Source organism: Xenophilus sp. Marseille-Q4582, from assembly GCF_916700565.1.
Lineage (GTDB): Bacteria > Pseudomonadota > Gammaproteobacteria > Burkholderiales > Burkholderiaceae_C > Xenophilus.
On the sequence record NZ_CAKAKO010000001.1, the window covers coordinates 565755 to 676365 of the forward strand.

Here is a 110611-nt window from a genome sequence, read left to right on the forward strand (position 1 = left end):
CGGGCGACGACCACCTGATCTTCAATGGCACCGACCTCAGCAAAGTGACGGTGCTGGACGGCGGTGACGACACCGCGATCAACGCAAACGGGTATGACAAGCTGTTCCTGAACGGCTACAAGAGCCTGACGCTGGATGGCTCCAAGGTCATCAATTGGGAAGAGATCCCGGTGGATGGCGGCACGGTCACGGTGCTCGGAAACCTGGCTGTGGGCTCTGCCGCTGTGGGCCAGGAGGCTTCCGGCCTGCGCCTGCTCAACAACGCCGTGCTTGATTTCACCAACAACCCGACCATTGTGGGGCGCCTCTATAACGATGGCATCGTTCAGGGCAGCAATGGCTTTGTGGGCAACACGCTGACCATCAACGGCGCCTACAACGCCGGTCCCAACGCCAGGTTGGGGGTGGATGTCGACTTCGCCACGGACAAGGCCGACAAGCTGGTGGTGACGGGCGCCGTCTCAGGCATTACGGGCGTGACGGTGACCGACCTGAGCTCCGGCGCAGCCACGGGCAACAACGTGCGTGTGGTCGATGTGGGCGGCAGCAACCCCACCGGCTCATTTGTGCTGGCCTCCGGTCCGGTCAACTCAGGCGGCACCTACTATGAGCTGGTGCGCGACACCAGCGCGAATGGCGGTTGGGATCTGAGCCAGACGACCGCGCCGACGCCGACCCCCACGCCGACGCCGACCCCCACGCCGACGCCGACGCCGACTCCCACGCCGACGCCGACTCCCACGCCGACGCCGACGCCGACCCCAACGCCGACGCCCACGCCGACACCGGTGACCTGCGACGCCACCGTGAGCGGCGGCGCTTCCTCGGTGCTGGGCTGTGCCACGGCCGACACCATCACGGTCACGGGCAATGCGCTGGTCGAGGGTGACATCCAAGGTGCGGGCAACCGCGACATCATCCAGGTCACGGGCCAAGCCACCGTGCGCGGCATCGTCCGCGGCGGGGCCGATGGCTCCGACGCCAGCGCCGCCAGCGATGCCGGCGACCTGATCACCATCAACACCACGGGCTCCGTGGGCGGCGTGCAGGGCGACCTGGGCGACGACCAGATCTGGGTGCTGGGTGGCACGGTGCAGGGCAACGTCGAGGGCAACGTCGAGGGCAACGAAGGCAATGACACCATCGTGCTCAACGGCGCCAACGCCGTGGTGCGCGGCGCCATCGAAGGCGGCACGGGCAACGACGTGATCGCCCTGTTCGAAGGCCAGGCCGACCGCGTGCTGGCCGGTGCCGGTGACGACGAAGCCAGCTGGGATGCCGGCAAGGTCAAGGTTGCGCGCATCGACATGGGCACCGGCTCCGACCGCCTCACCGTGACCAACGGTGCCGGTGGCCTGGGCAACACGGTGCTGGACGGCGGCGATGCCACGACGCCTGCGGGCGGCGCGGACACGCTGACCCTGGATGGTGTCAAGCACACCGCCCAGGCCGGCCAGTTCCTGAACTGGGACGTGATCAACCTGCGCAACTCCACGCTTGCGGCGTCCGACACGCTCACGGCGCGCCAGGACGTGTTCCTGACCGAAGGCTCGACGCTGGACGGCCAGAAGAACCTGACCTTGGCCAGCAATCTGCACATCGATGCCACTTCCCGCTTCGTGGGCCATGGCGCAGGCGCGGGCCGCTACAGCGTGACGGGCAATCTGGCCAATGCGGGCACCGTCAATCTGATGGACCGCGTGGCCGGCGATCGCCTGCGGGTGGGTGGCAGCTACACCGGCGGCGGCGTGCTGGCGGTGGATGTGGACTTCGCCCGTGCGGCGTCCGACGTGCTGGCCGTCGATGGCAGCGTCACCGGGCCGTCCACGGCAGTGGTCGTCAACGACGCCTCGACCGTCGGTGCGTTCTGGGGCCAGGAGGTCACCGTGGTCACGGCCGAAGGCGGCATTGCGTCGGGCGCCCTGCGCCTGGCCAACGGCCCCATCACCAAGGGCGTGTGGAACTACGACCTGGTCACCCGTCCCAAGCAGGCGGTGCTGTCCGGCAAGGTCAACTCCATCGGTGCCGCCTACGAAGCCACGTCCGACGTGCTGCTCAACAGCTTCGCCAGCCTGCCCACGCTGGAGCAGCGTGTGGGCCAGCGTCAGTGGGTGTCGCGCAACGAGAGCGGCGGCTCGCAGATCGAGGGCCTGTGGTTCCGCGTGAGCGGCGACCGCGACGAATTGCGTCCGGACCGCAGCTTCTCGGGCTACAGCAGCAAGGCCACCACCACCACCGTGCAGGCGGGCGTGGACCTGGTCACCGGCCGCAGCGACAGCGGTTACTGGGTGGTGGGCGCCACCGGCCAGTACGGCCGCGTGAACAGCACGGTGACCAACGCGGCGGGCCGCGGCAAGGTCGAGGGCACGGGCTACGGCCTGGGCCTGACGGCCAGCTGGCACGGCGCGCAGGGCACGTATGTCGACTCGCAGCTGCAGGTCAACCGCGTGTCGCTGGACGTGTCCTCGGACGGCCATGGCCTGCTGGTCGACGGCCAGCACCGCACGGCGGTCGCCGCGGGTGTGGAGGTGGGCCACCACTTCGACATCGGCGAGCGCAAGCACTGGCTGGTGCCGCAGGCGCAGCTGAGCTACGGCCGCATCGGTGGCAGCCAGTTCCTGGACCGCCGCCTGAACACGGTGAACTTCGGCAGTGCCGACCACGTCATCGGCCGCCTGGGCGTGGCCTACCAGTACCGTCCGAACGGCGAGCTGCGCAACAGCGGTGCCGACGGCAAGATGCTGTACGTGGTGGGCAACATCCTGCGCGACTTCGCCTCGGAGAACAGCGTGACCGTGAGCGGCACCACGCTGTCGCCCAAGCAGCAGCGCACCTGGGCCGAAGTGGGTGTGGGCGGCTCGCTGCAGCTGGCCAAGGGCACGCTGCTCTACGGCGAGGCGGCCTACCGCACCGCGGTGGGCGGCGGGTCCTCGGGCAACAAGGGGCTGTCGGCCAACGTGGGCGTGCGCGTGAGCTGGTAAGGCTTGCGGCACGAGGGCCGAGAGGCCCTCGTCTTGCGCGGCGGTGGAGCAGGGCGACCTGCTCCACCGTTTTTTTGTTGGGGGCGGGCGTGGCTGGGATGAGGGCTGCGGTTGACGCGGGCGAGGGCGGGGCGACGGGCGGGAGCCGGCGGCCCCGGGCTGGCGCTGCGGCCGACCTTGGGTGAGCAGCGCGTGCTTTCGCCCCGTGCAGCTCGCACCCCCAAGCAAAAGGCCCGCCGAAGGCGGGCCAGTGCTTGTCGTGGTGCCGGAGGCCGGAATCGAACCGGCACGCCTTGCGGCGGGGGATTTTGAGTCCCCTGCGTCTACCAATTTCACCACTCCGGCAGGAATGTCTGAGGCAGCCCAAAATTATGGCACAGTGGCCGGCCGGCTCCGACGCCGTTGGCCGACCCGATCGCTTCCTCCGTTTCCCTTCCTGCCCGTCCCATGACCCATTCCTATCCCACCCTCGAAGATGCCGTCGGCCAGACGCCCCTGGTGGCGCTGCAGCGCATCGATGCGGCCCGCAATGCCGAGCGCGGCAACGTCATCCTGGCCAAGCTGGAGGGCAACAACCCGGCGGGTTCGGTCAAGGACCGGCCCGCGCTGTCGATGATCCGGCGCGCGGAGGAGCGCGGCGAGATCCGGCCCGGCGACACGCTGATCGAAGCCACCTCGGGCAACACCGGCATTGCCTTGGCGATGGCCGCCGCCATCAAGGGCTACCGCATGCTGCTGATCATGCCGGAGGACCTGTCGGTCGAGCGCGCCCAGACCATGAAGGCCTATGGCGCCGAGCTGATCCTCACGCCCAAGAGCGGCGGCATGGAATACGCGCGCGACCTGGCCGACCAGATGGTGGCCCAGGGCAAGGGCCGCGTGCTGGACCAGTTCGCCAACCCCGACAACCCGCGCATCCACTACGAAACCACGGGCCCCGAGCTGTGGGCGCAGACCGGCGGGCGCATCACCCACTTCGTGAGCGCGATGGGCACCACGGGCACCATCACCGGCGTGTCGCGCTTCCTCAAGGAGAAGAACCCGGCCGTCCAGATCGTGGGCGCGCAGCCCGACGAAGGCTCGCGCATCCCGGGCATCCGCAAGTGGCCGCAGGAATACCTGCCCAAGATCTACGACCCCTCGCGCGTGGACCAGGTCGTGAACGTCAGCCAGGACGAGGCCGAGGAAATGGCCCGGCGGCTGGCGCGCGAGGAAGGCATCTTCGGCGGCATCTCGGCCGCCGGCGCGCTGTGGGTGGCGCTGGAAGTGGCCAAGACGGTGGAGAACGCGACCATCGTCTTCGTGGTCTGTGACCGTGGCGACCGCTACCTGTCGACCGGCGTCTTCCCGGCCTGATTCCCACCCCGTTCGCGCGGGCGACACGCCGAACTCGCGACAACAAAGAGACTCCCCGCCATGAAACTGCCTCGCTTTTGCCCCGACTGCGCCACGCCGCTCGAATGGATCGCGCTCATGGAGGATGGCGGCCCCAAGGAGCGCCTGCGCTGCGTCAACTGCGGCCACACGCACTGGGGCAACCCCACGCCGGTGCTGGCCGCCATCGTGGAGTACCGCGGCCAGGTGCTGCTGGCGCGCAATGCGGCCTGGCCCGGCAAGATGTTCGCGCTGATCACCGGCTTCATGGAAGCGGGCGAGTCGCCGCAGGAAGGCATCGCGCGCGAGGTCAAGGAAGAAACCAACCTCGACGTGCTGAGCTGCAGCATCGTGGGCGCCTACGATTTCAAGCGCATGAATCAGGTCATCATCGCCTACCACGTGGTGGCCGAGGGCGAGGTGAAGCTCTCGCCCGAGCTGGTGGACTACCGGCTCTACGACCTGCCCGACCTGAAGTGCTGGCCCGCCGGCACGGGCTACGCCCTGGCCGACTGGCTGCGCACGCGCGGCCACGAGCCGGTGTTCTTCACGGCGCAGGAGAACGAGGAGCGGCGCCGCGGCCTCGACCTGCCGCCTTCGGAGAATTCCTGATGTCTTCGGCTGAACTGCACATCGACCGCGAGATCGATACGCGCGGCCTGAACTGCCCGCTGCCCATCCTCAAGGCCAAGAAGGCCCTCAACGACATGGCCAGCGGCCAGCTGCTCAAGGTGGTGTCCACCGACCCGGGTTCGCTGCGCGACTTCCAGGCCTTTGCGCGCCAGACCGGCAACGAGCTGATGGACCAGCAGACGGCGGGTGCCGACTTCATCCACGTGCTCAAGCGGCGCTGAGGCCGGCGCGCGGCGCCGGCAGCAAAAGGGGGCGCTTCCCACTGAGGGGGTGGCGGCCCGTCGACGATGAAAAAGCCCGGCGCACGGCCGGGCTGTTCGTTGGGGCGCGCCGGCGCGCTCAGAGCTTGAGCGAGCGCAGGTAGTCGCGGAAGGATTCGCCGACTTCGGCATGCGCCAGCGCGAGTTCCACGGTGGCTTGCAGGAAGCCTTCCTTGGCCCCGCAGTCGTAGCGCGTGCCCTTGTACGCGTAGGCGTAGACGCTTTCCTTCTTCAGCAGCGAGGCGATGCCGTCGGTCAGCTGGATCTCGCCGCCTGCGCCCTTGGGCTGGTTGCGGATCTCGTCGAACACCCCGGGCGTCAGGATGTAGCGGCCGGCCACGGCCAGGCGCGAGGGCGCCTTCTCGGGCGCCGGCTTCTCGACCATCGCGCTGACCTTGGTGAGGTCGTTGCCCATCGCATCGCCGGCCACGATGCCGTAGCGCTTGACCTGGTCCAGCGGCACTTCCTGCACGGCGAGCACCGAGCCGCCCAGGTTGTTGTAGTTGCGCACCATCTGCGCCAGCACGCCTTCGCCGTCCTTGGGGCCGACCATCAGGTCATCGGCCAGCAGCACGGCGAAGGGCTGGTCGCCCACCAGGTGCTCGGCGCACAGCACGGCATGGCCCAGGCCCAGCATGCGCGGCTGGCGCACGTAAGAGCAGGTCATGTCCTCGGGCGCGACGGAGCGGGCGATGTGCAGCAGTGCGTCCTTGCCGCTGGCCTCGAGCTGGCTTTCCAGCTCGTAGGCGGTGTCGTAATGGTCTTCGATGGCGCGCTTGTTGCGGCCGGTGACGAAGATCATGTCGCGGATGCCGGCGGCATAGGCCTCCTCGACCGCGTACTGGATCAGCGGCTTGTCCACCACGGGCAGCATTTCCTTCGGCTGGGCCTTGGTGGCGGGCAGAAAACGGGTGCCGAAGCCGGCAACGGGGAAGACAGCCTTGCGGATGCGCGTCGAAGTGGGCATGGACGGGTCGGTAGGAGGTGGAAAGTCTGGATGCCTGGGGGCCAGGCGCGGGAAACGCCACGCATGGTAGCGAACCGCACCGGCACCGGCTGTCAGCCGAGGCGCTGGCGTTGGGACTGCAGGCGCGTCAATGCGGCGGAGAAATCGGCCAGGCGCTGCTTTTCCTGCTCGATCACGGCCGCCGGAGCGCGCGCCACGAAGGACTCGTTGCCCAGCTTGCCGTTCGCCTTGGCGATCTCGCCTTCCAGGCGTGCGATCTCCTTGCCCAGGCGCACGCGCTCGGCGGCGACGTCGATTTCCACGTGCAGCGCCAGGCGCAGGCCGCCCACCACGGCCACGGGCGCGGCCTGGGCGGCGGCCGTCCAGGCCGCTTCGTCCTCGAAGACCTTCACTTCGTTGAGCTTGGCCAGCGCCTGCAGCACGGCAGCCGCGCCCTGCAGGAACTCGGCCTCGGCCGGGCTTTCGGCCAGCACGTACAGGGGCAGGCGCTGGGCGGGCGAGACGTTCATCTCACCGCGCAAGGTGCGGCAGGCGGCCACCAGCGACTTGAGCTTGGCCACATGGGCTTCGGCCGCTTCGTCGATCTTCTCGGGCTGCGCGACCGGGTAGGCGGCAATCATGATCGACGCGCCAGCGTGCCCCGAGGCCTCGGAAGTGGCGGGCCAGCGGCCCGCCACGGGCGCCACCTTCTGCCACAGCTCTTCCGTGATGAAGGGGATGACCGGGTGCGCCAGGCGCAGCAGCGCTTCCAGCGTGCGGATCAGCGTGCGGCGCGTGGCGCGCTGCTGCGCCTCGTTGCCGGTCTGGAGCTGCACCTTGGCGATTTCCAGGTACCAGTCGCAGAAGGCGTCCCAGGCGAACTGGTAGATGGCGTTGGCCACGTTATCGAGGCGGTATTCCTCGAAGCCCTTGGCCACCTCCATCTCCACGCGCTGCAGCTGCGAGGCGATCCAGCGGTCGGCCTGGCTGAAATGCATGTAGCCGTGGAAGGCGCCGCCGGCTTGGCATTCGGCCTTGGTGTGCTCCTTCAGGCCGCAGTCGTGGCCTTCGCAGTTCATCAGCACGAAACGCGTGGCGTTCCAGAGCTTGTTGCAGAAGTTGCGATAGCCCTCGCAGCGCTTGGAATCGAAGTTGATGCTGCGGCCCAGCGAGGCCAGCGCCGCGAAGGTGAAGCGCAGTGCGTCGGCGCCGTAGGCCGGAATGCCTTCGGGGAATTCCTTCTGGGTCTGCTGGCGCACCTTGGGCGCGGTCTCGGGCTTGCGCAGGCCGGTGGTGCGCTTGTCCAGCAGCGGGGCGAGCGCGATCCCGTCGATCAGGTCCACCGGGTCGAGCACGTTGCCTTCGGACTTGGACATCTTCTTGCCCTGCGCGTCGCGCACCAGGCCGTGGATGTACACATGCTTGAAGGGCACGCGGCCCGTGAAGTGGGTGGTCATCATGATCATCCGGGCGACCCAGAAGAAGATGATGTCGTAGCCCGTCACCAGCGTGGTGGAGGGCAGGTACAGGTCGTAGTCCTTGAGGGCGTTGCCGTCTTCCAGCGCCTCGGGCCAGCCCAGCGACGAGAAGGGCACCAGCGCCGACGAATACCAAGTGTCCAGCACGTCCTCGTCGCGCGTCAGCGTCTTGCCGGGGGCCTGCTGCTGCGCTTCCTCCTCGCTGCGCGCCACGTAGACCCGGCCGTCCTCGTCGTACCAGGCCGGGATCTGGTGGCCCCACCAGAGCTGGCGGCTGATGCACCAGTCCTGGATGTTGTTCATCCACTGGTTGTAGGTGTTGACCCAGTTCTCGGGCACGAAGCGCACCTGGCCCGACTGCACGGCGTCGATGGCCTTCTGTGCGATGGACTTGCCGCCCGGGTCCTTCTCGCTGGGCTTGCTCATGGCCACGAACCACTGGTCCGTCAGCATGGGCTCGACCACCTGGCCCGTGCGCGCGCAGCGCGGCACCATCAGCTTGTGCTTCTTGGTCTCGACCAGCGCGCCGGCCGCTTCCAGGTCGGCCACCACGGCCTTGCGCGCGACGAAGCGGTCCAGGCCGCGGTACTTCTCGGGCGCGTTCTCGTTGATCTTCGCATCCAGCGTCAGCACGCTGATCATCGGCAGGCCGTGGCGCTGGCCCACGGCGTAGTCGTTGTTGTCATGCGCGGGCGTGACCTTCACCACGCCGGTGCCGAACTCGCGGTCCACGTAGTCGTCGGCAATGATGGGGATCAGGCGGTCCACCAGCGGCAGGCGCACGTTCTTGCCGACCAGCGCGGTGTAACGCTCGTCCTCGGGGTGCACCATCACGGCCACGTCGCCCAGCATGGTCTCGGGGCGCGTGGTGGCCACCGTCAGGCTGCCGCTGCCGTCTTCCAGCGGGTAGGCGATGTGCCAGAGGAAGCCGTCTTCCTCCTCGCTCTCCACTTCCAGGTCGCTCACGGCGCTCTTGAGCTCCGGGTCCCAGTTCACCAGGCGCTTGCCGCGGTAGATCAGGCCTTCCTGGTACAGGCGCACGAAGGTCTCGGTCACCACCTTGGACAGCTTGTCGTCCATGGTGAAGTACTCGCGGCTCCAGTCCACCGTGTCGCCCATGCGGCGCATCTGGTTCGTGATGGTGTTGCCGGACTGCTCCTTCCACTCCCACACCTTGGCCACGAAGTTCTTGCGGCCCAGGTCATGGCGGCTCTGGCCCTGGCCCTGCAACTGGCGCTCCACCACGATCTGCGTGGCGATGCCCGCGTGGTCGGTGCCGGGCACCCACAGCGTGTTCGCGCCCGCCATGCGGTGGTAGCGCGTGAGGCTGTCCATGATGGTCTGGTTGAAGGCGTGGCCCATGTGCAGCGTGCCGGTCACGTTCGGCGGCGGCAGCTGGATCGAGAAGGCGGGCGCCCCTTCCTTGGGCTGCTGCGTGCCGCGAAAGCCCGCCTTCGCATAGCCGCGCTTCTCCCATTCGGGGCCCCAGTGGGCTTCGAGGGCAGCGGGTTCAAAGGACTTGGACAGGCCGGCCAGGCCCGGTTGTTCGGGGGTGTCGCTCATGGGAATCCAGACGGGGAGGCCACGCATTCTTCGGGTCGGCAAGGGGGTTGACGACCGGCCGCGCAGCAGGCGGAGGAAGCCGGGGATTTTAGGGCAGACCCTAGGAGGCTGCCGGGCCGGGGGATGGGCGTGAAAAGGGGCGCGCCGGCCCCTGTGCCAGGCCCACCAGGCGCTGGCTACTCGCCGGTCGCGCGCCGCTCGGCCTTGTACAGCTTCTGCAGCAGCGTGCGCAGCGTGCCGCGTTCGCGCTCGGTCAGGGCGTCCGCGGCCTCGCTCTCCAGCTCGATCACGACCTTCTCGGTCTCCTGCGCTAGCGCCAGGCCGGCGGGCGTGAGGTGCAGGCCGATGGCGCGACCGTCGCGCGGATGCGGGTGGCGCTCGATCAGGCCGCGCCGGTCCAGCGCCGAGATCAGGCTGACCAGGTTGGGCGGCAGGATGTCCAGCGTGGCGCACAGCTGGCGCGAGGTGGCGCCGGGGTTGTGCGCCAGCAGCGCCAGCACCGAATACTCGACCTGCTTGAGGCCGTAGGGCGCCATGCGCTCGAAGAACAGCGCGCTGATGCTGCTGTAGGCGCGGCGCGCGTTGTAGCCGATCAGGGCTTCGAGCGTGCCGGTGTCCAGGCGCTCGGGGGCGGGCAGTGGAGCGGCTGGGGGCGGTGCGGAAGGCTTCTTGCGGGGGGCGGCAGGCATCGTCCGGTCATTGTCGCGCGAGGACCGGGCGGGTCTTTTCCGCATGGGCGCTCAGGGTCCCCTCGGCGGCGCGCTTGACCATGCCCAGGCGCATCTCGAACTCCGGCAGCGCCCAGCGGCGGAAGGCCGTGGCGGGCCGGCTCCAGCGCAGCTCGTCGGCCGCCACGCCTTCGATGCGCGCCCAGGCCCAGGCCATCAGGCCCAGCATCACGGCACGCAGGAAGTCGTCGGCCACCTCGCAGGGCAGTCGCGGGTCGGCCTGCGCCGCCATCGCCACGCTGGTGCCCAGGTAGCGCAGCTGCGCCAGGCGGCGCTGCGCATCGGCGTCCGCCTCGCGCGAGGCGTCCAGCTCGTCGCGCAGCTCCAGCGCCACCGCCGACAGGGCGGCGCCGCTGTCGGGCAGCACCTTGCGCACCAGCAGATCGATGGCCTGGATCTCGTTGGTGCCCTCGTAGATCATGGCCACGCGCGCGTCGCGCACATGCTGCTCGATGCCCCATTCGCGCACGTAGCCGTGGCCGCCGAAGACCTGCAGGCAGGCGCTGGCGCCCTCGAAGCCCTGCTGCGTGCAGGCCGCCTTGAGCACCGGCGTGACCAGCGCGCACCAGCGCTGCGCGCGTTCGCGCGCCTTCGGGTCCTGGGCATGGCGCGCCAGATCCAGCTGCACGCCGGTGCGGTAAGCCAGCAGGCGCGCGCCGTCGATCCAGGCGCGTTGCGTGTCCAAAATGCGCGCGATGACCGGGTGCTCGGCGATGTAGCTGGGCCCGGGCCCCGTCGCGCCGGGCGCCCTCATCTGCTGGCGTTCGCGCGCATAGGCCTCTGCCTTCTGCCAGGCGGCGTCCAGCAGGCCGATGCCCTGCAGCGCCACATGCAGGCGCGCGGCATTCATCATCACGAACATGGCGTTCAGGCCCTTGCCGGGCTCACCGACCCGCCAGCCCGTGGCCTCGTCGAAGCGCAGCACGCAGGTGGGGCTGCCGTGCAGGCCCATCTTCTCTTCGATGCGCTCGCAGTGGATGGCGTTGCGCGTGCCGTCAGGCAGCACCTTGGGCGCCAGCACCAGCGACAGGCCCTTGGGGCCTTCGGGCGCGTCGGGCAAACGGCACAGCACCAGGTGCACGATGTTGTCCGTCAGGTCGTGCTCGCCGCCCGAGATGAAGATCTTGCCGCCCGTGAGGCGCACGCTGCCATCGGCCTGTGGCGTGGCGCGCGTGCGCACGCGGCCCAGGTCGCTGCCCGCATGCGCCTCGGTCAGCGCCATGGTGGCCAGCCATTCGCCGGTCGCGATCTTGCCCAGGTAGCGCGCCTTCAGCTCCTCGCTGCCGTGGTGCTTCAGGCATTCATACGCGCCGTGCAGCAGGCCGGGCGCCATGGTCCAGCCGTGATTGGCGGCCGACAGCCATTCGTAGAGCACGGCTTCCAGCACCGCGGGAAGGCCCTGGCCGCCGTCTTCGACCGCGGCCGAGAGCGCGGGCCAGCCGGCGTGCCGGAAGGCTTGGTAGGCCTCTTTGAAACCCGGCGGCGAGAGGACGGCGCCGGCCTCGAAGCGGCAGCCGATCTCGTCGCCCGAGCGGTTCAGCGGCGCGATCACCTCGGCCACGAACTTGCCCGCTTCCTCCAGCACCTGCCGCGCCAGCGCCGCGTCCGTCTCGGCGAAGGCGGGCAGGGCCTGCCACTGCGCACTGCCGCCCAGCACGGTGTCGATCAGGAACAGCGAGTCGTCGGGGCGCGGGGCGTAGTCCATGGGAGACGGGAAGAAGGCAACAAGAGGAGGTCAGGAGGCGCTGCAGACGAAACTGCCGGCCTGTTCGGGGTCGCCGCCACGGTAGCGCGCCACGGCGGGCCAGGCGCACAGCGGGCGGCTGCGCGTGGGCGACCAGGCGGCCGGCACTTCGGGGTTCGGGCTGGCGGTGCCGGCGCCGCGCGCGCGGGCCGTCACGGCATCGGGCGCCACGCCGCGCTCGACCCAGTCGACCAGTGGGGTCAGCAGATCGAACTGGTCGGTGGACGGGCCGCCGCGGCAATGGTTCATGGCCGGCACCGGGAAGTAGCGCACGAAGGCGGCGGCGCTGCCGCGGTGCGAGGCGTTCAGCGTCTCCCACCAGCGGGCCGTGTCGTCTGAAGAGAACACGCCGTCCGCGGTGCCGTGGTACACGATCATGCGCGCACCGCGCTCGCGCAGCGGCGACAGATCTCCGGCCGGTGGCAGCATGAAGGACAGGGCCGATTCGGTGTAGGGGCCGCTCGTGGCGCCGATCGTGGGTACGTCGCGGTCCAGGTCGAAGCCCAACGCGAAGGGCAGGCCCTGCGCGCGCTCGTGCAGCGGCGGCGTGCTGAAGATGAAGGCCACGGCCGCTGCGTCGCGCGTGCCCGGCGCCGCGAATTTCCAGCTGCGCCAGTCCTCGCCCGTGATCCCGGGGTCAAACGGGAAGCTGCTGTAGATGGGCTGCCCGGCGCTGTTGCGCGCGCCGGCGAAGACGCGCGCCAGCGCCTGCTTTTGCGCGGGCGCCAGGCAGGCGCCGCTGCTTGCTGCACCGGGGGCACAAGCCGGCACATCGCGTTCCACATCGAACTGCGCCTGGCAGGCCTTCACGTCGCTCACGATGCCGTCGGCCAGGCCGTCCAGCGCGTCGCAGCGCGCCGACACCTTCTGAGAGACCAGCATCAGTTGCTCACGCGTGAACGCGGTCTGCAGATCCGGCTGGCCCTGCGGCGTGCGGCCCGTGGCCAGCGGCGCCCATTGCTGCGCACCCCAGAGCTGCGCCACGGCGGCGCGCGGCAGGTTGAAGCCGGGGTTGCCGGCCAGCACGCCGTCATATTCGCCGGGCAGGCGCGACGCGGCCACCATGGCGTGGCGGCCGCCGTTGGAGCAGCCGCCGATGTAGGAGCGGTCCGGCCCGCGCCCGTAGGCGCTGGCGATCAGTTGCTTGGCCACGGGCGTGAGCTGCGTCACGGCGCCGTAGCCGTAGTCGATGCGCGCCTGCGGGTCCAGCCCGAAGCGCGGGTTCTGCGCACCCGTGTGGCCGGCGTCGGAGCTGACCACGGCAAAGCCCTGCTGCAGGGCCGTGTGCGTGGGCGCCCCGCCGCCGATGCTGCCCATGGCCGGCACCACCGCGCCGTCGAGCCCGCCGTTGACCTGGTGGAAGAAGCGGCCGTTCCAGGCCTGGGGCAGGCGCAGCTCGAAGCCGATGGCATAGCGCTGGCCATCGACCGGGCTGGTGCGCTCGTTGAGCTGGCCCTGCACCAGGCAATGCGCGGGTACCGCCGGGGTGGGGCCGGCGGCCGGCGCGGCGGCCACGGCTTCGGCGCGTGTGAGCCGCGTGCCCGCGGGCAGCGCGCCACGGGCCAGCGTTTCACACTGCTGCAGCGCGCCGGGGCGGGCGGCGGCCAGGGGCGGCGCGGAAGCACCGGGTGGGCTGCTGCCGCAGGCACCGAGCAACGCCGTGAAGGCGAGGAGGGCGCCCGCGCGGGCGGGCGTGCTGAGGCCGTGTCGTGCGCGCATGGAAGGCTCGGCTTGCGGGCGGGTGGACGTGTGGGCGTGTGTGGGCAATCCGCCGATCAGGACTCGGCCGTGAATCCGATCTGCTTGACCAGCGGCCCCCAGCGCTCGAACTCGGCCTTCTGGTCGGCCGCCATCTCCTGCGGCGTGCTGCCGTGCGCCACCAGGCCCACCAGTGCCAGCGAGTCGATCACCGTCTTGTCCTTGAGGGCGGCGGTGATGGCGGCATTGGCGTTGGCCAGCGTGGCGGCGGGCGTCTTGGCCGGCGCATAGAAGCCGAACCATTCTTCCGAGGTCACGTCCGGGTAGCCCAGTTCCGTGAAGGTCGGCACGTCGGGCAGGTAGGGCGAGCGCTTCTTGCCCGAGGTGGCGAGCACGCGCACGCGGCCGCTCTTCATGTACTGCAGGTAGTCGCCGCTCGGGTTCATCGCGGCGGCGATCTGGCCGCCCACCAGGTCGGTGATGCTGGGCACCGTGCCGCGGTAGGGCACGTGCTTGAGATCGACGCCCGAGCGGATGCCCAGCAGCGCGCCCAGCAGGTGCGGCATGGAGCCGGCACCGGGCGAGCCGTAGCTCGCCTGGCCCGGGTTGGCCTTGGCCCAGGCCAGGAAGTCCTTGAGCGTCTTCACCTCGGCCGGCACGGCCGGGCCCACCGCCAGGCCGTGGAACATGATGGCGCCGATGGACACCTGCGTCACGTCTTCGGGCTTGTAGCTGAGCTTGGGATAGATGTAGGGATACACCGCCAGCGCCGACACCGGCGCCAGGGTCAGCACCGAGCCGTCGGCGGGCGAATTCTTGAGCGTTTCCACCGCGATGCGGCCGCCCGCGCCGGGCTTGTTCTCGACGAAGCCCGGGTTCTTGCTGTAGGCCGTGCCGCCGATCTTCTCGGCCACGCGGCGCGCCACGCTGTCGCCCGCGCTGCCGGCCGGAAAGCCGTACATGATCTTGACCTGGTCCAGCGCCTGCGCGAGCGCCGACAGCGGCGAGAGCGCCGCCAGTGCGGCCGCGCCGCCCAGCGTGTTCAGGAATTGACGACGGTGTTGCATGGCATGTCTCCTGGTGGGGTTTGGTTGGCGTCGAGGAAGGAAGCGAAGCGGCTCAGCGCGCAGCCATGCGCAGGGCGCCGTCGAGGCGGATCACCTCGCCGTTGAGATGGCCGTTGCTGACGATGTGGCAGGCCAGCTCGGCGAACTCCGAGGGCTTGCCCAGTCGCGGCGGGAAGGGAATGGACGCGGCCAGCGACTGCTGCACGGGCTCGGGCAGCTCCAGCAGCAGCGGCGTGGCGAAGATGCCGGGGGCCACCGTGCACACGCGGATGCCGTGCTGCGCGAGGTCGCGCGCCATCGGCAGCGTCATGCCGGCCAGGCCGGCCTTGGACGCGCTGTAGGCCTGCTGGCCCACCTGGCCGTCGAAGGCCGCGACCGAGGCGGTGAACATCATCACGCCGCGGCCTTCGCCATCGTCGCCTTCCAGCGGCGCCAGCTTGGCGCAGCGCGCCGCGAACAGCCGGCTCACGTTGTACGTGCCGATCAGGTTGATCTGGATCACGCGCGCGAAGTCCTCCAGCGGGGCCGCGCTGCCGTCCTTTCCCACGATGCGCTTGGCCGAGCCGATGCCCGCCACGTTCATCAGGATGCGCGCCGGGCCGTGCGCGGCCTCGGCACCGGCCAGCGCGGCTTCCACGCTGGCGGTGTCGGTGATGTCGCAGGCGAAGGAAACGCCGCCGATGTCGGCTGCCACCTTCGCGGCCAGCTCGGCGTTGCGGTCCAGCACGGCGACCTTCGCGCCTTGGCGCGCCAGTTCGCGTGCCGTGGCCTCGCCCAGGCCCGATGCGCCGCCCGTGACCAGCGCGGCCTGTCCTTGGATCTTCATGGTGCGTCTCTCCTGTTCAGTGCAGTTCGTGCGATGCGGTCGAGGCGGGGGGCCTCAGTTCCATTGCGGCTTGAGCGTGAAGGGCAGCGTGTCGCCGTGCAGCGCCTGCACGAAGGCATCGCGGTGCTTGAGCACGGCGCGCTGGTTGATCGAGCCCTTGTCCGTGACCTCGCCCTTGTCGATCGACGGCGGCTCGGCCACCAGCACGGCGCGCGCGACGCGGTTGGCGCTGCCCGTGGCATCGGCCGCCAGGCGGTCGATCACGGTCTGGAAATGCGCCTGCACGGGGGCGCTCTGCAGCACCTCGGCCCAGGGGGCATCGGCGGGCAGCCGCGCCAGTTCGCGCACCGCCTGGGTCGGGAAGATCAGGGCGCCCACTTCCTTCATGTTCAGGCCCGTGAGCACCACGTCCTGCACATAGGGTGCGCCGAAGGACGTGACCTTGGCGCGCAGCGGCCCCACGCTCACGAAGGTGCCGGTGGTCAGCTTGAAGTCCTCGGCGATGCGACCATCGAAGCGCAGGCCCAGGTGCAGGTTGTCCGGGTCCATCCAGCACACGGCGTCGCCGGTCAGGAAGAAGCCTTCCTCGTCGAAGGACTCGTGCGTGGCCTCGGGCATGCGCCAGTAGCCGGGCGTGACGTTGGGGCCGCGGTAGCGGATCTCGGTCTTGCCGTCCGCGGGCACCAGCTTGATCTCCAGGCCGGCGGCCGGCAGGCCCAACTCGCCGGCGACCATGTCAGGGCGCGTGACGTTGAGCGCGAAGGGCGACGATTCGGTCATGCCCAGGCCGGTGCCCATCACGATGCGTTCGCCCACCTCGGCCTCGGCCAGGCGGTACAGCTTGTCCAGCACGCCCGGCGGCAGGGCGGCGCCGGCGTAGTAGAAGAGCTGGCAGCGCGCCAGCAGCTGGCGGCGCAGCACCGGGTCCTGCTCCATGGCGTCGGCAATCGCCTCGAAGCCGGTGGGCACGTTGAAGTAGATCGTGGGCGAGATCTCGCGCAGGTTGCGCAGCGTCTCGCCGATGCCGGCCGGCGTGGGCTTGCCCTCGTCGATGTACAGCGTGCCGCCGTTGTCCAGCACGATGCCGATGTTGTGGTTGCCGCCGAAGGTGTGGTTCCAGGGCAGCCAGTCGACCAGCACCGGCCCGCAGCCGTCTTCCAGCCGCGCGCTCAGCGGCGGCAGGCTGCAGCGCAGCTGCTGCTGGTTGGCGCACCACATGCGGTGGTTGTTGATCACCGCTTTCGGGTTCTTGGTCGAGCCCGAGGTGAACAGGAACTTGGTGATGGTGCCCGGGTGCACGCGCTGCATGGCCTCGTCCACGGCATGCGTGGCGCGCGTGGCCCGCAGCGCGGCCAGCGGCGTGGTGGCGCGGCCTTCCAGCGTGCCGCTGCCCATCACCACCGGCACCTCGGGCGGCACCGTGGCCGCGATGGCGGGACCGAAGCGCGCATCGGCCGCGAACACCAGCCCCGGCGTCAGCGTCTGCATCACGTGGCGCAGCTTCTCGTAGTCCTTGCTGACCAGCGCATAGGGCGTGGAGACGGGGCAGTGCGGCACGCCGATCAGCAGGCAGCCGAAGGCCACCAGCGCGTGGTCCAGGCTGTTCTCGGCGAGGATCGCCACCGGCCGCTCCTCGGACAGGTCGTGGCTCAGCAGGGCCTGGGCGATGCAACGCGCCTGGGCCAGGAACTGGCTGTAGCTCAGGTGGATCCAGTCGCCGCGGCTGCCGTCGGGCAGGCGTTCGCGCTGGGCCATGAAGGTGCGGTTCGGCGCGACGGCGGCCCAGTGCACCAGCCGGTCGTTCATGCGGTGGGCGTAGGGGGGCAGCTCCGGCTCGGACCGGAGGTACTGGACCCCGTTGGCGCCCTCGCGCAGCACGCCGCGCGTGATGCCGTAGATGGCGGCCGGGTTGGCGGCGCGGTATCTGGGCGCAGCAGCGCCCCGGCTGCTGTCGGCAGCCTTGTCGGTTTGCGTCATGTCTTCCTCCGGGAAGGGGTGGGGGTCGCTCGGGCTTCTCAGTCCCTGGCGACCTTGGCGGCGCGGCCTTCGAGGAAGGCGCGCACGCGCTCCTTGGCGGCCGGCGCGTCCTGCGCGATGCCGGCCATCAGCGCTTCGGTGAACAGGCCGTGGTCGGCCGGCTGCTCGGCGATGCGGGGCAGCGCGTGCATCAGCGCGTAGTTGGTCAGCGGCGCGTTGGTGGCCACGCGCTTGGCGATCTCCACGGCCTTCGCCAGCGCCTGGCCTGGCGGCACGAGGTACTGCGCGAAGCCGGCGCGCTCGCCTTCCTCGGCCTTGTAGACGCGGCCCGTCATCATCATGTCGGTCATGCGCGCCACGCCGATCAGCTTGGGAATGCGCACCGAGCCGCCGCCACCCACGAAGATGCCGCGCGAGCCCTCAGGCAGCGCGTAGAAGGTGGTCTCGTCGGCCACGCGGATGTGGCAGGCGCTGGCCAGCTCCAGCCCGCCGCCCACCACGGCGCCGTGCAGGGCCGCGATGACGGGCACGGTGCCGAACTGCACGCCGTCCAGCGCCTGGTGCCACATGCGCGAATGCAGCACGCCCTGGCCGGCGTCGCGCTCCTTCAGCTCGGACAGGTCCAGCCCGGCGCAGAAATGCTCGCCCGCGCCGTCGACCACCACCGCGCGCACGCCCTCGGGCAGGTTCTGGAAGGTGTCGCGCAGCGCGAGGATCAGGCCGTCGTTGAGCGCATTGCGCTTGGCGGCGCGTTCCAGGCGAACGATCGCGATGTCGTCCTGGACGGTGAGGGAAAGGTCGGGGTGGGTCATGATTGCGTCCTGGGGATGAATCGATTATGGTTATGAAAAATAACCAAATCAAGGCGGCGGACAGCCCCGCGATGCCGGTGTTTACCCTAGTCATCAAGCCCACCCGGAGACATCCATGGACTGCTCCCAACTCATCGCCATCGACACGCACACGCATGCCGAGATCAGCTGCTGGAATCCTTTCGACAACTACGGCGAGGAGTACGACCGCGCGGCCGACAAGTACTTCCGCTCCAGCCGCCGCCCGACCATCCAGGAGAGCATCGACTACTACCGCGAGCGCAAGATCGGCTTCGTGATGTTCGGGGTGGACAGCGAGTCCAACCTGGGCCGCCGGCGCATTCCGAACGAGGAGATCGCCGAGGCCGCGCAGAAGAATCCGGACATCATGATCGCGTTCGCCAGCATCGACCCGCACAAGGGCAAGATGGGTGCGCGTGAGGCGCGCCGGCTCATCGAGGAGCACGGCGTGAAGGGCTTCAAGTTCCATCCCACGGTGCAGGGCTTCCACCCCTACGACAAGATGGCCTGGCCGATCTACGAGGTCATCGCCGAGCACAAGCTGCCGGCCATCTTCCACACCGGCCACAGCGGCATCGGCTCGGGCATGCGCTGCGGCGGCGGCCTGCGGCTCGAATACAGCAACCCCATGCACCTGGACGACGTGGCGATCGACTTCCCCGACATGCAGATCGTCATGGCGCACCCGAGCTTTCCGTGGCAGGACGAGGCGCTGTCGGTGGCCACGCACAAGCCCAACGTCTGGATCGACCTGTCGGGCTGGAGCCCCAAGTACTTCCCCAAGCAGTTGATCCAGTACGCCAACACCCTGCTCAAGGACCGCGTGCTGTTCGCCAGCGACTGGCCGCTGATCTCGCCCGACCGCTGGTTGAAGGATTCGGAGGAGGCCGGCTTCAAGCCGGAAGTGATGCCCGGCATCCTCAAGGGCAACGCCATGCGCCTGCTGGGACTGGGCTGAGGCGGGCGGGCCGCGCACGGCCACCGTGCCGCCGCAGGGAGGATGCCACCGTGCCGGATAATTTCCGGCTGCTTTCCCCTTGCCGCGCATGCTGTTCCTGCTGTCCCCCGCCAAATCCCTCGACTACGACACACCGGCCCCCGAAGGCCTGCCTGCCACGGCGCCGCATTTCGAAGGGGCGCGCGGCCCCGCGGCGGAACTGATCGCGCTGCTGCGCGCGCAGTCGCCGCAGCAGGTGGCCGAGTTGATGCACCTGTCGGACAAGCTGGCGGCACTCAACGTCGCGCGTTATGCCGCCTGGGCGCCCAAAGGCAGCGCCCGCAACGCCAAGCAGGCCGCGCTCGCCTTCGACGGCGACGTGTACGGCGGCCTGGACGCCAAGACGCTCACGCGCGCGCAGCTGGCCTGGGCCCAGGACCACGTGGTGATCCTGAGCGGCCTGTACGGCGTGCTGCGCCCGCTGGACTGGCTGCAGCCCTATCGCCTGGAGATGGGCACGGCCCTGGCCAACCGCCGGGGCAAGGACCTGTACGCCTTCTGGGGTTCGCGCATCGCCGAATACCTCAACGAGCGCGCCGCGGCCGACCACACGCCGGTCGTCGTCAACCTGGCCTCGCAGGAATACTTCCGCGCCGTGGACCGCCGGGCGCTCAAGGCGCGCGTGATCGACTGCCAGTTCGAGGACTGGAAGAATGGGCAGTACAAAATCATCAGTTTCTACGCCAAGCGCGCGCGGGGCCTGATGGCCCGCTGGGCCATCCAGCACGAGGCCGTGACCCCCAGGACGCTGGAAGGCTTCGACCTGGAGGGCTACGCCCTGGCCGCCGAGGCATCCACGCCCGAGCGCCTGGTGTTCCGGCGCCGGATCGCCGATTGAGTGAACGGCGGCGAAGGCCGCCGCCCATGACCTGAAGAGAGGAGCATTGTCCGCATGCAGCCGATCAGCCCCGAACTGCGCGAATGGATCGTCACCCAGCTGGCCGCCGGCCATTCGGTGGCGGCGCTTCGCCAATCCATGCATGCCGCCGGCTGGCGCGACGACGCCACCGATGCGGCGCTGGCCGAGGTGGAGCGGGGCGCGGCCGGCGCGACAGCCGCCGGTGCGGCCACAGCGGCCGCGGCGCCGGCGCGCACCGACATGCCGGGCCCCCGGCTGGAGGGGTCGCCGCTGTACCTGGACGGCGGCGACCGGCGCGTGCAGGTGCTGCAGACCGTGCAGCATCCGCGCGTGGTGGTGTTCGGCAACCTGCTCGATGCGGCGGAATGCGAAGGGCTGATCGACGCCGCCCGGGCGCGCCTGGCACGGTCGCGCACGGTGGAGACCAAGACCGGCGGCGAAGCGCTCAACGCCGACCGCACCAGCGACGGCATGTTCTTCGAGCGCGGCGAGAACGCGCTGGTGGCGCGCATCGAGGCGCGCATCGCCACCTTGCTGAACTGGCCGCTGGACCATGGCGAGGGCCTGCAGATCCTGCGCTACAGCCCGGGCGCGCAGTACAAGCCGCACTACGACTATTTCGACCCCAGGGAGCCGGGCACGCCGACCATCCTGCGCCGCGGCGGCCAGCGCGTGGGCACGCTGGTGATGTACCTGCAGGAGCCGGAGGCGGGCGGCGCCACCACCTTCCCCGACATCGGGCTGGAAGTGGCACCCGTGCGCGGCACGGGCGTGTTCTTCAGCTACGACCGGCCCGACCCGGCCACCCGCACGCTGCACGGCGGCGCGCCGGTGCTGGCGGGCGAGAAATGGGTGGCCACCAAGTGGCTGCGCGAGGGCGTGTTCCGCTGACGCCGCACCGCGCGTGCCGCAGGGCCGCTCCCCTCCGAAGACCCCCCGCTCGACGCTGAATCCCTCATGAAAATCCAGGCCAACGGCATTTCCCTCGAAGTCGAAGACAGCGGCGGCAGCGGCCCGGCGGTGCTGCTGGTCATGGGCCTGGGCATGCAGCTGATCGCCTGGCCCGAGGCTTTCGTGCGCGGCTTCGCCGACGCCGGCTACCGCGTGCTGCGGCACGACAACCGCGACATCGGCCTGTCGCAGTACTTCGACGAGGCGCCCACGCCGAACCTGCTGTGGCAGGTGCTGCGCCAGAAGATGGGCCTGTCCATCCACGCGCCCTACGGCCTGGAAGACATGGCCCGCGATGCGCTGGGCCTGCTCGAGGCGCTGGGCATCGCGCAGGCGCATGTGATCGGCGTCTCGATGGGCGGCATGATCGCGCAGCGCATGGCCATCGCCGACCCGCAGCGCGTGCGCAGCCTGGTCAGCATCATGAGCTCCAGCGGCGCGCGCGGCCTGCCCGCCGCGCGGCCCGACGTGGGCGCGGCGCTGATGCGCCCGCCGCCCCGCGGCGCCGGCGTCGAGGCGCTGGTCGAGCATTCGCTGGGCCTGGTGCGCCTGATCGCCAGCCCCGGCTATCCCTTCGACGAAGCCGCCACGCGCCAGCGCCTGGCCGCGGCGCTGCAGCGCGCCTACCACCCCGCCGGCGTGGTGCGGCAGATGCTGGCCATCGGCGCCGACACCGGCGTGCGCGACCGCGCGCTGGCCGGCATCCGCACGCCCACCCTCGTGCTGCACGGCGACGGCGACGTGCTGGTGCCCATCGAATGCGGGCGCGACACGGCGCGCCGCATCCCTGGCGCGCACTTCGAAACCATCGCCGGCATGGGCCACGACCTGCCGCCCGGCGCGCTGCCGGTGCTGCTGGGCCACATCCTGCCCTTCCTGCAGGCCGTGGACGGCCGCCCGCCGGCCCACAACTTCTGATCGTTCCACGCGGGCACGCCGGCTGCCCGGTGTCGAAGGCCGCGCGGCCGAAGGAATTTCCCATGTCCCTGGACCACACCCCCGAACAATCGCAACTGGGCCGCGCATCGGCCTATGTCGACCGCTACGACGCCAGCCTGCTTTTCCCGCTGCCGCGCGCCGCGCAGCGCGTGCCCATGGGCATCGAGGAAGGCCGGCTGCCCTTCTTCGGGGCCGACCTGTGGACGGCCTACGAGCTGTCCTGGCTCAACCCGCGCGGCAAGCCGCAGGTGGCGCTGGCGCACATCACGCTGCCCTGCGAATCGCCCAACATCATCGAGAGCAAGTCCTTCAAGCTCTACCTCAACAGCTTCAACAGCACGGTGTTCTCGGGCGCCGAGGCGGTGCGCGAGCGCCTGCGCGCCGACCTGTCCGAGGCCGCCTGGCGCGGCAGCGAGCGCACCGGCACGATCGGGCTGAAGCTGGTGCTGCCCGAGCAGTTCGGGCAGGAGCGCGTGGCCGAACTCGAAGGCCTGGACCTGGACCGGCTCGACCTGGAATGCGGCGAGCATGCCGAGCCCGCCCCCGAGCTGCTGAGCGCCGCCACGCACGAGGCGCCGGTCAGCGAGACGCTCAGCAGCCGCCTGCTCAAGAGCAACTGCCGCGTGACGGGCCAGCCCGACTGGGGCAGCGTGCAGATCCGCTACACCGGCCCGGCCATCGACCAGGCCGGCCTGCTGCGCTACATCGTGAGCTTCCGGCGCCACAACGAGTTCCACGAACCCTGCTGCGAGCGCATCTTCCAGGACATCTGGCAGCGCTGCCAGCCAACCAAACTGGCGGTGTACTGCCGCTACACGCGCCGCGGCGGGCTGGACATCAACCCCTTCCGCACGAGCTGGCCGCAAGCCTTGCCGGCGCCGGTGCGCACGGCGCGGCAGTGACCGCGTCGGGCCGCTTTCCTACAGGGTGAGGACGGCCGATGGCGCATACTGAGGCGCCGCGCGGATTCCCTTTTTTCTGGCCATCGGCCGCCGCGCCGTCCGTTTCCTGCCTGAGGTGCCCCCTTGAACGTGCTGATCGTCGACGACAACCAGGCTGCCGCCGAGCTGCTGCAGGAGCTCATCGCCTTGCAGGATCACCAGGCGGTGTGCGCGTTCTCGGCGCGCCAGGCGCTGGAGCTGGCCGAAGGCGGCACCGAGTTCGTGCTGGCTTTCATCGACCTGACCCTGCCCGACCAGCCGGGCGCGGAAGTGGCGCGCCAGCTGCGCGACCGGGCGCAGGCGCGCGGGCAGCGCCTGGTGCTGGTGGCCGTGTCGGGCTACGGCCCCAACGATCCGGCTGGCAGGCAGGCCGCGCCCTACGTGGACCATTTCCTGCAAAAGCCCATCGATTTCGACGCGCTGGACCGCCTGCTGGCGGCCACCGCCGCGGCCGCGGCATGAAGGCGGCGCCGAGCGCGCGCAGCTGGATCGCGGCGGGCGTGCGGCATGAGCTGCTGATGCGCGCCATGCCGGCGGTGCGCCACGACCTGGCCGCCCCGCTGTCCTTGATGCGCATGCAGCTGCTCATGCTGCGCCGCCAGGCCCAGGCCGACGTGCCCGCGCAGCCCCAGGCCATCGCGCCGCGCGTGGCCCAGCTGGAAGCCGAGGTCAGCGAACTGTCGCAGGGCATCCGCAGCCTGCGGGAATGGGAATGGCCCGCGCCCGAGTCCGGCGCGCCGGCCGACCTGACGCGCAGTGCGCTGGTGGCGCAGGCCGTGTCGCTGATGCGCGCGGCCTTCGAACTCAACGGCATCGTGCTGCAGGTCGCGCCCGGCCTGGAGCCGCAGGCCGAGGGCAACGAAGGCCGGGACGCGCCCGAGCCGCCGCGCTGGAGCGACGCCGTGGGCCTGCGCTACCTGCTGATCGGCGGGCTGTGCCACCTGCACGATTCGCACGACGCGCTCGACAGCGGCGGCTGCATCGCGCTCACGCCCGTCGAGGATTGGGGCGTGCGCCTGGAGGCCGCCGCCCGGCCGGCCGGGCAGGCGCCGGGCGAGGCACCGGCCGCCTTCGCGCCGCACCGCGCCCCGCGTCACCTGGCCATCGACGCCATCAGCCTGCAGGCGCTGGCCGAGGACCTGGGGCACGCCGTGACCCTGGCGCCCGAGGCACTGACACTGGACTTGCGCCGCTCCTGAGCGCGGGGCGCCGGCCCTTGGCGCCCAGCCGCAGGCGCCGCATGAACTGCAGCAAGCGCACTTCGGCCGCCAGCAGGCCGCGCGGGCGACGCGTGGTCGCCAGCTGCGGCCACAGCTGGGCCAGGGCCGTGCCCTCGTCCACCAGCTGTTCGCCCAGCGCCAGCACGGCAGGGTGGACGTAGGCCTTTCGGCACACGGCCGGCGTGTTGCCCAGCTGGCGCGCCACGGCCGCCACGATGGTGGCGCCGCTCGCCCGCCGCGGCGGCGCGTCGCCCGGGCGCGCCAGCTGTTCGCAGGCCAGGCGCGTCAACTCCAGCGCCAGCACCGTGCCATGCCAGGTGCGGAAGTCCTTGGCGCTGAATTCGCCGCCCGAGGCTTCGCGCAGGTAGGCGTTGACGTCGCCGGCCTGCACGCGGTGCAGCTCGCCGCGTTCGTCGACGTACTGGAACAGCTCCTGGCCCGGCAGTTCCTGGCACTGCCGCACCACGCGCGCGACGCGCGGGTCGTCCAGCTCGCTTTCGTGCATCACGCCGCCCTTGCCGCGAAAGCGCAGGCGCACGGTGGGCCCGCGCACCTGCGCATGGCGGCTGCGCAGCGTGCTCAGGCCGTAGGAGCCGTTCTCGCGCGCGTAGCTTTCGTGGCCCACGCGCAGCCGCGTGGCGTCCAGCAGGCGCACCAGCGTGGCCAGCACCAGCGTGCGCTCGGGCGTGGGCGCGCGGCGCGAGGAGGCCGGCGCCAGGTCGCGCTGCACGCGTGCGCGGATGCGCGGCAGCGCGCGGCCGAAGGCCTCGATGCGCTCGAACTTGGCGGCGTCCTGCATCTCGCGCCAGGCCGGGTGGTAGCGGTACTGGCGCCGGCCGCGCGCATCGCGGCCGGTGGCCTGCAGATGGCCGTTGGGCAAGGGGCAGATCCACACGTCTTCGTAGGCGGGCGGGATGGCCAGGGCCCGGATGCGCGCCAGTTCGGCCTGCGCACGCACCGGCTTGCCCTGCGGGTCACGGTAGCGGAAATCGGGCGGGCGGCCCAGGCGCCGCAGGCCCGGCATGTCCGGGTTCACATAGACCAGGTTCTCCGGCGCAATGGCGAAAGGGGAGGGCGCGCTTTTCTTCGCGGTGGCGGGCATGCTGGGCGGCGGCGGATGAGGGAAGTCGGCCCGCCACTGTGCGGCCGGGCGCGCGTTTCCGCTGTAGGACAGCCCACGCGCCGCCGCGGGCGCGGGTGCGCGGCGCTGGCGTCAGCCGCCGCCCTGCGGGCCCGCGCCGGGGGCGGCCGCCCAGGCCGGCAGGTGCCGGCGCACGCCCGCCTCGAAGGGCGCCCAGCGCGGCACGGGCACACCGGCCGCGCGCAGGCCTTGCGCGGCCCATTCGTTGCAGGTGCGCAGCAGGTGGTAGTGGCCGGTGGCTTCGTAGAAGGCGTCGTTGCGCGCGTAGTGCATGCCGGCGATACGCTGCGCCCGGCCTGCGGGCAGGCTGCGGCGCACATGGTCGGCCAGTCGCCGGTACTGGGCGGCGCTGAGCGGCAGGCGCCAGGTGTGCCCTGGCGGCAGCTGGGCGCGCTGCAGCCAGCTCACGTGCAGCGCGGCCGGGTGCCGGCCCGCCATCGCGCGCAGGGCAAGCCCCGGCCTCAGGTCGGCCCAGGTGGGCGTGTGCAGGTAGAACGCGCGGTCGCCCCAGCCAATGGCGACGAAGTCGACCGCCGCGGGCGCGGCGCGCGCATCGCCGGGCGGGAACAGGGGGCGCCAGTCCACGCCCGCGGCCTGCAGCGGCAGCACCAGGTCGACGTGGACGCCATTGCTGATCACGTAAGCCTCGACCTCGGCCGGCTCGGGCGCGAGCCGCGCCGCGGGGGGCCAGAGCATCAGCACGCCGGCCACGGCCCCGTACAGCAGCGGCAGCGCGAGCACGCCGGCCGCGCCCCACATCATGGTGCGCAGCAGCCGGAGCCCGTGGCCACGCACCATGCGGCGCTCAGAACAGCGGCGCCGTCGCCGGCACCGGCGGCGCGGCGGAGCGCGCGGCGGGCGCCTGGGCCTCGGGGCTGTCGGCGCGCACCAGCGAGCCCACGCGCACGCCCAGCAGGCGCAGCGGCTGCGCCAGCGGCGCGCGCTTGAGGGCCAGGCCCGCGGTGCGGCGGATCAGCGCGGCGTCGGCCGTGTAGTGGTCCAGGCTGCGGTCGCGCGTGGCGATGCGGAAGTCGTCGTAGCGCAGTTTCACGCCGATGGTGCGGCCCACGTAGCCCTTGCGCTGCAGGTCGGCCGCCACGCGTTGGCACAGGTCGGTGAAGATGGCGCCCAGCTCGGCCTTGTCACGCACCGCGTGCAGGTCGCGGTCGAAGGTGGTTTCGCGGCTCATCGACACCGGCTCGCTTTCCGTCACCACGGGCCGCTCGTCGCGGCCCCAGGCCATGTCGTGCATCCAGGCGCCGCTGGCCTTGCCGAAGCGCGCGATGAGCCAGTCGCGCTCGCAGGCGGCCAGTTCGCCCACGGTGTGGATGCCCAGCGCCTGCAGCTTGGCGTCGGCCTTCGGGCCGATGCCGTTGACCTTGCGCGCGGGCAGCGGCCAGATGCGCGTGCGCAGGTCGTCCTCGTGCAGGATGGTGATGCCGTTGGGCTTGTTCATCTCGCTGGCCAGCTTGGCCAGCAGCTTGTTGGGTGCCACGCCGATGGAGCAGGTCAGGCCGGTGGCCTCGAAGATGGACTTCTGGATCAGCCGCGCCAGCACGCGCCCGCCCTCGCGCTGGCCGCCGGGCACGTCGGTGAAGTCGATGTAGACCTCGTCCACGCCGCGGTCCTGCATCACGGGCGCGATGTCGGTGATGACGGCCTTGAACTGGCGCGAGATGCGGCGCACCTCGTCGAAATCCACCGGCAGCACGATGGCCTGCGGGCACAGCTTGGCCGCCTTCATCATGCCCATGGCCGAGCCGACGCCGAACTGCCGCGCCGGGTAGGTGGCGGTGGTGATCACGCCGCGGCCCACGTAGTCCCTGAGCAGCGGAAAGGCCTCGACCGGGATCGCGCTGTCGGGCACGCCGGCCCAGTCGCGCGCCAGCATCTCGTCCACCTTGCGCCGCCCGCCGCCGATCACCATCGGCAGGCCCTTGAGCTGCGGGTAGCGCAGCAGCGCCACGGACGCGAAGAAGGCGTCCATGTCCAGATGGGCCACACGGCGGATCGGCGGGGAGGAGGCAGACACGGGGCGATTTTCGCCGCGGCGCGCGCCGTTGGGCCGGCCGCGCGCCGGCATGCCGCAGGGCTGCCTTGCGGGCGCGCCGCGGGTGCTTGCGCCACCCCCCGGCGGCGCGCATCATGCGCCCCATGCAAACCGTCGCCACCCTTCTCTGGCGCCGCCTCGATGCCCCCGGGCACGATGCCTGCCGCCTCGATCGCAACGATGTCGCCTGGCAGGTGGACGGCGCGGCCGTGTTCCGGCACCGCGACGGCCGCATCGCGCAGCTGCATTACCGCGTGCGCTGCGACCGCCACTGGCATACGCAGTGGGGCACCGTGCGCGGCTGGCTGGGCGGCACGCCCATCGACCTGTCGGTGGCGCATGGCGCCAAGGGCTGGACGCTCAACGAGCAGCCGGTGCCCGACCTGTCACATTGCGTGGACCTGGACCTGGGCTTCACGCCCGCCACCAACCTGCTGCAGCTGCGCCGGCTGCACCTGGCGGAAGGCGAATCGGCCGAGGTGCCGGCCGCCTGGCTGGACGTGGGCGACGGCAGCCTGGGCCTGCTCGAGCAGCGCTATGAACGCCTGCCCGGCGGCCGCTACGGCTATGCGGCCCCGCGCTTCGACTACCGCGCCGAACTGGGGGTGGACGCGGACGGCTTCGTGCACGACTACCCCGGCCTCTGGGTGGCCGAGGCGCCCGCCGCCGGCTGAGCCGCGGCCGCCCCTCGGTCGGGCCGGCGGCGTCCATCTGGGACCGCGCGCGGCACCGCCCCTTTCCTACACGGGCCCGCCGTTCACCGGCCTAGCTTGAGCGCCAGAAGGTCGCGCATTCGCCGCTGGCGCGGGCCGGCGGAATGGGCGACCGCCCGACGGAGCAAGCCATGCCCACCACCGCCTCCCCTCGCGCGCAGGAGACGCGCCAGGACCGCCCGGAACGACGCGGCGGCGCCACGCAGCTGACCCCGGAACCCGGCACCAACGGCCGCATGAACGAGCGCGACAACCGGCGCATCCTGCGCATCGCCGTGGTGCTGGTGATCGCGCTGCTGGCCGGCGTGCTGGCCTTCAACGCCTTCTACCTGCCCCGGGGCGGCAGCACGACCGATGCGCCGGTGCAGACCTCGCCGCTGCAGAACGCGCCGTCGCCGGCCGGCACCCCGAACACGGCGCCCGGCACGGAGCCCGGCACCGCGCCCGCCCCGCGCTGAGTGCGCGCCGGCGGCCCACCGGCGCGTTCGCGCCCGTTCAGTGGCCGCTGCGCCGCGCCACGATCGCGGCGACGTACAGCACCAGCGCCCCGATGCCGAAGCGCGTGGCCCAGACGGTGTTCTGCTGGAACGAGAACCAGGCGGCCACGAAGGCGCAGCCGGCGCCCGCGATCATCAGGGCGAGCACCCAGGGCTTGAAGGGCTTGCGCGGCGGCAGAGGAAGCGTCATGGGGCGCAAGGGTAGCAAAGCGCGGCCCGGCCCCATCGGCAAAGCCCTTGCGCACCGGTGCGCGCGCTCGGCCCGTTTCCATCCTTTCCCACGAACCAGGAGTTGCCCATGCCTCGCGGAGACAAGTCTTCCTACACCGACAAGCAGAAGCGCCAGGCGGCGCACATCGAAGAGGGTTACAAGGAGCGCGGCGTGTCCGAAGGCGAGGCCGAGCGCCGCGCCTGGGCCACCGTGAACGCGGAAACGGGCGGCGGCAAGAAGTCCGGCTCGGGCCGCGGGCAGCCCGAGAACCACGCCCCTTCGCGCAAGGGCGGGCGCCGCGGCGGCGCTGCGGCGGCCCAGCGCACGGCGGCCCAACGGTCGGCCTCGGCCCGCAAGGCCGCGGCCACGCGCAAGCGCAACGCGGAGGCCCGCGCGCACTGAACGCCGTCGGCGGGCGGTGCGCGGGCTCTCGGCGGCCCTGCCGCGCTGCGGCGTCAGTCGTATTGCAGCGTGTAGATCAGGTCGATCGCGCTTTGCTGGCCGGCCTGCCCGCGCAGCGTGAGGTTGCGCGTGAGGTCGTAGAAGATGAACAGCGTGCCCAGCGCGCCGGCCAGGCTGCGCTCGTAGGTCACGTAGAAATCCTGCGACAGCCGCTTGCCCAGCGTGACCGAGGACTCGGCCAGTTCGCCGCCGTTGCCCGGGCCCTTGAAGCCGATCTCGTCCAGGCCGAAGCGGCTGGCCAGGCTGCCGCCCGATCCGCCCTTGCCCAGGCCGCCCAGCAGCGCCAGCGCGGCCTGCTGCATCAGGATGGCCTCGCCGCCGCTGGCCGCCGAGGCGCGGCCCAGGATCACCCACGACAGCGTCTCGGCCTCGGACAGCACCGGGTCGGAATACAGGGCCACGCGCGGCGCCTGCGCGCTGCCCGTGATGCGCACGCCCGCGCGCTGCGTGATGTTGGGCCGCAGCGCGAAGATGTCCAGTTGCGGGTTGTCGACCACGCCGTTGAAGCGCGCGAGGCCGCTTTCCACGTCCAGCGCCTGGCCGTAGGCGCGGTACTGGCCCTGCACGGTGCGCACTTCGCCGGTCACGCGCGGCGCGGCCGTGAGGCTGTTGGCGCGGATGTCCAGCGCGCCTTCCAGCCGCGTGGTGATGCCGCGGCCCTGCACGGCGAAATCCTTGCCCAGGTCGAACACGAGGGCGATGTCGGGCGGGCGGCGAAGCAGCGGCTGCTGGGGCTTGGGCGTGTCCTCGGCCGCGTCGCCGCGCGCCTTGGCTTCGCGCTCGGCCTTCTCGCGCGCCTCGCGCTCGATGGCGGCCGAGCGCACCACCACGTCGCTGCCCAGCCCGGGGGCGCTCTCGTCCGGCAGGGTGATGGCGGCGCGGTCGGCCGTGACCTTGCCGCGCACCTGCAACTGCCCGTCCTGCAGGCGGGTCTGCAGGTCGCCCGAGACGGTGACCTGGCGGTCGGCGCGCACCAGGGCGCGCAGGTGGTCGATGTCGGCGCGCAGGTCCAGGCGCGGCCCGGCCTCGCCCCACTGCGCTTCGCCGCGCACGGTCACGCTGCCGCCGTCGCGCGCGCGTTCGCTGGCCACGGTGCTGATGTTGCCGCCGCGCCCGGCGATGCGCACCCGGCTGGCCTGGCCGCCCTGCAGCCGGAATTCGTCGATGCGCAGGGTGGTGCCGGCCAGCGTGGCGCGCAGGCGGCCGTCGCGCAGGTCCAGGCCCTCCACGCGGGCGCGCAGGGCCAGCTCGTCGGCCGCCAGCGTGCCGTTCCAGCGCGGCTCGGCGCGGCTGCCGGCCAGCGTGGCATCGGCCTGCAGCGAGCCGGCCACGCGCCAGCCCGGCGGCGCCAGCATGGACCACACGCCCAACTGCGGCAGCGTGGCGCGCACGCGGCCGCTGAGCGGCGCATCGGCCGCCCATTGCCAGCCGCCGCCCTGCTGCACCAGCCGCGTGCCGGCTTCGGCGTGGATCCGGCCGGCGCGTTCGCTGTCCCACACCAGCGTGGCCTGCAGTGCATCGCCATCGGCCTGCATGCGCAGCTCGGCCTGGCGCAGGCCGGCGGGCGTGCCCGGGCCCTCGTCGGTCGGGGTCATCGTGATCTCGCTGCGCGTGCCGGTGCCGTGGCTTTCGATGCGCCGCACCAGCGCCGCCTCGCCGGCCTGCACGCGCAGGTCGCCGCTGGCGCGGGCCACGCGGGCCTGGGCGCGCAGGCGGTCGCCGGCATCGATGTCCCAGTCGCCGTCGAAGACCAGGTCGCCGCTGATGCCCATTTCGCGCAGGCTGGCGTCGCCGCCGAAGGCGCGCGCCCAGGCCATGGGCAGGCCCTGCATGCGGCCCCTGGACTGCAGGCGCAGGCTGCTGCCGGCGGCGCTGCTGCGCTGCTGCAGGCGCAGCGGTTCCCAGTCGATGCGGACGGTGCCGGGCACCGGGCCGTTCAAGGTGGCGGCGCCGGCGCTGCTCTCCACGTCGAGTTGCCCGTCGCCGATGCGGATCTGGCTGCTGAGTTCGCGCGACAGGGCAAGGGTCCACGGATCGAGCTTCTGGGTGGTGTCCTGCGCCTGGGCGCGCAGGCGCGCCAGCTGCAGGCGCCATTCGCCGCGCCGGGCCAGTCCGCCGCTGGCCTGCGTGTCCAGGTTCAGGCGCTGCGTGCCGCGCTCGGCCTGGCCTTGCACCGACAGCGTGGCCTGCGCCAGCCGGCCTTCGAGCGTGGCGCGCACACCGCGCAGCAGCACAGGCGCAGGGCGCGGCGCCTGCGCGCCGGGGGCGGGCGGCTGCAGCGCCAGGCTGGGCACCTCCAGCTTCGCGCTCAGGGTGGGTTCGACGCTGCCGCGAGGCAGGGGTTGGCCGGGACTCTGCAACTGCTGCTGGAAGCTCTGCCAACCGCCTTGCCAGCGCGCGTCCAGCCGCGCCTCGCCGCGCAGGCTGTGGCCGGCGAAGGCCTGGCCCAGGCCGGGCAGGCTTGCGACCCAGTCTTGGAGCAGGGCCGCATCGCGCAACTGCAGTTGGGCCTGGCCCTGGCCCTGCGTCGGGGCCATGCGTGCGTCGATGTCCAGCGTGCCGCCGGGCAGCGTGGCCTGCAGTTTCGCCTGGCCGGCCTGCTCGGCGATGCGCACCTGGCCCTGGCCGCGCATGTCCACGCCGGCCGCCTCGACGCGCAGGCTGCGCAGGTCCAGCACCTGCGCCGGCAGGCTCCAGCGGCCCTGGGCCTGTGCGAGCCGCAGGTTCAGGCCCTCGAATCCGCGCGCACTGGCGCCATCGCCGGCGGCGTGCAGGTCCAGGTCGAAGTCGAGCACGGTGCTTTCATCGTCGGGGGTGCGGGTGGTTTTCTGTGAGGCCTTGAGTTCGCCGCGGATCGGCGCGCCGGCCAGTCGGGTGTGCAGCAGCCCGGGCCGCACGTCGCGCACCGTGGCTGCGAGCTGCCAGGGCGCGGGGGCCGGCCGCCATTCCCCCTGGGCCTCGATCACGCCGCGGCCGGCTTCGATGCGCGCTTCGCGCACAAGCACGGCGTTGTCGGCCGCGTCGTAGTGCAGCTCGGCCTGCAGGGCGCGCACGGGCAGGCCGCCTTCGTCCCAGGGGGCCGCGGCGGGGTTGTCGAGTTCGGCGTCGACCGTCCAGGCCGGTCGAGCGGCATCGCCTTGCGGCTGCACGCTGACTTGGCCGCTCAGCTGCGTCCGCGGCGCTTCGGGCAGCAGCCAGGCTGCGTCGATGTTGCGCAGCCGGGCGACGGCGTCGATCACGGGTTGCGAAGCCCAGGGCGCCAAGTTCGCCTTCACGAAGGCGTCGACCGGGCGCGCGGGATCGGCCTCTTCCGCGGGCTGCAGCGTGGCCTCCACGGCCAGTCGCGCCTCGGGCCCGGCCAGCGTGCCCTCTGCCCGGGCCTGCGCGTTGAGTTCCAGCTTCCGGTCTTCCTGCAGCGCGGCCTGCACGCGGCCCTGCAGCGCCAGGTTCAGCGCCATGGGCGCCGGGCCTTGCAGCTTCAGGTCGGCGCTGTAGTGGCCGTCGGCCACGTCCACGCCGTCGATCTTCAGCTGGTGCGCCTGGCCTTCGTAACGGTAGCGGCCGGCCAGCGCGCGCACCTCGACGGCGGGCGGGCCCGCCCATTCGATGGTGTCGATCTTGAAGGGCAGGTCCACCTCGACCGGCAGCGTCACGCCTTGCAGCGGCTGCAGGGGCTCTTGGGGCTTGTCGGGCTGCGGGAAGGATTCGATGCGCACGCGCGCGGCGCGCACTTCGCCGAGCTGCACCTTGCGGCTCAGCAGGGGGCGCAGCAGCCAGCCGATCTCGGCGTTCTCCACCGTCACCTGCATCGCGGCGCTGCGCCATTGCAGGTGGCCGATGCGCCCGCCCCGGCGCACGGAGCCGGTCACCTCGCGGGTCTCCAGCGTCTGGCCCGCGGGCATCAGCCGCGCCACACGCGTGAGCGTGGCGGCCAGCGACTGGTCGGTGCCGGCCCACCACCACAGCGCGCCGCCCAGCGCGATCAGCAGTGCCAGCAGGCCGGCCAGGCCCCAGCCCACCCAGGACAGCACACGGCGGCCCCGGCGGCGCGGCGGGGTGGGGGGCGTGGGGGCGGGCGTCTGCGCATCCATGTCAGTTTTCCACGGCGCTGCGTGCCACCCGCAGGGCATGAAACGGGCGCTTCAAGCCTAGGAGCGCAGCGAAGTCCTCAGGGCACCCGAGGAACTGGCTCTGCCAGGCCTCTGGGTGCGCCCCCCTCCAAGCCGAAGGCGCCAGAGAGGGGGGAGCCGCGAAGCGGCCTGGGGGGTGTTTCATTTCAGAACGAGAAGCCGAGGCGCAGGTGCAGCCGGAACTTCTTGACGTCCACGCCATAGGCCAGGTCGGCCTGCACCGGGCCCACGGGGCTGGCCCAGCGTGCGCCCACGCCCACGCCGACCTTGAACTTGTTCAGTTCGCTGGCCTTGTCGGCCACGGCACCCGCATCCACGAAGACCACGCTTTCCCAGTCGGTGCGCTTGCCGTTCCAGACCACGGGGCGCTGCCATTCCGCACTGGCGACGGCCAGGTAGCGGCCGGCCACGGTGGCGCCCGCGGCATCGAGCGTGCCGATCTGCCGGTAGCTGTAGCCGCGCACCGTGGCGTCACCGCCGGTCAGGAACAGCAGCGTGGAAGGAATGCGGGCCGATTCCCTGGCCACCACGCCGCCCAGTTCGGCGCGAAAGGCCAGGCGCGAGCGGCGCGCGTCGAGGGCCGTCTCGCCCGACTGTGCGCGCCCCAGCGGCACCACGCCCAGGAAGCGCGCGTAGGCCCGCGTGAACGGCAGGCGCTGGCCCGACAGCGCGTAGCCCGCGCCCAGCTCCAGTGCCAGGCCCCAGCCGCGGCGCGGGTTGGCCGCATCGTCGAAATAGCGGCCCGTCCAGTGCCAGTTGACGCTGAGCGCGGCGGCCGAGGGCGGGGCGCCTTCGCCCACGTTCTCGGCATAGTCGTACTGCAGGAAGGTGGCGTAGTCGATGTGGTCGCCGGCCTTGCTCAGGCCGTAGCGCACGCGGCCGCTGTTCACGTCGTAGGTGCCGGCCTGCTCTTTCTTGAGCTCGCCCAGGGCGCCCCAGCGCCAGCCGTTCTCGCCGGGCAGCGAGGTCCAGGTGGTGTTGAGCAGCTGCGTGTCGCGGTCCACCGACAGCCTGGACACCGCGCGCCAGCCCAGCACCGGCATGCGGTTGTGGATGTGGTCCACCGACACGCGCGGGCCGTTGTCGGTGGTGAAGCCCACGCCCAGCACCACCTTCTGGAAGGGCGCCTCGCGCACCTGCGCGATCACGGGGGCGAAGGTGGGCAGGCCCTTATCGGTGTCCAGCGTGAGGAAGACCGAGTCGTAGTAGCCGCTGCTGGCAAGGCGCTGCTGCGCATCCAGCAGCTGCTGCTGGTCGTAGACCTCGCCCGTGGGCACGCGGGCGATGCGGCGCGCGCCATCGGGGTCGTAGCGTTCGGCGCCGCGCACTTCCAGCGCCCCGAAGCGGTAGGCCGGCCCCGACTGGTAGGTGACCGACAGCCGCGCCCGGCCGCGGTCGGCATCCACGTCGGCGCGGCTGAACTGCACGCTGCCGGTGGGAAAGCGGCGCGCCGTGAGCGCGCGCAGGCCCAGGGTCTTGGCGTTGTCCCAGCTTTGCTGCGTGAACGCGCTGCCCGGCGAGAGGTTCCAGCCGTTGCGGATGTACTCCCGCTGGGCGCGTGCGTCGGCGTCGGTGGCGATGGGCCCCGCGAAGTCGACCTGCACGGCCTCGACCTGTGTGCGCTCGCCCGGTTCCACGCGGATGCGCACGCGGTGCGGCGAGTCGCGGTCCTCGGGCACGTCGATCAGCTCCAGCGTGAGCTGCGGCGTGAAATAGCCCTGCGTGGCCAGCAGGTTGCGCGCATTGGCCTCGGCCGCCACCATGAGGCGCGACACCTCGGCCAGTTCCAGGTCGTCGAGCTGGCGGTAGCGCTGGATCTCGAGGTGCTTTTCCAGCAGCTCGCGCAGATCGTCGTCTTCGGCCTGCACTTCGACCGTGAAGGCGTGGCGCTCGCGCGGCGCGGCGTCCGCATCGCCCTGCACGGCGGACGCCGCGGCGGAGGCCGTGGCCTCGTCGCCGCCCCCGCGGCCGGGCAGCACGCCGCAGCCCTGCAGCAGCAGCGCGATCAGCAGCAGGACGGCCGCCAGCGCCGGGTGCGCGCGCGGCGCTGCGGCGCGCTGCGGCCCTTGCCTTCGGGCAAGCGGGGGCCGGCATGAAAACGCCGGCGGAAGGGCCGGCGTGGGGGTCATCGGAAAGCGCGCCGCCCTGTGCATGGCGGGCATTCTGACATCGGGCTCCCGCGCCCCCTGTCGGAGAGGGCCGGAGATGCCGGCACGGGCCGGTGTGCGCGTCGCGCGCTACTTGGACAGCAGCCGCATCGCGTCTTCGAGCCCCTTGAGCGTGAGCGGGAACATGCGCTGGCTCATCAGCTGCTGGATGACGGAAATGCTCTGGCGGTACTGCCACACGCCCTGCGGCTCGGGGTTGATCCAGGCGAACTTGGGGAAGGCGTGGGTGAGGCGCTGCAGCCATTCGGCGCCCGGCTCCTCGTTGTTGTACTCCACGCTGCCGCCGGGCTGCAGGATCTCGTAGGGGCTCATGGTCGCGTCGCCCACGAAGATCAGCTTGTAGTCCTTGTTGTACTTGCGGATCACGTCCCAGGTCGCGAACTTCTCGGAAAAGCGGCGCCGGTTGTTCTTCCACATGAAGTCGTAGACGCAGTTGTGGAAGTAATAGAACTCCAGGTGCTTGAACTCGGTCTTCACGGCCGAGAAGAGTTCTTCCACGCGCTGCACGTGTTCGTCCATCGTGCCGCCCACGTCCATCAGCAGCAGCACCTTGACGTTGTTGTGGCGCTCGGGCCGCATCTTGATGTCGAGGTAGCCCGCGTTGGCGGCCGTGCGGCTGATGGTTTCGTCCAGGTCCAGCTCGTCCTCGTGGCCTTCGCGCGCGAAGCGGCGCAGCCGGCGCAGCGCCATCTTGATGTTGCGCGTGCCCAGCTCCTGGCTGTCGTCGTAGTCCTTGTAGGCGCGCTGGTCCCAGACCTTGACGGCGCTCCTGTTCTTGCCGGCGCCGCCGATGCGGATGCCCTGCGGGTTGTAGCCGCCGTGGCCGAAGGGCGAGGTACCACCCGTGCCGATCCACTTGTTGCCGCCCTCGTGGCGCTCCTTCTGCTCCTCGAAGCGCTTCTTCAGCGTCTCCATGAGCTCGTCCCAGCCCATCTTCTCGATGGCGGCCTTCTCCTCGGCCGTGAATTCGCGCTCCAGCGTCTTGCGCAGCCAGTCCAACGGCACTTCTTTGGTGAAGTCCGTGAGCATCTCCACGCCCTTGAAATAGGCGGCGAAGGCGCGGTCGAACTTGTCGTAGTGCTTCTCGTCCTTCACCAGCGCAGTGCGGCTCAGGTAGTAGAAGTCGTCCATGCCGAAGGCGTCGTCCGAATTCGGCCCGACCACGTCGGCCTGCAGGGCTTCCAGCAGGGTGAGGTATTCCTTCACCGACACCGGCAGCTTGGCGGCGCGCAGGGTGTAGAAGAAGTCGATCAGCATGGCGGATCTCCTGGGTTGCGCGTTCAGCCGCGCGGCTTGTCCAGCAGGTAGAGCAGTTGGGCCTTGACCTCGGGCCACTCGCCGCTGCGCAGGCTGTACATCACGGTGTCGCGGATCGTGCCGTCGCGGCGCATCGCGTGGCCGCGGATGACGCCGTCCTTCTTCGCGCCCAGGCGCTCGATGGCGGCCTGCGAGGCGAAGTTGAAGTTGTCGGTGCGCCATCCCACCACGTGGCAGCCGAGGGTGTCGAAGGCATGCTGCAGCATCAGCAGCTTGCAGGTGGTGTTGACGTGCGTGCGCTGCACGCGCCGGGCGTACCAGGTGTAGCCGATCTCCACGCGCTTCACGGCCGGCACGATGTCGTGGAAGCTGGTGGTGCCCAGCACTTCGCCGCTCGCCTCGTCGGTCACCGCGAAGGCGAAGCGGTGGCCTTCCTCGCGCATCCGCAGGGCGGCCTCGATGTAGCCGCGCGTCTCGCCGGGCGCGGGCACCGAGGTCACGCGCAGGTTCCACAGCTCGCCGTCGGCCGCGGCGGCGGCCAGGCCCGCTTCATGCGACAGGGCCAGCGGGACCAGCTTCACGCCGCGCAGCGAAAGTTCGACAGGGTTCACGAAAGCCATGGTGTCAGGGGCAGGGAGGGCTCGAATCGGTTCGGTCGGATCGATCGGACAGGGCACGTGGGCGTGCGCGGCCTCAGACCGGTGGCGCGCCGTACTTGCGCCGGTACCAGCTGCGGGCCAGGTGCACGCCGCCACCGCCGCCCAGGCCGATGAGCGCAATGCCGGCGATCGCGCGGCCGGTGTAGCCCTCGGGGCCGAAGGCGTCCCAGCCCAGGGCCAGGCCCAGCCAGCGGCCGAGCAGGGCGCCGACGAAGAAACACACGGCCTGCGAGATGCCCAGCGCCATCAGCTGGCGCGTGGGCGGGGCGGGGTTGGGCGGCGCCATGGGCTGCGATGGTGGAGGCGCTTCAGCGGTTGTGCCGCTGCATGAAGACCAGCTTCTCGAACAGCGTCACGTCCTGTTCGTTCTTGAGCAGCGCGCCCACCAGCGGCGGCACGGCGACCTTGTCGTCCTTGCTCTGCAGGGCCTCGAGCGGAATGTCCTCGGCCACCAGCAGCTTGAGCCAGTCCAGCAGCTCGGAGGTGGAAGGTTTCTTCTTCAGGCCGGGCAGGTTGCGCACGTCGTAGAAGGTCTTCATCGCGGCCGTGAGCAGCTCCTGCTTGAGGCCGGGGAAATGCACGGCCACGATGTTCTTCATCGTTTCCGCGTCCGGGAACTTGATGTAGTGGAAGAAGCAGCGGCGCAGGAAGGCGTCGGGCAATTCCTTCTCGTTGTTCGAGGTGATGAACACCAGCGGCCGGTGCTTGGCGCGGATCATCTCGCGCGTCTCGTAGCAGTAGAACTCCATGCGGTCGATTTCACGCAGCAGGTCGTTCGGGAATTCGATATCGGCCTTGTCGATCTCGTCGATCAACAATGCGACCGGTTGGTCGGACGTGAAAGCCTGCCAGAGCACGCCCTTGACGATGTAGTTGTGGATGTCCTTGACCCGTTCGTCGCCCAGTTGCGAGTCGCGCAGGCGGCTCACGGCGTCGTACTCGTACAGACCCTGCTGCGCCTTGGTGGTCGACTTGATGTGCCACTGCAGCAGCGGCAGGCCCAGTGCGGTGGAGACCTCCTCGGCCAGCATCGTCTTGCCGGTGCCGGGCTCGCCCTTGACGAGCAGCGGACGCTTGAGCGTGATGGCGGCATTGACGGCCAGCATCAGGTCCTGCGTGGCCACGTAATTGTCGGAACCCTTGAATTTCATGACAGGAGGGCGAATGAAAGGGTGGATGGGTGAAACGAGAACAGATGCCCGACCCCGGCTGAGTCGCCGACCGGTCAGCGAGCCAAGGGCCGCTGGAGATGCGGCCCATATAATCGATTGTTGGTTAGGAAACCCCCGATCTGCCTCAGATTGTGCGCGCAAAATGAACAAGCTGTTGACCACGATGTTTGCCCTGACTGTCGCTTCTGCGACCTGCGCCGCACTGGCGCAGGACGTCACCGGCAAGGTTGAAGACGGAGCCAAGAAGACGGCCATGTGCGTGGGCTGCCACGGCATTCCGGGCTACCAGGCTTCCTTTCCAGAAATCCACAAGGTGCCGATGATCTCGGGCCAGAGCGCGAGCTACATCTCGGCCGCGCTGCACGCCTACAAGACGGGCGACCGCCGGCATCCCACCATGCGCGCGATCGCCGACACCCTGACCGAGCAGGACATCGCCGACCTGGCCGCCTACTACAGCCAGCACGGCGTGGTGCAGGGCGCCGCGCCCGTGCCGGCTGAACCCGCGAAGAAGCCCAGCGAGCGCCTGCAGCAGCTGATCGCGCGCAACGCCGACAGCTGCACCAAGTGCCACGGCGCGAACTTCAACACCCCCAACGACGGCACCGTGCCCAAGCTGGCCGGCCAGCACGCCGACTACCTGTACGTCGCGCTCAAGTCGTACAAGGCCAGCACCCATGCCACCGTGGGCCGCTCCAACGCCGTGATGGGCCTGCAGAGCAAGCCCTACACGACCGGCGAACTGCGCGAGCTGTCGCGCTACATCGCCGCGCTGCCGGGCGAACTCAAGACGGTCCCGGAGCCGCGGCTGCATACGGCCAAGTGAATCCTGCGCGCCGGACGGTGGGCCGGCGCGTCTGCTCATGCGTCTTCGCGTGGAATGGGCTTATATCGGCATCCTGCTGATTGCCCCCTTCCTGCTTTTCCATGGCGTGCTGGGCGCCTATTGGCGCGCGGACGATCCGGCCATCCTGCTGCACGCGGTCTCGTCACCGGGCCTGTCGGCTTTCTACGACCCGCTGGTCTGGCGCAAGCTCTCACCAAGCAATCTGACGCCCTGGCTGACGCTGTCCTTCCAGCTGGACCACCGCCTGGCGGGGGCGGCGCCCGCGTTCTTCTACGCGCATCAGGTGATCGCGTGCGCGGCCGTCGCTGTGGCGGCCTACGTCCTGGCCCGCTCATGGGCGCCACCGCTGGTCGCGTTCCTGGGCGGGCTGCTGTTCCTGGTCGGCGCTCCAACCGCTTCTGTGGCGGAACTGCTGATGACGCGCCATTACCTCGAGGGCTTGCTGCTCGCGTTGCTGGCGTTGCTGGCGTTTCTGCGAGCGCTCGAGCGCCGACAGCTGCGATGGGCCTGGATGGGCTCGCTGGCCTATGCGCTCGCGGTCACGGCCAAGGAGGTTTACGTGCCTCTGGTCCTGATCCTGCTCGCCGTGCCGCGCGGCGGCCTGCGGGAGCGCCTGCGCATGGTCTGGCCTTTCCTGATCGTGGCGGGCCTCTATGTGCCGTGGCGCGGCTACATGCTGGGAGCCCTGCTCGGCGGCTATGCGGCCCAGACGGGGAGCCCCGGCTCGGCGCTGGTCGAGATCGGGCACGCCGCCCTGCGCTTGCCCGCATTGGTTCTGGGGCCACAGTGGCGGGTGCTGGGCGCGGCCCTGCTCGTGCTGCTGGCGATCGGCGTGCGGCGCCACCTGCACTTCGCCGCGCTGGCCGGCGTGGTCGCGCTGGCGGTGCTGGCTCCCCTGATTCCTTTGGTGCGCTCGCCGGGCATCACCGGCCCTGACCGCTATCTCTTCGTGCCCTGGTTCGTGCTGTGCATGGGCGTCACCTTTCTGGCGCGCATCGGATGGGCGCATCGCCAGGACGCCAGGTGGGCCGTCCTGGCCCCGGTGCTGTTGTGTGGGGTGTTGGCGGGCTTCTCACTGTCCTATCAGCATGCCGAGCGTGCCGTGCGTGCGCCGGTGTATCGCGAGTTCGAAGTGCAAGGCCGCTTCATCGATCAAGCCCAGGCGCGGCAGGGCATGGTGCCTTCCGACGGCCTGCTGGCAGGCTACTGGTACGCCACCGGCCTGCTGGGGTTGCGGGCCCAGGCGGGCGCGGCCGGTCCGGTGATGCTGATCCGCGGCTTTCCGCAGCAGGCGCCTGTTGACGTCTTGTTCCGCTACGACGCGGCAAGGCAGGACATGCGACCCGTGGAGGGCGCATTGCAGCCCTTCATCGCCCAATGGACTGCCAGCGACCAGAGCGATCCTCTGGTAGTGGACCTGCGGCTCTATGATGCCGCCGCGAGCTGGAAGCTCGGGCCCTACGATCAGGGGCAATACTTCATCGTTTCCGAATCCACGGGCCGCTATCCCATTCCCCGGGAGGGGCGCATCAAGATCGTTTTCGACACCTTGTCTTTCCAGATCCAGCACCAATCCCCAGAGGGCCGCCTGACGGCATCCCCTGTGTTGAATGTCCAACCCGGAGGGCATGTCGCGTGGTCTCGCCCCTGAGTGGCGCGCCGGTCGGCCGCACGATCAGCATCGTGGTGCCATGCTTCAACGAGGGACACGTCATCGACGCCTTCCTGGATCGCCTGCGCAGCGTGCTGGCGGGCCTGCCGGAGTTGCGGGCCGAGATCATCTGCATCGACGATGGCAGCAGCGACGATACGCTGGCCCGCCTGCAGGTGCAGGCCGGGCAGGACGCACGCATGGTGGTGCTGGAGCTTTCACGCAACTTCGGCAAGGAGGCGGCGCTGACGGCAGGGCTCGAGGCGGCGACCGGCAATGCGGTGATTCCCATCGATGCGGACCTGCAACATCCACCCGAAGTCATCGAGGCGCTGGTGGCCAAGTGGCAAGAGGGCTTCGATGTCGTGCAGGCGCGGCGCCGCTCGCGCGACACCTCCTCCACCGGGCAGCGCCTGGGCGCTTTGCTCTTCTACCGGCTGCACAACAGCCTGGCCGATCCGCCGCTGCCGCGCGACGTGGGCGATTTCCGGCTGATGGACCGCTGCGTGGTCGATGCGCTGCGCGCCATGCCCGAACGGCGGCGCTTCATGAAAGGCATGTTCGCCTGGGTGGGCTTCCGCCAGACCGTGGTCGATTTCGACGTGGCGCCGCGCGCGGGCGGCGAGTCGGCCTATGGCTGGCGACGCCTCGGGGGCCTGGCACTCGATGGCTTGATGAGCTTCAGCAATGTGCCCTTGACCGTCTGGAGCTATGTGGGGGCCACCACGGCGCTGCTGGCGCTGGTCTATGGCGCGTGGATCGTGCTCAAGACCCTGATGTTCGGCGTCGACGTGCCGGGCTTCGCGTCGCTGCTGACGGCGGTGCTCTTCATGGGCGGCATCCAATTGCTGGGCATCGGCGTTCTGGGCGCCTATCTGGGGAGGGTCTATGACGAGACCAAGGGGCGGCCGATCTACGTCGTGAGGCGCCGCTACGGCGCGGCCGGGGCAGAGGACTCGCATGCGCCTTGAGCTGTTCGGCCAGTTCCTGCGCTTCTCCGCGATCGGCGTGCTCAACACGCTGATCCACCTGGGCGTGGTGATGGGGCTGGTCGAAAGTGGGCTGCTGCCCCCAGTCCCGGCCAACGGGCTGGCCTTCGTGACCGCCAATCTCTTCTCCTTCTGGGCCAACAGCCACATCACTTTCAAGACCGCGCCCAGCCTGCGCCGCTACTCGCGCTTCTTGTGTGTCTCTGTCGCCGGCCTGCTGCTGACACTGGCCGCCAGCTTGGTGGGCGAGCGGCTGGCGTGGCACTACCTCGGCGGCGTGCTGCTGAGCTTCGTGCTGCTGCCGGTGTTGTCCTTCGCCGCGAACCGCTTCTGGACATGGCGCGAGCCGACGCGCTGAAGCTGTCGGAAGGCGCACGCCGGGCGTTGGTGGGCGCCGTGTTGGCGCTGTTGACGCTGCTTCTGCACGGAGGCGCCTTGCAGATGGGCTGGCGCCACGACGATCCTGCCCACCTGCGCTTCGTCGGCACGTATTCGCCTTGGCAGTACTTCGTTGTGCCGGAGGTCATGCGTGAACAGTCCTACGCTCACATCACGCCCTGGAATGCGCTGTTCTATGCGATCGGTCTGAAGCCCTTCGGTCTGGATGCACGTGGCCACTATGCCCATCTTCTGGCCGTGATCTGGCTCACGGCCTGCGTCACCTGGGGCCTGTTGCGGCGGTGGGCAGGCGATGGTGCAGCATTCGCGGGCGCCGCGCTGTTCCTGGTCATGCCCCCGACGGGCGCCATGGCGCAGTTGCTCATGACCGGCCACTATGCCTACGGCCTGCTGTGGACTTGCCTGGCGCTGGGGTGCTGGTCGCGTGCGGCGCGACAAGGGCGCCTGCGCGATGCGTGGGCGGCGGCATTCTTTTACGCCCTGGCCTGCCTGTGCAAGGAGCTCTATGTGCCTTTGCCGATGGTGCTGCTGTTCTGGCCGGCGCTGGCATGGCGTCTCCGGCTCCGGTTGCTGGCGCCCGTGATGGCCGTGGCATGCTCGTACGCGGTCTTGCGGCTTTGGCTGCTTGGCGGCGTGGGCGGCTATGCCAAGCTGGCCGATGCCCCAGCCGTCGGGCAGGCCGAGCTGATGACCGGACTGGTCCGGATGGCGCAGGGTGTGGTGCATATGGCGCTGGGCGCTGGCGCCGAGGGGTGGCTGGCGCTTGCGCTGGTCGGGGCCTGCCTGCTGGCGGGTTGGGCACGCGGATGGCGGCCCCCCGTGGTGATGGCGGGGGCGGCATTGCTGGCGCTGCTGGTGCCCATTGCGCCGGTGCTGCTGGCCATCAGCCAGGGCGGCATCGCCGGGCGCTTCCTGGTGCTGGTCGGCTGGACCTTGAGTGTGGCGCTGGCTTTCTCGATGCGCCATGCGGGTGGGTGGGGCGCGGGACTGGGGGCAGCCCTGCTTCTGGTACTGGGCATGAACCAACAGCTCCAGGGAGCGCTCATCGAAGGCGCCAGCCGCTCCGGGCAATTCGAGAATCAGTTCATGCTGGACGGCGACGCCGCCGGCCATCTGATCCCCTTGGACTACGCCCACACCGGCTATGTGCACTCGATGGGGGAGGCCCGGCGATTGATCCGGGGCGAAGCCGCTCCGACCGTGGTTCAGGACGAGGAGCAACTTGCGCACCTGGGTGCCGAAGCGGGACGCGCGACCATGGCATGGGTGCCCGATTGTGCGTGCCTGCGGCCATTGGGCGATGCGTGGGACGTGCGCGCGCAGGCTTTCGAACGTGGCGTCGCGCTGGGCCGGGCACTGGCGCCTGCCATGGCTGTGGAGATCCGCCTGAAGGACGAAGGACGCTTCAAGCGGCTGAGCTGGCAGGTGCGAGGTCCCGCTGGCCGGGTGATGCTGGAAGTGCCCGAGCTCGGAAACTTCGAGATCCAGCGCCAGGGCCAAGCGCCCTTCGGAACCGATGCGACGCTGCGGCTCAAGGACACGGTGGGGGTACGTGCCGTGATCGAAACGCCTGAAGGGGCGCTGATTCGCTCCCCCCTCCTGGTGCTGCCCACGAGGGGGGAGCACCACGCTTCGTGGTCCGGCGAAGAGTGATTCCCGGACTCGGTGTCAATCCTTCGTCGCCCGCCGCTGCACGCAGTCCACATACGCCATGCCGTCCGGCGGCCGGCCGGCGCGCTGGCTTTCCCACATCATGCGGCCCAGGCATTCCATCGCTTCATGGTGCGCCTCCAGCAGCGAGCCGCGCCGCGCGGCCAGCAGTTCGACCGCTTGGCGGATGCCGCGAGGCTGGTCGATGGAGCATTGCTCGCTGATCGACAGGTGCATGGACAGGTGCAGAAAGGGGTTCTCGCGACCGTCCTTGCCGTCGTATACGCGCGTGACGGCGGCATCGGCATCGGCCAGGTCGGCGTGGTACTCGGGGTGCTGCGCGATCCATTCGGCCGCGATGATCTCCAGCGCCTCCATGGGCTGGCCGGCGCGGCTCTTGGCGTAGACATTGCAGAAGAAGCGCCGCACTTCTTCCTGGGTGGGATTGAACATGGGCCGCAGCGTAGCACCGTGCCGACCGCCGGCGCGGCGCGCGGCGGCAATGCCCTCGCGTCACAAAGCACGGGCAGCATGCGGGCCTTGCGCCCAGCGCCGTCCTGCATCTGCCCGATACTGCCGCGCCCATGAATGCCACACCCCCTGCGACCTGGACCCGGGAACTCTTCGCACGCCTGCGCGTGCTGTTCTGGCTCAAGGGGCTGGGCACCACGCTGTGGGTGTGGGTCTTCTTCATCGGTTATTTCCACACGCTGCGCCATCCCGCGTACCCGGTCACCGTGATGCCGCTCACGGGGGTCGATGCCTGGGTGCCTTTCCTGCCCTGGATGCTGGTGCCGTATCTGTCGCTGTGGGTCTACGTGGGCATTGCGCCGGGCCTGCTGCGCAGTTTCCGGCCGCTGTTGGTCTATGGCCTGTGGTCGGGCGCGCTGTGCCTGGCGGGGCTGGGGATCTTCCATTTCTGGCCCACGCAGATCCCGCCGCTGGCGGTGCACACCACGGCGCCGGGCTTTGCGCTGCTCCAGGGCATCGACGCGGCCGGCAATGCCTGTCCTTCGATGCACGTGGCCATTTCGGTGTTCACGGGCGTCTGGGTCGAGCGCACGCTGCGCTTCATCGGCGCGCCCGGCTGGCTGCGCGCGATCAACGTCCTGTGGCTGCTGTCGATCTGCATTTCGACCCTTGCCGTGCGCCAGCACGTGGCGCTCGACGTGCTGGGCGGGGTGCTGCTGGGCGGCGTCTTCGCCTGGGCCTCGCTGCGCTGGAGCCCGGCAGAGCGCCGGCTCACGGCAGGGCAGTGAAAGGCGAGCAGCTATCATGAAGAACAACCTTCGCCGCGGGGCGCGGCACATGCGGGCAGGCACGCCACGAGGCCCGCGCGCAGGCAGGCCCCTTGTGTGCGGCGAGGCGCACGGAACCACGCACACATGAGCTCGCTGAAGGAACTGCAGGACCTGATCCAGGAAAAGTACGGCATCGATCCGGCCACGCTCGACCCGAACGAGTCCATGCGCGAAAAGGGCTTCGACTCGCTGGCCATCGTCGAATTCCTGTTCGAGGTGGAGGACCGCCTCAAGGTCTCGCTGCCCGACCCCGATCCCCGCATCGAGACCCTGGCCGGCCTGGCCGCCGTGGTGGACCGCGTGCGTGCCGGCCTGCCCGCGCTGCCCGCCGACGCAGCGGCTTCGCCCGCGCCTGCATCGGATGCCGCCGCACCCACGTCCGTCCCCGCGCCAGCGCCCGCCGCTGCGGGCGAGCCCTCTGCGCCCACTGCCGCCCCATGAGTGCGCGTGCCGGTGTCGCCGTCACGGGCCTGGGCCTGATCGCACCGCACGGCGACGATCCGCAGGCGGTGTTCGACGCGCTGCTGCGGGGTGAATCCGCGATCCGTCCCGTCTTTCCCGAACTGCCCCGGCCGGCGGCGGCCGCCACCGTGGCCTTCGACGAATCGCGCTGGTTCACCAAGCTGCAGCTTTCGGGCGTGGACCGGGTGAGCCAGCTGGCCGTGGCGGCCGCCGACCTGGCCGTGAAGGATGCGGGTGGGCTGGAGGGCGTGGAGCCCGAGCGGCTCGGCGTGTTTGGCGGCTGCGGCATGGGCGGCGCCAACGCCATCGACAACGGCTATCGCAACGGCATGCAGGGCCGCATGCCGCCGCTGACCATTCCGGCCTTCATGCCCAACGCGCCGGCCGCGCACGTGGCCATGCGCCAGCAGGCCAAGGGGCCGGTGTTCACCTACGCGGTGGCCTGTTCTTCGTCGGCCGTCGCGATCGCCGAAGCGGCCAAGGCCGTGCAGTGCGGCGAGGTGGATGTGGCCATCGCCGGCGGCAGCGAGGCGCTGATCGTGCCCGGCGTGGTGATGGCCTGGCAGGCGATGCAGACGCTCGCGGCCTTTCCGGCCGGCGATGCGCAGGCAGCGGCCACGGCCGTGCGCCCCTTCGCGCCCGAACGCAGCGGCTTCGCGCTGGGGGAGGGCGCGGCCTTCGTCGTGCTCGAGTCCGAAGCGCGGGCGCGCGCCCGCGGGGCGCGGCGCTATGCCACACTGGCCGGCTGGGGCCACAGCTGCGACGCCACGCACCTGACCAAGCCCGATGCGGCTGGCCAGGCGCGTGCCGTGCGCGCCGCCCTGCGCATGGCCGGCCTGCAGCCGCAGGACATCGGCTACTGCAACGCGCACGGCACGGCGACCAAGATCGGGGACCCGATCGAGCGCGAGGCGCTGGCGCAGGTCTGGGGCGCGCACCTGGACGCGCTGCCCGTCAGCTCCACCAAGGCGCTGCACGGCCACCTGCTGGGCGCGGCCGGCGCGCTGGAGGCGGTGATCACCATCCTGGCGCTGCACCGGCGCGCGCTGCCGCCGCAGGCGCATGTGGCGCAGCCCGATCCGGCCTGCGCGCTGAACCTGGTGCGCGCCGACGCCACCGAGGCGCCGGCGCTGGAGGCGGCGCTCAGCAGCTCCTTCGCCTTCGGCGGCTCCAACGCGACGCTGCTGTTCAGGCGCGCATGAGGCGGCTGCGCGGCTGGCGAGCGGGTGCGGCAGCCGCCGCCATGGCCGCGGCCTGCCTGGGCATTGGCGTTCCTGCGCAGGCCCAGGCGCCGCTGCCGCGCTGGGGCGCGATCGCCGCGTCGCAGCAGTGGTTCGGCTACGCCTTCGATCAGCCCACGCGCGAGGCGGCCGAACAGGCGGCCCGCGCCCAATGCCGCCGCACCGCGGGCCGGGAGGCCGACTGCACCGTGCGCACCGCCTTCAACCGCCAGTGTGGCGCGCTGGCCTTCGGCAACTACGGCGAATGGGGTGTGGCCAATGCCCCCACGCGCGAACAGGCGGCGCAGGACGCCGCGCGCCAGTGCAACGCGCACCTGCCCACCGAGCCCTGCAAGGTCGCGGTGCAGGTCTGCTCCGCCGCGCCTTGAGGGCCGCCTGGGCAGGGCACGGCCCGGCTGCGGCGCGCGCGACAGCGTGCGCGCCCCGGTCGGTCCAGAATGCGGCGATCACCGGAGACACCGACCATGCGCTTCGACGCCTACATCTGCGACGCCATCCGCACTCCCTTCGGCCGCTACGGCGGCGCACTGAGCAGCATCCGCACCGACGACCTGGGCGCGCTGCCCATCCGCGCGCTGATGGCGCGCAACGCCCGCGTGGACTGGCAGGCCGTCGATGACGTGATCTACGGCTGCGCCAACCAGGCCGGCGAAGACAACCGCAACGTCGCGCGCATGGCCGCGCTGCTGGCCGGCCTGCCCATCGAGGTGCCGGGCGCCACCGTCAACCGCCTGTGCGGCTCGGGCCTGGACGCGGTGGGCACGGCCGCACGCGCCATCCGTGCCGGCGAGGCGCAGCTGATGATCGCGGGCGGCGTGGAAAGCATGAGCCGCGCGCCCTTCGTCATGCCCAAGGCCGAGTCGGCCTTCAGCCGCGCCAACGCGGTGTACGACACCACCATCGGCTGGCGCTTCGTCAACAGGCTGATGAAGGCGCAGTACGGCGTCGACTCCATGCCCGAGACGGCCGAGAACGTCGCCGCAGACTACAAGATCGAGCGCGAGGCACAGGACCGCATGGCGCTGGCCAGCCAGCAGCGCGCGGTGGCGGCGCAGCGGCGCGGCTTCTTCGAGGCCGAGATCGTGCCGGTCACCGTCGCGCAGAAGAAGGGCGATCCTCTGATCGTGGACAAGGACGAGCATCCGCGCGAGACCAGCCTGGAGGCGCTGGCCCGGCTCAAGGGCGTGGTGCGCGAGGGCGGCACGGTGACGGCCGGCAACGCCAGCGGCGTGAACGACGGGGCCTGTGCGCTGCTGATCGCCAGCGAGGCGGCCGCCGCCAAGCACGGGCTCACGCCGCGCGCGCGGATCGTGGGCATGGCCACGGCCGGCGTGGCGCCGCGGGTGATGGGCATCGGCCCGGCGCCAGCCACGCAGAAGGTGCTCGCGCTCACGGGGTTGAGGCTGGACCAGATCGACGTGATCGAGCTCAACGAGGCCTTTGCCGCGCAGGGCCTGGCCGTGCTGCGCCTGCTGGGTCTGGCGGACGACGATGCGCGCGTGAACATCAACGGTGGCGCCATCGCGCTGGGCCACCCGTTGGGCGCCAGCGGTGCGCGCCTCGCCACCACGGCGGTGAACCAGCTGCACAGCGGCGGCGGCCGCTATGCGCTCGCCACCATGTGCATCGGCGTGGGGCAGGGCATCGCCCTCGTGCTCGAGAAGGTCTGAGCGCCGGGCGGCCCGTGCGGTGCGGGCGGCGCGGGCGCAGGCGCAGGCCGTGCCGCGGCTGCCACATAAATACGAATAAAAGTTGTTCTTATTCGCTTGATTTGTTACAGTTCCGCCGTTCCTCGGTCGCAACAACAACATTTTTCTCCAGAGCGGCAGGTTCTCCTTGCTGTTTCCGGAGTGTTCGACATGTTGTGTCTCTTTCGCGGCCGCGGGCCGCGCGTTTCGCCGCTGGCCTGGGCCGCGGCCGCCACCTTCTTTTCGCCCGCCCTGCTGGCCCAGACCGCGGCCACTGCCCCGACCGCCCCGACCGCCTCCGAGCTGCGCGAGATCGTCGTCACGGCCACTGGCTACGAGCAGGAACTCAAGGACGCACCGGCTTCCATTTCCGTCGTCACCCGTGAAGAGCTGCAGAGGCGCCAGTTCCGTGACCTGGCCGAGGCGCTGCAGAACGTGGAGGGCATCGACGTGCTGGGCGGCACGGGCAAGACCGGTGGGCTGGACATCAGCATCCGCGGCATGCCCAGCGAATACACGCTGATCCTGGTCGACGGCCGCCGCCAGAACGTGGCCGGCGACGTGACGCCCAACGGCTTCGGCGCCGCGCACACCAGCTTCATGCCGCCCATCGCCGCCATCGAGCGCATCGAGGTGATCCGCGGCCCGATGTCCACGCTCTACGGCTCCGACGCCATGGGCGGCGTGGTCAACATCATCACGCGCAAGGTGGCCAGCGAATGGGGCGGACAGGTGTCGCTGGAAGCCGGCATTCCGCAGGACAGCGAATGGGGCAAGCAGACGCGCGCCAACATCTACCTGAGCGGTCCCATCCGGCAGGACCGGCTGGGCATCGCCGTGCGAGGCAGCGTGTACGGCCGCGAAGCTTCCGACTGGGTGCTCGCGCCCGGCGCCGCGCAGCCCGCGGCGGCCCGCAACCCGGCACCGGCTGAAAGCGACCAGTACAGCGCCGGCGCGCGCCTGACGCTCACGCCCAGCCGCCAGCACGAGCTCTGGCTGGACGTGGACGTGGCCCGCACCTGGTACAACAACGAGGACGGCCGCCTGGGCACGCGCGATGCGGCCAGCCCGAACTGGACCGGCAACAACCCGCCCGGCTACCGGGACGCGCTGCGCTTCAACCGCGAACAGGTGGCCCTCGGCCACACGGCGCGCCTGGGTTTCGGTCTGCTCGAAAGCAGCCTGATGCGCACCGAGACCGAAACCCTCGGCCGCACCATTCCCGGCGGTGCCATCCCGCGCACGGCGGCGCAGCGGCGCAGCGTGTACTGGCTCAGCGAGGCGGACCGTGGCCAGCCGCGCGAGCTCAAGACCACCAACACCGTGCTCGACAGCAAGCTGGTCGCGCCACTGGGTGAATCGCACGTGCTTACCGTGGGTGGCCAATGGTGGGACGCCAAACTCACCGACGGCCTGCTGCCCGAGACGCAGGCGCAGCGCCTGTGGTCGGTGTTCGCCGAAGACGAATGGAAGCTCCTGCCCAACCTGACGGCCACGCTGGGCGCGCGCTACGACCACCACAGCGCCTTCGGCGGCCATGTGAGCCCGCGCGGCTACCTGGTCTGGGACGCGACGCCGCACTGGACCTTCAAGGGCGGCGTGAGCAAGGGCTTCAAGGCGCCGCGCCTGAACCAGCTGATCGACGGCATCAGCGGCGTGAGCGGGCAGGGCGCGACGCTGAACATCGGCAACCCCCAGCTCAAACCCGAAACCAGCGTGAGCACCGAACTGTCGGCGCTGTACGACAGCCGAAGCGGCTTCACCAGCGGCGTGACGCTGTTCCACAACAAGGTCAAGGACAAGATCAGCAGCGGCGGGGACTGCGCCACGGCGCCCATTTCCAGCTGCTCGGCCAACCCGACCGCGGACTACGCCATCAACGTGGACCAGGCCAAGACCTGGGGCCTGGAGCTGAACACGCGCTACCAGATCAATGCGGCCTGGAGCGTGCGCGGCGGCTACACGCACACGCGCAGCGAAGTGGTGGAAGCCGGCAAGAAGAACGGCCAGCTCGCCAACACGCCCAGGCATGCGGCCCATGCGCAGGTGGAATGGCAGCCCAGCAGCCAGTCGCGCCTGTGGCTGCGCGGCGAGTACCGCGGCAAGAGCCCGCGCTTCACCGGCGACCCGGCCGGCCTGACGGGCAACAACCTGGCGATCTACAACGCCGTGGGCGACATCAAGGCGCACGCGCTGTTCCATGTGGGCGGCTCCTACCAGGTGTCGAAGAAGCTGAGCCTGCAGGCCCACATCTACAACCTGCTCGACAAGGACTTCCGCGAATTCACGCAGGTGAACCTGAACGGCACGCCGACCTGGGTCAACGCCTACTTCCAGGGCGGCGCCTCGGTGGCCGGCACCACGCTGCCGGGCCGCACCTTCTGGATCTCGGCCAACCTGACGTTCTAGCAGGCCGTTGAAAAAATGCTCATCGAACGCGCCAGGGTCGTGGATTTCGAAGAAACGGATCGCCCAAACTGGCCTGCGCAGCGATTGGAGCGGCCATTTCGGCCTGTTTGCAGGCCGTTTTGCCCGTTCCGGGCGCACGTATCCCATGGTTCACGCATGATGCGCGTCCCACCAGCCGCCCAGACTGCCCATGCGCACCAGGTTGTAGGTGGCAAAGCACAGCAGCGCCTGGCCCGCGAGCTTGGCCTGACCGATCAATTTGGTCTTGGCCAGACCACCCACTGTCTTGATCCAGCCAAAGGCCTCCTCGATGCGCTTGCGCACTTTGAGGCTGGTCTTGTAGCCCTCGTGGCGCCGGATGCGGCCATCGACCGCCGAGTGCTTGTCCTTGGCCGCCACGTGTGGCGTGACTTTGAGCTTTCGGCAGCCCTTGATGAAGGCCTGGCTGTCGTAACCTTTGTCGGCCCCGACCGTGGCCCGCTTGTTCTTGTTTCCCCGGCGTTTGAGCATCGCCAGCGCCGCCTCGCGCTCGGCGGTGCCACTGGCATGTGTGATCTCCACATCCACGATCAGCCCGTTGCGGTTCTCCATGAGGATGTGCCCCATGTGGCACAGGCGAGATTTGTCGCCCGCGCTCTTCTTGAACAGCCGGGCATCGGCATCGGTGGTGCTGGCGTGGGTGTCGTTGCAGCGCTCCTGCCCTTTGAAGTTCACCTCGGGGTTGCGTCCGGGTGGCGTGCCGCTGTCGTCGTCTTTGCGTTTGAAACTCTTGTGCGAGGCCCAGGCCTCAATCAGCGTGCCGTCCACGCTGAAGTGTTCGTCGCTGGCAAGCCGGCCCCACTGGGCGCTGAGCTTGACGCGCTCGAAGAAGGCGCGCGCCAGGTCTTCGTTGAAGAGGCGTTCGCGGTTGGCGCTGAAGGTGGAGTGGTCCCAGACCTTGTCTTCAATGTTCAGGCCCACGAACCAGCGGTACAGCAGGTTGTAGTTGACCGCCTCGACCAGCTGGCGTTCGCTGCGGATGGAGAACAGGATTTGCAGCAGCAAGGCCTTGAGCAGCATCTCCGGCGGCACCGAGGGGCGGCCACGGCGGGCGTACACCGCTTCGAACTCGCTGTTCATGCTCGACAGCAGCGCATCCACCACGGCGCGCAACTTGCGCAGCGGGTGTGCCGCTGGCACTCTTTCTTCAAGGCTGATGTAGCTAAACATCGCCCCCTGGAAGTCTTGGTTGCCTCTCATCTTTCTTGTCGCAGTTGTTCCGGGATGGCTTCAGATCGTAGCGGCCGACGCGGACGCTCGCAGGGGATTTTTCAACGGCCTGCTAGGGATGCTCCGCGGCCTGCGCCGATCGCCCGCGTGTTTCCCGCGGCGATCAGCCGGCCGCCAGCCGCAGCAACTGCCACAGCGCCAGCGCCGCCAGCACGGCGGCGCTCGTGCGGTTCACCGCCCGCTGCCATCGCGCATCGAAGCGGTGGCGCAGCAGGCCCACGCCGGTGGACAGCAGCAGCCACCACAGCGCCGACCCGACCAGTACGCCCGCCACCATCACCCAGGGCGTGGCGACGGGCGCGCGCCCGGCCAGCATGCCGAACACGGCGACGAAGGACAGGATGGTGCTGGGGTTGGACAGCGTGAGCACGAAGGTGCCCGCAAAGTCGCGCAGCAATTGCCGGCCGGAGGGCGCCGCCTCGGTTGCCGCGCCTGAAGAGCCGGCGGGCGCCCTCACCGGCTTGCGCGCGATGCCCCAGGCCATCCACAGCAGGAAGGCCGCGCCGAAAACCGTGAGCCAGACCCGCGCGCCCAGCAGCCAGCCAATCAGCGCACTGACGCCGAAGGCACCGACCGCGCCATAGACCGCGTCGGCCACCGCGGCGCCCAGGCCGGTCGCCAGCCCCGCGGCGCGGCCGCGTTCCAGCGTGCGCTGGATGGCCAGCACGCCGATCTGTCCCACGGGTGCGGCGATGGACAGGCCGATGAGCAGCGACTGCCAGAAGAGGGGAAAGGCGGAAGACATGCCGGCATTGTTCTGGGGTGCCGGCCGCCTGCACAGCACGAATTTCAGGCGCAATGCGTGGCGACTGCCGATTTTTCAGGTAGCTTGGCGCCATGGCCGAAAACTACGAACTCGACGAGCGCGCCTGGCGTTTGCTGCTGGCGCTGCAGCAGGACGGCCGCGCGCCGCTCAAGGCGCTGGCCCAGGCGGCCGGTCTGTCCCTGCCGGCCACGGCCGAGCGGCTCAAGCGCCTGCAGGATGCGGGTGTGGTGCGCAGCGTGGGCGCGGAACTGGACGCGGCGCGGGCCGGCTACCCGGTGCGCGCCATCGTCGGCGCCACGGTGGCCCAGCCGGGCAAGAAGGCCTTCCTCGAGCGGCTGCGGCAGGCGCCCGAGGTGCTCGAATGCCACCATGTGGCGGGCGCCGACTCCTACCTGTTCACGGTGGTCGCGCGCAGCCTGCAAGACCTGGAGCGCTTCCTGGGCGCCATCAACGGCTATGGCGAGACCCGCACTTCCATCGTCTTTTCCACGCCCATTGCGCGGCGCGGGCTGGTGCCGCCGGGCGGCACGCGCTGAGGAGCTGCGGCTGGGTCCGCGGTTGCAAGCCTAAGCGGGCTGGCGGCTTTCCCATACCTGCGTGGCGGCCGCCAGGTCTTCGAGCGCGCTGCCCACGGCCTTGAAGACGGTGCGCTCGGATGCATCGCGGCGGCCGCTGCGTTCGCCGCGGCACAGCTGGTGCAGGTTGCCCTGCAGCGCGTGCCGGTGCAACTGGCCGGCGGCCATTGCGTCCAGCAGGTCCCCGGCCTTGGTCGGCGCCTCGTCGGTGTCGACGAACACGCGCCGGTCGGGGCCGAAGCAGGCCGGATCGGCCTCGCGCATCTCGGGCGTGAAGCTGCCGATCAGGTCCAGGTGCGCGCCCGGCGCCAGCCAGCCGCCGCGCACCAGCGGCTGCGTGGCCAGCGTGGCGCAGCTCACCAGGTCGGCTTCGCGCACCGCGCTTTCCAGATCGGTGACGGCCTGTGCCTGGAGGCCCTGCGCGCGCCATTGCGCGGCCAGGGCTTCGGCGCCTTCGGGCCGGTGGTTCCACACGCGCACCTGCGCCAGGCCGGGCCGCACGCTGCGCATGGCGGCCGGCAGCAGGCGCGCCACGCGGCCCGCGCCCAGCACCAGCAAGCGGCGCGCATCCTCGCGCGCCAGGAAGGAGGCGCCCAGCGCCGCCGCGGCGGCCGTGCGGTGGGCCGTGATCTCGTTGCCGTCCATCATCGCCAGCGGCACGCCGGTGCGCGCGTCGTACAGCACGTAGGTCGCATGCAGGCCCGGCAGGCCGCTGGCGCCATTGCCCGGGAAGATGTTGATGGTCTTGATGCCCAGGTAGCCCGCGTCGCTCCAGGCCGGCATGATCAGCACGGTGCCCTGCGCCTGGCCCTGCTGCGCGATGGCGTGCACATGGCGCGGCGGCACCTGCACCTGGGCCGCGAAGGCGGCGCGCAGCGCGGGCACCAGGGTGTCGAAGCCCAGGGCGGCGCGGGTGGCGGCGGCGTCGAAATGCTGCATGGCGCTCAGGCCTTCGCCGGGGCCGCGTCAGGCTGCGGGCCGGGGCGCTGTGCGGCCCGCCGGGCGCAAAGGGGCAGGGCAGCCGGCATCGCTCAGACGCCCGTCAGTGCGCGGTAGGCCTCGCGTGTCTGCGGCGACACGGCATCGAGCACCTGCTCGTAGCTGCTCTGGTGCCGCGCCGCCAGCCGCGCGCTGGCCACGGTCCTGGAGCGGCAGAACCAGTGGCAGGTGTGCTGCATCAGGTACAGCTCGGCGGTCATCATGTAGGCCTTGGCCTTGGGGCTGAGCCCTAGCGCGTTCTGCGCGCTGGCCTCGATGCCGCGCGCGTGGATCGCGAAGGCCTTGCGCACGTCGAACAGGCGGTAGCCGGGCAGCAACTGCTGCGCGAAGGGCAGGGCGAAAGGCAGCTTGCTCACCTGCGCCAGCGGCGCCTCGGTCTGCTGGAACTCGCGCGCGAAGCTCGTGAACTGGCCGGTCAGGGCCTGTTCGGTGCCTTCCAGCACGCCCCAGACCTGCGCCTTGCGTTCGGCATCGTCCTCGCCCAGCCAGCGCAGGTAGCCGTCGGTCAGGTTCTCCATCAGCTGCTCGATCTGGTAGCGGCCCAGGGCCTGGCCCAGCAGCGCGATGCGCCGCTGCTGCTCGCGGGTCTTGAGGATGTGGCCGGCCAGGGCGGCCAGGAAGACGAGGAAGAACAGTTCCATGAACGGCAAGGCGGGAGCGGTGAGCGCGCGCGGACGGCGCGCAGAAGAGCAGGCTGCGAGTGTAGGCACGCGCGCGGGCGCATCCGGCGCCCGCGGCCGCCGTCTCTCAGGCCACCAGCCGGTCCCAGCTCAACTGGTGCTTGGCCAGGTACTTGCGCAGCCGGTCCGCGTCGTTGACCACGCTGCGCGCCGCGCGCGAGGCCTGGAAGAGCTTGCGCCCGGCGTCCGACAGCGTGCGCGACTGGCGGCACACGCGCAGCACGGCTTCGAGCTGCAAGCGGTCGAACAGGTCCAGTGCCGCGGCCTGCTCGGCGCCCAGCAGCGCGTCCAGGTCCACCTCGGTGGTGGCGGCGCGCGCCGACGGGTCTTCGCGCGCCCACAGCCAGCGCAGTCGCGCGATCTCGGCCTGCACCAGCGGCTCGGTGATGCGCCCACCCTCGGCCAGCGTGGCCAGGCGCGTGATGCTGGCCGACAGGTCGCGGAAGTTGCCGCGCCACGGCGCGTCGGGCCCCTGGGCGAAGCGCAGGTAGGCGGTGCGCGCCTCGGCGTTGAAGCGCACGCCGCGGCGCGTCTCGTGCGCATGCTGGGCCAGCAGGTGCTCGATGTTGGGCTCCAGGTCTTCGGGCCGCTGGGCCAGGCCCGGCAGCTCGTAGGTCCAGAGGTTGATGCGCGCGAACAGGTCTTCGCGGAACCGCCCGGCCGCCACGGCCTCGCGCAGGTCGCGGTTGGTGCCGGCGATGAGCTGGAAGTCACTGGTCACCTCGCGGTCCGCGCCCACGGGGTAGAAGCGCTTTTCCTCGATGGCCATGAGCAGCATCGCCTGCTCGTCCGCGCCGAGTTCGCCGATTTCGTCGAGAAAGAGCACGCCCTGGTCGGCGCTGCGCAGCAGGCCCGCGCGCTCGCTGGCGGCGCCCGTGAACGCGCCCTTCCTGTGGCCGAACAGGCTGGAGGCCGCGCCGTCGCCGCGCAAGGTGGCGCAGTTCACCTCGACGAAGGCGCCGCTCATCTGGTGGCGCGCTTTCTTCAGCTCGAACATGCGCCGCGCCAGGAAGGACTTGCCCGCGCCCGTCGGCCCCACCAGCAGGATGGGTGCGCGCGAGCGCACGGCCACGCGCTCCACCTCGTCGATGAGCGCATTGAAGCGCGCGTTGCGCGTGGCGATGCCGCGCTTGAGGAAGGCCACCGCGTCGCGCTGCTCGGCCGCATGCCGCTGCGCGATGGCGTCGTAGCGCGAGAGGTCCAGGTCGATCAGCGCATAGCTGCCGGGGTCGCCCTCGCGCTGGCGCCGGGGCGGCGAGGTCTGCGCCAGCACGGCCGGCAGGATGCGCGATTCGGCCAGCAGGAACATGCAGATCTGCGCCACGTGCGTGCCCGTGGTGATGTGTGCCCAGTACTGCTCGCGCCCGGCGTCGAAGGGGTAGGCGCGCGCCCAGTCGTACAGGCGGGTGTAGACCTCGCCGAAGTCCCAGGGGTCCTCGATGGCCAGCGGCACCAGGTTCACGGCGGTCTCGGGCGAGACGCCGGCGATGTCGGCCTTCAGCAGTTCGGCCAGCGCCTGGTGGCGCGGCGTGTAGAGCAACTCCATGCGCGCCACCGCCATGTGCGGGTGCTGGGTCAGCGACAGCGTGGGACGCCACTTCTCCCAGCGGCCCGAACCCTTGCCCGAATCGAGCTGGGTGCCCAGGAAGCCGATGACGACGATGGGTTTCATGATCGGATAAAAAATTAGCCAATTTGCTAGGAAAACAGGAATTCTAAGTCGAGCAGAGCGGCAGCTGCATCCATCGGAAAGAAAAATATTCAATCAAATCAATGGCTTGATCTGATTGGCCGCCCAGCGAACCAGTCTGGCACAGGTCCTGCAAGACCTCACCCGTCCGGTTGCAACATGTGCTGCTCACAGGCGCCGCTTGGGGCTCAAGCCCTGCGGCCCGGTGCCATGGACCAGGTCATGCCTTGGGTCGGTGGTATGCCGCTGCCAGGTTGTCGGATGTGAATTCATGCCGTCGGGGCGTACAGGGTTCGAGTCCCTGGTGAATTTCCAACCCCTGCAAAGGGAACGGAAAGCGGGCCCTTCGGGGTCGGCGAACGGGTTCGAGTCCCGCTGACTCGCGGTGGCAACACCGCTTTGAATGGGATGAAAGTCCCATGCCCCGGTCAGGCGGCGCGCGAGGAGGCGCTTGTCCTCCATTGCGCCACGCCCGGCCGACACAGGCCGCCTGTGCCCCGTGCCCTTGGCCGGGAAGCGGGTGCAGCCAGCCCGGGCGGGAGGCGAGTGGCAGGCCGGTTCGGCTTGCCTGCGTCACCGCCCACCCGGGACCGCTGCACCGGCCCCGTTCAGGCAGGAAGCCCGCAGCCTGTGTTCAAGGGGCACCGATGGATGGGATGTTCGGCGGATACGAACAACTTTGGGAGAAGAGGATGCTGGGTTTCGAAAATTTCACCGTCAAGAAGAATGAACGCGCACTGCTGCTGCGCAATGGCGATTTCGCGGGTCTGTTCGGCCCTGGCAAGCACCGCGTGTTCGGTGGCTTCGACACCTTGACCGTGGAGCGCTTCTCGTTGAACGAGCCGCTGTTCGAGCACGAACTGGCCGATGTGCTGCGCGTGCAGGAACCGGAACTGGTGGCCCGCGAGTTCGTGCAGGTGAACCTGGGCGAAAGCGAAGTGGGCCTGCGCCATGAAGATGGCGTGCTGGTCGAGATCCTGCCGCCGGCGAGCCGCAAGCTCTACTGGCGTGGCCTGCGCGAGCAGCGCGTGGACGTGGTCGACGTGGCGGCCGATGCGCGCCTGCCGGCCGAACTGCTGGCCAGGCTGCAAAGCGTGAACCTGCGCCCCCGTGCGGTGCGCGGCCTGGACGGCGTACTGCTGGTGCAGGTGCCGGAGTTCCATGCCGGCGTGTGGACGCTGGAAGGGCAGATGCAGGAACTGCTGGCGCCGGGGGCGCATGGCTTTTGGCGCTTCAACCGCCAGGTGGCCGTGACAACGGTTGATCTGCGCGCGCAGATCGCCGAAGTGAGCGGCCAGGAAATCCTGACGCGTGACAAGGTCGGCCTGCGCCTGAACCTGTCGGCGGTGTGGCGCTACACCGACGTGCGGCTGGCCTTGGCCCAGATGCCGAAGCCGGCCGACCATGTGTACCGCGAACTCCAGTTCGGTCTGCGGGCCGCCGTGGGTGAGCAGAACCTCGATGCGCTGCTGGAGAGCAAGGCGGCCATCGACGCGTCGGTGCTGGCCCAGGTGCGCGAGCGCTTGGCGGGCTCGGGCGTGGCGCTGGAAAGCGTGGGCGTGAAGGACATCATCCTGCCGGGCGAGATGAAGAGCATCCTGGCGCAGGTCGTGGAAGCCGAGAAGTCGGCGCAGGCCAACGTGATCCGCCGCCGCGAAGAAACCGCAGCGACCCGTTCGCTGTTGAACACGGCCAAGGTGATGGAGGGCAACCCCGTCGCCTTGCGGATGAAGGAACTGGAAACCCTGGAACGCGTGGCCGAGCGGATCGACAAGATCTCGGTGGTCGGCGGCCTGGACCAGGTCCTCAACGGGCTGGTGACCCTGCGTCAACCGGCCTGAGCGCCGCCGGATGGGCGGCATCGCGGATGCCAACCGGCTTTCCTCGTGCTCATCCGCTCGAGCGCTCGGAGCAGAGAGAGAGAGAGAAAAGGAGTCAGAGCAATGAACAACGAACCCAACTACCAGCTGCACGAAGTCGCGGGCGGCGTGCCCGTGAAGATGTGGACCCAGGGCGTGCCCGTGGAAGCCGAGGCGCAGCAGCAGCTCGAGAACGCCGCGCGCCTGCCGATCGTGTTCAAGCACATCGCGGCCATGCCCGATGTGCACTACGGCATCGGAGCGACCGTGGGCTCGGTGATCCCGACCTTCAAGGCCATCATCCCGGCCGCGGTGGGCGTGGACATCGGCTGCGGCATGATGGCCTGCAAGACCACGCTGCACGCCAACGACCTGCCCGACAACCTGGGCCCGCTGCGCGCCGCGATCGAGAAGGCCGTGCCGCACGGCTCCAACCCCAAGCGCATGGGCCGCGACAAGGGGTCGTGGGAGACGCCACCCAGCGAGACCGACGTGGCCTGGGCGCTGCTCAAGGACGAGTTCGATGCGATCTGCGAGGCGCATCCGCGCATCAGGAACACCAACAACCACAAGCACCTGGGAACGCTCGGTACCGGCAACCACTTCATCGAGGTCTGCCTCGACGAAGCGGGCGCCGTGTGGTTCATGCTGCACTCGGGTTCGCGTGGCGTGGGCAATGCCATCGGCACCCACTTCATCGAACTGGCGAAGAAGGATGCCGAGCAGCACCAGCGCAACCTGCCCGACCAGGACCTGGCGTACTTCGAGGAAGGCGCGCAGTACTTCGGCGACTACGTGCGAGCGGTGGGCTGGGCCCAGAAGTTCGCGCGTGCGAACCGCGAAGTGATGATGCAGCGCGTGGTCGCGGCCGCGCGCAAGGTCATCACGAAGCCCTTCGAGGCGCATGTGGAAGCGGTGAACTGCCACCACAACTACGTGAGCCGCGAAACGCACTTCGGCGAGGACGTGCTGGTGACCCGCAAGGGCGCGGTGAGCGCCAAGGCGGGCGAGCTGGGCATCATTCCGGGCAGCATGGGTGCCAAGAGCTACATCGTGCGCGGCAAGGGCAACCCCGAGTCGTTCATGAGCTGCAGCCACGGCGCGGGCCGCAAGATGAGCCGCACCAAGGCCAAGAAGCTCTACACCGTGGCCGACCAGATCGCCGCCACCGAAGGCGTGGAATGCCGCAAGGACGCCGACGTGATCGACGAGATCCCGATGGCCTACAAGGACATCGACGCCGTGATGGCAGCGCAGCAGGACCTGGTGGACGTGGTGTACACGCTCAAGCAGGTGGTGTGCGTGAAGGGCTGACGCCGGCCGCACATGCGGCGCGCGCGGCGCGCGCGACGGAGCGAGGAGCCGGCCGCAGGGCCGGCTGGAACATTCGGGAGCGGCCGCGCGTGCGCCAACATGCGCGGGGCCCCGCGGGACGACATGAACGACAACGTGATCACGCACGCGGCGCGGCAGGCGCCCGAAATCGAACTCGACGGTGCCGAAGGCGAGGGCGGCGGCCAGATCCTGCGCACGGGCCTGGCCCTGTCCATCGTCACGCAGCGGCCGCTGGCCCTGACGCGCATCCGCGCGCGCCGGCCCAAGCCGGGCCTGATGCGCCAGCACCTGGCCTGCGTGCAGGCGGCCGCCGCCATCAGCGGCGCGCAGGTGCAGGGCGCGGAACTGGGCGCGCAGGCGCTGCATTTCGTGCCCGGCCCGGTGCGCGCGGGCGACTACGCCTTCGGCATCGCCAGCGCGGGCAGCTGCACCCTGGTGCTGCAGACCGTGCTGCCGCCGCTGTGGCTGGCCGACGGGCCCAGCCGCGTGCAGCTGCAGGGCGGCACGCACAACCCGATGGCGCCGTGCTTCCATTTCCTGGACGCGGCCTATGCACCGCTGCTGCGGCGCCTGGGCGGCGACCTGCAGCTGGACCTGCGCCGCCACGGCTTCTACCCGGCCGGCGGCGGGCAACTGGGGGCACAGATCACGCCGGCACCCGCCCCGGGGCCGCGGCCCTTCGACCTGATGGCGCGCGGCCCGCGGCTCAGCGCCCATGCCGAATGCCTGGTGCCGGGCCTGGCGCGGCAGATCGGCACGCGCGAGCTGCGCGTGCTGCACGAGGCGCTGGGCTGGTCGGGGGAGCAGTTGCGCATCGGCCCTGCGCGGCAGGACGAAGGCCCCGGCAACGTGCTGATGGCCACGCTGGCTTATGCGCACAGCACCGAGCTGATCACCGTGTTCGGCGAACGCGGCCGGCCGGCCGAAGACGTGGCGCAGGACCTGGTGCAGCAGGTGCGCGCCTGGGAGCGCAGCGGCGCGGCGCTGGGCGAGCACCTGGCCGACCAGTGGGTGCTGCTGCTGGCGCTGGCCTGCTGGCGCAGCGGCTGCGGTGCCGCCTTCACCTGCACCGGGGTCAGCGAGCACCTGCGCACCAACTGCGCGGTGATCGAGCGTTTCCTGCCCGTGCGCATCGCCCTTGAGCCCGCCGCCGGCGACGGGCTGCCGGCCTGCGTGCGCGTCATGCCGCGCTGAAAAGGCAAGGCGCGGCAGCGCCGGCTGACGCGTGGGCCGCCCGGGTTCAGGGTTTTCACGCAACGGCGATGCGCCACGCAGCCGGCGGGGCCGACAATGAGAGAACAAGAATCGCTCTCAACAACCTCTCGGCCACCTATGTCCCATGCTCCCCGCCTCCCGCTGTCCCGCCGCCAGGCCCTCGCGGGCGCGGCCGCCCTGATGGCCCCCGCGCTGTGGCCGGGCGCGGCGGCGGCTGCGGCGGCCTGGCCCGCGCAGCCGGTGCGCTTCGTCGTGCCTTTCCCGGCCGCGTCGGCGCCGGACGTGCTGATCCGCCTCGTGGGCGAGCAGCTGTCGCGCCGGTGGGGCCAGGCCGTGGTGGTGGACAACCGCCCGGGCGGCAGCGGCGTGATCGGCATGAACCACATCCTCTCGTCGCCGGCCGACGGCTACACCGTGGGCTTCGTGCAGGGCTCGGCCATCTCGGTGGCGCCCAGTCTGATCCGCGGCGTGGCCTACGACTTCCAGCGCGACTTCGTGCCCGTCACGCTGGCCGCGGCGGCGCCCTTCATGCTGGCGGTGCCCGCCGATTCGCCCTACCGCACGCTGGCGGACCTGATCGCGGATGCGCGCCTGCGCCCCGAGGGCGTGGAAGTGGCCGACAACGGCCGCGGCACCGCGCCGCACCTGGCGGCCGCGCTGCTGGGGCTGAAGGCGGGCGTGCGCTTCCTGCATGTGCACTACACGGGCGGCGCGCAGCAGCTGCAGGCGACGCTGGGCGGCCAGACGCGCCTGATGGTCGAGACCTACAACGTCATCGCGGGCGCCGTGCAGGGCGGCAGGCTGCGCGTGCTGGCGTCCATGGGCGACCGCGTGGAGCCCGGCCTGGAGGCCTTCCCGCTCGCGCGCGACACGGTGCCCGGCGGCGTGTCCCATGGCCTGTTCGCGGTCATCGCGAAAAAGGGCGTGGATGCCGCCGTGCTCGCGCGCCTGCAGCGGGACATGGGCGAGGCGCTGCGCGAGCCGGCCGTGCTCGCCAAGTCGCGCGAGCTGGGCGTGTATCCGCGCCCCGGCACGCCGCAGCAGCTGGCGCAGGCCATCGAGGAGGACCGGCGCACCTGGCAGGGGGTGCTGGACGCGCTGCACATCGGGCCGGAGTAAGAGGCGGCGACATCGGCCGGCAGCGACAAGTGCGCCGGCAACGAGGTGCGCCCCGGCAGCCCGACCACTGCCGTGGCAGAGGCGTCCCGTGATGGCGGCCCCGGCTTTGCGTCCCGCACGGCGCGGCGGCGCGGGGAGCGCCACAATGCCGGGCTTCGCCGGCACGATTCCTGCCGCGCGCCTTCCTCCCTCCCTGCGCCGCGGCGCCTGCGTTGCCTGCCTTGCCTGCCTCCCTCTTCGGCCTTTCGCTCGTCACCGATCCCTTCTTCTATGCCGTCGCGGCGCCCGCCGTGTTCCTCATGGGCCTGAGCAAGAGCGGCTTCGGCGCGGGCTTCGGCTCGCTGGCCGTGCCGCTGATGGCCCTGGCCGCCACGGTGCCGCAGGCGGCCGCGATCATGATGCCGCTGCTGCTGGTCATGGACCTGCTGGGCCTTGCCGCCTTCCGGCGCGACGTGGACTGGAAGCTGCTGCGCTTCCTGCTGCCCTGGGCGCTGCTCGGCACGGGGGTGGGCACGCTGCTGTTTCGCCTGCTGTCGCCGGCCACCGTGGCGGGCATCGTGGGCGTGTTCACGCTGCTCTTCCTGGCGCAGCGCCTGCTCTTTGCGCCGCGGCCCGACAGCCCGCCGCCGCCGCGTGCGCTCGGCGCCCTGCTCACGGTGACCTCGGGCTTCACCAGCTTCATCTCGCACGCCGGCGGGCCGCCGCTCAACGCCTACCTGGTGCCGCTGCGGCTGCCGCCCATCGTGTTCACGGCCACCGTGGCCTACCTGTTCTTCGCGGTGAACCTCAGCAAGTGGATTCCGTACGCCTGGCTGGGCCTGCTGGACCTGCGCAACCTGGCCACCTCGCTGGTGCTGATGCCGCTGGCGCCGCTGGGCGTGTGGGCCGGCGTGCGCATCGCCCGGCGCATCAGTGCGCTATGGTTCTACCGCTTCATCTATGCCGGCATGCTGCTCACGGGCCTCAAGCTGGTGTGGGACGGCTTCATCGCCTGACCCCGTCCGAAGAACGCTTTCAACCCTACCGAGGAACTCCGATGTCCGAACTCTTCATCCTCACGGGCGCCTCGCGCGGCATGGGCCGCGCGATGGCCGAGCAGTTGCTGCGCCGCGGCGAGGTCACGCTGCTGGCAATCTCGCGCGGCACGGACGCCGCGCTCGAGGCCGTGGCCGCCGAGGCCGGCAGCCTGCTGCTGCAATGGCCGCTGGACCTGGCCGATCCGCTGCCCGCCGCGCAGCGCGTGAGCGACTGGCTGGGCACGCTGCATGCGCCGGCCTTCCAGAGCGCCACGCTGATCAACAACGCCGGCACCGTGGGCCGCCCGGCACCGCTGGCCCAGGCCGAGCTGGCCGATCTGTCGCAGGCGCTGCGCGTGGGGCTGGAGGCGCCGCTGCTGCTCACGGCGGCCTTCCTGCGCGCCACCCGCGGCTGGACGGCGCCCCGGCGCGTGCTCAACATCTCTTCGGGCCTGGGCCGCAACGCCATGGGCAGCCAGGCGCCCTACTGCGCGTCGAAGGCGGGCATGGACCACTTCTCGCGCGCGGTGGCGCTGGAGGAGGCGGGCGAAGGCGGCGCGCGCATCGTGTCGCTGGCGCCGGGCGTGATCGACACCGACATGCAGATCGCGCTGCGCGGCGCCGATGCGGCGCTGTTTCCCGACCGCGGCCGCTTCGAGAAACTCAAGCAGGACGGCCTGCTCGACAGCCCGGACAGCGCCGCCGCCAAGGTGCTGGCTTGGCTGGACCGGCCGGACTTCGGCGCGCAGCCCGTGGGCGACGTGCGACAGCCCTGAAGGGCTCGCTCACACCTTCAGAGTTCCACGGCCGCGCTGAAGCCGCCGAAGATCATGCGCTTCGCATCGAAGGGCATGGTCTTCGGGTCCATCTTCGCGATGCGCGGGTCGGCCATCACCTGGGCATTGACCGCGTCGCGGTGTTTGCGCGACTTGTAGACGATGTACGAGAAGAAGACGACCTCGTCGTCCTTGAGCTTGACGCTGCGCGCGAAGGAGGTCGTCCTGCCGGGCGGCACGTCGTCACCCATGCATTCGATGTATTCCAGAGCGCCGTATTCCTTCCAGACCTTGCCGGCCTTGCGCGCGATGGCGCGGTAGGCCGCGATGTTCGCGCGCGGCACGGGCAGCACGAAGCCGTCGACATAACGGGGCATGGAGAGTCTCCTGGTTCGGGGAATGGGTGCCGCACGCGCGGGCGGCCGAATCGCTGGCGCGGTGGCCAACGCGAAGAAGCGGTCAGAAGCTCTTGCCGGGCCCGTTCACCAGCCAGGGCGTGCCGAAGCGGTCGACCACCATGCCGAAGACCTCGGCCCAGAAAGTTGGGGGCGAGCGGCATCTGCACCTGGCCGCCCTCGGCGAAGGCGGCGAACACGCGCTCGGCCTCGGCCACGCTGGGCAGGCTCAGGGCCACGCCGAAACCCTTCATGCCTTCGTAGGCCTGGCCGGGCATCGTGTCGGACGCCATGAGCATGCCGCCCCCGAAGGACAGGGCCGCATGCATGATGCGGTCCTGGGCCTCGCGCGGCAGTTCGGCGCAGGCGCCGTCGGGGGCCTGCGCCATGGTCATCATCACTTCCAGCTTGCCGCGCAGCACTTGTTCGTAGAAGCGCATGGCCTGCGCCGCATGGCCATCGAAAGTCAGGTAGGCGTTGATCGGGGACATGGAGGTTCCTTGGAGTGAGGGGAGGACGGTGTGCCATCAGGACCGGAAGTTTGTGTACACCGTCCACAAAGACTAGCAGACAATCGTGAACACTGTCCACATGAGTTCCAGAATGAATCTCGCAGTCGCATCGCAGCACGGCCGGGCCGCAGGCCTTCCGTGGGGCACGGCGCGAGGGCGCTGACATGCGCCGCACGACGCCTTCCGCCCCTTCGCAGCCGCGCCCCGGCGAGGCTGGCGCCGCGCCCGCCCGCCGCGGCTACCGGCATGGCGACCTGCGCCGCGCGCTGCTGGAGGCCGGCATGGCCCTGGCGCGCGAAGGCGGCCCCGAAGCCGTGGTGCTGCGCGAGGCGACGCGCCGCGCCGGCGTGGCGCCCAATGCCGCCTACCGCCATTTCGCCAGCCACCAGGACCTGATGGCCGCCGTGCGCGCGGCCGCGCTGGCGGCCGTCGCCGATGCCATCGAGGCCCAGCTGGCGCAGGTGCCTGCGCGGGGCCGCCGCGCCGAGCGCGCGCGCGCCGGGCTGCGCGCCGTGGGTGCGGGCTACCTGGGCTTCGCGCTGCGCGAGACCGGCCTGTTCCGCACCGCCTTCGTGGCGCTGGGCCCGGTCGAGAACGACCACGACCCGGCCAAGGCGGGACGGGGCGGGCTCAACCCCTTCGAGCTGCTGGGCGCGGCGCTGGACCGGCTGGTGGAAGCCGGCGTGCTGCCGGCCGAGCGCCGCCCGGGCGCCGAATACCTGGCCTGGTCGGCGGTGCACGGCCTGGCCATGCTGCTGATCGACGGCCCCTTGCGCGGCGCGCCCGAAGCGCAGGTGCAGGCGCTCGCGCAGCGGCTGCTGCGGATGGTCGAGAACGGCCTGTGAGCGCACGGCGCGGGCCCGGCCGTCATGCGATGGATTTAGGATGAGGCTTCCATCCCGCAGGAAAGCGCATGCCAGTCGTTCTGATCGCCAACCCCAAGGGCGGCGTGGGCAAGTCCACGCTGGCCACCCATGTGGCCGGTTATTTCGCCAACCAGGGCCATGCCGTGATGCTGGGCGACGTGGACCGCCAGCAGTCCTCCCGGCTGTGGCTGGGGCTGCGCCCGGCCCAGGTGGCGCCCATCCAGGGCTGGGACGCGGAAGGCGAGGAAGGCCTGCTGCGGCCGCCCCGGGGCACCACGCATGCGGTGCTCGATTCGCCGGCCGGCCTGCACGGCAAGCGGCTCAAGCAGGTGCTGGCGCTGGCCGACCAGGTGCTGGTGCCGCTGCAACCGAGCCTGTTCGACATCTATGCCACGAGCGACTTCGTGCACAGGCTGCTGGAGCGCACCGAAGGCAAGGCCGGCAAGCGCGTGGCGCTGGTGGGCATGCGCGTGGGCGGGCGCACGCTCGCGGCCGGGCAACTGCGCGAGTTCGTGGCGCGGCTGGACGTGCCCGTGGTCACCGAGCTGCGCGACACGCAGAACTACGTGCAACTGGCGGCGCGCGGACTCACGCTCTTCGACGTGGCGCCGGGGCGCGTGCAGCGCGACCTGGCGCAGTGGGAGCCGCTCATGCGCTGGCTGGACGGCCGGCCGGCGGGCCCCGCAGCCTCTGGAAATCCCTGAGATCCGGCTGTCGCCGCAGCTACAAGCGCGGCACCGCAGCGACCCCAGAATGCCAGCCATGAGCATCCGCACCTTCGAGAACCTCGAGGCCCTGGCCGCCTGCGTCGGCCAGAGCGTGGCCACCAGCGACTGGGTCACCATCACCCAGGCCCAGGTCAACCAGTTCGCCGAGGCGACCGGCGATCACCAGTGGATCCACATCGACGTGGAACGCGCCAAGGCCGGGCCCTTCGGCGCCCCCATCGCGCACGGCTTTCTCACGCTGTCGCTGCTGCCCACCTTCTTCGAAAGCGCGATCCGCATCGAAGGCGTGCGCATGGGCGTGAACTATGGCCTGAACCGCGTGCGCTTCATGTCGCCCGTGCCCGTGGGCAGCCGCCTGCGTGCGCACATCAAGCTGCTGGCCAGCGACGCCATCGACGGCGGCGGCCGCCAGCAGACCTGGGAAGTGACGGTGGAGCTGGAAGGCGCGGCCAAGCCGGCCTGCGTGGCCGAGTCGGTGTCCCGCGCGTACGCCTGACGCGTCGCGCGTCAGGCGACGCCCAAGGACGCCCCGCCAAACCCGTTCTGCCGCCAGGCCTCGAACACGGTCACGGCCACGGCGTTCGACAGATTGAGGCTGCGCTGGCCCGCGCGCATGGGCAGGCGCAGCAGCTGTGCGGGCGCGAACTGCGCGCGCAGCCCGGGCGCCAGGCCGCGCGTCTCGCAGCCGAAGACCAGCCAGTCGCCGGGCCGGAAGGCCGTGCCGTGCACGCTGCCGGTGCCGCGCGTGCTCAGGCCGAACAGGCGCTCGCGCGCCGGCGCGCAGCGCGCGAGGAAGGCGGCCCAGTCCGCATGCCGCTGCACGTCGGCGTACTCGTGGTAGTCCAGGCCGGCGCGCCGCAGCAGCCGGTCGTCCATCGAAAAGCCCAGCGGCTCCACCAGGTGGAGCGTGCAGCCCGTGTTGGCCGCCAGGCGGATCACGTTGCCGGTGTTCGGCGGAATCTCGGGTTCGACGAGGACGATGTGGAACATGCGGACGAAGCAGGAAGCCCTGCGCCTCAATTGGGCCAGAGGTGGAGCAGGACCACCGTCATGCAGAAATAGCGTGCGAGCTTGCCGATCGCCATGTAGAGCACGCAGGGCCAGAAAGGCATGCGCAGCCAGCCGGCCACCGCGCACAGCGGGTCGCCGACGAGCGGCAGCCAGCTGAGCAGGCAGGCCTTGGGGCCCAGCTTTTCCAGCCAGGCCAGCGCGCGCAGATGGTGGGAAGACTGGCTGTACTTGTCGGCCACCTTGTGCGCGCCGTAGCCCATCCACCAGCTCACGGCGCCGCCGAGCGTGTTGCCGGCCGTGGCCACGGCGATGGCGGGCCAGAACAGTTCGGGATTGAGCTGCAGCAGGCCGAACAGCGCCGGCTCCGAACCCAGAGGCAGCAGCGTGGCCGACACGAAGGCCACGAAGAAGAGGGTGGACAGGCCGTACTCGGGCAGGGCGAGCAGCGCCAGCAGGGAATCGAACCAGGCTTGCATGGGTGGACGATGAGTATAGGAAGCGGTCCCGGCGGCCTTGTCGTCGGCCAGGCCGGGCGCACGCAGGCGCAGGGCGGGTGCGCGCATGGCACGAGCAGGCGCGCCCCGTGGGGGGGGCGAGTCTGGCGCCGCCCACCTGTCCGGCGCCTGATTTCATTCGCTGAAATCGCGGCTGGCTACAATCGCTGCCTCATTTTTGAGCAGCCCGCGGCTGCACCGTCCCGCTTCCTTCCCCATCATGCAGATCGGCCCCATCGCGCTGGAGAACCGGCTGTTCGTCGCGCCCATGGCGGGCGTCACGGACCGGCCCTTCCGCATGCTGTGCCGCGCCTGGGGCGCGGGCTACGCGGTGAGCGAGATGGTCACCTCGCGCAAGGACCTGTGGGCGTCGCTCAAGACCTCGCGCCGCGCCAACCACGAAGGCGAGCCCGGCCCGATCGCGGTGCAGATCGCCGGCACCGACGCCGCCATGATGGCCGAGGCCGCGCAGTACAACATCGACCGCGGCGCGCAGATCATCGACATCAACATGGGCTGCCCGGCCAAGAAGGTCTGCACCAAGTGGGCGGGCTCGGCGCTGATGCGCGACGAGCCGCTGGCGCTGGCGATCGCCGAGGCGGTGGTGCAGGCCGCCGCGCCGCATGGCGTGCCCGTGACGCTGAAGATGCGCACGGGCTGGAGCGCCGAGCACCGCAACGCCGTGAAGCTGGCGCGCGACTTCGAGCGCGCGGGCATCCAGATGCTGACGGTGCACGGCCGCACGCGCGAGCAGGGCTACCAGGGCCAGGCCGAGTACGACACCATCGCCGCCGTGAAGGCCGCGGTGCGCATTCCGGTGGTGGCCAACGGCGACATCACGGGCCCGCACAAGGCGCGCCAGGTGCTGGCCGCGACCGGCGCCGACGCCCTCATGATCGGCCGCGCCGCGCAGGGCCGGCCCTGGATCTTCCGCGAGATCGGCCACTTCCTGGCCACGGGCGACCTGCTGGCGCCGCCGCGCGTGGCCGAGGTGCGCCAGGCGCTGCTGGGCCACCTGCGCGAGCACTATGCGCTGTACGGCGAAGGCACGGGCGTGCGCAGCGCGCGCAAGCACATCGGCTGGTACGTGCGCGCGCTGCCCGGCGGCGAGGCCTTCCGCGACGCCATGAACCGCATCGAGGAGGCCGAGGCCCAGTGGCAGGCCGTGGACCGCTTCTTTGCGGTGCTGGGTGCGCAGATGGACTACCTGCCCGCCGCGGCGCCGGACGCTTTTTCACCCGAGGACGAGGAGGGCGCGGACGGTGCGCGCCAGGGCGCGCCGGCCCATTGCGCCATGGCCTGAGGGCCGGCGCTGCGCTGGAATCCGCCCTTCCCTCCCACAGAAGAACAGGCCCAGACCTATGAGCAAGAAGCAGATCGACGAGTGCGTGCGCGGCAGTCTTGAAGACTATTTCAAGGACCTGCGCGGCACCGAACCCGACGGCATGTACGACATGCTGGTGCGCGTGGTGGAAAAACCGCTGCTGGAAGTGGTGATGGCCCGCGCCGAGAACAACCAGTCGCGCGCCGCGCAGTGGCTGGGCATGAACCGCAACACCCTTCGCAAGAAGCTGGTGGAGCACCGCCTGATCAAGTGATCGGCCGCGTGCAGCGCCTCGCTTTCATTTTTCCCTTTCCCCTTTTTCGCAGAACACCATGGCGCTCACGGCCCTTCTCTCCGTTTCCGACAAGACCGGCATCCTCGAATTCGCGCAGGCGCTGCATGGGCTGGGCGTGAAGCTTCTTTCGACCGGCGGCACCGCCAAGCTGCTGGCCGACGCCGGCCTGCCGGTGACCGAGGTGGCCGACCACACCGGCTTCCCCGAAATGCTCGACGGCCGCGTGAAGACGCTGCATCCCAAGATCCACGGCGGCCTGCTGGCCCGCCGCGACCTGCCGGCGCACATGGCAGCGATCGAGCAGCACGGCATCGCCACCATCGACCTGCTGGTGGTCAACCTCTACCCCTTCGAAGCGACGGTGGCCAAGGCCGGCTGCACGCTGGAAGACGCGATCGAGAACATCGACATCGGCGGCCCGGCCATGGTGCGCAGCGCGGCCAAGAACTGGAAGGACGTGGCGGTGCTGACCGATGCCTCGCAGTACGCCGTCGCACTGGAAGAACTCAAGGCGAATGGCAGCATCAGCGCCAAGACCAAGTTCGGCTTCTCCGTGGCCGCTTTCAACCGCATCGCCGACTACGACGGCGCGATCAGCGACTTCCTGTCGGCCGTGGACTTCGACGCCAGCCAGGGCCAGAGCGCGCCCGTGCGCACGCTGTTCCCGGCGCAGAGCAACGGCCGCTTCGTCAAGCTGCAGGACCTGCGCTACGGCGAGAACCCGCACCAGCAGGCCGCCTTCTACCGCGACCTGTACCCGGCGCCCGGTTCGCTGGTCAGTGCCAAGCAGCTGCAGGGCAAGGAGCTCTCGTACAACAACATCGCCGACGCCGACGCGGCCTGGGAATGCGTGAAGAGCTTTGATGCGCCCGCGTGCGTGATCGTCAAGCATGCCAACCCCTGCGGCGTGGCCATCGGCGAGGACGCGCTCCAGGCGTACAGCAAGGCCTTCCAGACCGACCCGACCTCGGCCTTCGGCGGCATCATCGCCTTCAACCGCCCGGTCGACCTGGCCGCGGCCGAGGCCGTGAACAAGCAGTTCGTCGAGGTGCTGATGGCGCCCGGCTACACGCCCGAGGCGCTGGCCGTGTTCCAGGCCACCAAGGCCAAGCAGAACGTGCGCATCCTGCAGATCGAACTGCCGCCGGGCGGCGACACCGACTGGGCCAACGGCCGCAACGCCATGGACGTCAAGCGCGTGGGCTCGGGCCTGCTGATCCAGACCGCCGACAACCACGAGCTGCAACTGGCCGACCTCAAGGTCGTGACGAAAAAGCAGCCCACGCCGGAGCAACTGCAGGACCTGCTGTTCGCCTGGAAGGTGGCCAAGTACGTGAAGAGCAACGCCATCGTTTTCTGCAAGGGCGGCATGACCCTGGGCGTGGGCGCGGGCCAGATGAGCCGCCTCGATTCGGCGCGCATCGCCAGCATCAAGGCCGAACACGCCAAGCTCTCGCTGGCCGGCACGGCCGTGGCGAGCGACGCCTTCTTCCCCTTCCGTGATGGCCTGGACGTGGTGATCGACCACGGCGCGAGCTGCGTGATCCAGCCCGGCGGCTCGATGCGCGACCAGGAGGTGATCGACGCCGCCGACGAGCGCGGCGTGGCGATGGTCTTCAGCGGCGTGCGCCACTTCCGCCATTGACCGGCTCGCCACCGCCACCGCGCCCTCCCGGTTTCGAGGATGACGCGGACACGCCCCGGCCGCGCTGGATGGGTGTGCTGCTGGCGGCCTGCGTGGCCCTGCTCATCGCGGGCCTGCTGATGACCTCGGTGTTCATCCTGCGCAACTACGCCGGGGGCGGCGCGGGCCCGGCCGCCGAGGCCCAGGCCGCGGACGCTGCCGCGCGCCCGCGGCCCCTTCCTCAGGCGACGCGCACGCGGCGCGGTGCGCGCAAGGCGCCGGCATCGTTGCTGGCTTCGGCATGCGGCAGGGCTTCGGCCAACGGGCGGTCGCCCTGCGCGTCGTGCACGCGCGTGGCCAGGCCCATGGCCTCCATGCGCGTGAGCAGGGGCAGCGGCGGCAGCTCTTCCACGTTGGCCATGCGCCGCACGTCCCACGTGCCGTCGGCGATCAGCCGCGCCGCGGCCACGGCCGGCACGCCGGCGGTGTAGGAGATGGCCTGGCTGCCCACCTCGCGGTAGCACGCGGCGTGGTCGCACACGTTGTAGATGAACAGCTCGCGTGGCTGGCCGTCCTTCGTGCCGCGCACCTTGTCGCCGATGCAGGTGAGGCCCTGGTAGGTGGGCGCGAGCGAGGCCGGATCGGGCAGCAGCGCCTTGACCACGTGCAGCGGCACCACGGTCTGGCCGTCCTGCAGCCGCACGGGCTTTTCGGACAGCAGGCCCAGCTTGTTCAGCACCGTGAAGACGTTGATGTAGTGGTCGGAAAAGCCCATCCAGAAGCGGATGTCGGGCACGTCGAGCAGGCTCGAGAGCGAATGCAGTTCGTCATGCCCCGTGAGGTAGGTGGTCTGCGTGCCCACGGCCGGCAGGTTCCAGTCCTGCCGCACCTCGAACATGCGGTTGGGCGTCCACTGCCGGTTCTGCCACGACCACACCGTGCCCGTGAATTCGCGGAAATTGATCTCCGGATCGAAGTTGGTCGCGAACCAGCGGCCGTGCGAGCCCGCGTTGGTGTCGATGATGTCGATGGCCTCGATGCGGTCGAAGAACAGGTCGCGGGCCAGGCGCGCATACGCATTGACCACGCCCGGGTCGAAGCCGATCCCCAGCACCGCCGTCACGCCGGCCGCGGCGCATTCCTCGCGGCGCTTCCATTCGTGGTTGGCGTACCAGGGCGGCGTTTCGCAGACCTTGTCCGGGTCCTCGTGGATGGCGGTGTCGATGTAGGCCGCGCCGGTGGCGATGCAGGCCGAGAGCACGGCCATGTTGAGGAAGGACGAGCCGGCCTGGATCACGATGCGCGCGCCCGTGGCGCGGATCAGCGCGGCCGTGGCCTGCACGTCCCGCGCATCGAGCGCATGCGCCTGCAGCACGCCCGGCTGCTGCAGGCTGCCCTTCGCCCTCACCGACTCGACGACGGCCCGGCATTTGGGCACGGTGCGCGAGGCGATGTGGAGGTCGCCCAGCTGGGCGTTGTGCTGCGCGCATTTGTGCGCCACCACGTGGGCCACGCCGCCGGCGCCGATGATCAGGACATTCTTCTTCATGCTTCGCTTCTCCTTTCTGGGGCAGAGGGTGAGGGGCGCGCGGTTCAGCCCAGGCTGTCCACGTAGTCCTGGTAGCCGAAGCGGCGCACCAGGCGCACCTGGCCGTCCAGCTCGCGCACGGCGATGGCGGGCATCGCCACGCCGTTGAACCAGTTCTTCTTGACCATCGTGTAGCCCGCGGCATCGCGCACCGACAGCCGGTCGCCCGGCACCAGGGCGCGCGCAAAGTCGTACTCGCCGAACACGTCGCCGGCCAGGCAGGTCTTGCCGCAGACCAGGGTGCGCTGCGGCGCGGCGCCGGCCGGCGCCGTCACGGGCGTGCCGATGACGGGTTCGTCGCGCACCAGGTCAATGCCGGCGGCCTGCAGGCGGTAGATCAGCAGGTCCGGCATGTGCGATTCGGTGGCGGCATCCACCACCGCCAGCGCCTTGCCGTTGTGCAGCGTGTCCAGCACCGTCACTTCCAGCGTGGCGCTGTGCTGCGCCAGGGCCTCGCCGGGCTCCAGGTAGACCTGCACGCCGTGGCGCTCCGAGAAGGCGCGCAGCCGCGCGGCCAGGGCCTGCAGCGGGTAGCCGGGCGCGGTGAAATGGATGCCGCCGCCCAGGCTGACCCAGTCCACGCGCGCCAGCAGCGGCGCGAAGCGCTCCTCCACCTGGCCAAGCAGCGCATCGAAGCGCGCGAAGTCGCGGTTCTCGCAGTTGTTGTGGATCATGAAGCCGTCGAGCCGGTCCATCACGCTTTCCACGCGCGCCAGGTCCCACTCGCCCAGGCGGCTGAAGGGGCGCGCGGGATCGGCGAGGTCGTAGCCGGCCGCGCTCACCTGCGGGTTCAGGCGCAGGCCGCGCGGGATGGCGGCCGCGTGGTGGCCCAGCCGCTGCAGCTGCGAGGCGGAATTGAAGATGATCTTGTCGGCATGCGCCACCGCGTCGGCCATCTCGTGCTCGGACCAGGCCACGCTGTAGGCGTGCGTTTCGCCGCCGAACTTCTGCCGGCCCAGCTGAAGCTCGAACAGGGAGGAGGACGTGGTGCCGTCGAGGTAGTCGCGCATCAGGTCGAACACGGGCCAGGTGGCGAAGCACTTGAGCGCCAGCAGGATGCGGGCGCCGGAAAGCTCGCGCAGGCGGGCCGCCTGTTCCAGGTTGCGGCGCAGCGCGGCCTTGTCGATCAGGTAGTAGGGCGTCTGAAGGGCGGTCGGGGTCATGCGGAAGAAAGCGGAGGAAGCGGCCCGGCCCGGCGCGGCCGGGGCCGCAGGGGAAAGGCAGGCAGGTCGCGTGGCCGGAAGGCCGGTGCTGGAAGGCGCAGCGCGGCAGTGCGCGTGCGTGCGTACGACGAAGGGCTGCTGAGCCCGCGCGCGCCGAAGGCGGCGGCTACGGACTCAGGCCGGTGTTCGGCTCTGGCAGACCTGGTCCTGCATCGGATGCCGGTGCAGGCGCGTGGCCGCGGGCCGATGGGCCGGGCGCTGGAGGTTCGTGCGCACGGGCGCGCGGGTCGTCGTCGAGGGGCGCGCATGCGTGCGCGCCGCCGTGGACTTGCGCGCAGGCGCGGGCGCCGTGGACTTGCACGCAGGCGCGCGCGCCGTGGACTTGCACGCATGCGCGCGCGCTCTGGACTTGCGCGCATGCGCGCGCAAGGGCCACCGCAGCGGGTGGCCCGGGTGATGTTCTTCCTCTTGGGAGGTGTTCAGCGCAACTGAGACGATCCCCAATTGGAAGAGGGCGTCGGTGTTCATGGCGTCCTCCCCAACCAGCAGATGGAAAGGCCCGCGCGGTGGCGGGCCCAGAACTGGCGATCCTACCGCATGCCCCGCCCGCCCGCGAAGGGCGTAGGGGACGAAAGGATGGCCGCCAGCGGCGGTGCGCGCCGCAGCCGGCCCCGCCGCATGCCGCGCGCGGTCAGCCCAGCGTGCGGAAAGCCTCGCGTGCCGCCGCCACCGTGGCCGCGATGTCCTCGTCGGTGTGGGCCGCGCTCACGAAGCCGGCTTCGTACAGCGCCGGGGCGATGTAGACGCCGCGGTCCAGCAGGCCATGGAAGAGGGCGTTGAACTTCGCGCTGTCGCTCTTCATCACGGCGCCGTAGTTGCGCGGCAGCTCGGGCAGCAGGAAAAAGCCGAACATCCCGCCTTCGCTTTCGGTGCAGAAGGGCACGCCGGCCTCGTCGGCCGCGGCCTGCAGGCCTTGCACCAGCGACTGGGTCTTGGCACCCAGCGCTTCGTAGAAGCCGGGCCTGGCGATCTCCTTGAGCGTGGCCAGCCCGCAGGCCGTGGCCACGGGGTTGCCCGACAGCGTACCGGCTTGGTAGACCGGGCCCACGGGGGCCATCTGCTCCATGATCGCGCGCGGGCCGCCGAAGGCCGCCAGCGGCATGCCGCCGCCGATCACCTTGCCCAGCACCGTGATGTCGGGCGTGATGCCCAGCACGCCCTGCGCGCCGCCGAGCCCCACGCGAAAGCCCGTCATCACCTCGTCCACGATCAGCAGCGCGCCATGCTGCGTGCACAGCTCGCGGCAGCGCCGCGCGAACTCGGGCGTGGCGCGCACGAAGTTCATGTTGCCGGCGATGGCTTCGATGATCAGGCCCGCGATGTCGGCGCCGTGCAGCGAGAACGCTTCTTCGAGCTGCGCGACGTTGTTGAACTCCAGCACCAGCGTGTGCTGCACCACCTCTTCGGGCACGCCGGCCGAGGTGCTCTGGCCGAAGGTGGCCAGGCCCGAGCCGGCCTTGACCAGCAGCGCGTCCGCATGGCCGTGGTAGCAGCCTTCGAACTTGATGATGCGCTTGCGGCCCGTCGCGCCGCGCGCCAGGCGGATGGCGCTCATGCCAGCTTCGGTGCCGGAACTGACCAGCCGCACCATCTCCATCGAAGGCATCAGCGCGAGGATGGCCTCGGCCAGCTCGATCTCGCGCTCGGTCGGCGCGCCGAAGGACAGGCCCTCGGTCACGGCGCGCTGCACGGCCTCGATCACGGCCGGGTGGCCGTGGCCCAGGATCATCGGCCCCCAGGAGCCGATGTAGTCGATGTAGCGCGCACCGGCCGCGTCCCACATGTAGGCGCCCTGGGCGCGGGCGATGAAGCGCGGCGTGCCGCCCACGGCCTTGAAGGCCCGCACGGGCGAGTTGACGCCGCCGGGAATCACGGCGCGGGCGCGTTCGAAAAGTTGTGTGTTGGTGTCGGTGGTCATGTCAGTGTGCGATGGCGCTGCAGGCAATCTCTGGGCCGGCGAGCGCAGCGAAGCCTCCCGGGGGTGCTTCATCTGGTGTCTCTAGTGTCGGGTGTCGTGGGCAGGCAGCGCGAAGTCGGGCGGGGCGTCGCCGGCTTCCTCGCCACCCTCCTCGGGGTCGGGCTGGGCCCAGAACAGGCGGTCGGGCAGCACGTGGCCCATGCCGGGGCGAAAGCCCTCGTCCAGGCAGCGGTCCATGTAGGCCAGCGCTTCGCTGGCGGCCGCATTCAGTTCGGTGCCGGTGGCCAGCAGGGCGGACAGGGCGGCCGACAGCGTTTCGCCGGCGCCGCTGAAGATGGCCTCCAGCCGCTCGTACTTCTCGGTCACCAGCACCGCGCTGGGCGAGGCCAGCACGTTCTCGATGAAGGGATCGGGCCGCACGATGCCCGTCACCAGGGTGTAGGGCACGCCGTGTTCGCCGGCGGCGCGCGCGATGTCGCGTGCCGAGGGCGGCCGGTCGCCGGACCAGTCGGGCAGCAGCCAGCGCCAGAGCGTGCTGTGGTTGCCCACCAGCACGGTGGTCTGCGGCAGCAGCAGGTCGCGGAAGGCGTCCAGGTAGCTTTCGATCGCGTCGTCTTCCCACCACGCCAGGTGCGGCATGTAGGCGACCAGCGGCACGTCCGCGTAATCCGAGGCGATCTCGGCCACCCGGCCCAGGTTGTCGGGGCTGCCCACGAAGCCGACCTTGATGATCTGCACCGTCACGTCCTCCAGGATGGCACGGGCCTGCTCGGCCACATGCTCCTCGTCGAAGGCGAAATGGTCGAAGATCTGCGCGGTGTCGCGCGCATAGGCGCCCGTCACCACGCCCAGCATGTGAGCGCCCACCGACCCGATGGCCAGGGCGTCGCCGCTGAGCCCGCCGGCACCGCTCGGATCGCTGGCGTTGAACACCAGGACACAGGCCGGCTGCGCGCCGTCGTCGGCCGTCTGTGCGCCCTCGTCGGACGCGCCGGGGGCGCCGTTAACATCGCCCTCCGATGCGTCCTGCGGCGGTAGTAAGCGCGTATTCATGACGGGCTCCGAGCGCTCGCAAGGTGGCGGATTCGCGACGCCGACCCCGCTGAGGGTGGAGACGTCTAGATACAATCGTTGCATTCTATGTACAAGGCTCGTAAGCTGCGATGAACACCAAAACCTGGATGTGCCTGATCTGCGGGTGGATCTACGACGAGGCGGCGGGGGTGCCTGAGGATGGTATTGCCCCCGGCACGGCCTGGGAGCAAGTGCCCATGAACTGGACCTGCCCCGAGTGTGGCGCGCGCAAGGAAGATTTCGAGATGGTCGAGATCTGAGGCCCCACAGGCTGCAGGCTCGCCGGGCATGTCATGGTGACATGGCCTGGCCGGGTTTTGGCGCGAATGAGGAGTGTGTGCCCATGAGCACGAACGGTTCGGGTTTCAAGGTGCTGGTCATCGACGACAGCAACACGATTCGGCGCAGCGCCGAGATCTTCCTCAAGCAGGGCGGGCACGAAGTGCTGCTCGCTGAAGACGGCTACGACGCGCTGTCCAAGGTCAACGACCACAAGCCGCAGCTCATTTTCTGCGACATCCTGATGCCGCGCCTGGACGGCTACCAGACCTGCGCCATCATCAAGCGCAACGCCCATTTCACCCACGTGCCGGTGGTCATGCTCTCGTCCAAGGACGGCGTGTTCGACAAGGCGCGCGGCCGCATGGTCGGCTCGCAGGACTACCTGACCAAACCCTTCACCAAGGAACAGCTGCTGCAGGCCGTGCAGCAGTTCGGCGCCGCCAGCCAGGCGGCCGCCTGATAAGGAAAGACGATGCCCATCCAGAAAATCCTCGTTGTGGACGACTCGAAGACCGAGTTGATGTTTCTGTCCGAGCTGCTGCAGAAGAACGGCTTCGCCGTGCGCACCGCCGAGAACGCGGATGACGCCATGAGCAAGCTCGAGGCGGACAAGCCGGACCTGATCCTCATGGACGTGGTCATGCCGGGCCAGAACGGTTTCCAGCTCACCCGGGCGCTGGCGCGCAACCCGCAGTTCGCGCAGGTGCCCGTGATCCTGTGCACCAGCAAGAACCAGGAAACCGACCGCGTCTGGGGCATGCGCCAGGGCGCGCGCGACTACATCGTCAAGCCGGTGCAGGCCGCCGAACTGCTGGCCAAGATCCAGGCGCTGGCATGAGCACACCCCCCGAGCCGCTTCGCGGCTCCCCCGCCGCCTGCGGGCGGGGGGCGCACCCGGCGGCCCGGCGCAGCTCCTTGCCCGGCGGCCTTGAGAAAAAAGCCGCACGGGCGGGCGCGCGCGTGACGCCCGCTGCAAGCGGCCCCACGGAAAGCTGACATGGCCCGCGAAGCCCTCCGAGAGTTCCAGGCCCGGCTGGCGAGCCGCCTGCAGTCCGCGCACGCCACCAACGTCGCCGCCTGGCTGGCCGTGGAGGCCGGCAGCGGCCGCTACCTCTTCCCGCTCGGCCAGGCGGGCGAGATCTTCCCCTGGACGGCGCCCACCCCGGTGCCCTACACGCAACCCTGGTTCTTGGGCGTGGCCAACCTGCGCGGTGGCCTGTGGGGGGTGGCCCAGCTGTCCGCCTTCCTGGGCGAGCCGCCTTCGCGCCCGCCGGCCGGCCCGATGGCCGACGCCGCGCGCGAGCAGGCCCGGCTGGTGGCCTTCAACGACGTGCTGGAAGTCAATTGCGCGCTGGTCGTCGACCGGCTCGTGGGCTTGCGCGGCGTGGAGGCCTTCGCCACCTCGCAGGCGCCGGCCGAGGGGGCGCCACCCTGGCTGGGCGCCACCTACCGCACGGCGCAGGGCGAAAGCTGGCAGGAGCTGAACCTGCAGGTGCTGGCCGGCCAGCCCGAGTTTCTGAGCATCGGCGCCTGAGCGGCGCCCGTCACCACAACAAGGACCGACCGTGAATTCGATCGCCGACAAGTTCAAGAAGTTGCTGCCCGCCAAGCCCGAAGGCGGTGATGTGCCCCCCGCCGATGCGGCGGCGCTCGTGATCGACAACGCCGACACGGTGCAGTCGCCCGAGGAGCGCACGGTCTACATCCCGCGCAAGGACAAGGCTTCGGATCCGCCCAGCGTGTACGACGCGCCGGTGGACTTCGCGCCCAGCCGCAATTTCGACGAGCCTGTCGAGCAGCCCGCGCTGACCGCCGCCACGCCCGACGCCGCCGCAGCCGCCGCCGAGGCGATGCCGGCGGTCGAAAGCCGCAGCAGCGGCCTGGCCCGGCGGCAGCGCATGCTGGCCCTGGGCCTGGCCGGTTCGGTGCTGGCCCTGCTGGTGGTGGCCGGCTACTCGATCGTGTCGGCGGACCGGCTGGCGCAGCAGGTGGCCTCCAGCGGCCAGTCGCTGATGCAGTCGCAGCGCCTGGCCAAGTCGGTCTCGCAGGCCCTGGTGGGCAGCGAGTCGGCTTTCGCGGAGGTGCAGGACAGCGCGGGTGACTTGCAGCGCCGCGTGAACGGCCTGGCCTCGGGCGACGAGGGCCTGAAGCTGGAGGCGCTGGGCACCGACTTCTCCGGTGACATGGCCAAGATCCAGCCGCTGGTCAGCCGCGCCTCGGCCAGCGCCAAGGTGGTGCTGGACCAGAAGCCCACGCTGACCAAGGTCGGCACCGCCCTGCGCACCATCAACCGCCAGTCCTCCGAACTGCTGGAGATGAGCGAAACCGTGTCCTCGCTGAAGATGCAGCAGGGTGCCTCGCTGCCCGAGATCGCGGCCGCCGGCCAGCTCGTGATGCTGACGCAGCGCATCGGCAAGTCGGCCAACGAATTCCTGACGGTGGAAGGCGTGAGCCCCGACGCCGTGTTCCTGCTGGGCAAGGACCTGAACAGCTTCCAGGAGATCGCCCGCGGCCTGCTGGACGGCAGCGCCCAGCTGCGCCTGCCGGGCACCCGCGAGGCGCAGACCCGCCAGCAGCTGGAGGCGCTGCTCAAGAGCTACGAAGAAACGCGCACGGAAGCCGGCGGCATCCTGGGCAACCTGCAGGGCCTGGTCGCGGCGCGCGAGGCGCAGGCCACCATCCTGGCCGACAGCGAACCCCTGCGCGTGGCGCTGGGCGAGCTGCAGGGCAAGCTGTCGCAGCGCTCGGGCCTGGGCGGCGGCACGCTGGCCCTGCTGGCGCTGTTGTCGCTGGCCTCGCTGGGCCTGGCCGCCGCCATCGGTTACGTGCAGGTGCGCGAAGGCCGCCTGCGCGCCGCCGCCGCCGAACAGGAGCGCCTGGAAGCCGAACGCCTGAGCGAGGAAGCCAACCGCGTCAACACCGCCAACCAGGCCGCCATTCTTCGCCTGATGAACGAGCTGCAGACGGTGGCCGAAGGCGACCTGACGCACGAGGCGACGGTGACCGAGGACATCACCGGTGCCATCGCCGACTCGGTGAACTACACGGTGGAAGAACTGCGCATCCTGGTGGGCAACGTGCAGAACACGGCCGCCCGCGTGGCCCAGACCACCTCGCAGGTGGAAAGCACCTCGACCGAGCTGCTCGCCGCGTCGACCGAACAGCTGCGCGAAATCCGCGAGACCGGCCAGTCCGTGCTGACCATGGCCGAGCGCATCAACGGCGTGTCCGCCCAGGCGCAGGAATCCGCCGCGGTGGCGCGCCAGTCGCTGCAGGCGGCCTCGTCCGGCCTGGACGCCGTGCAGAACGCCATCGGCGGCATGAACGCCATCCGCGACCAGATCCAGGAAACCTCCAAGCGCATCAAGCGCCTAGGCGAGTCCTCGCAGGAGATCGGTGAAATCACCGAGCTGATCTCGGACATCACCGAACAGACCAACGTGCTGGCGCTGAACGCCGCCATCCAGGCCGCCTCGGCCGGCGACGCCGGCCGCGGCTTCTCGGTGGTGGCGGAAGAAGTGCAGCGGCTGGCCGAACGCTCCGCGGACGCCACGCGCCAGATCGCGGCGCTGGTGAAGGCCATTCAGACCGACACGCAGGACGCGGTGGGCGCCATGGAGCGTTCCACGCAGGGCGTGGTGCAGGGGGCCAAGCTGTCCGACAACGCCGGCACGGCCCTGACCGAGATCGACAGCGTGTCGCGCCGGCTGGCCGACCTGATCGAGCAGATCTCGCAATCGGCCTCCCGCGAAGCCGAGTCGGCCAACGTGGTGGCGGCCAACATCCAGCACATCTTCGCCGTGACCGAGCAGACCGGCGAAGGCACGCGCGCCACGGCGCGCCAGGTGCGCGAGCTGTCGCACATGGCCGAAGAGCTGCGCCAGTCGGTGGCGCGCTTCAAGATCGCCTGACCGTCGCCCGATTTCCTGCCGAGCTGTCCATCGTGCCCATTTCCTCGTCCGCTCAAGCGCCCGTCGCCGGCAACGCGCCGGCCTCCGAAGATCTGGGGCCCTTGGCCTGGGTCCACGGCGAAATCCAGAAGTCCGTCGACACCGCGGTCAAGTCGCTGCGGCGCGTGGCGCGGGAGCAGGGCCTGTCGCACGAGGAAGCGGCCGGCGTGCTGCGCATGGCGCGCCAGCAGCTGCACCAGGCCGTGGGCGTGCTGCAGATGGTGGGCCATGGCGCGCCCGCGCGCCTGCTGGGCGCGATGGAACTCGCGGTGCGCCAGTTCGTCGACGAGCCCGGCCGCTGCACCGACGAGCGCGTGGGCCGCATCGAGCAGGCGGGCTTTGCGCTGACCGACTTCATCGGCGCCGTGCTGGCCGGCAAGCGGGTGTCCTCGGTCGGCCTGTTCCCGCAGTACCGCGAAGTGCTGGAACAGGTGGGCAACGAGCGCGTGCATCCGGCCGACCTGTGGAACTACCCCTGGGTGTGGGCCGAGGTGCAGCGCCCCAAGGGCCACCGCGCGGTGGCCTACGGCCCGGCCGTGCGCTCGGCCTTCGACCGCGACATCCTCAAGGTCGTCAAGAGCGGCGACGAGGAAGCCGCGCGCCACCTGGGCGCGCTCTGCCTGAGCCTGGGCCTGGGCGTCACGCAGCCGAGGATCGCCAGCTTCTGGATGCTGGCCTCGGGCTTCTTCGAAGCGCTGTCGCTGGGCCTGCTACCCACCGACAGCTACGTGAAACTCGCGGCCTCGCGCGTGCTGCTGCAGTACACCACGCTCGCACGCGGCGATTCGGCCGTGTCCGAGCGCCTGGGGCAGGACCTGCTGTTCTTCTGTGCGCAGGCCGTGCCCGGCCCGCGCGAAGCCGCCCAGATGCTGCGCGCCGTGCGCGTGGCGTGGGGCGTGCAGAACCACGAGGCGATCAACTACGGCGCCGTCCAGTTCGGCCGCTTCGACCCCGCGGCCCTGGCCCAGGCGCGCAAGCGCATCGAGACCGCCAAGGAAATGTGGACCCGGCTGGCCGGCGGCGACACGCAGAGCGTGCGCCAGGTCGCCGACAGCTTCGCGCAGCTGGGCGAGTCGCTGCACAAGCTGCATCCGGCCAGCGCGCCCATGGCACAGGCGCTCCAGCATGCGGTGGAGGCCTCGGCCCGTTCGGGCCAGGCGCCGTCGACCGAACTGGCCATGGAAGTGGCCACCTCGGTGCTGTACCTGGAGGCGGCCTTCGAGGACCTGGACCCGCAGGACCGCCAGCTCACGGCCCGCACGGTGCAACTGGCCGCGCGCATCGAGCGCGCCCGCGAAGGCGGCAAGTCGGAGCCGCTCGAGCCCTGGATGGAGGAGCTCTACCGCCGCGTGAGCGACCGCCAGACCATGGGCTCCATCGTCGACGAGCTGCGCGCCCATCTGTCGGAGCTCGAGAAATCGCTGGACCAGTTCTTCCGACGCCCGGGCGAGAAGGGGCTGCTGCGCACCGTGCCGGGCCAGCTGCAGCAGATGCGCGGCGTGTTCTCGGTGCTGGGGCTGGAGCAGGCCTCGCAGACCGTGCAGCGCATGCGCGAGGAGGTCGAGGACCTGATGGCGCAGCGCGGCGCCGCCGAGCCCGAGGACTATGACCTGCTGGGCAACAACCTCGGCGCCCTGGGCTTCCTGATCGACATGCTGGGCTACCAGCCCGGCCTGGCGCGCCGCCTGTTCGTGTTCGACGAGGTGCGCGGCGAGCTCAAGCCACTGATGGGCCGCCAGCTCGAAGACACGCCGGTGCACGGCATCGGCGCCGATGCCGGCGTGGCCGCGGGCAGCGCCGCGCCGCAGACCGACACCGTGCTCAGCGTCGAGGACGTGGACAAGCAGATCGCGGCCAAGCTGGCCGCGCTGGCGGCACCGGCGAAGGCCGCCAGGCCGGCCCAGCCCGCGGCGGGCCTGGACGCCTTCGTCCAGGCCGCCAGCAGCTGGGACCACAAGATCGCCGGCCCCGCCTCGCTCGACGTGCTGCCGCACACCGAGGTCAACGAACTCGACGAAGACGACCTGCAGGCCATCTTCCTGGAAGAGGCCAGCGAAGTGCTGCACAACGGCCGCGACGCCGTCGCCGCGCTGCGCAACAACCCGTCCGACACGAGCGAGCTCACGGTGCTGCGCCGCGCCTTCCACACGCTCAAGGGCAGCTCGCGCATGGTCGGGCTCATGGACTACGGCGAAGCCGCCTGGGCCTACGAGCAGGTGCTCAACACCTGGCTGGCCGACCAGCGGTCCGCCACGCCCGAACTGCTGGACGGCGCCGCCGAGGCGCTGGAAAGCTTCCGCCAGTGGGCCGACGCCATCGCCCGCAACGAACCGCATGGCTGGGAGCCCGGCCCGATGCGCGCGGCAGCCGAAGCGCTGGCCCGCGGCGAGGCTTCGCCGGCGCTGGCCGCGCGCCACCTCAACGACGCCGCCGCGCTCGCCGTCGCCGCCCGCCAGATCGCGGCGGGAGAAGACGCCGGGGCCGCCCCCGCGCCCGCGCCGGCGGCCGAGGCGCCGTCCGCACCGCCGCAAGAGGCCCCGCGCTTCGAGCTGCCGGATCTTGAGCTGGATCTGGACCTGGGCGACGGCGCTCCGGTGGCTGCGCCAGCGGCCACGCCCGCGGCACCGCAGCGCGGGCTGCAAGACCTGCCGGACCTGGATTTCCTGCCCGAGGAAGAAGGCACGCTGCGCGCCGGCCCGCGCGTGGACCGTGACGCCCCCACGCAGCTGGCCGGCCTGCCGGGCGAAGGCCCGGCCGCACCCGCGCCTTCCCTCAGCGACGAAGAGCGCCGCGCCGACGCCGAGGCCCTGGACCTGCATGGCGACGACTTCGCCATCACCGACATCCTGCATCCGATCTACGAAGAGCCGTCCGCGCGCAGCGAGGCGGATTCGCTGGCGCTGGGCGAGATCGACTTCCTCGATGCCGTGCGCCGGCCTGCGCCCCCTGCGGCCGCGCCGGCCTCGCACGCCGAGCCCCTGGCCTTCACGCTGCCCGCCGACTGGACCGAGGAGGGGCAGCCGCGCAAGGCCGCCGGACCGGCCGATCCGCTGGGCCCCGATGCCGGCGAGACGCAGCCGGGCAAGCTGCTGGAGCCCACGCCTGCGGCGCCGACCGAGCCGGAAGCGGTGACCGCCGCGCCGCCGTCGCTGGATCCCGGCGAGGAAGCGCCCGCGGCCGCGGAGGCGGAAGCCCGCGCGCCGGCCCTCGCCGGCCTTTCCCTGGCGCCGGCCGATCCTGCCGGGCCCGCGCCGCAGCCGGCCCCGGAGGCAGCGGCCGAAGAAGCCTCTGCGACGGCGACGGCAGACGATGCCGCACCGGCCGCGCCCCTGGCCGCTTCCGCCCTGGACGCCGTCATCGACCTGCCCGCGCCCGCCGCGGCCGCGTCGGAACAGGTCCCCGAGCCGGCCGCCGAGCCCGTCTTCCTGCCGGAAAGCGCGCTGACCGAGGCGCTGCTGCAAGCGCAGGTCTCGCCGGAGCCGGCGCCAGAACCGGCCGCTGCCGCCGGCGCGCCGGCGGACGATGCCGCAGTCCCGTCCGCGCCCGAGGCCGAGCCGGCCGTTCTGCCCGAGCCCGAGCCCGGGCATCCGGCGGCGGCCGCCGCGCCGGTGCCGCCCCCCGCGCTGGTCGCTTCCGCCGAGGACGCGGTCAAGGTCATCGGTCCGCTGCGCATCGGCATCGCGCTCTACAACGTCTACCTCAACGAGGCCGACGAATGGTCGCGCCAGCTTGCCAACGACGTCGGCGAATGGGCCCTGCAGCCTTATGAAACCATCGCCGACAGCACCGTCGGCCTGGCGCATTCGCTGGCCGGCAGTTCGGCGACCGTCGGCTTCCAGGGCCTGTCGGGCATGGCGCGCCTGTTCGAGGCCGCGCTGCAGCACCTGCGCAACCACGGCGGCGGCACCGCCGCGCAGGGCGCGACGCTGGTCGCCGCGGCCAACGAAGTGCGCCGGCTGCTGCACCAGTTCGCGGCCGGCTTCCTGAAGGAGCCGGATCCGCTGGTGCTGCATGCGCTGCGTGAACTGGTCATGGCGCCCGAGCGGCCCGCGGCCGCGCCGGCCCAGGCGCCCTGGGCCTCGTCGTCCTCGGGCTTCGAGCGCGGCCCGGCAGTTGCCACCGCCCCTACGGCCGGGCGCGCGATGGACGCAGCGCTGGAGGACAGCGATGAAGCCATCGACGTCGAGGATGCCGTGGACCCGGACCTGTTCCCGGTGTTCGAGGAAGAAGCCGCCGAGCTGCTGCCCGAACTGGCCCGGGCCCTGCAGCAGTGGACGCAGCATCCGGCCGATGCCGGCCCGCGCACCGCGGCGCTGCGCACGCTGCACACCCTGAAGGGCAGCGCGCGCCTGGCCGGCGCCATGCGCCTGGGCGAACGCGCGCACCGCATGGAATCGGCCATCGAGGCCATCGCCGTCGATGCCGGCGAGCGCGGCGCCATCGAGGCGCTGAGCGCGCGCTTCGACGGCCTGCAGGCCACCTTCGACGGCCTGCGCATGGCGGACCAGGCCGGCCAGGCCGAACTCGCGCAGCGCGCGGCTGCCGCGGTGGCCGCCGCGCCGGCCGTGCCGGGCAGCACCTTCCTCGAAGACCTGGCGCCGGTGAGCGCCGGGGCGGCCGATGCCGCGCCCGAAAGCGCCGCCGCTGCCCACGATGGCGCGCCCGCGCCCGATGGGGAAGCGGCCGAAGCCGCTGCCGCGCCCCCGGGACCGGCGGCGCCGCTGCTGCCGCCGTCCACGCTGCGCCTGGGCGCCGCGCGCGCCGGTTCCGGGCAGACGGTGCGCGTGCGCACCCAGCTGCTGGACCGCCTGGTGTCGCAGGCCGGCGAGGTCATCATCACGCGCTCGCGCATGGAGGCCGAGCTGCGCCAGCTGACGGGTTCGCTGGCCGAGCTGACCGGCAACCTGGACCGCCTGCGCCAGCAGCTGCGCGACGTGGAAGTGCAGGCCGAGAGCCAGATGCAGTCGCGCCTGGCCCAGACCAAGGACACGCAGCAGAGCTTCGACCCGCTGGAGTTCGACCGCTTCACGCGGGTGCAGGAGCTGACGCGCATGATGGCCGAGTCGGTGAACGACGTGGCCACCGTGCAGCGCACCTTGCAAAAGACCGTGCAGGCGGCCGAAGACGGCCTGGCCGCGCAGGCGCGCCAGACGCGCGAACTGCAGCGCGGCCTGCTGCGCACGCGCATGGTCGAGTTCGAGAGCCTGGCCGACCGCCTGTACCGCGTCACGCGCCAGGCCTCCAAGGACACGGGCAAGCAGGTGCGTCTGGACATCACGGGCGGCAGCATCGAGATGGACCGCGGCGTGCTCGACCGCATGACGCCGGCCTTCGAGCACCTGCTGCGCAACTGCGTGGCGCACGGCATCGAGGACGCGGCCGTGCGTGCGCAGGCCGGCAAGGACCCGGTGGGCCTGGTGCGCATCACGCTGGCGCAGGAAGGCAACGACGTGTCGGTGCGCTTCGCCGACGACGGCGCCGGCCTGCAGCGCGAGCGCATCCTGGCGCGCGCCCAGGCCCTGGGGCTGGTGGACGCGAACCAGGCGCGCGAACTGAGCGCGGCCGAGGCGGCCGAACTGATCTTCCGTCCGGGCTTTTCTACGGCCACCCAAGTGTCCGAGTTGGCCGGCCGCGGCATCGGCATGGACGTGGTGCGCGCCGAAGTGGCGGCGCTGGGCGGGCGCATCGAGACGCACAGCACCGACGGCCTGGGCACCGAGTTCCGCCTCGTGCTGCCGCTGACCACCGCCGTCACGCACGTGGTGATGCTGCGTTCGGGCGAGAACACGGTGGGCGTGCCGTCCAACCTGGTCGAGCTGGTGCAGCGCGCCAGCGCCGACGATCTGGCCCGCGCCTACGCGCAGCAAAGCTACCCCTTCGGCGGCGAAGATGTGCCCTTCTACTGGAGCGGCGCGCTGCTGCAGTCCAGTGCGCAGAGCGCGCAGGCGCCGGGGCGCACCAACACCATCGTCATCGTGCGAAGCGCCGCGCAGCGGCTGGCGCTGCACGTGGACGAAGTGCTGGGCAACCAGGAAGTGGTGGTGAAGAACCTGGGCCCGCAGCTGGCGCGCGTGCCCGGCATGGCCGGCATCTCGGTGCTGGCCTCGGGCGCGGTGGCGCTGATCTACAACCCGGTGGCCCTGGCCGCGCTGCATGGCGACACCGCCCGTGCACTGCAGCGCAGTGCGGCCGAGCCGGCGGCACCCGCCGCGGACCGGCCCGCTGCCGATCTGGGGCCGCGAGGCCCGGCGGCTGCGGTGCCGCAGGCGCAGGCCGCCTCGCAGGTTCCGCTGGTGCTGGTGGTGGACGACTCGATCACGGTGCGCCGCGTCACGCAGCGCCTGCTGCAGCGCGAAGGCTACCGCGTGGCGCTGGCGGCCGACGGCCTGCAGGCGCTGGAGCGGCTGCAGCAGGAGCGCCCGACCGTGGTGCTGTCGGACATCGAGATGCCGCGCATGGACGGCTTCGACCTGGCGCGCAACATCCGGGCCGACGCCGCCCTGGCCGGCCTGCCGATCATCATGATCACCTCGCGCATTGCCGAGAAGCACCGCGACCACGCGCGCGAACTGGGCGTGGACCACTACCTGGGCAAGCCCTATGCGGAAGAGGAACTGCTGAGCCTGGTGCGGCACTTCGCCGAGCAGGGGCAGGTGGCCGCCTGAGGCGGCGCGGGCAGGGCGCCGAAGCGTCCCGGCGGCGCCGCCTCAGGCGGCCACCTGCCAGGGATGGCAGGCGCTCAGTGCCGGGGGCCCGCCGCCGTCGCTGCGCCGGCGCGCTTCTTCGGCGCCGCGCCGCGTGCAGGCGGCGCGCCCTCCTTCACCACCGCATAGCGCGCCAGCGTCTCCTCGCGCGCCTGCGCATGGTCGACCACGGGCCGCGGATAGTGCTCGCCCAAGTGGATGCCGGCGGCCTCCAGCTCGACCGGCGTCGCCTTCCAGGGCGCGTGGATGAGCTTGTCGTCCAGCGCCGCGATCTCGGGCACGTAGCGGCGGATGAACTTGCCGTCGGGGTCGAAGCGCTCGCTTTGCGCGACCGGGTTGAAGATGCGGAACCAGGGCTGCGCGTCGCAGCCGCTGGAGCTGGCCCATTGCCAGCCGCCGTTGTTGGAGGCCAGCTCGAAATCGTTGAGGTGGCGCGCGAACCAGGCCTCGCCGCGCCGCCAGTCCAGCCCCAGGTCCTTGCACAGAAAGCTGGCCGTGACCATGCGCAGCCGGTTGTGCATGTAGCCGGTTCGCGTCAACTGCCGCATGGCCGCGTCCACCAGCGGATAGCCGGTGCGGCCTTCGCACCAGGCGGCGAAGAGGGCGTCGGCGTGCTTGCCGTGCAGCCACTGGATGCGGTCGTAGGCCGGCTTGAAGCTGCGGCCTTTGGCGATCTGCGGATGGTGCGACAGCAGCTGCAGGTAGAAGTCGCGCCAGATCAGCTCGCTCACCCACGCGGCCGCGCCCGCGTTGCCCTGCAGCGCCAACTGGTGCGCAGGCGCGACCACTTCGCGGATCGACAGGGTGCCAAAGCGCAGGTGCACGCCCAGGTAGCTGGGCCCGCGCACGGCGGGGTAGTCCCGCGCCTGGCCGTAGCGGTCGATGCGCTCGAAGAATTCCTCGAACATGGCCGCGCCGCCTTCGGTGCCCGGCGCGATTCGGAGCGCGGGCAGGTTGGTGGGCGCGAAGCCCAGGTCGGCCAGGGTGGGCAGGCCCTCGGGAGCGCTGGTCTCGGGCAAGGCGGCCTTCAGCTGCGCGGCACTCAGGCGGATCAGCGCCTGCGCATGGTGGCGCACCGGGTAGGCCTTGAGGAAGAAGTCGTCGACCTTGGCCAGCCACGCGCGCTTGTAGGGGGTGAAGACCGTGTACGGCGTCTCGGCCTGGCTCACCACTTCGTCGCGCTCGAAGATGCAGTGGTCCTTGAAGGTGTGGAAGCTGATGCCCGCGTTGGCCAGCGCGCCCAGCACGCGCGCGTCGCGCGCCAGCGCATCGGGCTCGTCGTCGCGGTTGGCGAAGACGGCCTGCACCTGCAGCGCCTGCGCCAGGCGCGGCACTTCCTCTTCGGCCACCGCGTGGCGCACCAGCAGCTGGCCGCCCATGTCCCGCAGCCGCGCCTGCAGCGCCTTCACCGATTCCAGGATGAACTCCACCCGCCGGTCGCTGCGCAGGCCGTCCGCGCGCGGGGCCGGATCCTGCCCGGGCAGCGGGTCGAGGATGGCGCGGTCGAACACGAAGACGCACAGCACTTCCTCGCAGGCGCGCAGGGCGCGGTACAGGGCCGCGTGGTCGTGCGCGCGCAGGTCGCGCCGGAACCAGACCAGGCCGCGGGAAAAGCGCTTGTCGACGGCCAGTAAAATCGGGGGCATGGCCAGCGATTCTGCCCCGATCAATCTCACGCATCACTTCCTGATCGCGATGCCGGGGCTGCAGGACCCGTCCTTCGTCCGCAGCGTGGTCTACCTCTGCGAGCACAGCGAGCGCGGCGCGCTCGGGCTCATCATCAACAAGCCCAGCGACATCAAGCTCAAGGGCCTGTTCGAGAAGGTGGACCTGCAGCTCGCGCGCCCCGACCTCGACGACGCGCCGGTGTTCCAGGGCGGCCCCGTGCAGATCGAGCGGGGCTTCGTGCTGCACGAGCCCGTGGTGGGCACCGTGCAGGGCGCGCCGGCCCGCGCACCGACGGCGGAGGGCGAGGACCTGCCGGCCGCCGTCTATGCGTCCACCATGACCATCCCGGGCGGGCTGGAGATGACCACCTCGCGCGACGTGCTGGAAGCCATGGCCACCGGCGCCGGGCCGCGCAAGGTGCTGGTCACGCTGGGCTACTCGGCTTGGGAAGAGGGCCAGCTCGAATCCGAACTGGCCGAGAACAGCTGGCTCACCGTGGGCGCCGATCCGGCCGTGATCTTCGACACGCCCATCGAGCAGCGCTATGACAAGGCGCTGTCGCTGCTCGGACTGGAGGCGTGGAAACTCTCGCCCGAAGCGGGGCACGCGTGAACCCGCCTGCCCCCGTTTCCGCGCAGCATCGGTCCTTCCTGGCTTTCGATTTCGGCACCCAGCGCACGGGCGTGGCCAGCGGCAACCGCCTGCTGGGCAGCGCCACGCCGCAGGCCACCATCGCCGCCAAGGGCGACGCCCGTTTCGCGCAGATCGAGGCGCGCATCCGCGAGTGGCAGCCCGACGCCCTGGTGGTGGGCGTGCCCTTCCATCCCGACGGGGCCGAGCACGAGAACACCCGCGCCGCGCGCAAGTTCGCGCGCCAGCTGCACGGCCGCTTCGGCCTGCCGGTGTACGAGGTGGACGAGCGCTACAGCACCACCGAGGCGCTGGCCGGCGGCGCGCGCGATGCCGACGCGGCCAGCGCCTGCATCATCCTTGAACAGTTCCTGCGCGGCCTGGATTGAAACCCAGCCATCCGAAACCGAATGAACGACATGAGCCCACCTGCCAGCCCCCTTCCGGACGCCGAGCGCGCCTACCAGACCCTGCGTGACGGTGTGCAGCAGCTGCTGCGCCCTGAGACCCGGCTGGTCGGCGTGACCTCCGGCGGGGCCTGGCTGGTCGAGCGCCTGCAAAAGGACCTGGGCCTGCCCGGGGCGCCCGGCATCATTTCGTCGGCCATGCACCGCGACGATTTCGCGCGCCGCGGCCTGGCCGCCAGCGCCCAGACCACGCTGCCCTTCGACGTGAACGGCGCCGACGTGCTGCTCCTGGACGACGTGCTCTACACCGGCCGCACCATCCGCGCCGTGCTCAACGAGCTGTTCGACTTCGGCCGCCCCGCCTGCGTGCGCCTGGCCGTGCTGGTGGACCGCGGCGGGCGCGAACTGCCCGTGTCGGCCGACTTCGCAGCCGTGCGGCTTGAAGGCGTGCCGGCGACGCAGTCGGTGGCGCTCGCACGGGCCGAGGACGGCGGCTTCAGCCTGCAGGTCAAGGACGCTGCGTGACGCGTGCACGCCTTCGCGGCGGCCATGCAGAGATTGGAGAGACCTGAACCATGCTGTACAAGCGCAACCCCCAGCTCAACAAGAACGGCGAGCTGATCCACCTGCTGTCCATCGAGGGTCTGCCCCGGGACATCCTCACGCACATCCTCGACACGGCCGCGAACTTCGTGAGCGTGAGTGACCGCGAGATCAAGAAGGTGCCGCTCCTGCGCGGCAAGAGCGTGTTCAACCTGTTCTTCGAGAACAGCACGCGCACGCGCACCACCTTCGAGATCGCGGCCAAGCGCCTGTCGGCCGACGTGCTGAACCTCGACATCGCGCGCAGCTCGGCCAGCAAGGGCGAATCGCTGCTCGACACCATCGCCAACCTGAGCGCGATGGCGGCCGACCTCTTCGTCGTGCGGCACAGCGAATCGGGCGCGCCGTACCTGATCGCGCAGCACGTGGCGCCGCATGTGCACGTGGTGAACGCCGGCGACGGCCGGCATGCGCACCCCACGCAGGGGCTGCTCGACATGTACACCATCCGCCACTACAAGAAGGACTTCAGCAACCTCACGGTGGCGATCGTGGGCGACGTGCTGCATTCGCGCGTGGCGCGCTCCGACATCCATGCGCTCACCACGCTGGGCGCCGCCGAGGTGCGCGTGGTGGGCCCGCGCACGCTGGTGCCGGGCGACCTGGCGCCCATGGGCGTGAAGGTCTTCCATTCGCTGGAGGAGGGCATCCGCGGCTGCGACGTGGTCATCATGCTGCGCCTGCAGAACGAGCGCATGAGCGGCGCGCTGCTGCCGTCGAGCCAGGAATATTTCAAGACCTACGGCCTCACGCCCGAGAAGCTGCAACTGGCCAGGCCCGATGCCATCGTGATGCACCCGGGCCCCATCAACCGCGGCGTGGAGATCGCATCGGAAGTGGTGGACGGCAAGCAGAGCGTGATCCTGCCGCAGGTCACTTTCGGCATCGCGGTGCGCATGGCCGTGATGAGCATCGTGGCAGGGAACGAGGCATAAGACCATGAACATCCTGATCAACAACGGCCGCGTCATCGACCCGGCTTCGGGCTTCGACGGCACCGCCACGGTGGCGATCGCGAATGGCAAGATCCAGGCGCTGGGCGAGGTGTCTGCTGGCTTCCAGGCCGACCGGCAGATCGACGCCACCGGCTGCCTGGTGCTGCCCGGCCTGGTGGACCTGTGCGCGCGCCTGCGCGAACCGGGCTACGAGCACGAAGGCATGCTGGAAAGCGAGATGGGCGCGGCCGTGGCCGGCGGCGTGACCAGCCTGGTCTGCCCGCCCGACACCGACCCCGTGCTCGACGAGCCGGGCTTGGTGGAAATGCTCAAGTTCCGCGCCGAGAAGCTGCAGCGCGCGCGCCTGTTCCCGCAGGGCGCGCTCACGCGCGGCCTGCAGGGCGAGGTGCTGACCGAAATGGCCGAGCTCAGCGAAGCCGGCTGCATCGGCTTCGGCCAGGCCGAAGTGCCGCTCACCAACACCCAGGTGCTGCAGCGCGCGCTGCAGTACGCCAGCACCTTCGGCCACACCGTGTGGCTGCGCCCGCAGGACCGCGACCTGGGCAAGGGCGTGGCCGCCAGCGGCGCGCTGGCCACGCGCCTGGGCCTGTCGGGCGTGCCGGTGGCGGCCGAGACGATCGCGCTGTTCACCATCTTCGAACTGATGAAGTCCTCGGGCGCGCGCGTGCACCTGTGCCGCCTGTCGAGCGCGGCCGGCGTGCAGCTGGTGCGCGAGGCCAAGGCCGCGGGCCTGCCCGTGACCTGCGACGTCAGCATCAATTCGCTGCTGCTGAGCGACACCGACATCGGCTACTTCGACAGCCGCGCGCGCCTGACGCCGCCGCTGCGCCAGCAGCGCGACCGCGAGGCGCTCTCGGCCGCGCTGGCCGACGGCACCATCGACGCGCTGGTGTCCGACCACACGCCGGTCGAAGCCGATGCCAAGACCCTGCCCTTCGCCGAGAGCGAGGCCGGCGCCACGGGCCTGGAGCTGCTGCTGCCGCTGGCCCTGCAGTGGAGCCGCCAGGACGGTGTCGAGCTGCGGCGCGCGGTGGAGGTGATCACTGCCGCGCCGGCGCGCCTGATCGGCCCCGCGGCCGCCCGCCTGGGCAGCCTGGGCGTGGGCGCGGCCGCCGACCTGGTGGTGGCGCAGCCCGATGCCGAATGGCAGGTGCTGCCCGGTGCGCTGCGCAGCCAGGGCAAGCACACGCCCTTCGCGGGCCATGCGCTGCAGGGCCGCGTGCGCGCCACGCTGGTGGGTGGGCAGCTCGTGCACGAAGCCGCCGCGCCTGCCGCCGCCGCAGCCTGAGACAGGCCGCGCGTGCGAACCCTGCGCGCCATCGCCCGCCTGCTGCACGCGCTGGCCGTGGCGCTGCGCGGCTGGTGGACCATCCGCACCCGCTTCGAGCTGCTGGACGATGCGCACCGCGCGGCCGAAGTCGAACGCTGGGCGCGCCGCATGCTGGAAGTGCTGGGCATCCGGGTGCAGGTGCAGGGCACGCCGCCGCCCGCGCGCGTGCCGCTGCTGCTCATTAGCAACCACATCTCCTGGCTCGACATCCTCGTGCTGCATGCGGCGCGGCATGTGCGCTTCGTGTCGAAGGCCGCGGTCAAGAACTGGCCGCTGATCGGCCTGATGGCCAGCGGAGCGGGCACGCTCTACATCGAGCGCGAACGCCGCCGTGACGCGATGCGCGTGGTGCACCACATGACCGAGGCGCTGCGCAACGGCGACCGCCTGGCCGTGTTCCCGGAAGGCACGACGAGCGATGGCCGGGTGCTGCTGCCCTTCCATGCCAATTTGCTGCAGGCCGCCATCTCGGCGGGCGTGCCCGTGCTGCCGGCGGCGCTGCGCTTCGTCGACGCCGCCACGGGCCAGACCAGCTACGCGCCGCGCTACGTGGACGAAGACACGCTGCTCAGCTCCCTGTGGCGCACCCTGTGCGCGCCGCCGCTGCTGGCCATCGTGCGCTTCGGCGAACCGCAGGATTCGCATGCGCGGGACCGCCGTGAGTGGGCGCAATCGCTGCATGCCGACGTACTGGCCCTGCGCGAGCAGGCCCAAGCGCATGCGAACTGAAACGTGCCTGCCGGCGCCCCCGGCTCGCCGCGCCGCGGGCGTTTCGCGACTGTGGATGGGTTAAAGTTGCGCGTTCCGTCTCTGTAGTTCAATGGATAGAACGGCCCCCTCCTAAGGGGCAGATGCAGGTTCGATTCCTGCCAGGGGCACCATGAGGCCCTACCCAGTCATCTCATGGAATCACCGAAGCCCGCATGCTGCAAGGCATGGCGGGTTTTTCTTTGCCTTGGAACGGCATCGCCGACGGTGTGGCGGGCCTGCTGGACAAGTCCTCGCGCCATGAGCCTTTCGGCCTGCCTCGACAGCATAATTCGAGCCACTGACTGCACTTGCTCAGATTGCCAAGCATGCGTCTCAAGCACATCGAAGTCTTTAACGCCATCATGCTGACGGGCACCGTGGGGGGCGCGGCGAAGCTCTTGCACGTGACGCAGCCATCGGTGACGCAGGCGCTTGCCCACGCAGAGTTGCAACTTGGCTATCCACTGTTCACGCGCCAGCGCCGCAAGCTGGTGCCGACCAGCGAAGCGCATGCGCTGTACCCCGAAGTGCAGCAACTGATGACGCAGCTGGAAACGGTGCGCCGCATGTCGGTCGCCCTGGGGGGCGACACGGCCACAGGTCTACGACTGCTGATCGTACCTTCGCTCGCCGTACGTGCGCTGCCCGACGCGCTGCGGATCTTTCGCAAGCAGCACCCCGACATGAACGTCTCCATACGCATACAGCACTCCAAGGAGATCACTCAGGCCATCGGCCTTCAAGAGGCTGATGTCGGGATCGTCTATGGGAGCCGGTCCCATCCCGCAGTGCAGGAAGAGCCGATTGCGACAGGGCGGCTCGTTTGCGTCTCGCGCGTGAGAGCGCCTGGGGCTGATCGGCGATCTACCATCACGCTCGAGGAGGTCATGCGCACCCCGTTTATCCGTATCGACGAGCGTGACCCTATCGGGACCATGTTGGCTGAGCAATGGTCAAGGCTGGGGATGGCGCCGCGAGCGAACGTCACGGTGCAGACGCATCACATCGCGATGGTCCTGGCCGAAGAGGGATTCGGCCCTGCCATCCTCGACTCATTCACCGCGCAGGCCTCCAAAAGCAAGCTGCTGCATATCCGCAGCGTTCTGCCAGAGGTGGCCGTGGAGATCAAGGCGCTGTTGCCAAACGGCCAGCGCTCGGCCAGGGCTGTGGAGGACTTTATCCGAGCGTTCCGCGCTGCGACCAGGACCACGCAGATCGCTCAGTCATGTTGACTGACCACCTCCACTGCTCGTTCACACGATCGATTCGGCAAGTTGCCTGCCGACGCTCACCAGAAGAATGGCTAGGCCGCCGCTGCTGGGGCAGCGGGAAAGATGGGCACCACGGCAGGCACCGGGACATCGATCCTGCCCATTGCCCATGCGACGGCTCGGCGCGCGAGTGACGCCGTCGCATCGACAACAGGGACTGGCGAGTTCGCGTCATTCAGAACAACTGGAATCTCCGTGCACCCCAGCACAATCGCCTTGGCGCCGCGCTTGCCCAGCGCGGCTGCCGCTTGAGCAAGGAGCTGTTCACCCAGCTTGGTGTCACCTGCCTTGACGGCTGCGATGCCCGGAGAGACCAGGTCCACCATCTCCCCTGCCGTGGGCAGCAACCAGTTCACGCCGGCGGAACTGGCTGACTTAAGGTTCACATAAAGCCCCGACGCAACTGTGGCATCGGTGGCCAGCAAACCGATCCGATCTGCAGGCCTGCCCAGATAGGTGGCGGCATCCTCTACGGCGGAGTCGACCAGGTGAATCATCGGCACACCCAGCGCCTCCTGCACCGGCTCGTACCAAAGATGAGCCGTGTTGCAGGGAATGACGATGAGACTTGCGCCAGCGTCCAAAAGACGCTTACCGCTCTCGATCATTCCTGGGAGCGGCGACTCGCCTTCACCGAGGAATGCCGCTGTACGGTCGGGCACCTGTGGAATCGACGCAGCGACGAAGGGGATGTGCTCCTGATCCGTCTTCGCCGGCGTCGCTGACAGCAACTTGCTGAGGAAGTCGATGGTGGCCAGCGGGCCCATGCCCCCGAGCACACCCAGCAGACGCTTCGAGATCATTCTGCAGGCTGGTCGGACAGTGCTTGGAGGTTTGCGAGAAGCTCGGCGCTCATCGGCGCATTCAAGTTGATGCCTTTGGGGGGAATGGGCGATTGAAACCACTTGGCGTAGTGCTTCTCGAACTCGCCGCTGGCGATCATGCTGGTGAGCACGCCGTCGACCAGTTTCTTGAATGCAGGATCGTCCTTTCGAAACATGATCGAGTACGGCTCGACCTGCAACGCATCGCCCACCACAGCCAGACTTGCCGGATTGGTTGCGTTATTGATTCGGCCCTTGTGCACTTGAATTTATCTGCACCGCCCCCAACTCGGATTCATGCAAGCAACTGACATGAGATCGTTGAGCCACGAAGCGCGGCATGAGCGCCGGGTTCAGGTCATCCGGCTACGCAAGGCCGGCAACACCTACGACAAGATCGCCGCGCTCACCGGCCTGAGTCGCACAGGCGTCTTCAACATCTGCAAACGCCATGAGGCGCTCGGTGCCAAGGCGCTGCACGACGCCATTGGCGGGCGCAAGCTCGGCGAAAACCGCTTGCTCGACCCCGCCCAGGAGGCCCTGGTGCGCAAGCTCATCGCCGACAAGACGCCCGATCAGCTCAAGATGCCCTACGCGCTGTGGACCCGCGCCGCTGTGGCCCAACTCATCGAACAGCGCTTTGGGCTGCGACTGCAAGTGCGCACCATGGGCAAGTACCTGGCGCGCTGGGGCTTCACGCCGCAAAAGCCGATGAAGAAGGCCTACGAGCAGTCACCGGCGGCGGTCAAGAAGTGGCTCGCCGAGGACTCCCCCGCCATTGCCGCGCGGGCCAAGGCCGAGGGAGCCGAAATTCACTGGGGCGACGAGAGTGGACTGCGCAGCGACGATGTACGCGGCCGTGGTTTTTCGCCCAAGGGCCAGACGCCGGTGGTGCGGGTCAACAACAAGCGCCACAACCTGTCGGTCATCTCCACCGTGACCAACAAAGGGCAGATGCGCTGGCGCATCTTTGACGGGGCGCTCAACACCACAATCCTGATCGACTTCCTGCGCCGGCTGATCAAGGGACAGACCAAGAAGGTGTTCCTGATCCTGGACAACCTGCGGGTGCATCATGCCAAACCGGTCAAGGCCTGGCTGGCCGAGCATGCCGATGCCATCGAGGTGTTCTACCTACCGAGCTATAGCCCGGAGTTGAACCCGGATGAGATGGCCAATGCGGATATCAAGCAGGCGGTCACGAAGCTGGCACCGGCGCGAACGAAGCTGCAACTGGCCAAAGCCACAGCCAAGCACCTTCGCAGCGTGCAACGCCAGCCCGAGCGCATCCGCAAGTACTTCGAGCACGCCACGGTACGCTATGCGGCTTGAGTCAAGTTCATTGAGGCCGGATCAATAGCTTTAATGCCGTAAAGAAGAATGTCGTCCATAGCGAACGCATCTGCCCGACCACTTTCAACCAGCAGCGCCGACTCTCCGTGATCTTTGGCTGCAATCAGGTTGACGTCAAGATTCTGGTCTCGCGCGGCCTTGCGGATCACCAGCATGTTGGTGGTGCCGGTGGTGGAAACTACTTTGCGCCCCTTCAGATCCTGCAAGGACCTTACTGGCGAGTCAGCCTTCACAAGCAAGCGCGTGCCGGTATAGAAGTAGTTGATCGCGAACGCAACTTGCTTGTTCCGGTCGGCGTTGTTGGTGGTGGAGCCGCATTCGACATCCACCGAGCCGTTCTGGATGAGTGCGATGCGGTTCTGAGGCGTGACCGCCTGCGTCTTCACGATCAGATCCGAACGGCCAGTCAGCCTCTTCACTTCATCTGCAATGCGGTTGCAGATCTCGAAGCCAAAGCCGGTGGGCTGGCCGTTGGTGCCCAAGTAGGAGAAAGGAATCGAGGCTTCCCGATACCCAATGGTGAAGACACCCGATGACTTCGCTTTCTCGATGGTCGACGGAGACGATTGGGCCTCAGCAAAGGTCGTGATCGAGAGCGCAACGATGGAGGCGGCGATTGCAGCAGTTGTCTTCATGAGGTTCTCCGAGCTTGTTGAGAGGCTCGAATGCTAGGAGGCCTGCGTAGAAGTGGTGATCGGCTTTTCGCCGCTTTTCATAGGGCCGTCCTATGAAAGTGCGCAGCGCATCTCAGTGCTTCTCAGCCATGGCGGGTCGGGCAACGATGGCCAGATGGACCTCATCGCGGCGCTGCAGTGGGAGAAGTCCGGCATCGCGGCTTTCGGCGGGGACCCCGGCAATGTGACGATCTTCGGCCAGTCGGGCGGTGGCGGGAAGGTCTATTCGCTGATGAATTCGCCGCAGGCGAAGGGCCTGTTCCACAAGGCCATCGGGTGCCCGACGGCCGTTCCCGCACGTAGTGCTAAGTAGTAGCATGCGCGCATGTCCACCCATTCTCCCGGGTCTGTTCCTACAGCCCTGCTGAGATCGTGGCAGGAAGGTTCGGCTCCTGCCATGAAACGTTCGCGTGTTCAGATTCCCCATGTCATTCCGCCGGAATGGCAGATCAGCTTCACGCTGTCGCATGACGGCGCTCCCCATTACGCGACGATCACCCGGGCAGGTTCCTTGATGTGCCGGCTGAGCATCGCCGGCCAGGGTGTGGATCCGGAACAGGCCCGGCAGGAACTGAGGGCAAGGGCCGAGGTCTGGATCAAGATTTACCTCTTGCGACCGCAGAGCGTGTAGGCTTGCGCCAGGAGGCTTGAATGAAGCTCGACAGACCTGATGCGCCGCACACCCAACCGCTTGCGCCGGCAGAGTGGGAGATGGATCTGATCTGCGAGGGCAATCAGTACGTCGCAGAGGTCAAGCGCAAGCTGCAGCCGATGTGCCGGCTCTCGATTGCCGCCCAGGGGCAATCCGAAAGCGAGGCGCGTACCGTGCTGGCCGACAAGGCGCGGGCGTGGATCGCCGAGTACCTGAGCCGCGACCCGACGGGCTCGACGGAATTCGGAAGCCTCTAGAAGCGAGGGCCGCCCGAGCCGCAGGCCTCGTGGATCACCGGCGCGTCTGCCGCAAGTGCCGGTATCGCCGGGCCCCGCGCGGGCAGGGCATACGCCAGCCGGCGTTGCGCACTACGCGAACTCCGCCCGGATTTTCTGCAGCGCCGCGAGCAGGCGATCGTCCCGCGGATCCAGGCCGAGTTCCACCCGCACCTGGACTTCGGCGATCAGCCCACTGAGCTGCGCGAGGGCCTGGGCTGGCCGGGGATGGCTGGCCATGACGGCGGCCAAGGCCATGCGCAGGGCCTCGGCCTCCTCGGGATCGGTCATCGGTACCCTCCCCGGGCGGCTGGCCTGCCACGGACTGCCGCAAGCCCGGCCGTCGCGCTGCGGCGACGCGCATGAGCGGATGGCCCCGGCGCCCCTTGCGGCAGGTGCCGTCCCGCGTTGGATCGGTAGAGCAAAGGCATGGCAGGGGGCGAGAGGCTGGCTGGCACGGCAGGCGGCAAGCGGCATACCCGTGATCCGGCCCCTGCCTTGCCGGCAGCAGGCGCGGATGCGCGCACCTGCAAGCCCTGGTGCCATCGGCCTACCGGACGTGGCCCGGACGGCCCGGCATGCTTGCGTGCTCGAAGCTGCGGGCCGGCCGCAGCGTCCGCGCCGCCTGCGGGCCATGGAGCCGGGCAGAGCCGCCAAAGGACGCCACCGATGACATCGACTTTCCGCACCGCTGCGCAGCCCCTGTGGCGCGCCGTCGCCCGCCGCCTGTGGGGCGGCGAGGCCGCGGACGCGACCGTCGGCGCCTGCACCCTGTCCCGCCTGGCCTGGACGCCGGACGCCTCCGGGCACGCGGTGCTGCGCATGGCCGAGCTGGAACTGCACGATGTCCGATTGCGCGGTCCCGGCTTCGTCCTGCGGGCAGAGCTGATCCGCATCGAAGGCCTGCAGGTGCGGCCTTTCGCCATGCAGGCCGCGCACGCCGGCGCCTGGCTGCAGGCCGACCGTGTGGTGCTGACCCAGGCGTGCGCGCAGGCGGAGCTGGCGCCGCCAGCGGTGTCCGCGCCCCTACCGCCGGCGCGCGGCGACTGGCAGCTCGAACCCCTGGGCGCCGCCACGGGCGAGCTGACGGGCCGCATCACGGATGCGCACCTGTTCTTCGACGCCACGGTGCGCGTCGGGCTGCGCGACGGCCGGATCGACTTCAATGACGCCACGGTGGCCCATGTGGGGCCCGACTCGCGCATGGGCGTGGCGCGCATGGGGCTGTACGTGGACGCACCCCACGGCCGCAGCTATCTCTATCAGTTCGCCTCGCCGCCGCTCGCGGGGGTCGACTACGAGCGCCGCGGCGCGCTGCTCAATTCCTGGGTCTCCGACCGCGGCCGCATCTGGCTGCAGCCGCTGGCCGAGGCCCTGCTGCGCCAGTCGCTGGGGGGCCTGGCGCAGGGCCTGACGGAACAGGCCCGCCTGCTGCTGCAGCGCACGAGCCTGCGCGGCCACCTGCAACTGGGCGAGGGGTGGGTGAAGCTGCCCGGCCTGTCGCTGCGCCTGAGCGGCCGCGCCGACGGCGCGAACAGCTTGCGCCTGCAGGCCCAGGAGGTGGGCGAAGGCGCGTCGGTGCACTTCGGCCGGCTGCAGGCCCAGGACCTTTGCGCCACGGCCGCTGGGCAGTCCGTGCACCTCGACCGGCTCCAGGCGAGGGGGCAGCTGGCGCTGCGCCTGCCTGCGATGCCCGGGCAGCTCGAACTCAGGCTGGAAGCCTGCGAACTCACGCAACTGCGCCTGAACGGCGCGCCGGCCTGAGGCGTGCCGCGGCTTCGGTCTCAGCCGGGCGGGGTGTCCGTGGCGGGCGCGGGCGAGGGCGCATGCCCTTGCGCCAGGAAGTCGCAGATCAGGCCCGACACCTTCACCGGCTGTTCGTGGTGCAGCCAGTGCGTGGCATCGGCCAGGCGCACCAGTTCTGCGTTGTCGCAGCGCTGCAGGGCGGCATCGGCCAGGCCCGGTTCGAGCGCGGTGTCGCGATCGCCCCAGATCACGAGCGTGGGCGCCTGCACGCGGCCGGGATGGGGCCGCGCGAGCACCAGCGCCCGGTACACGCTGAGCATCGCGGTCAGCGCGCCGGGCTGCGCCCAGGCGGCCCGGTAGGCGGCCAGCAGATCGGCGCCGAAGGTCTTCGGGCGGCTCGTGTGCGTCAGCGCACGGGTCGGCAAGGCGAAATCGCCCGCGCTCAGCACGGCCTCCGGCAGCAGCGGCAGCTGGAAGAAGCCGACATACCCGCTGCGCAGCCACTGGAACGGGTGGGTCCACAGATAGGCCCCCATCGCCGCGGGATGCGGTGCGTTGAGGATGACCAGCCGCTCCACCTTGCCGGGCCGGGCCGACGCAAGCTGCCAGGCCACGATGCCGCCCCAGTCATGCCCGACCAGCGAGAAGCGGCTGGCGCCCAGCCTTTCCGCCACCTCCTCGACATCGGCGGCCAGCCGGTCCAGCGCATAGGCCCGCAGTCCGCGCGGCCGCTCGGAGCTGCCGCAGCCGCGCTGGTCGACGGCGGCCACGCGCCAGCCGCAGGCGACCAGGGGCGCGATGTGGCGCTCCCAGGCCTGCCAGGTTTCGGGAAAGCCATGGAGCAGCAGCACCAGCGGTGCCTGCGCATCGCCGGCCAGCGCGACATGCAGCGTCAGCGTCTGCAGGCGCAGCATCCGGTGTTCGATCGGCGGCATGGCGGGGTCTCCGGGCACATGTGAGACGGGAAGGCGCGCGCGGGTGCGCGCAGGCCGCATCCCCGGGTCGCGCTCAGCGCTGCCCGCGGCTGTCGATGCCGTGGCCGTCCGGGGCGTCGGGGTCGCTGGGCCGGTTGGTCGGTGCCAGTTGTTCCGCGGGCGGGGCGACGCGGCCGCTGTCGCCCCCGCGCGCCTCGGTCGTGCCTGCGCTGCGCCGCGCCTTGGCGCGGCCGCTGTAGATTTCCTCATCGTCGAAATCCAGCGCTGGCCTTCCCTCGCCGCCGCCGCTGACCACCTGCCCGCCGGGCAGCATGGCATCGTCGTGAAGAGGGGTGGCGTCGGATCGTTTCGGATCGGGCATGGCGAGCTCCTGGCGCAGCGGAAAGCCCCAGTGTTCCGCCTTCGCGGGTGAAAGGCGTCATCCAATGCCGATGCGCGAAGTGGGAGAGGCCGCGCGCCAGGCCGGCCACGGCGGTCCTGGGACGCGGCGCCTTGGGCGGCGGAAAGGCGGGGCCGGATGCCGGAGCCGGCGGCAAGGTCCGGTTCTCAGGCAAGGAAGGACTGCCGCCACCCCGCGGGCGCTTTCCATTCGGCAAGAAGAAGAATGACGCCTCGGTCGGACGTCCTGCTTCCGGGCATGCCGCAGGCCGAGCATGCCAGGTCGGGCAGCAGTCAGGACAGGCGCACTTCGAAATACGCCGCGCCCAGCTCGGGCAGCTTCTCGAGGCCGGCCGCGCTCGCGGCTTCGTAGGCGGCCGACCAGTCGCTGGCCAGCCGCAGCATGTCGGGGCTCACGCGTTCGGTGGGCGAGGCGGCCACCTTCTGGTAGGCCCGCACGGCATCCTCGAGCCGGTCGCCCAGCCGCCGGTCCAGCTCGCGCCGGAAGCGGTGGATCGCCTGCACGATGGCGTCGACGTGGCCGTGGGGATAGTCCTGGAGGGTGACGGTGAGAGCCATGGTGTGCGGTGCGCGCGCAGGGGCTGGCTCAGCCGGCGCGGTCGATCCGGCGGACCGGGTTCAAGGACGGCGGCCAGCAGGTCATGGGGCGACCCCGGGCGCGGGGAAATCGGTGGGCGCAGGGGCCTGCACGGGCTGCGGCGGGCTTTCGGGCGGGCTGTGATGCGGCAGGTCCTGCGCCGGCATGTCGGGCTCCGGGTTGGGCTGCTCGCCGGGCAAGGTGGCCATGGGGATCTCCTTCGCTTGACGGTAGGCCATCGGGCCCGCGGCAGCCGTAGGCGTCTTCTGTCGCCGCCTGTAGGCCCCGGCTTGGGCGGTTGCGGGCCCCGCAGCGCCGCGGGCGCCGCTGCCGTCCGACGGCGCGAGCCCCGTCCGGCAGGCTAGGGTGGCGCCATGACCGACCCCACCAAGACCTCCAAGCCCGTGCCCGTGTCCTCCAGCCGTAACGGCTTCCTGAACGCGCGCACGACCACCCTCCTGGCCGTGATCGTCGCCGTTGTGCTGATCGCGATCTTCGTGCCCTGGTAATCGCTTGCGCCGCCGTGCGCGGGGCCGGCGGCCTGGCCGCCGCGCTAGATCTGGTTGCGCATCGCCTGCGCCGCTTCGCGCAGCACGGGCAGCACGCGCGCCACCGCGTCCTTGCTGAGCTCCTGGCCCATCGGCATGGTGATGTTCAGCGCGCCGACCAGGGCGCCGTGCCGGTCGCGCAGCGGCACCGCGATGCCGCGCGAGTTCAGGTCCAGCTGCTGTTCCGACAGCGCCCAGCCCTGTGCGCGGATGCGCGCGAATTCCTGCTTCAGCGTGTTCTTGTCGGCGATGGTGAAGGAGGTGAAGACCTTGAGTTCGTGCGTGGCCAGCCAGTGCGCGACCGCGTCGTCGTCGCGCAGCGCCAGCATCAGCATGCCCGAAGCCGTGACCTGTGCCGGCACGCGCGCGCCCAGCACGTAGCCCGTGTTCATGCTGCGGTTGGGGCCGTTGCGCGCGATGTAGACCACGTCGTCTCCGTCGAGCACGCTGAGGTAGGCCGTCTCGTGCGTGCCCGCCGTCACGCGCTGCAGGAAGGGCTGCACGATGCGCGGCAGCCGCGCCGATTCGAGGTACGACTGCCCGAGGCGCAGCACCCGCGGCGTCAGCCAGAACAGCTTGCCGTCGCTGGCCACGTAGCCCATGTGCTGCAGGGTGAGCAGGTAGCGGCGTGCGGCGGTGCGCGTCATGCCGGTGCGCTGGCCGGCTTCGCTGGCCGTCATGCGCGGGTGCGCGTCGTCGAAGGACTCGATGATGCTCAGGCCGCGCTCCAGCCCGGCGATCCAGTCGCGCCGGTCCAGGCCGGCGGGCACGCTGCCCTGCGCGGCGGCCCCCGGGGCCGGGCCGGCCCGGTCCGGCAGGGGGTCGGAGGAAGAGGGAAGGTCCATGGGGGGGCAGAGAGAGCGGCGGCCGCGCGGCGCCGGCCGGTGCAGAGAGAGGGTGTTGCGACGCGTTCGCTGATCGACCGATCATGCCCGTTCATCGCGCACGGCGGCAAGCCCGGCCGGCTGGCACGGCGGCGCGGCGGCGCGGCGGGCGCGCTTTCGGTGCGATCATCGGCGGCATCCACCCCTCGGCCGCATCCTGCGGGCGGCGCCCCGCGCGCCCGCGCCGACCCGGCCCACGCAGACTTCCAAGGCTTCCCATGACGGACATTCCCGGCAACACCGACCTTTACCTGATCCCGGGCGATCCGGTCATCAACGTGCGCCTGCCGCGCATGTGCAACGCCGTGTTCGAGCGCTGCGCCATCAACGCCGTGATGCTGCCGGTGCAGGTGCGCGCACGCGACTTCGCGGTCTGGCTCAAGGCCAGCTTCCTGGCGCGCAACGTCAAGGGCATGGTGATCGCGCCGCCGCACAAGCCGCTGGCGGTGGACCTGCTCGACGGCTGCGGCCTGTTCGCGCGCGTGGCCGGCTCGGTCAACGTGATCCGCCGCACGCACACCGGCGACCTGGAAGGCGATCTGTTCGACGGCGAAGGCATCGTGGGCGCGCTGGACCGCTTCGGCATGGCCTTTCGCGGCCAGCGCGTGCTGATCCTGGGCGCGGGCGTGAGCGCGGCGGCCATCGGTGTATCGCTGGCCGAAGGCGGCGGCGACAACGGCGCGCGCCACATCGCCTTCTACGACCCGGCGCCGGGCAAGGCGGCCGGCGTGGCGGCACGCATCGACGCCGCCTTCGACACGCGCGTGAGCGTGGCCGCCAGCGCCGACCCGGCCGACTACGACCTGGTCATCAACGCCACCTCGGTGGGCCTGAAGCCCGAAGACGAGCTGCCTTGCGACGTGGGGCGCATGGCGCCGCATGCGGCCCTGTTCGACATCCTGCTGCGCAACCAGCCCACGCCGCTGGTGCAGGCGGCCCGGGCGCGCGGCCTGCGCGCCGAACCGGGCTTCGAGATGCTGATCCAACAGATGTCGCATTACATGGACTACTTCGGCCTCGAGGAAGCGGCCGAATTCGTGCGCCAGGATTGCGACTTCCTGCGCGAACTGATCTACCCCGCCGCCCTGGCCGGCGAAATCCACCGCCCCGTGCGCCACATCGGGGCCTGAGAAGGTGTGACCGCCCCCATGCCCGCTCATCCCGGCAGAACTGCCCGAGTGTGGCACGCCCTCATCGTGGCAGATGCTCGTCATGGCGGGGGCCATGGCTGTGCTTCGCGCCTCGATCGCGCACTCCTGGACGGTCCGTTCGGCCACGCCGGATTCATCCGCACGTTCTGAGTAACCGTCTTTGAAGTCAAGCGCCGTGAAGCGATTTATCCCAATGTTTGCCGGTTCGGGCCATGGCGTTGAGCGTGGTCAACAGCTTGCGCATGCAGGCGACCAGGGCGACCTTGGGCAGCTTGCCCGCGGCCTTCAATCGCTCGTAGAAGGTCTTGATGGCCGGGTTGTAGCGTGTGGCTGTCAGCGTGGCCATGTACAGCACGCGCCGGACCTCAAAGCGTCCGCCCTGCACGCGCCTTCGCCCCTTGCTGCTGCCCGAGTCGTTGGCCATGGGCGCCACGCCCACCAGCGCAGCGATCTCGCGTCGATTCAGCTTGCCCAGCTCTGGCAGTTCGGCAATCAGCGTCGCACGGGCCCCCGGGCGGATCCCCGCCGTGGACTGCAACAAGCTGTTCAGCTCTGCGAAGTGCTCGCGCACGTGGGTGAGCATCTGCGCCTCGATCTCGTCGAGCTGTGCTTTGATTGCCGCCACGATCGCATCGATGCTGACGTGCAGCTTCTTGGGTGTGATCTGCAGCCGCTGGCGCTCCGGATGCATCATGGTCAACAGCTGACGCCTGCGCGTGACCAGGGCTGCCAGCCACTGCTGGCGCTCGTCGGCCAGCGGGCGCAGGAAACGCTCCAGGTCCTCACGGCGTACCAGCACCGCCGCCAGTTCGGCCAGCATGCGCGCGTCCACCGCATCGGTCTTGGCCAGACGGCCCATGGACTTGGCAAACTCGCGTGCCTGGCGCGCCTTGACCACGGCCACGCGCAGGCCCGCCGCCTGCCGCGCACAGGCCAGCGCCGCCTCGTAACCGCCGGTGGCCTCCATCACCACCAGGCCCACGCCCACAGGCAGCAGCATCGCCGCCAGCGCCGAATGGCCTTCGGCATCGTTGTTCAACCGCTGGGCTTCGCTCTTGGCACCCAGCACACAGACATCCACGTGCGCCTTGGCCACGTCGATGCCCACCGTCACTGACAAAACAGACATGATCTCCAGAACCCTTGCTTGTGCATGCGCACTCATCGAAGGCGCGCGTAACCGTTCGGGCTTGACGGAGACCAGCGCGGCGGCCGTGCGTTCTGTACTCAGAAACGGGCTCGATCACCCCAGCCGCTACCAAACTGCACGGGCCGGTCTGGCCGCCTCAACGGCGGTCAGACTCTACCGCGCTGGTCTGGTTTAAAGATACAAGCGCTCCGGGCAGTGCCTGGGCACCGCAGCAGACGCCTGGGCGATCCCGCCAGCCCTCTTTCGGGCCTAGGGCAAACCCTTTGAATGCGCGATTGTTGAACCTCTGCGTTCGATGATCGCACGCGGCCTACCGGCGCATCGTTGTGGGCCTGCAGGGGGGATTTCTACAGTTCCGCCCATGCCTTCCCCTTGTGCCCGCGGGTCTTCGTTCCGCTTCGCATGCCCGACGCCGCGCACCGCTGCGGCGGCCGGCCCCATGGCGCCGCAGCGCTGAGCCGGGGCCGACGCCATGCATCGTTCCATCGCCACCGTCTCCCTGAGCGGCACCCTGCGCGAGAAGCTGGAAGCCATCGCGGCCGCCGGCTTCGACGGCTTCGAGCTCTTCGAAGCCGACTTCATCCACTTCCCGGGGTCCGCCGCCGAACTGGGCCGCATCGCCGGCGACCTGGGCCTGTCCATCGACCTGTACCAGCCCTTCCGCGACTTCGAGGGCATGCCCGAGGCGCAGTTCCGCCGCAGCCTGGAGCGCGCCGAGCGCAAGTTCGACGTCATGCAGGCCATGGGCGCGTCGCTGGTGCTGTGCTGCTCCAACACCTCGCCGCTGGTGAAGGACGACCTGGCGCTGGCCGCCGCGCAGTTGCACGAACTGGCCGAGCGCGCCGCGCGCCGCGGCCTGCGCGTGGGCTTCGAGGCGCTGGCCTGGGGCCGCGTGACCTCGCGCTACGGCCAGGCCTGGGACCTCGTGCGGCGCGCCGATCACCCGAGCCTGGGCCTGATCCTGGACAGCTTCCACACCTTGTCGCTCAACGACGATCCGCGCGGCATCCTGGAGATTCCGGGCGAGAAGCTCTTCTTCGTGCAGATGGCCGATGCGCCGCTGCTGGCCATGGACGTGCTGCAATGGGCGCGCCACCACCGCAGCTTCCCGGGGCAGGGCGACTTCGACTGCGTGGGCTTCTTCGAGCTGGCGCTGCGCGCGGGCTACACCGGCCCGCTGTCGCTGGAAATCTTCAACGACGTGTTCCGCGAGACGCCCAACCGCCGCACGGCCGTGGACGCGATGCGCTCGCTGCTGTGGCTGGAAAGCCAGGTGCGCGAGCGGCTGGGCGCGGTGGCCGAGGCCCCGGCAGCGCCCGCGACGCCGGCGCCGGCCGTCCCGCTCTTCAGCCCGCCGCCCGCGCCGGCGCTGCAGGGCATCGGCTTCCTGGAATTCGCCGTCGACGCGCCGGCCGCCGAGCGCCTGGACGGCACGCTGCGCCAGCTGGGCTTCGCGCGCGTCGGCCGGCACCGCTCCAAGGCCGTCACGCTGTACCGCCAGGGCGACATCCATTTCATCGTCAACGCGCAGCCCGATTCCTTTGCCAGCGAGCGTTTCGCACTGCACGGCACCTCGGTCTGCGCGCTGGGCCTGCAGGCGCAGGACCCCGAGGCCGCCGCCGCGCGCGCCACCGCCATGTGCTCGCAGCGGCACGACAGCCCGCGCGGTCCGGGCGAGCTGGCGCTGCCGGCCATCGTGGCGCCGGGCGGCAATCTCCTGCACTTCATGCCGGGCGACCAGCCCGCCGCCGCGCTGTTGCTCGCGGATTTCGTGACCGACGAGGCCGCCGGTGCCGGGGGCGCGGTCCCTGGCCATGGCCTGAAAGCCGTGGACCATGTGGCGCTGGGCCTGGCGCTGGACCAGCTGGACACCTGGGTGCTGTTCTCGCGCGCCGTCCTCGGCCTCATCCCGGGCGAAAGCCTGGAACTGGCCGACCCCTTCGGCCTGGTGCGCAGCCGCGGCGTGGCCGATGCCGGACGCCGCGTGCGCCTGGTGCTCAATGCCTCGCTGAGCCAGCGCACGCACACCGCGCGCACGCTCACGCGCACCGGCGGCGGCGCGGTGCACCACATCGCCCTGCGCTGCGACGACATCTTCGCCACGGTGCAGAAGCTGCGCGCGGCCGGCGTGCGCTTCGTGCCCATCTCGGGCAACTACTACGACGACCTGCCCACCCGCATCGAGCTGGACGAGGCCTTCGTCGCACGCCTGCGCGCGGCGGGCATCCTGTTCGACCGGTCGGCCGCGGGCGACTACCTGCACATCTACACCGAAAGCCTCGAGCAGGGGCTGTTCTTCGAGGTGGTGCAGCGCATCGACGGCTACGACGCCTACGGCGCCGCCAATGCGCCGGCGCGCATGGCTTCGCAGGCCCTGCAGTCGCACGGATTCCCGCCTCCCGTTTCCCTCCCGCCTTCCCCTGTTCCCCCGCGCGGGCCTGCCCGCCACGATTGATCCTCATCGCAGACGCCATGTCCACTGCCATCGCGCACGAGCCCGAGGGCCAGCACCAGTCGAAGAAGGCCGCCGCCAGCGGCTGGATCGGCTCTGCGCTCGAGTACTACGACTTCTTCATCTACGCCACCGCCGCGGCGCTGATCTTTCCGCAGATCTTCTTCCCCCAGGGCGACCCGGCCATCGGCATCATCGCGTCGCTCGCCACCTACGGCGTGGGCTACGTGGCGCGGCCCATCGGCGCCTTCGTGCTGGGCCACATCGGCGACACGCACGGCCGCAAGCAGGTGCTGGTGTGGTGCATGTTCCTGATGGGCTTCTCGACCATCGCCGTGGGCCTGCTGCCCACCTACGAGCAGATCGGCCTGTGGGCACCCGCGCTGCTGGTGCTGTGCCGGCTGGTCCAGGGCTTCGCGGTGGCGGGCGAGATCTCGGGCGCCAGCTCGATGATCATGGAGCACGCGCCCTTCGGGCGCCGCGGCTTCTTCGCCAGCTTCTCGCTGCAGGGCGTGCAGGCCGGCCAGATCCTGGCGGCCGCCGTGTTCCTGCCGCTGGCCCACTACATGCCCGCCGAGCAGTTCAACAGCTGGGGCTGGCGCATTCCCTTCCTGCTGAGCTTCATCGTCATCGTGGCCGGCTGGATCATCCGCCGCGAAGTGGCCGAGACGCCCGCCTTCACCGACAAGACCGCGCAGAAGGAACGCGCGCGCTCGCCCATCCTCGACGCTTTCAAGTACAGCTCGGCCGACATGTTTCGTGTGGTGTGCATGGCGCTCATGAACGTGATCCCCGTGGTCGCCACCATCTTCGGGGCCGCCTACGCCGTGCAGCCGGCCTACGGCATCGGCTTCGCCAAGGACATCTACCTCTGGATCCCCGTGCTGGGCAACTTGCTGGCCGTGCTGGTGATTCCCTTCGTGGGCAACCTGTCCGACAAGGTCGGCCGCCGTCCGCCCATCATCGTGGGCGCGCTG

Annotated in this window: 104 protein-coding genes, 2 tRNA genes and 2 pseudogenes (2 of these 108 only partly in view); 62 read left to right on the forward strand and 46 right to left on the reverse strand. The window is 70.4% G+C overall.

The window, feature by feature from the left end; translation table 11 throughout:
- Positions 1-2981, forward strand: partial view of an autotransporter outer membrane beta-barrel domain-containing protein gene (locus LG388_RS02630; protein ID WP_225781284.1) — the 3' portion only. Its footprint begins 2641 nt before the window's first position; only the last 2981 of its 5622 coding nucleotides appear in the window; the start codon falls outside the window, past its left edge; the stop codon is at positions 2979-2981.
- Between the two features lie 260 nt (positions 2982-3241).
- Here the strand turns inward: LG388_RS02630 and LG388_RS02635 are convergent.
- Positions 3242-3326, reverse strand: a tRNA-Leu gene (locus LG388_RS02635).
- Positions 3327-3428: 102 nt separating this feature from the next.
- Here LG388_RS02635 and cysM point away from each other — a divergent pair.
- From cysM to LG388_RS02650, 3 genes are read left to right on the forward strand one after another with little or no spacing between them, the layout of a single operon-like run.
- Entirely contained in the window at positions 3429-4337 is a 909-nt protein-coding gene (gene cysM, locus LG388_RS02640) for a cysteine synthase CysM (protein ID WP_225781285.1), read from the forward strand.
- A 60-nt stretch (positions 4338-4397) separates the two neighbouring features.
- A complete protein-coding gene (locus LG388_RS02645) occupies positions 4398-4967 on the forward strand; it encodes an NUDIX domain-containing protein (RefSeq protein WP_225781286.1) in 570 nt (189 codons plus the stop codon).
- A gap of 14 nt (positions 4968-4981) precedes the next feature.
- Positions 4982-5209: a sulfurtransferase TusA family protein gene (locus tag LG388_RS02650; RefSeq protein WP_225781803.1), complete on the forward strand. Its 228-nt coding sequence runs from the start codon at positions 4982-4984 to the stop codon at positions 5207-5209.
- Positions 5210-5327: 118 nt separating this feature from the next.
- Here the strand turns inward: LG388_RS02650 and galU are convergent, their stop codons facing one another.
- From galU to LG388_RS02695, 9 genes are all read right to left on the reverse strand, one after another.
- Positions 5328-6215, reverse strand: a complete 888-nt coding sequence (gene galU / locus LG388_RS02655) for a UTP--glucose-1-phosphate uridylyltransferase GalU (RefSeq protein WP_225781287.1) — start codon at positions 6213-6215, stop codon at positions 5328-5330.
- A 92-nt stretch (positions 6216-6307) separates the two neighbouring features.
- Positions 6308-9235 (reverse strand): valine--tRNA ligase, encoded by a 2928-nt coding sequence (locus tag LG388_RS02660; protein ID WP_225781288.1) that lies wholly within the window; start codon positions 9233-9235, stop codon positions 6308-6310.
- A gap of 176 nt (positions 9236-9411) precedes the next feature.
- Entirely contained in the window at positions 9412-9924 is a 513-nt protein-coding gene (locus LG388_RS02665) for a MarR family winged helix-turn-helix transcriptional regulator (protein ID WP_225781289.1), read from the reverse strand.
- A gap of 7 nt (positions 9925-9931) precedes the next feature.
- On the reverse strand, positions 9932-11668 hold the full coding sequence (locus tag LG388_RS02670) for an acyl-CoA dehydrogenase family protein (RefSeq protein WP_225781290.1): 1737 nt from the start codon (positions 11666-11668) through the stop codon (positions 9932-9934).
- A gap of 30 nt (positions 11669-11698) precedes the next feature.
- A complete protein-coding gene (locus tag LG388_RS02675) occupies positions 11699-13426 on the reverse strand; it encodes a tannase/feruloyl esterase family alpha/beta hydrolase (RefSeq protein WP_225781291.1) in 1728 nt (575 codons plus the stop codon).
- 56 nt (positions 13427-13482) lie between these two features.
- Positions 13483-14472, reverse strand: coding sequence for a Bug family tripartite tricarboxylate transporter substrate binding protein (locus LG388_RS02680; RefSeq protein WP_225781292.1), 990 nt, complete (start codon positions 14470-14472; stop codon positions 13483-13485).
- 52 nt (positions 14473-14524) lie between these two features.
- Complete coding sequence (locus LG388_RS02685) at positions 14525-15298, reverse strand: SDR family NAD(P)-dependent oxidoreductase (protein WP_225781293.1); 774 nt, start codon at positions 15296-15298, stop codon at positions 14525-14527.
- Between the two features lie 54 nt (positions 15299-15352).
- The gene (locus LG388_RS02690) at positions 15353-17275 is read right to left on the reverse strand and encodes a feruloyl-CoA synthase (RefSeq protein ID WP_225781294.1); all 1923 of its coding nucleotides are present in this window, start codon (positions 17273-17275) and stop codon (positions 15353-15355) included.
- A 38-nt stretch (positions 17276-17313) separates the two neighbouring features.
- Positions 17314-18087: a crotonase/enoyl-CoA hydratase family protein gene (locus LG388_RS02695; protein ID WP_225781295.1), complete on the reverse strand. Its 774-nt coding sequence runs from the start codon at positions 18085-18087 to the stop codon at positions 17314-17316.
- Between the two features lie 115 nt (positions 18088-18202).
- Between LG388_RS02695 and LG388_RS02700 the strand changes: the two genes are divergently transcribed.
- The 7 genes from LG388_RS02700 (at position 18203) to LG388_RS02730 (ending at position 23994) form a co-directional block, all read left to right on the forward strand.
- Positions 18203-19066 (forward strand): amidohydrolase family protein, encoded by an 864-nt coding sequence (locus tag LG388_RS02700; RefSeq protein ID WP_225781296.1) that lies wholly within the window; start codon positions 18203-18205, stop codon positions 19064-19066.
- A gap of 88 nt (positions 19067-19154) precedes the next feature.
- Entirely contained in the window at positions 19155-19943 is a 789-nt protein-coding gene (gene yaaA / locus LG388_RS02705; protein WP_225781297.1) for a peroxide stress protein YaaA, read from the forward strand.
- A gap of 54 nt (positions 19944-19997) precedes the next feature.
- The gene (locus tag LG388_RS02710) at positions 19998-20855 is read left to right on the forward strand and encodes a 2OG-Fe(II) oxygenase (protein WP_225781298.1); all 858 of its coding nucleotides are present in this window, start codon (positions 19998-20000) and stop codon (positions 20853-20855) included.
- Between the two features lie 66 nt (positions 20856-20921).
- Positions 20922-21833, forward strand: coding sequence for an alpha/beta fold hydrolase (locus LG388_RS02715; protein WP_225781299.1), 912 nt, complete (start codon positions 20922-20924; stop codon positions 21831-21833).
- 62 nt (positions 21834-21895) lie between these two features.
- Complete coding sequence (queF, locus tag LG388_RS02720; RefSeq protein ID WP_225781300.1) at positions 21896-22756, forward strand: NADPH-dependent 7-cyano-7-deazaguanine reductase QueF; 861 nt, start codon at positions 21896-21898, stop codon at positions 22754-22756.
- 129 nt (positions 22757-22885) lie between these two features.
- Positions 22886-23257 carry a response regulator gene (locus LG388_RS02725; protein ID WP_225781804.1) on the forward strand — a complete coding sequence of 124 codons (372 nt, stop codon included), beginning with the start codon at positions 22886-22888 and terminating at the stop codon, positions 23255-23257.
- Entirely contained in the window at positions 23254-23994 is a 741-nt protein-coding gene (locus tag LG388_RS02730; RefSeq protein ID WP_225781301.1) for a hypothetical protein, read from the forward strand. Before LG388_RS02725 ends, LG388_RS02730 begins: the two co-directional genes overlap by 4 nt.
- On the opposite strand, the gene LG388_RS02735 is transcribed toward LG388_RS02730, so the two are convergent.
- The 3 genes from LG388_RS02735 to LG388_RS02745 form a co-directional block, all read right to left on the reverse strand.
- Entirely contained in the window at positions 23909-25117 is a 1209-nt protein-coding gene (locus LG388_RS02735; RefSeq protein WP_225781302.1) for a DNA topoisomerase IB, read from the reverse strand. The genes LG388_RS02730 and LG388_RS02735 overlap by 86 nt on opposite strands.
- A gap of 111 nt (positions 25118-25228) precedes the next feature.
- Complete coding sequence (locus LG388_RS02740) at positions 25229-25954, reverse strand: TIGR02117 family protein (protein ID WP_225781303.1); 726 nt, start codon at positions 25952-25954, stop codon at positions 25229-25231.
- A 7-nt stretch (positions 25955-25961) separates the two neighbouring features.
- Complete coding sequence (locus LG388_RS02745; RefSeq protein WP_225781805.1) at positions 25962-27143, reverse strand: DNA polymerase IV; 1182 nt, start codon at positions 27141-27143, stop codon at positions 25962-25964.
- Positions 27144-27310: 167 nt separating this feature from the next.
- Between LG388_RS02745 and LG388_RS02750 the strand changes: the two genes are divergently transcribed.
- Both LG388_RS02750 and LG388_RS02755 read left to right on the forward strand, forming a co-directional pair.
- Positions 27311-27880: a putative glycolipid-binding domain-containing protein gene (locus LG388_RS02750; protein ID WP_225781304.1), complete on the forward strand. Its 570-nt coding sequence runs from the start codon at positions 27311-27313 to the stop codon at positions 27878-27880.
- A 170-nt stretch (positions 27881-28050) separates the two neighbouring features.
- Positions 28051-28377, forward strand: a complete 327-nt coding sequence (locus LG388_RS02755) for a hypothetical protein (protein WP_225781305.1) — start codon at positions 28051-28053, stop codon at positions 28375-28377.
- 37 nt (positions 28378-28414) lie between these two features.
- Here the strand turns inward: LG388_RS02755 and LG388_RS02760 are convergent, their stop codons facing one another.
- Positions 28415-28606, reverse strand: coding sequence for a hypothetical protein (locus LG388_RS02760; protein WP_225781306.1), 192 nt, complete (start codon positions 28604-28606; stop codon positions 28415-28417).
- 108 nt (positions 28607-28714) lie between these two features.
- Between LG388_RS02760 and LG388_RS02765 the strand changes: the two genes are divergently transcribed.
- Positions 28715-29029 carry a plasmid stabilization protein gene (locus LG388_RS02765; protein WP_225781307.1) on the forward strand — a complete coding sequence of 105 codons (315 nt, stop codon included), beginning with the start codon at positions 28715-28717 and terminating at the stop codon, positions 29027-29029.
- 53 nt (positions 29030-29082) lie between these two features.
- Here LG388_RS02765 and LG388_RS02770 read toward each other — a convergent pair whose 3' ends face one another.
- The 6 genes from LG388_RS02770 to LG388_RS02795 all read right to left on the reverse strand — a co-directional run bounded on the left by LG388_RS02770 (position 29083) and on the right by LG388_RS02795 (position 38454).
- Positions 29083-33180, reverse strand: coding sequence for a translocation/assembly module TamB domain-containing protein (locus LG388_RS02770; protein WP_225781308.1), 4098 nt, complete (start codon positions 33178-33180; stop codon positions 29083-29085).
- 185 nt (positions 33181-33365) lie between these two features.
- Positions 33366-35348, reverse strand: a complete 1983-nt coding sequence (locus tag LG388_RS02775; RefSeq protein WP_225781309.1) for an autotransporter assembly complex family protein — start codon at positions 35346-35348, stop codon at positions 33366-33368.
- Positions 35349-35456: 108 nt separating this feature from the next.
- Positions 35457-36644 carry a VWA domain-containing protein gene (locus LG388_RS02780; RefSeq protein WP_225781310.1) on the reverse strand — a complete coding sequence of 396 codons (1188 nt, stop codon included), beginning with the start codon at positions 36642-36644 and terminating at the stop codon, positions 35457-35459.
- Between the two features lie 23 nt (positions 36645-36667).
- On the reverse strand, positions 36668-37264 hold the full coding sequence (locus LG388_RS02785) for a GNAT family N-acetyltransferase (RefSeq protein ID WP_225781311.1): 597 nt from the start codon (positions 37262-37264) through the stop codon (positions 36668-36670).
- Between the two features lie 73 nt (positions 37265-37337).
- Positions 37338-37589: a hypothetical protein gene (locus tag LG388_RS02790; protein ID WP_225781312.1), complete on the reverse strand. Its 252-nt coding sequence runs from the start codon at positions 37587-37589 to the stop codon at positions 37338-37340.
- A 22-nt stretch (positions 37590-37611) separates the two neighbouring features.
- Positions 37612-38454: a MoxR family ATPase gene (locus LG388_RS02795; protein WP_225781313.1), complete on the reverse strand. Its 843-nt coding sequence runs from the start codon at positions 38452-38454 to the stop codon at positions 37612-37614.
- A 163-nt stretch (positions 38455-38617) separates the two neighbouring features.
- Here LG388_RS02795 and LG388_RS02800 point away from each other — a divergent pair, with 163 nt between their 5' ends.
- Genes LG388_RS02800 through LG388_RS02820 form a run of 5 tightly spaced genes read left to right on the forward strand, consistent with a single transcriptional unit; the run spans position 38618 to position 44014 of the window.
- Positions 38618-39301, forward strand: a complete 684-nt coding sequence (locus LG388_RS02800; RefSeq protein ID WP_225781314.1) for a cytochrome c — start codon at positions 38618-38620, stop codon at positions 39299-39301.
- 37 nt (positions 39302-39338) lie between these two features.
- A complete protein-coding gene (locus tag LG388_RS02805; protein WP_225781315.1) occupies positions 39339-40973 on the forward strand; it encodes a hypothetical protein in 1635 nt (544 codons plus the stop codon).
- Positions 40958-41944: a glycosyltransferase family 2 protein gene (locus tag LG388_RS02810; RefSeq protein WP_225781316.1), complete on the forward strand. Its 987-nt coding sequence runs from the start codon at positions 40958-40960 to the stop codon at positions 41942-41944. Before LG388_RS02805 ends, LG388_RS02810 begins: the two co-directional genes overlap by 16 nt.
- Positions 41934-42320 (forward strand): GtrA family protein, encoded by a 387-nt coding sequence (locus LG388_RS02815; protein WP_225781317.1) that lies wholly within the window; start codon positions 41934-41936, stop codon positions 42318-42320. Before LG388_RS02810 ends, LG388_RS02815 begins: the two co-directional genes overlap by 11 nt.
- Positions 42299-44014, forward strand: a complete 1716-nt coding sequence (locus tag LG388_RS02820; protein ID WP_225781318.1) for a glycosyltransferase family 39 protein — start codon at positions 42299-42301, stop codon at positions 44012-44014. Before LG388_RS02815 ends, LG388_RS02820 begins: the two co-directional genes overlap by 22 nt.
- 15 nt (positions 44015-44029) lie before the next feature.
- On the opposite strand, the gene LG388_RS02825 is transcribed toward LG388_RS02820, so the two are convergent.
- Positions 44030-44464 carry a DUF1841 family protein gene (locus tag LG388_RS02825; RefSeq protein ID WP_225781319.1) on the reverse strand — a complete coding sequence of 145 codons (435 nt, stop codon included), beginning with the start codon at positions 44462-44464 and terminating at the stop codon, positions 44030-44032.
- A 131-nt stretch (positions 44465-44595) separates the two neighbouring features.
- On the opposite strand from LG388_RS02825, the gene LG388_RS02830 reads away from it, so the two are divergent.
- From LG388_RS02830 to LG388_RS02855, 6 genes are all read left to right on the forward strand, one after another.
- Complete coding sequence (locus LG388_RS02830; RefSeq protein WP_225781320.1) at positions 44596-45270, forward strand: phosphatase PAP2 family protein; 675 nt, start codon at positions 44596-44598, stop codon at positions 45268-45270.
- A gap of 126 nt (positions 45271-45396) precedes the next feature.
- Positions 45397-45753 (forward strand): acyl carrier protein, encoded by a 357-nt coding sequence (locus LG388_RS02835; protein WP_225781321.1) that lies wholly within the window; start codon positions 45397-45399, stop codon positions 45751-45753.
- A complete protein-coding gene (locus LG388_RS02840) occupies positions 45750-46976 on the forward strand; it encodes a beta-ketoacyl-[acyl-carrier-protein] synthase family protein (protein ID WP_225781322.1) in 1227 nt (408 codons plus the stop codon). The genes LG388_RS02835 and LG388_RS02840 overlap by 4 nt, the downstream gene beginning before the upstream one ends.
- Positions 46973-47383 carry a DUF4189 domain-containing protein gene (locus tag LG388_RS02845; protein WP_225781323.1) on the forward strand — a complete coding sequence of 137 codons (411 nt, stop codon included), beginning with the start codon at positions 46973-46975 and terminating at the stop codon, positions 47381-47383. Before LG388_RS02840 ends, LG388_RS02845 begins: the two co-directional genes overlap by 4 nt.
- Before the next feature lie 96 nt (positions 47384-47479).
- Positions 47480-48685, forward strand: a complete 1206-nt coding sequence (gene pcaF, locus LG388_RS02850; protein WP_225781324.1) for a 3-oxoadipyl-CoA thiolase — start codon at positions 47480-47482, stop codon at positions 48683-48685.
- A 189-nt stretch (positions 48686-48874) separates the two neighbouring features.
- Positions 48875-51112 (forward strand): TonB-dependent receptor domain-containing protein, encoded by a 2238-nt coding sequence (locus LG388_RS02855; protein ID WP_225781325.1) that lies wholly within the window; start codon positions 48875-48877, stop codon positions 51110-51112.
- Positions 51113-51262: 150 nt separating this feature from the next.
- On the opposite strand, the gene LG388_RS02860 is transcribed toward LG388_RS02855, so the two are convergent.
- Entirely contained in the window at positions 51263-52351 is a 1089-nt protein-coding gene (locus tag LG388_RS02860) for an IS5-like element ISCte5 family transposase (protein WP_225781276.1), read from the reverse strand.
- A 133-nt stretch (positions 52352-52484) separates the two neighbouring features.
- Complete coding sequence (locus tag LG388_RS02865; RefSeq protein WP_225781326.1) at positions 52485-53126, reverse strand: LysE/ArgO family amino acid transporter; 642 nt, start codon at positions 53124-53126, stop codon at positions 52485-52487.
- A gap of 92 nt (positions 53127-53218) precedes the next feature.
- Here LG388_RS02865 and LG388_RS02870 point away from each other — a divergent pair, with 92 nt between their 5' ends.
- On the forward strand, positions 53219-53683 hold the full coding sequence (locus tag LG388_RS02870) for an Lrp/AsnC family transcriptional regulator (RefSeq protein WP_225781327.1): 465 nt from the start codon (positions 53219-53221) through the stop codon (positions 53681-53683).
- Positions 53684-53713: 30 nt separating this feature from the next.
- Here the strand turns inward: LG388_RS02870 and LG388_RS02875 are convergent, their stop codons facing one another.
- The 3 genes from LG388_RS02875 to rtcR all read right to left on the reverse strand — a co-directional run bounded on the left by LG388_RS02875 (position 53714) and on the right by rtcR (position 57076).
- Positions 53714-54661, reverse strand: a complete 948-nt coding sequence (locus LG388_RS02875; RefSeq protein ID WP_225781328.1) for an ornithine cyclodeaminase family protein — start codon at positions 54659-54661, stop codon at positions 53714-53716.
- A 92-nt stretch (positions 54662-54753) separates the two neighbouring features.
- Positions 54754-55362, reverse strand: a complete 609-nt coding sequence (locus tag LG388_RS02880) for a hypothetical protein (protein WP_225781329.1) — start codon at positions 55360-55362, stop codon at positions 54754-54756.
- A gap of 106 nt (positions 55363-55468) precedes the next feature.
- Positions 55469-57076 carry an RNA repair transcriptional activator RtcR gene (gene rtcR, locus LG388_RS02885; RefSeq protein ID WP_304956842.1) on the reverse strand — a complete coding sequence of 536 codons (1608 nt, stop codon included), beginning with the start codon at positions 57074-57076 and terminating at the stop codon, positions 55469-55471.
- A 707-nt stretch (positions 57077-57783) separates the two neighbouring features.
- Between rtcR and LG388_RS02890 the strand changes: the two genes are divergently transcribed.
- The 6 genes from LG388_RS02890 to LG388_RS02915 all read left to right on the forward strand — a co-directional run bounded on the left by LG388_RS02890 (position 57784) and on the right by LG388_RS02915 (position 64411).
- Positions 57784-58932: a slipin family protein gene (locus LG388_RS02890; RefSeq protein ID WP_225781331.1), complete on the forward strand. Its 1149-nt coding sequence runs from the start codon at positions 57784-57786 to the stop codon at positions 58930-58932.
- Between the two features lie 102 nt (positions 58933-59034).
- Positions 59035-60264 (forward strand): RtcB family protein, encoded by a 1230-nt coding sequence (locus LG388_RS02895; protein WP_225781332.1) that lies wholly within the window; start codon positions 59035-59037, stop codon positions 60262-60264.
- 123 nt (positions 60265-60387) lie between these two features.
- Positions 60388-61479, forward strand: coding sequence for an RNA 3'-terminal phosphate cyclase (gene rtcA, locus LG388_RS02900; protein WP_225781333.1), 1092 nt, complete (start codon positions 60388-60390; stop codon positions 61477-61479).
- Positions 61480-61617: 138 nt separating this feature from the next.
- Positions 61618-62619 carry a tripartite tricarboxylate transporter substrate binding protein gene (locus tag LG388_RS02905; protein WP_225781334.1) on the forward strand — a complete coding sequence of 334 codons (1002 nt, stop codon included), beginning with the start codon at positions 61618-61620 and terminating at the stop codon, positions 62617-62619.
- Between the two features lie 221 nt (positions 62620-62840).
- Complete coding sequence (locus LG388_RS02910; protein WP_225781335.1) at positions 62841-63614, forward strand: sulfite exporter TauE/SafE family protein; 774 nt, start codon at positions 62841-62843, stop codon at positions 63612-63614.
- 41 nt (positions 63615-63655) lie between these two features.
- Positions 63656-64411, forward strand: coding sequence for an SDR family NAD(P)-dependent oxidoreductase (locus LG388_RS02915; protein ID WP_225781336.1), 756 nt, complete (start codon positions 63656-63658; stop codon positions 64409-64411).
- 17 nt (positions 64412-64428) lie between these two features.
- On the opposite strand, the gene LG388_RS02920 is transcribed toward LG388_RS02915, so the two are convergent.
- Both LG388_RS02920 and LG388_RS02925 read right to left on the reverse strand, forming a co-directional pair.
- Positions 64429-64788, reverse strand: coding sequence for a DUF1428 domain-containing protein (locus LG388_RS02920; protein ID WP_225781337.1), 360 nt, complete (start codon positions 64786-64788; stop codon positions 64429-64431).
- A gap of 212 nt (positions 64789-65000) precedes the next feature.
- Positions 65001-65297: pseudogene (locus LG388_RS02925) on the reverse strand (VOC family protein); the annotation flags it as partial.
- 185 nt (positions 65298-65482) lie between these two features.
- On the opposite strand from LG388_RS02925, the gene LG388_RS02930 reads away from it, so the two are divergent.
- The 3 genes from LG388_RS02930 to LG388_RS02940 all read left to right on the forward strand — a co-directional run bounded on the left by LG388_RS02930 (position 65483) and on the right by LG388_RS02940 (position 67408).
- Entirely contained in the window at positions 65483-66163 is a 681-nt protein-coding gene (locus LG388_RS02930; protein ID WP_225781338.1) for a TetR/AcrR family transcriptional regulator, read from the forward strand.
- 68 nt (positions 66164-66231) lie between these two features.
- Positions 66232-66888, forward strand: coding sequence for a ParA family protein (locus tag LG388_RS02935; protein WP_225781339.1), 657 nt, complete (start codon positions 66232-66234; stop codon positions 66886-66888).
- A gap of 49 nt (positions 66889-66937) precedes the next feature.
- The gene (locus LG388_RS02940) at positions 66938-67408 is read left to right on the forward strand and encodes a MaoC family dehydratase (RefSeq protein WP_304956837.1); all 471 of its coding nucleotides are present in this window, start codon (positions 66938-66940) and stop codon (positions 67406-67408) included.
- Between the two features lie 11 nt (positions 67409-67419).
- Here LG388_RS02940 and LG388_RS02945 read toward each other — a convergent pair whose 3' ends face one another.
- Positions 67420-67902 (reverse strand): tRNA (cytidine(34)-2'-O)-methyltransferase, encoded by a 483-nt coding sequence (locus LG388_RS02945; protein ID WP_225781340.1) that lies wholly within the window; start codon positions 67900-67902, stop codon positions 67420-67422.
- Positions 67903-67928: 26 nt separating this feature from the next.
- A complete protein-coding gene (locus tag LG388_RS02950) occupies positions 67929-68399 on the reverse strand; it encodes a YqaA family protein (protein WP_225781807.1) in 471 nt (156 codons plus the stop codon).
- A 238-nt stretch (positions 68400-68637) separates the two neighbouring features.
- On the opposite strand from LG388_RS02950, the gene dusB reads away from it, so the two are divergent.
- Genes dusB through purH form a run of 3 tightly spaced genes read left to right on the forward strand, consistent with a single transcriptional unit; the run spans position 68638 to position 71681 of the window.
- A complete protein-coding gene (gene dusB, locus LG388_RS02955) occupies positions 68638-69720 on the forward strand; it encodes a tRNA dihydrouridine synthase DusB (RefSeq protein ID WP_225781341.1) in 1083 nt (360 codons plus the stop codon).
- A gap of 58 nt (positions 69721-69778) precedes the next feature.
- Positions 69779-70015 (forward strand): Fis family transcriptional regulator, encoded by a 237-nt coding sequence (locus LG388_RS02960; protein WP_225781342.1) that lies wholly within the window; start codon positions 69779-69781, stop codon positions 70013-70015.
- 58 nt (positions 70016-70073) lie between these two features.
- Entirely contained in the window at positions 70074-71681 is a 1608-nt protein-coding gene (purH, locus tag LG388_RS02965; RefSeq protein ID WP_225781343.1) for a bifunctional phosphoribosylaminoimidazolecarboxamide formyltransferase/IMP cyclohydrolase, read from the forward strand.
- 220 nt (positions 71682-71901) lie between these two features.
- Here the strand turns inward: purH and LG388_RS02970 are convergent, their stop codons facing one another.
- The 5 genes from LG388_RS02970 to LG388_RS02990 all read right to left on the reverse strand — a co-directional run bounded on the left by LG388_RS02970 (position 71902) and on the right by LG388_RS02990 (position 77442).
- A complete protein-coding gene (locus tag LG388_RS02970; RefSeq protein ID WP_225781344.1) occupies positions 71902-73209 on the reverse strand; it encodes a saccharopine dehydrogenase family protein in 1308 nt (435 codons plus the stop codon).
- Positions 73210-73253: 44 nt separating this feature from the next.
- On the reverse strand, positions 73254-74411 hold the full coding sequence (locus LG388_RS02975; RefSeq protein ID WP_225781345.1) for a carboxynorspermidine decarboxylase: 1158 nt from the start codon (positions 74409-74411) through the stop codon (positions 73254-73256).
- Between the two features lie 174 nt (positions 74412-74585).
- Complete coding sequence (locus LG388_RS02980) at positions 74586-74939, reverse strand: hypothetical protein (RefSeq protein WP_225781346.1); 354 nt, start codon at positions 74937-74939, stop codon at positions 74586-74588.
- Positions 74940-75102: 163 nt separating this feature from the next.
- Complete coding sequence (gene hemL / locus LG388_RS02985) at positions 75103-76389, reverse strand: glutamate-1-semialdehyde 2,1-aminomutase (protein ID WP_225781347.1); 1287 nt, start codon at positions 76387-76389, stop codon at positions 75103-75105.
- 81 nt (positions 76390-76470) lie between these two features.
- Entirely contained in the window at positions 76471-77442 is a 972-nt protein-coding gene (locus LG388_RS02990) for a bifunctional hydroxymethylpyrimidine kinase/phosphomethylpyrimidine kinase (protein ID WP_225781348.1), read from the reverse strand.
- A gap of 110 nt (positions 77443-77552) precedes the next feature.
- On the opposite strand from LG388_RS02990, the gene LG388_RS02995 reads away from it, so the two are divergent.
- From LG388_RS02995 to LG388_RS03020, 6 genes are all read left to right on the forward strand, one after another.
- Positions 77553-77723, forward strand: a complete 171-nt coding sequence (locus LG388_RS02995; protein WP_225781349.1) for a rubredoxin — start codon at positions 77553-77555, stop codon at positions 77721-77723.
- 83 nt (positions 77724-77806) lie between these two features.
- On the forward strand, positions 77807-78205 hold the full coding sequence (locus tag LG388_RS03000; protein ID WP_225781350.1) for a PleD family two-component system response regulator: 399 nt from the start codon (positions 77807-77809) through the stop codon (positions 78203-78205).
- A 12-nt stretch (positions 78206-78217) separates the two neighbouring features.
- A complete protein-coding gene (locus LG388_RS03005; RefSeq protein ID WP_225781351.1) occupies positions 78218-78583 on the forward strand; it encodes a PleD family two-component system response regulator in 366 nt (121 codons plus the stop codon).
- Between the two features lie 159 nt (positions 78584-78742).
- Complete coding sequence (locus tag LG388_RS03010) at positions 78743-79279, forward strand: chemotaxis protein CheW (RefSeq protein ID WP_225781352.1); 537 nt, start codon at positions 78743-78745, stop codon at positions 79277-79279.
- 31 nt (positions 79280-79310) lie between these two features.
- On the forward strand, positions 79311-81656 hold the full coding sequence (locus LG388_RS03015) for a methyl-accepting chemotaxis protein (protein ID WP_225781353.1): 2346 nt from the start codon (positions 79311-79313) through the stop codon (positions 81654-81656).
- Positions 81657-81748: 92 nt separating this feature from the next.
- Positions 81749-88360 carry an Hpt domain-containing protein gene (locus LG388_RS03020; RefSeq protein ID WP_370630102.1) on the forward strand — a complete coding sequence of 2204 codons (6612 nt, stop codon included), beginning with the start codon at positions 81749-81751 and terminating at the stop codon, positions 88358-88360.
- Positions 88361-88434: 74 nt separating this feature from the next.
- Here the strand turns inward: LG388_RS03020 and LG388_RS03025 are convergent, their stop codons facing one another.
- A complete protein-coding gene (locus LG388_RS03025) occupies positions 88435-90045 on the reverse strand; it encodes a deoxyribodipyrimidine photo-lyase (protein ID WP_225781355.1) in 1611 nt (536 codons plus the stop codon).
- Between LG388_RS03025 and LG388_RS03030 the strand changes: the two genes are divergently transcribed.
- From LG388_RS03030 to LG388_RS03065, 9 genes are all read left to right on the forward strand, one after another.
- Positions 90044-90679, forward strand: a complete 636-nt coding sequence (locus tag LG388_RS03030) for a YqgE/AlgH family protein (RefSeq protein ID WP_225781356.1) — start codon at positions 90044-90046, stop codon at positions 90677-90679. The genes LG388_RS03025 and LG388_RS03030 overlap by 2 nt on opposite strands.
- The gene (gene ruvX, locus LG388_RS03035; RefSeq protein ID WP_225781357.1) at positions 90676-91086 is read left to right on the forward strand and encodes a Holliday junction resolvase RuvX; all 411 of its coding nucleotides are present in this window, start codon (positions 90676-90678) and stop codon (positions 91084-91086) included. The genes LG388_RS03030 and ruvX overlap by 4 nt, the downstream gene beginning before the upstream one ends.
- Before the next feature lie 21 nt (positions 91087-91107).
- Positions 91108-91629: a bifunctional pyr operon transcriptional regulator/uracil phosphoribosyltransferase PyrR gene (pyrR, locus tag LG388_RS03040; protein WP_370630088.1), complete on the forward strand. Its 522-nt coding sequence runs from the start codon at positions 91108-91110 to the stop codon at positions 91627-91629.
- 50 nt (positions 91630-91679) lie between these two features.
- The gene (locus tag LG388_RS03045; protein WP_225781359.1) at positions 91680-92642 is read left to right on the forward strand and encodes an aspartate carbamoyltransferase catalytic subunit; all 963 of its coding nucleotides are present in this window, start codon (positions 91680-91682) and stop codon (positions 92640-92642) included.
- A gap of 4 nt (positions 92643-92646) precedes the next feature.
- A complete protein-coding gene (locus LG388_RS03050; protein ID WP_225781360.1) occupies positions 92647-93951 on the forward strand; it encodes a dihydroorotase in 1305 nt (434 codons plus the stop codon).
- A 12-nt stretch (positions 93952-93963) separates the two neighbouring features.
- Positions 93964-94722 (forward strand): 1-acyl-sn-glycerol-3-phosphate acyltransferase, encoded by a 759-nt coding sequence (locus LG388_RS03055; RefSeq protein WP_225781361.1) that lies wholly within the window; start codon positions 93964-93966, stop codon positions 94720-94722.
- A gap of 77 nt (positions 94723-94799) precedes the next feature.
- Positions 94800-94874 (forward strand) — tRNA-Arg (locus tag LG388_RS03060).
- Positions 94875-94916: 42 nt separating this feature from the next.
- On the forward strand, positions 94917-95045 hold the full coding sequence (locus LG388_RS26615; protein ID WP_255632132.1) for a hypothetical protein: 129 nt from the start codon (positions 94917-94919) through the stop codon (positions 95043-95045).
- Positions 95046-95069: 24 nt separating this feature from the next.
- A complete protein-coding gene (locus LG388_RS03065) occupies positions 95070-95975 on the forward strand; it encodes a LysR family transcriptional regulator (protein ID WP_225781362.1) in 906 nt (301 codons plus the stop codon).
- A gap of 71 nt (positions 95976-96046) precedes the next feature.
- Here LG388_RS03065 and LG388_RS03070 read toward each other — a convergent pair whose 3' ends face one another.
- Both LG388_RS03070 and LG388_RS03075 read right to left on the reverse strand, forming a co-directional pair.
- The gene (locus LG388_RS03070) at positions 96047-96817 is read right to left on the reverse strand and encodes an aspartate/glutamate racemase family protein (protein ID WP_225781363.1); all 771 of its coding nucleotides are present in this window, start codon (positions 96815-96817) and stop codon (positions 96047-96049) included.
- Positions 96814-97080, reverse strand: a pseudogene (locus LG388_RS03075) (transporter substrate-binding domain-containing protein); the annotation flags it as partial. The gene LG388_RS03070 and the pseudogene LG388_RS03075, both read right to left, overlap by 4 nt.
- Before the next feature lie 55 nt (positions 97081-97135).
- Between LG388_RS03075 and LG388_RS03080 the strand changes: the two are divergent.
- The gene (locus tag LG388_RS03080) at positions 97136-98170 is read left to right on the forward strand and encodes an IS630 family transposase (RefSeq protein ID WP_225781364.1); all 1035 of its coding nucleotides are present in this window, start codon (positions 97136-97138) and stop codon (positions 98168-98170) included.
- Here LG388_RS03080 and LG388_RS03085 read toward each other — a convergent pair.
- Positions 98158-98826 carry an amino acid ABC transporter substrate-binding protein gene (locus LG388_RS03085; RefSeq protein ID WP_225781365.1) on the reverse strand — a complete coding sequence of 223 codons (669 nt, stop codon included), beginning with the start codon at positions 98824-98826 and terminating at the stop codon, positions 98158-98160. The two genes, LG388_RS03080 and LG388_RS03085, sit on opposite strands and share 13 nt — an antisense overlap.
- A gap of 115 nt (positions 98827-98941) precedes the next feature.
- Here LG388_RS03085 and LG388_RS03090 point away from each other — a divergent pair, with 115 nt between their 5' ends.
- The 3 genes from LG388_RS03090 (at position 98942) to LG388_RS03100 (ending at position 99774) form a co-directional block, all read left to right on the forward strand.
- On the forward strand, positions 98942-99178 hold the full coding sequence (locus LG388_RS03090; RefSeq protein WP_370630103.1) for a carboxylesterase family protein: 237 nt from the start codon (positions 98942-98944) through the stop codon (positions 99176-99178).
- 84 nt (positions 99179-99262) lie between these two features.
- Positions 99263-99496 carry a hypothetical protein gene (locus LG388_RS03095; protein ID WP_225781366.1) on the forward strand — a complete coding sequence of 78 codons (234 nt, stop codon included), beginning with the start codon at positions 99263-99265 and terminating at the stop codon, positions 99494-99496.
- A 20-nt stretch (positions 99497-99516) separates the two neighbouring features.
- Entirely contained in the window at positions 99517-99774 is a 258-nt protein-coding gene (locus LG388_RS03100; protein ID WP_225781367.1) for a hypothetical protein, read from the forward strand.
- A gap of 111 nt (positions 99775-99885) precedes the next feature.
- Here LG388_RS03100 and LG388_RS03105 read toward each other — a convergent pair whose 3' ends face one another.
- Entirely contained in the window at positions 99886-100083 is a 198-nt protein-coding gene (locus tag LG388_RS03105; RefSeq protein WP_225781368.1) for a hypothetical protein, read from the reverse strand.
- Positions 100084-100461: 378 nt separating this feature from the next.
- On the opposite strand from LG388_RS03105, the gene LG388_RS03110 reads away from it, so the two are divergent.
- Positions 100462-101556, forward strand: coding sequence for a hypothetical protein (locus tag LG388_RS03110; RefSeq protein WP_225781369.1), 1095 nt, complete (start codon positions 100462-100464; stop codon positions 101554-101556).
- Between the two features lie 20 nt (positions 101557-101576).
- Here LG388_RS03110 and LG388_RS03115 read toward each other — a convergent pair whose 3' ends face one another.
- The 4 genes from LG388_RS03115 to LG388_RS03130 form a co-directional block, all read right to left on the reverse strand.
- Positions 101577-102473, reverse strand: a complete 897-nt coding sequence (locus LG388_RS03115) for an alpha/beta fold hydrolase (RefSeq protein WP_225781370.1) — start codon at positions 102471-102473, stop codon at positions 101577-101579.
- A gap of 73 nt (positions 102474-102546) precedes the next feature.
- Positions 102547-102834 (reverse strand): hypothetical protein, encoded by a 288-nt coding sequence (locus tag LG388_RS03120; RefSeq protein ID WP_225781371.1) that lies wholly within the window; start codon positions 102832-102834, stop codon positions 102547-102549.
- Between the two features lie 311 nt (positions 102835-103145).
- On the reverse strand, positions 103146-103430 hold the full coding sequence (locus LG388_RS03125; RefSeq protein ID WP_225781372.1) for a hypothetical protein: 285 nt from the start codon (positions 103428-103430) through the stop codon (positions 103146-103148).
- Between the two features lie 81 nt (positions 103431-103511).
- On the reverse strand, positions 103512-103658 hold the full coding sequence (locus tag LG388_RS03130) for a hypothetical protein (RefSeq protein ID WP_225781373.1): 147 nt from the start codon (positions 103656-103658) through the stop codon (positions 103512-103514).
- Positions 103659-103823: 165 nt separating this feature from the next.
- Between LG388_RS03130 and LG388_RS26620 the strand changes: the two genes are divergently transcribed.
- Positions 103824-103958 (forward strand): hypothetical protein, encoded by a 135-nt coding sequence (locus LG388_RS26620; RefSeq protein ID WP_255632133.1) that lies wholly within the window; start codon positions 103824-103826, stop codon positions 103956-103958.
- A gap of 44 nt (positions 103959-104002) precedes the next feature.
- Here LG388_RS26620 and LG388_RS03135 read toward each other — a convergent pair whose 3' ends face one another.
- Positions 104003-104842, reverse strand: a complete 840-nt coding sequence (locus LG388_RS03135; protein ID WP_225781374.1) for an IclR family transcriptional regulator C-terminal domain-containing protein — start codon at positions 104840-104842, stop codon at positions 104003-104005.
- A 257-nt stretch (positions 104843-105099) separates the two neighbouring features.
- On the opposite strand from LG388_RS03135, the gene LG388_RS03140 reads away from it, so the two are divergent.
- Entirely contained in the window at positions 105100-106011 is a 912-nt protein-coding gene (locus LG388_RS03140; protein ID WP_225781375.1) for a shikimate dehydrogenase, read from the forward strand.
- A gap of 187 nt (positions 106012-106198) precedes the next feature.
- Here LG388_RS03140 and LG388_RS03145 read toward each other — a convergent pair whose 3' ends face one another.
- Entirely contained in the window at positions 106199-107161 is a 963-nt protein-coding gene (locus tag LG388_RS03145) for an IS110 family transposase (RefSeq protein ID WP_225781376.1), read from the reverse strand.
- Between the two features lie 493 nt (positions 107162-107654).
- Between LG388_RS03145 and LG388_RS03150 the strand changes: the two genes are divergently transcribed.
- Positions 107655-109637: a bifunctional sugar phosphate isomerase/epimerase/4-hydroxyphenylpyruvate dioxygenase family protein gene (locus LG388_RS03150; protein WP_225781377.1), complete on the forward strand. Its 1983-nt coding sequence runs from the start codon at positions 107655-107657 to the stop codon at positions 109635-109637.
- A gap of 17 nt (positions 109638-109654) precedes the next feature.
- Positions 109655-110611 carry the 5' portion of an MFS transporter gene (locus tag LG388_RS03155; protein WP_225781378.1) on the forward strand. It continues 459 nt past the right edge of the window, so the window shows 957 of its 1416 coding nt (coding positions 1-957); the start codon lies at positions 109655-109657; its stop codon lies off the right edge, out of view.

What these genes read in the sequence shown, in the direction of transcription:
- cysM (WP_225781285.1), top strand. Translation starts at nt 3,429, where the DNA reads ATGACCCATTCCTATCCCACCCTCGAAGATGCCGTCGGCCAGACGCCC.
- LG388_RS02645 (WP_225781286.1), top strand. Translation starts at nt 4,398, where the DNA reads ATGAAACTGCCTCGCTTTTGCCCCGACTGCGCCACGCCGCTCGAATGG.
- galU (WP_225781287.1), bottom strand. Translation starts at nt 6,215, where the DNA reads ATGCCCACTTCGACGCGCATCCGCAAGGCTGTCTTCCCCGTTGCCGGC.
- LG388_RS02660 (WP_225781288.1), bottom strand. Translation starts at nt 9,235, where the DNA reads ATGAGCGACACCCCCGAACAACCGGGCCTGGCCGGCCTGTCCAAGTCC.
- LG388_RS02665 (WP_225781289.1), bottom strand. Translation starts at nt 9,924, where the DNA reads ATGCCTGCCGCCCCCCGCAAGAAGCCTTCCGCACCGCCCCCAGCCGCT.
- LG388_RS02670 (WP_225781290.1), bottom strand. Translation starts at nt 11,668, where the DNA reads ATGGACTACGCCCCGCGCCCCGACGACTCGCTGTTCCTGATCGACACC.
- LG388_RS02675 (WP_225781291.1), bottom strand. Translation starts at nt 13,426, where the DNA reads ATGCGCGCACGACACGGCCTCAGCACGCCCGCCCGCGCGGGCGCCCTC.
- LG388_RS02680 (WP_225781292.1), bottom strand. Translation starts at nt 14,472, where the DNA reads ATGCAACACCGTCGTCAATTCCTGAACACGCTGGGCGGCGCGGCCGCA.
- LG388_RS02685 (WP_225781293.1), bottom strand. Translation starts at nt 15,298, where the DNA reads ATGAAGATCCAAGGACAGGCCGCGCTGGTCACGGGCGGCGCATCGGGC.
- LG388_RS02690 (WP_225781294.1), bottom strand. Translation starts at nt 17,275, where the DNA reads ATGACGCAAACCGACAAGGCTGCCGACAGCAGCCGGGGCGCTGCTGCG.
- LG388_RS02695 (WP_225781295.1), bottom strand. Translation starts at nt 18,087, where the DNA reads ATGACCCACCCCGACCTTTCCCTCACCGTCCAGGACGACATCGCGATC.
- LG388_RS02700 (WP_225781296.1), top strand. Translation starts at nt 18,203, where the DNA reads ATGGACTGCTCCCAACTCATCGCCATCGACACGCACACGCATGCCGAG.
- yaaA (WP_225781297.1), top strand. Translation starts at nt 19,155, where the DNA reads ATGCTGTTCCTGCTGTCCCCCGCCAAATCCCTCGACTACGACACACCG.
- LG388_RS02710 (WP_225781298.1), top strand. Translation starts at nt 19,998, where the DNA reads ATGCAGCCGATCAGCCCCGAACTGCGCGAATGGATCGTCACCCAGCTG.
- LG388_RS02715 (WP_225781299.1), top strand. Translation starts at nt 20,922, where the DNA reads ATGAAAATCCAGGCCAACGGCATTTCCCTCGAAGTCGAAGACAGCGGC.
- queF (WP_225781300.1), top strand. Translation starts at nt 21,896, where the DNA reads ATGTCCCTGGACCACACCCCCGAACAATCGCAACTGGGCCGCGCATCG.
- LG388_RS02730 (WP_225781301.1), top strand. Translation starts at nt 23,254, where the DNA reads ATGAAGGCGGCGCCGAGCGCGCGCAGCTGGATCGCGGCGGGCGTGCGG.
- LG388_RS02735 (WP_225781302.1), bottom strand. Translation starts at nt 25,117, where the DNA reads ATGCCCGCCACCGCGAAGAAAAGCGCGCCCTCCCCTTTCGCCATTGCG.
- LG388_RS02740 (WP_225781303.1), bottom strand. Translation starts at nt 25,954, where the DNA reads ATGGTGCGTGGCCACGGGCTCCGGCTGCTGCGCACCATGATGTGGGGC.
- LG388_RS02745 (WP_225781805.1), bottom strand. Translation starts at nt 27,143, where the DNA reads ATGGACGCCTTCTTCGCGTCCGTGGCGCTGCTGCGCTACCCGCAGCTC.
- LG388_RS02750 (WP_225781304.1), top strand. Translation starts at nt 27,311, where the DNA reads ATGCAAACCGTCGCCACCCTTCTCTGGCGCCGCCTCGATGCCCCCGGG.
- LG388_RS02755 (WP_225781305.1), top strand. Translation starts at nt 28,051, where the DNA reads ATGCCCACCACCGCCTCCCCTCGCGCGCAGGAGACGCGCCAGGACCGC.
- LG388_RS02760 (WP_225781306.1), bottom strand. Translation starts at nt 28,606, where the DNA reads ATGACGCTTCCTCTGCCGCCGCGCAAGCCCTTCAAGCCCTGGGTGCTC.
- LG388_RS02765 (WP_225781307.1), top strand. Translation starts at nt 28,715, where the DNA reads ATGCCTCGCGGAGACAAGTCTTCCTACACCGACAAGCAGAAGCGCCAG.
- LG388_RS02770 (WP_225781308.1), bottom strand. Translation starts at nt 33,180, where the DNA reads ATGGATGCGCAGACGCCCGCCCCCACGCCCCCCACCCCGCCGCGCCGC.
- LG388_RS02775 (WP_225781309.1), bottom strand. Translation starts at nt 35,348, where the DNA reads ATGACCCCCACGCCGGCCCTTCCGCCGGCGTTTTCATGCCGGCCCCCG.
- LG388_RS02780 (WP_225781310.1), bottom strand. Translation starts at nt 36,644, where the DNA reads ATGCTGATCGACTTCTTCTACACCCTGCGCGCCGCCAAGCTGCCGGTG.
- LG388_RS02785 (WP_225781311.1), bottom strand. Translation starts at nt 37,264, where the DNA reads ATGGCTTTCGTGAACCCTGTCGAACTTTCGCTGCGCGGCGTGAAGCTG.
- LG388_RS02790 (WP_225781312.1), bottom strand. Translation starts at nt 37,589, where the DNA reads ATGGCGCCGCCCAACCCCGCCCCGCCCACGCGCCAGCTGATGGCGCTG.
- LG388_RS02795 (WP_225781313.1), bottom strand. Translation starts at nt 38,454, where the DNA reads ATGAAATTCAAGGGTTCCGACAATTACGTGGCCACGCAGGACCTGATG.
- LG388_RS02800 (WP_225781314.1), top strand. Translation starts at nt 38,618, where the DNA reads ATGAACAAGCTGTTGACCACGATGTTTGCCCTGACTGTCGCTTCTGCG.
- LG388_RS02805 (WP_225781315.1), top strand. Translation starts at nt 39,339, where the DNA reads ATGCGTCTTCGCGTGGAATGGGCTTATATCGGCATCCTGCTGATTGCC.
- LG388_RS02815 (WP_225781317.1), top strand. Translation starts at nt 41,934, where the DNA reads ATGCGCCTTGAGCTGTTCGGCCAGTTCCTGCGCTTCTCCGCGATCGGC.
- LG388_RS02820 (WP_225781318.1), top strand. Translation starts at nt 42,299, where the DNA reads ATGGCGCGAGCCGACGCGCTGAAGCTGTCGGAAGGCGCACGCCGGGCG.
- LG388_RS02825 (WP_225781319.1), bottom strand. Translation starts at nt 44,464, where the DNA reads ATGTTCAATCCCACCCAGGAAGAAGTGCGGCGCTTCTTCTGCAATGTC.
- LG388_RS02830 (WP_225781320.1), top strand. Translation starts at nt 44,596, where the DNA reads ATGAATGCCACACCCCCTGCGACCTGGACCCGGGAACTCTTCGCACGC.
- LG388_RS02835 (WP_225781321.1), top strand. Translation starts at nt 45,397, where the DNA reads ATGAGCTCGCTGAAGGAACTGCAGGACCTGATCCAGGAAAAGTACGGC.
- LG388_RS02840 (WP_225781322.1), top strand. Translation starts at nt 45,750, where the DNA reads ATGAGTGCGCGTGCCGGTGTCGCCGTCACGGGCCTGGGCCTGATCGCA.
- LG388_RS02845 (WP_225781323.1), top strand. Translation starts at nt 46,973, where the DNA reads ATGAGGCGGCTGCGCGGCTGGCGAGCGGGTGCGGCAGCCGCCGCCATG.
- pcaF (WP_225781324.1), top strand. Translation starts at nt 47,480, where the DNA reads ATGCGCTTCGACGCCTACATCTGCGACGCCATCCGCACTCCCTTCGGC.
- LG388_RS02855 (WP_225781325.1), top strand. Translation starts at nt 48,875, where the DNA reads ATGTTGTGTCTCTTTCGCGGCCGCGGGCCGCGCGTTTCGCCGCTGGCC.
- LG388_RS02860 (WP_225781276.1), bottom strand. Translation starts at nt 52,351, where the DNA reads ATGAGAGGCAACCAAGACTTCCAGGGGGCGATGTTTAGCTACATCAGC.
- LG388_RS02865 (WP_225781326.1), bottom strand. Translation starts at nt 53,126, where the DNA reads ATGTCTTCCGCCTTTCCCCTCTTCTGGCAGTCGCTGCTCATCGGCCTG.
- LG388_RS02870 (WP_225781327.1), top strand. Translation starts at nt 53,219, where the DNA reads ATGGCCGAAAACTACGAACTCGACGAGCGCGCCTGGCGTTTGCTGCTG.
- LG388_RS02875 (WP_225781328.1), bottom strand. Translation starts at nt 54,661, where the DNA reads ATGCAGCATTTCGACGCCGCCGCCACCCGCGCCGCCCTGGGCTTCGAC.
- LG388_RS02880 (WP_225781329.1), bottom strand. Translation starts at nt 55,362, where the DNA reads ATGGAACTGTTCTTCCTCGTCTTCCTGGCCGCCCTGGCCGGCCACATC.
- LG388_RS02890 (WP_225781331.1), top strand. Translation starts at nt 57,784, where the DNA reads ATGCTGGGTTTCGAAAATTTCACCGTCAAGAAGAATGAACGCGCACTG.
- LG388_RS02895 (WP_225781332.1), top strand. Translation starts at nt 59,035, where the DNA reads ATGAACAACGAACCCAACTACCAGCTGCACGAAGTCGCGGGCGGCGTG.
- rtcA (WP_225781333.1), top strand. Translation starts at nt 60,388, where the DNA reads ATGAACGACAACGTGATCACGCACGCGGCGCGGCAGGCGCCCGAAATC.
- LG388_RS02905 (WP_225781334.1), top strand. Translation starts at nt 61,618, where the DNA reads ATGTCCCATGCTCCCCGCCTCCCGCTGTCCCGCCGCCAGGCCCTCGCG.
- LG388_RS02915 (WP_225781336.1), top strand. Translation starts at nt 63,656, where the DNA reads ATGTCCGAACTCTTCATCCTCACGGGCGCCTCGCGCGGCATGGGCCGC.
- LG388_RS02920 (WP_225781337.1), bottom strand. Translation starts at nt 64,788, where the DNA reads ATGCCCCGTTATGTCGACGGCTTCGTGCTGCCCGTGCCGCGCGCGAAC.
- LG388_RS02930 (WP_225781338.1), top strand. Translation starts at nt 65,483, where the DNA reads ATGCGCCGCACGACGCCTTCCGCCCCTTCGCAGCCGCGCCCCGGCGAG.
- LG388_RS02935 (WP_225781339.1), top strand. Translation starts at nt 66,232, where the DNA reads ATGCCAGTCGTTCTGATCGCCAACCCCAAGGGCGGCGTGGGCAAGTCC.
- LG388_RS02940 (WP_304956837.1), top strand. Translation starts at nt 66,938, where the DNA reads ATGCCAGCCATGAGCATCCGCACCTTCGAGAACCTCGAGGCCCTGGCC.
- LG388_RS02945 (WP_225781340.1), bottom strand. Translation starts at nt 67,902, where the DNA reads ATGTTCCACATCGTCCTCGTCGAACCCGAGATTCCGCCGAACACCGGC.
- LG388_RS02950 (WP_225781807.1), bottom strand. Translation starts at nt 68,399, where the DNA reads ATGCAAGCCTGGTTCGATTCCCTGCTGGCGCTGCTCGCCCTGCCCGAG.
- dusB (WP_225781341.1), top strand. Translation starts at nt 68,638, where the DNA reads ATGCAGATCGGCCCCATCGCGCTGGAGAACCGGCTGTTCGTCGCGCCC.
- LG388_RS02960 (WP_225781342.1), top strand. Translation starts at nt 69,779, where the DNA reads ATGAGCAAGAAGCAGATCGACGAGTGCGTGCGCGGCAGTCTTGAAGAC.
- purH (WP_225781343.1), top strand. Translation starts at nt 70,074, where the DNA reads ATGGCGCTCACGGCCCTTCTCTCCGTTTCCGACAAGACCGGCATCCTC.
- LG388_RS02970 (WP_225781344.1), bottom strand. Translation starts at nt 73,209, where the DNA reads ATGAAGAAGAATGTCCTGATCATCGGCGCCGGCGGCGTGGCCCACGTG.
- LG388_RS02975 (WP_225781345.1), bottom strand. Translation starts at nt 74,411, where the DNA reads ATGACCCCGACCGCCCTTCAGACGCCCTACTACCTGATCGACAAGGCC.
- LG388_RS02980 (WP_225781346.1), bottom strand. Translation starts at nt 74,939, where the DNA reads ATGAACACCGACGCCCTCTTCCAATTGGGGATCGTCTCAGTTGCGCTG.
- hemL (WP_225781347.1), bottom strand. Translation starts at nt 76,389, where the DNA reads ATGACCACCGACACCAACACACAACTTTTCGAACGCGCCCGCGCCGTG.
- LG388_RS02990 (WP_225781348.1), bottom strand. Translation starts at nt 77,442, where the DNA reads ATGAATACGCGCTTACTACCGCCGCAGGACGCATCGGAGGGCGATGTT.
- LG388_RS02995 (WP_225781349.1), top strand. Translation starts at nt 77,553, where the DNA reads ATGAACACCAAAACCTGGATGTGCCTGATCTGCGGGTGGATCTACGAC.
- LG388_RS03000 (WP_225781350.1), top strand. Translation starts at nt 77,807, where the DNA reads ATGAGCACGAACGGTTCGGGTTTCAAGGTGCTGGTCATCGACGACAGC.
- LG388_RS03005 (WP_225781351.1), top strand. Translation starts at nt 78,218, where the DNA reads ATGCCCATCCAGAAAATCCTCGTTGTGGACGACTCGAAGACCGAGTTG.
- LG388_RS03010 (WP_225781352.1), top strand. Translation starts at nt 78,743, where the DNA reads ATGGCCCGCGAAGCCCTCCGAGAGTTCCAGGCCCGGCTGGCGAGCCGC.
- LG388_RS03030 (WP_225781356.1), top strand. Translation starts at nt 90,044, where the DNA reads ATGGCCAGCGATTCTGCCCCGATCAATCTCACGCATCACTTCCTGATC.
- LG388_RS03025 (WP_225781355.1), bottom strand. Translation starts at nt 90,045, where the DNA reads ATGCCCCCGATTTTACTGGCCGTCGACAAGCGCTTTTCCCGCGGCCTG.
- pyrR (WP_370630088.1), top strand. Translation starts at nt 91,108, where the DNA reads ATGAACGACATGAGCCCACCTGCCAGCCCCCTTCCGGACGCCGAGCGC.
- LG388_RS03045 (WP_225781359.1), top strand. Translation starts at nt 91,680, where the DNA reads ATGCTGTACAAGCGCAACCCCCAGCTCAACAAGAACGGCGAGCTGATC.
- LG388_RS03050 (WP_225781360.1), top strand. Translation starts at nt 92,647, where the DNA reads ATGAACATCCTGATCAACAACGGCCGCGTCATCGACCCGGCTTCGGGC.
- LG388_RS26615 (WP_255632132.1), top strand. Translation starts at nt 94,917, where the DNA reads ATGCTGCAAGGCATGGCGGGTTTTTCTTTGCCTTGGAACGGCATCGCC.
- LG388_RS03065 (WP_225781362.1), top strand. Translation starts at nt 95,070, where the DNA reads ATGCGTCTCAAGCACATCGAAGTCTTTAACGCCATCATGCTGACGGGC.
- LG388_RS03070 (WP_225781363.1), bottom strand. Translation starts at nt 96,817, where the DNA reads ATGATCTCGAAGCGTCTGCTGGGTGTGCTCGGGGGCATGGGCCCGCTG.
- LG388_RS03080 (WP_225781364.1), top strand. Translation starts at nt 97,136, where the DNA reads ATGCAAGCAACTGACATGAGATCGTTGAGCCACGAAGCGCGGCATGAG.
- LG388_RS03085 (WP_225781365.1), bottom strand. Translation starts at nt 98,826, where the DNA reads ATGAAGACAACTGCTGCAATCGCCGCCTCCATCGTTGCGCTCTCGATC.
- LG388_RS03095 (WP_225781366.1), top strand. Translation starts at nt 99,263, where the DNA reads ATGAAACGTTCGCGTGTTCAGATTCCCCATGTCATTCCGCCGGAATGG.
- LG388_RS03100 (WP_225781367.1), top strand. Translation starts at nt 99,517, where the DNA reads ATGAAGCTCGACAGACCTGATGCGCCGCACACCCAACCGCTTGCGCCG.
- LG388_RS03105 (WP_225781368.1), bottom strand. Translation starts at nt 100,083, where the DNA reads ATGACCGATCCCGAGGAGGCCGAGGCCCTGCGCATGGCCTTGGCCGCC.
- LG388_RS03110 (WP_225781369.1), top strand. Translation starts at nt 100,462, where the DNA reads ATGACATCGACTTTCCGCACCGCTGCGCAGCCCCTGTGGCGCGCCGTC.
- LG388_RS03115 (WP_225781370.1), bottom strand. Translation starts at nt 102,473, where the DNA reads ATGCCGCCGATCGAACACCGGATGCTGCGCCTGCAGACGCTGACGCTG.
- LG388_RS03120 (WP_225781371.1), bottom strand. Translation starts at nt 102,834, where the DNA reads ATGCCCGATCCGAAACGATCCGACGCCACCCCTCTTCACGACGATGCC.
- LG388_RS03125 (WP_225781372.1), bottom strand. Translation starts at nt 103,430, where the DNA reads ATGGCTCTCACCGTCACCCTCCAGGACTATCCCCACGGCCACGTCGAC.
- LG388_RS03130 (WP_225781373.1), bottom strand. Translation starts at nt 103,658, where the DNA reads ATGGCCACCTTGCCCGGCGAGCAGCCCAACCCGGAGCCCGACATGCCG.
- LG388_RS26620 (WP_255632133.1), top strand. Translation starts at nt 103,824, where the DNA reads ATGACCGACCCCACCAAGACCTCCAAGCCCGTGCCCGTGTCCTCCAGC.
- LG388_RS03135 (WP_225781374.1), bottom strand. Translation starts at nt 104,842, where the DNA reads ATGGACCTTCCCTCTTCCTCCGACCCCCTGCCGGACCGGGCCGGCCCG.
- LG388_RS03140 (WP_225781375.1), top strand. Translation starts at nt 105,100, where the DNA reads ATGACGGACATTCCCGGCAACACCGACCTTTACCTGATCCCGGGCGAT.
- LG388_RS03145 (WP_225781376.1), bottom strand. Translation starts at nt 107,161, where the DNA reads ATGTCTGTTTTGTCAGTGACGGTGGGCATCGACGTGGCCAAGGCGCAC.
- LG388_RS03150 (WP_225781377.1), top strand. Translation starts at nt 107,655, where the DNA reads ATGCATCGTTCCATCGCCACCGTCTCCCTGAGCGGCACCCTGCGCGAG.